This is a genomic window from Streptomyces dioscori (genome assembly GCF_003024195.1).
GTDB lineage: Bacteria > Actinomycetota > Actinomycetes > Streptomycetales > Streptomycetaceae > Streptomyces > Streptomyces dioscori.
On record NZ_KZ679053.1, the window covers coordinates 57,672 to 173,014 of the forward strand.

Sequence of the window (115,343 nt, forward strand, 5' to 3'; positions counted from 1 at the left end):
GCACACGCAGGAAGTGCCCTCCTGCTGAGATGACACGCACAGGTCGACATGCCCGGCTCGGGAAAGGCCGGTGCTGACCGCGGTCGGCGACGCCCCGGCCGCTTTCATGCAACAGGCGTGCTGTTAGCGTGACTTGGCATGGCAATCATTCTGGTCACTGGCGCCACTCGGGGCATTGGTTACGAGACAGTACGTACGCTGGCCGACGCAGGACACGCAGTCTGGTTGGGGGCCCGCGACCCGGAACGTGGCAAGAAGGCCGCCCAAGAGACCGGCGCCCACTTCGTCCACCTCGACGTCACTGACGACTCTTCGATCGAGGCCGCCACGCACACCGTGGGCGAACTCGATGTCCTGATCAACAACGCCGGAATACTTGAACCGAACCCCGCGCTGGCCGAGGCAACGAGACACTGTCTCCAGGTGGTCTTCGACACCAATGTTTTCGGTCCCGTCCGGGTGACGAACGCCTTCCTGCCCGCCCTGTCCCGGTCGGACTCGGCCACAGTGATCAACGTGACCAGCAGCATCGGCTCGCTGTCCAAGTCCGCAGATGTCAACGACGAGTTCACCGCCTACCCTCAGGATCTGTACCGGGCCTCCAAGGCGGCGCTGAACATGTTCACGGTGCAGTGCGCGAAAGCCAATCCGACCATGCGCGTCAACTGCGTGGACCCCGGCCTGACCGGCACCGAGATGATGGGCGGCTTCGGCCAGCCACCCGCCGTCGCGGCGGCGACGATCGCCAGGGCGGCCCTACTCGGCCCGGAAGGCCCGACGGGACAGTTCCTGGGGCCCAACGGAGTGGTGCCGTGGTGAGAACAAGGCCACGAGGCCCGCTTCGAGGCGCAGTGGCAGGACGGTGATGCCTGCTGCGGTGGGTCCAGCCTCGGCCTGCCGCAACAAGGCGCGGCCGAGCCGTGGCGCCGGAAGTCTGGGAGGCAGGCGAGCACGTGGACACGGGCCATGCGACGCCGCCACGTCCTGCCATGCACGTCGGTAAGTCATGATGGTCGTGGACCCCAACCACGTGCCGCAGGCGATGGCTTGAGCCGCAACGGCCCGTTTCCCCGGCGATAGCGCGCGTTGACACGGCCGCCTCGCCGGCCTGCGACTACAGGAACGTCGTTCCGAGCGGTGCCGCGGCCGGCGGGCCGCCCGTTCCTCACGGGCGCGTCCTCCCGACCATGAGCTGCCACCGTCGGACGTGCTCGATGCGGAAGCACCGGCTCGACAAGAGTGGGTGCAGCACACCCACGCCCCAGGTGCCGACGCGCATTACTGTCGTCAGCGTGGACAGTGAGAACAAGCTCGGAGACTATCTGCGTGCCCGACGCGCTCTGGTACGGCCGCAGGACGTAGGTCTGCCCGACTACGGTCAGCGGCGCGTTCCAGGACTCCGGCGCGACGAGGTGGCACTGCTCGCGGGGGTGAGCACGGACTACTACATCCGGTTGGAGCAGGGCAGGGAACGACATCCGTCCGATCAGGTGCTGCGGGCGATCGCCGGCGCGCTGCGGCTGGATGACGCCGCCGCCGCGCATCTGTTCCGGCTGGGCCTGCCGGTGTTCGGAGCGAGGTCGGCCACGTCGCTGACCGTTGCCCCGGAACTGTCGCGGCTGATGGACGGCATGCCGGACGTGCCGGCCTTCATGGTCGGCGCGGCACAGGACATCCTGGGCGCCAACGCGATGGCACGGGAGCTCTACCGCGGATTCGCGCGGTACGACAACCTGCTGCGCATGATCTTCCTGGACCCGTATGCCAGGTCCTTCTACGGTGACTGGGACGCCGCTTCCCGGCTCGCGGTGAGCAACCTGCGGGCGTCGTCCTCGCAGTTCCCCGCGGATGAACACATCGAGCGGGTCGTCGGTGAGCTGACCCTGCACAGCCCGGCGTTCGCGAACCTGTGGGCTCGCTACGAGGTGCGTCCGCGGACTCGCGAGGAGAAGCACTTCGTGCACCCGCGGGTGGGGGAACTGCGACTGCACTTCGAGACGTTCGCGGTGGCCAGCGCTCCCGGGCAGCACCTGTCCGTCTACAGCGCCGAACCCGGCAGCGCCAGCCACGACGGCTTGGTCCTCCTGCGGCGCCTGGCCGAGCACGCAACTGCTGATTCCGGCGACTCCGACCAGGTGACAGCTCTGGAGAGAGGCGACACCCGATCATGACCACGTCGCTTGCCGGCAGCGTGGGCACCTACGACCACACCGACTGCCGCGGCAAGGTGAGCCGACCCGATGCACGGTTGCCGCGCAGGTCCACACTGCCGGAGTCATCACGTTCCACCCCTCGAAGAAAGCTCGTCGTCCGTGATTCTGCCGTTTGATGAAGCAGGCCGAGGCGAGACGGTCGTGCTGCTGCATGCCCGGCCTGCCGACCGCACGATGTGGCGGGCACACCTTCCCGTGCTCGCCGAAGCCGGCGTCCGGGCCATCGCCCTGGATCTTCCAGGCCATGGGGACGCCGCCGCGCCCCAGCGCCACGCGGTGGCTCCCTGGACCGATGTACTGGAGACACTCGACCACCTCGCGGTCGACCGTTTCATCCTCGCCGGGAACTCACTCGGCGCGTTGGTGGCGCTCCAGATCGCCGTAACAGAGCCCCGTCGTGTGCGGGGATCGGTGTCCATCGGCTACCGTCCGCACGACCTGCCGCCGTCGTCACGCCTGCAGTCCGCGTGGGACAGGGAACGCGCCGCGTTGGAGCACGGGGACATCGAAGCCGCCGTGCAGGCCGGTGTCGAGGCCTGGACGTCGCCCAAGGCGACGGACGACGTGCGCGAGCAGGCAGCGGTCATGATGCGTAACCAATTGGTCGCGCGCGTCGCGTACGGCGAACCGAAACCGGTGGCGGACCCGCTGCGCAAGGGCACGGGTGTCTTGCGTGATATGGGCGTTCCGGCACTGGTCGGCGTCGGTGAACTCGACATGCCCGACTTCTTCGAGGGCGGGGCGGGCCTGAGCGATGAACTCGGTGCGGGTGAGGTCGTCGTCCTTTCGGACGCCGGGCACCTCGCTCCGTTCGAACAGCCCGCAGCCTTCTGCGCCTTGCTGCTCGACTTCGTGGGCCGCCTGCCTGGATCTAGCCGTGTCCCGGGGGGCATGGCGGGTTCACCAGGAGAGGCACAGGTCAGGCGCCAGAGATCTGGGCGCGCTCCGTGGTCCGTCCGCTGGCAGGAGCCATGTACGAGGACTTCTGCCGGGCACTGGCGGACCGCGGTCGGTACGCGCTATGACCGCTCCTCTCCCTTGCCGACCTTGCCGACCTTGCGGGAGAGAGCCTGGCCCTCAAGTCGGCTATGTCACAGGTTGATTCATAGTAGAAAGAACGTTCTGCCTTGCGTGGCCCGTCGTGCTCGTGACATGCTGCAAGAGAGAAAGATCGTTCTGTATTCCTATGAATGAGGTTCCTGTGACTCTCTCCGTCCTTCGGCGATCAGCGTTCGTCGCTGCCGCCCTCACCGCCGTGGCGGCCGTCTCCATCCCGGTTGCCGGCGCCACTGTGCATCACGACGACAAGCCCAAGCCGACAGTCGTCTTCGTGCACGGAGCGTTCGCGGACTCCTCCGGGTGGTACGGCGCGATGGACCGCCTGCGCAAGGATGGCTATCCGGTCCGTGCCGCGAGCAACCCGCTTCGCGGTCTCCCCAGCGACGCCGCCTACGTTCGGGACTTCCTCAACAGCATCAAGGGACCGATCATCCTGGCCGGCCACTCGTACGGCGGGGCAGTCATCACCCAGGCGGCCGCGGGCGACCCGGACGTCAAGGCCCTCGTCTACGTGGCGGCCTCGGTGCCGGACGTCGGCGAGTCCCTGGCCGACCTGAAGGCCCACCAGGTCGACAACCCCGCGCCGCCCCTGCCGTTGCAGCAGGTGGCGTTCACCAGGCCGGACGGAACCCGAGGCAGCGACGCCTACATCGACCCGGCCAAGTTCCGCGAGACGTTCGCCGCGGACGTCAATCCGACCCTGGCGGCCGACATGGCGGACACGCAGGAGCCGATCGACATAGCGGCGCTCAACCAACCCGCCACAGCGGCCGCGTGGAAGACCATTCCCTCGTGGTTCCTGATCGCCAAGCAGGACCATGCGAACAGCACGAACCTCCAGCGCTGGGAGGCCGAGCGCATCGGAGCGCACACCGTCGAGATCAACTCCTCTCACGCCGCCATGGTCAGCCATCCCGGGGCGGTCAAGGACCTGGTCGAACAGGCCGACCGCGGTACGAGCTGACACATCCTCGTGCCACGGCCCGGCAACGCTGTCCGGCCGCGGCCAAAATGAACGGCCCGCCCGCAAGGGCAACGGCGACACGAACCGCTGCTGGAGGCGCTCAGCTTCCGGCGGCGGTTCGTCGTCTGTCGCCCTCAGGTCGCTGAGCGCCGCACTCGGACCCAGGAGCTGTTGGACACCATCGAGCTCGCGGACTTCGCCGGGCATCACCCTTGCCGGCTCACCGAAGGAACGCACCAACGAGGCGCCATCGCCCGGGTGTTGATCACGGAGCAGGACCCCGTGCAGGTAAAGGGCCGTATGGGGCCCATGCCTGCCATCGTGCGAAGGGCCATGACGCGACGCTGAGCGTCGGGTACGCATCACTCGGCGGCCGTCCTCCGCATCGTCGAGATGTCGAGGCACAAGGGTACGGATCGTGACATCTGTCGAGAGACCTCCATCGTCCCGTCCCATACGTTGGCGCACCAACACCTTCAGCTTCGCGCCATAGGACGCCCCCACACGTGGCCCGACCAACGACGCAGTACCACCGGTCTCTCAAGACCTCCGTTCCACGTCGTGTCCAGAGGAATCCACAGAATTCCCCGGCGGTACGAGCCGGGCCTGACTCCGGAGCGTTCATGCGAACCACCACCATCACCCGCGGATCTCGGATCGCAGCCGTTGCGATTGCGGGTCTCCTTGTCCTGGCCGGGTGCGGCGACAAGGAGTCGCCCTCAGCCGCGAGCGGCGCGGACGGGGGCAAGGCTGTGACCGGAACCCCCATTCTCGTCGGGTTCATCAACACGGGCGAGGGCGGCCTGTCATTCCCGGAAGTCGCAGTCGCGGCAGACACTGCAGGCAAGTACGTCAACACCCACGGCGGTGTGAACGGCAGACCGATCAAACTGGTCACCTGCTCGACCACCGGCGCTCCGGAGAGCGCGGGCAAGTGCGCCAACGATCTCATCGACCAGAAGGTCGCCGTCGCCATGCTCGGTGTCGAGCTCGGCGCCGACGCCCTCCTGAAGCCGCTCAAGGAGGCAGGCATCCCGATCTTCGGGGTGTCCACGTCCGGGGCGACGCTGGCCACTGACCCGTCCGTGATCTTCACGTCCCCTCCGGCGTCACTGACCTGGAACGGCTTCTGGAAGGTCATGAAGGGAGCCGGAGCCCGGAAGCCGATCCTGATCGGTGTGGACGCCGGTCCGATGTACAAGAAGACCCTGGACACGACCGTGGTGCCGAGCGCGAAGGCCGCCGGTCTGGACCTCAGCTACACGCTCTACAACCCCGCCGCACCTGACTTCGCCGCCGCCGTCACCGCCGCGAAGGGGAAGGGCGCCGACGCGATCTATTTCGCCGGGGCGGAGGGCGACTGCACGAACGGCATCAAGACCGCCCGGCAGCTCGGGTGGAACAAGCCCATATTCGCGGGCAGTTGCACGCAGTTCATCAAAACCCTCGGTTCGCAGGCGGAGGGCGTCCATACGCAGCAGTACCTCCTGCCCGCCAACTCCCGGGACACCGCACCCGAGGCCAAGCAGCGGCAGATCGACCTCTACGTCGAGCAGATGACCGCGGCCGGCGCCAAGGACAGGATCGACTCGTTCGCGATCTACGGGTTCGCCGACGTCATGACCTTGACCGATGTCCTCAAGGGCATCAGTGGCAGGATCAGCCCGGCCACGGTGAAGAGCGCACTGACGACCTACAAGGGTGATGTGTTCCTCGGCGCCCCCGTGGACTGCTCTGCGCGTCCGTTGCCGAAGGACAGCTGCGGTAGTTCGATCGCCTCTCTCATGGTCCTGCCGGGCGGTCAGCAGAAGGTGATCACCGGCGATTTCATCAACGTCACCAGGGACTGACCGGCGATGGACCAGTATCTGCTCTTCGCCCTGCTCGGGATGGGCGCCGGTGCGGTGTTCGCCGGCCTCGGGATGGGCCTCGTCACGGTCTACAAGGGTTCCGGCGTGGTGAACTTCGCGCAGGCGAGCCTGGGCCTGTGGGGTGCTTTCGTCTTCGATGAACTCCGCAGGACCGGAGATCTGGTGCTGCCCGTGCTGGTGATCCCAGGGCGCGTCCACCTGGGGACGAGCACACCCCTTCCCGTGGCGCTCGCCGTGGGGCTGCTGTCCAGCGCAGTGCTCGGCGGCCTGGTCCACGTCCTCGTCTTCAGGCCGTTGCGCAATGCTCCGACGCTGTCGAAGATCATGGCTTCGGTCGGGATCCTGACTCTGCTGCAGAGCCTGCTCGTCAGAAGGTTCGGCGCCGGCTCCCGGGTGGTGGACGCGGTGCTGCCGTCGGGAAGTCTCCGGTTCGCCGGCGTGGAACTGCCGCAGGACCGCCTGTGGCTGCTGGGCATCACGGTAGTGGTCGCCGGCGTGCTCATGGCCTACTACCGCTGGTCGATGGCCGGACTCGCGACGCGGGCAGGCGTGGAGGACGAGGTGGCCCTCCTGCTCGCACGCTGGTCCCCGAACCGTCTCGCGGGCCTCAACTGGGCGCTGGGTACCGGGGTGACGTCACTTTTCCTTCTGCTCGCGAGCCCGATCACCGGTCTGAACCCCGCGAGCATCGGCACGCTGGTCGTCCCCGGCCTTGCGGCTCTGCTGGTCGCGCGGCTCTCCTCCGTCGCGGTCGCCGCGGTGGCGGGGCTCGCCCTGGGGGTGCTGCAGAGCGAGCTCTCGTACATGCAACTGCAGTCGTGGTGGCCCCACAGCCTTCCCAGCGGTACGACCGACGCGGTCCCGTTCGTCGTGATCGTCGTCGCGCTCGTCCTGCTCGGCAAGAAGCTTCCGCGCCGCGGTGAACTGGTGCTCTCGCGACTGCCGGCGGTCGTGCGGCGGCCCTTGCGGCTGAAGTGGGTGCTGCTCGGCACGGCGGTTGTGGCGTTGCTGGCACCGCTGCTCGGGCAGGCGCAGCGCAACGGCCTGATCGCCAGCATGGTCTTCGCGGTCATCGCCCTCAGCTATGTCGTCCTGGTCGGCCTCGTGGGTCAGGTTTCCCTGGGACAGGCTGCGATAGCCGGCGTCTCCGCGTTCACGCTGGCCCGGGCCACGGACGGGCTGCCCTTCCCGGTCAGCGTGCTCTTGTCGGCGCTCGCTGCCACCCTCGCGGGGGTGGTGATGGGGGCACCGGCACTGCGTATCCGTGGCGCCCAGCTCGCCGTCGTGACGCTCGCCGGTGCGGTGGCCGTGGAAGCGTTGTTCCTCCGGCAGATCTCCGTGAGCGGTTCCGGTCTGGCGGACCCGGAGCTGTTCGGCCTGGACCTGGCCGCTCAGCGGTACAGCGAACTGGCCCGGCTCCCCTTCACCTACACCGTGCTCGCCGTGCTCGTGCTGTGCTGCCTGCTCGTCTCCCGTGTTCTGAACGGCACCACGGGACGTCGCTTCCTCGCCGTGCGTTCCAATGAGCGGGCCGCCGCCGCGGTCGGCGTCGACGTCGCCCGGACAAAACTTATCGCCTTCGCTCTGTCGAGCTTCATCGCCGGCCTCGGTGGCGCACTGCTCGCGTACTCGCGCGGCAGCGTCTCGATCGAGAGCTTCAACTATTTGGCCGGCATCAGTTTCCTCATCTTCGCTTTCATCGGTGGCATCACCAGCGTGGGCGGGGCTCTGCTCGCGGGTCTGATCGGGCCCTTCGGCTTGTGGTACGTCGTGCTGGACGGCCTGGTGCCGCTGGGGTCCGCGTACGACATCCTTGGTGGCCTGACCATGATCAGCACAGCGATCGTGGCCCCGGAGGGTGCCGCCGGCTTCTACGGCAAGGCGGTGCGGAACCTGCTCTCCCGCCGCACCGGACCGGCGCGCGACGTCGCAGAGGTACCGCCGCCCGCGGACATGCCTGCGGCAGACGTTCCTGGCGCGGACACGCCTGCGGCTGACGTTCCTGGCGCGGACACGCCTCAAGCCGCCGTTGCTGCCCCGGACGCGCCGCCCGTGCCGCTGTCCGCGGCGGAGGGCATCTCCGGTCCGGCCCTGGAAGTCGAGCGCGTCAGTGTGAGGTACGGCGGGGTGCGCGCCGTACAGGATGTGTCGATGGTCGTCCGAGCGGGCGAACTGCACGGCCTCATCGGCCCCAACGGCGCCGGCAAGACCAGCACACTGGACGCGATCGCGGGCTTCTGCGTGAGCGAGGGCGCCGTCCGGATCCGCGGAACCGACGTCAGCCGGTTCTCTCCCCACCGCCGCTTCGGCACCGGGCTGGCCCGCACCTGGCAGGCGACGGAGCTGTTCCTCGATCTGACCGTCCGGGACAACCTGCTCGTGGCAGCTCAGCCGGGAAGCCCCGGAGATCTCGTCAACGACCTGGTGGGCCGGGCAAGGGTCATGAAGGACGACGCGATGTCCGCTCTTCGGCTCCTCGGCATCGAGCACCTCGCCGACAGCCACCCCGCACAGCTCAGCACCGGGCAGCAGAAGCTCGTCGGAGTCGCCAGGGCACTGGCCGCACGGCCCGCGGTGCTCCTGTGCGACGAGCCCGCCGCCGGTCTGGACAGCGCCGAGAGCCGCGAGCTGGGCCGGCATCTGCGCACGGTCGCGGACACCGGCGTCGCCGTCGTGTTGATCGAGCACGATCTGTCCCTCGTCCTGCAGATGTGCGACGAGGTCACCGTCCTCGATTTCGGCCGGGTCATCGCACAGGGCACACCCGAAGCCATTCGTCGCGACCCCGCCGTGATGACTGCCTATGTCGGCGACCCACGTACCGTCGATCCCGTCTCGCAGGAGGTGCAGCCGTGAGCTTGTTGCTGCTGGAAGAACTGACCGCCGGCCGTGATGGCGTGCCCGTCGTACGCGAACTGGACCTCCATGTGCACGCCGGGGAGATCGTCGCTCTGCTCGGCCCCAACGGAGCCGGGAAGACCACCGTCCTGGAGACCGTCGGTGGCGTGCTGCAGCCGCTGTCCGGCTCGGTGCGGGTCGGCGGCGAGCAGGTGCGGGGCGTCCAGCGCGCCGCAGCGCTCGGAGTGAGCTACGTGCGTGAGGGCAGAGGGCTGTTCACCCAGCTCACGGTCCGGGAGAACCTGCGACTGCGCACCCACAGCCGTCGGGCGGCACGGGAGATCCTGCCCCGCTACCCGGTGCTCGAAGCCATGGCGGACCGGCGCGTCGGGCTGCTCTCCGGCGGTGAACAGCAGCTGCTCGCAATCGCCTGCGCCCTCTCCGTCGAGCCACGGTTCCTGCTCATCGACGAGATGACCATGGGCCTGGCCCCGGTCGCCGTGAAGCAGCTCCTCACGCTGGTCCGTGAGGCGGCCGACCGGGGTGTCGGAGTCCTGTTCGTCGAGCAGCATGTACAGGACGCGCTGCAGCTCGCCGATCGTGCCTGTGTCCTCAGACATGGTGAGCTGGTCGCGCACGGCACTTCCGAACAGCTCGCGGAGCAGCTGGAAGCCCTGCACGACAGCTATTTCGACATGAGCTTGCCGCGTTAGGAGCGTTGCCCGGGCCAGATTCTGTGGTTCGCCGTCACCGACCCGATCCGCGCATCGGGACCGTTGTCCAAGGAGATCTTGTGCTGAGCAGTGATGTTGTTGTTGTCGGTGCCGGAATGGCGGGTGCGTCGGTAGCGGCGGAGTTGTCGAAGCGTTTGTCGGTCGTGGTGGTGGAAGCGGCTGCCTCGGGCGAGGAACACAGCACGGGCCGGTCCGCTGCCGCGTTCCTGCCTTCCTATGGAAGCGCTTGGGTGCGCGCGCTGACGGAGGCGAGCCGCCCGCTGTACGACGCGATCTCCGCCGAGAGCGGCGTACCGCTGCTGCAACTGCGCTCTCTGCTCTGGCTGGCGACCGACGAGCCGAGCGAGGACGCCGTCACCGAACTGGTGCGGACGTCACCGCACATGAAGACCCTCACCCCTGCCCAGGCGCAGGCGCTCTATCCACCGCTGCGGGCCGAGCAGGTCCGCTCCGCCGCCGTCGACCGCTCGGCTGCGGATCTGGATGTAGCGAGCCTGCACCAGAGTTACTTCAGGACGATGCGTCAGCGTGGCGCCACCGTGTTGTTCAACTCGGCGGTGCGTGACATCAAGCGGGACGGCCAGGGCTGGCACGTCGCGGCAGGCCAGCATGTCATCCGGTGCGCGAAAGTGGTCAACGCCGCGGGCGCGTGGGTCGATCAGGTGGCCGACCGCGCCGGCATCCCGAGGATCGGTATCCAGCCCCGGCGGCGTACGGCGTTCGTCAGCCCGACTCGTTACGACGGTGACGTCTCCGAACTGCCGCTGGCCGTGGACGCGTGTGAACGGTGGTACGTCAAGCCGGAGGCGGGGCTGATGCTGGGCTCGCCCGCGGACGCCACGGAGGTGTCTCCTGGCCGGCCGCGCCCGGACGAACTGGAGATCGCCCGAGCACTGGAAGCGATCGAGGAGACGACCACGCTCGGGCTGCGCAGTGTGCAGCGTGCTTGGGCGGGGTTGCGCAACTTCGTCGCCGATCACGAGCCGGTGGTCGGCGCGTGGTCCGCGCACGAGGGCTTCTTCTTCCTTGCCGGGCAGGGCGGTTACGGTATCCAGATGGCACCGGCACTGGCCCGGCTGGCGGCTGACATCGTTGCTGAGGAAGCGCTGTCCGAGGAGACAGCCGCCTACGGGGTGCCCGTGTCCGGTCTGGCCCCCGACCGTCTGTCCCGCGCGACCACGTGAATCACAGAGGGCGGCCCGCCTCCACGCCGGTCGACGTGAGCTGATGCCGCTCGGGCACTGCGGACCCGGTGCCCCTGGTGCGGCGGACATCGTGAGCGCGTGACGTGATCTCGCTGCGATGGACGTCAGCGCCTGGAGGGGCCCGGCAGATGGAGCAGACGCAGCTGCAACATCAGCGCGAAGCGGGTCTCCGGGTCGCCGAGATCGGACTCGGCGACCTCGGTCACGCGGCGCAGTCGGTACCGGAAGGTGTTCTGGTGCACGCACATGGCCTCGGCGGCGGCGGGAACGTCCCCGAAACTGTTGAGCCAGTTCCGCAGCGTCTCCACCAGGTTGGTGCTGTGCCGCTGGTCGTAGGCGAGCAGGCGGGTCAACGGTCCCGGCGGTGGGTCACCGCGTTCGGCCATCAGGTCGGCCAGGTCGAGGAGCAGCGCCTCGACGTGCACGTCCGTGATCTGAGCGAGGCGACGGGAACCGCCGCCTGTGCGCAGCACCCGCAGGGCCCGGTCGGCGCCGAGGCGGGAACGAGAAAGCTCACTCCGGTTCCGGGCGAGCGTACCCACGCCGATCAGGGGCTGCATCCGGTTGCCGACCCGAGTGAGGAAGTCCGAGGCGATCCGGGCTGCCGTCTCCTCGGCGTCGGTCTGATGCTGCGGTACGGGGAGGATGCCGTACGCCACGTCGCCGATCATCGCGGTGGCGGCGCGCGCGTGGATCACGGAGAGGTGCATCGCGAAGGCGTCGGTCAGGCGCTCGCGCTCGGCCGCGTGCCGGGCGTGCAGGTCGGTCGAGCCGGTCGGTGCGGCCGGATCGGGTACGGCCAGGGCGAGGACCACGCCCGCGTAGTCGGTGAGGCCGAGGCGACTCAGGGCCTCCGACGCGCCGGGGCCGCCCTCCAGCGCGGTGGAGAGCAGGTCGGCGCGCAGTCGTCGTGCGACGTCGGCGCCGGCCCGCAGCCGCAGCATGTGCAGTGCGACCAGCTTGGCCGCGTCGTGCAGTGCCCGCGTGCGCTGCGAGGTGAGCGGGGTGTCCACGGCGGCCCAGATGGACCCGAGGATCTCGTCTCCCGCGCGCACCGTGATCGCGGCACGGGGGATGTGGAATCCGTCCGTCTGCGTGGGCGCGACCAGGACGGCCTGGTCGGTGCGGTACAGGTCGCGGAAGGTGCCGCGTTCCTCCAGCAGGCGGGTGAAGCGTTCGGGCACCTGTCGTCCGAGGACGGTTTCCACCCGGGAGTCGTCGGCCTCGTCCTGGCGGCCGGAGAAGGCCAGGACGCGGGAGTTGCGGTCCTCGATGGTGACGGGTGCGTCCAGGAGGGCGGCCACCGCGTTGGCCACGGCGAACATGTCCCCGGACGGGGTGCCGCCCAGGGTCTGCGGTCCTGCCTCCCCGACGTCACCGTCCGCGAGCAGCGAGCGCAGCAGCGTGGCGAGCTGTGCCCAGGAGGCTCCTCGGGTGAGCGCGAGCAGGGCGACGCCGGAGCGTTCGGCGGCCTCCAGGACCAAGGGCTCATCGGGGGCGGGTGAGCGGATGATCAGCGCCGCCGCACCGGCCTCACCCAGCGATGTGAGGAGCCGGGCGGTGTCGACCGTCCCGTGCACACCGACACCGAGGACCAGTGCCTGGCGGGGGAGTACAGGTTCGTCCAGGGCGTCGTGGATCACCACGCCCCCGATGGCGTCCGCACGCTTTGGATCACCGCAGACCAGATCGAGCAGCGTGGTGCCGAGATCCTCCAGGACGCGTGACAGTCCGGCACGTGGTTGCACGGTCACCACCCTCTACTCCCCGACGGGAGAACGGACGTGAGTGGCGTCGTTCGTCGCCAGTACCCAGAATTGTGCCCCGGGTTCGTCGCGAGCGACAAGCCGCGGCCTGCTCAGGGCACCTTCGGGGTCGCGCGCATGCCGTGGTGCACATACCTGTCGCCGTTGGGCAACGCGTAGAACGTCACCGGGATCCAGGACGGACTGCCCGTGTACCGCACGAGGAACTCGCTGTCGGAGACCGGGACCAGCGCGGTCTCCTGGACCGGTTCCGGCACCAGGTCGGCGAGCGGTCCGGTCGTCGTGTACCGCAGCCGCAGCCCGTCCGTGCCGTCGATGCCGTCGATGCGCGTTCCGGCCCGCTCGTACCGGCCGAGGTATCGACCGGCGTCCACCGACACCGGTTCGGCCGGTGGCCGCGGAGGCTCGGGCAGGGCCACCCCCGCCAGGTCGGCGAAGATCTCCCCGAACAGGTCCCGGTACAGGTCCTTCGCCGCGCCACCGTTGGTGAGGAGCGTGACGGCCAGGTCCTGCTCGGGCAGCACCCGCAGGAACGCCGCCTGGCCGAGCGTGCTCCCGTCGTGTCCGACCAGCCGGTGGCCGTCCCAGCCGAAGCGGATCCAGCCGAGACCCCAGGAGTCCCCGAGCGTCAGTTTGTCCGGCAGTTGGACCTGCTGCTCGGTCATGGCCCGCGCCGCACGTTCCGAGAGCAGACGCGTGCCGTCCGGTGCGGTGCCGCCCGCCAGATGCAGACGGGCGAAGGCGAGGACGTCGTCGGCCGTGGCGGTGATCAGGCCGGCGGGCCCTGCGGAGCGGGGCAGACTCCATGCGGGCACCGGACGCGGGGGCTCGTCGCCCTCGGCGTCATGACCCATGGCGGTACGGAAGCGCAGCGCGTCCTCCGGCAGCGTGACGGTGTGTTCGAGGCCGAGCGGGACGACCAGCCGCTCGCGCAGCGCACGGTCCCAACTCATGCCGGTGAGTCTCTCGATGACCCGTCCGGCGAGCACGAACCCGGAGTTGCAGTAGGAGAAGGTCGCCCCCAGGGGATGGTTCTGCGCGGCCTCGTCGAGCCGCCCGACGAAGCGTTCCAGGCAGTCGTCGCCGCGTCCGGTGTCGGTGAACACGTCCCCGTCGATGCCGCTGGTGTGCGTCAGCAGGTGGCGCATGGTCACCTGCTGTGCCACCTGCTGGTCGGCAAGGCGCAGTTCCGGCAGGACGTCGGCGATCGGGAGGTCCAGGTCGAGGGTGCCCTCGTCGACGAGTTGCATGGCCAGGGTCGCCGTCCACACCTTCGTGATCGACCCGATCTGGAAGAGGGAGTCCCGCGTGGTGGTCACTCCGGTCGCCTTGTTGAGCACGCCGTGCGCGACCACATCGCTGTGCGCGCCGCGGGCGATGCCCAGGACCGCGCCGGGCACCTGGTGCCGTTCGGCCAGTTCGGCAAGGCGACGCTGCCAGTGCGGCGCGTCCACGGGGCGCGCGGAGGGTCTCCCGGGCGTGGACCCACCGGCGTGGTGTTCGACCCAGTCCACGATGCGGCGAGCCAGGTCGGTGCGGTGCGAGGGCGGGCCGTCGAGGGGGAACAGGTGCGAACCGCGGGGGTACAGCACCAGACGCGTGGGCACACCCTGGACCTTCAGCGCGTTGAACCACTGCTCGGACTGCCCGACAGGGCACCGTTCGTCGGCTGTGCCGTGCACGATGAGCGTCGGTGTGCGCACGTTCTCCACCCGGGAGGGCGGGGAGAGTTCGGTGTACCGGTCGCGGTCGAGCCAGGAAGAGACGCCCGGTTCGGTGGTGGCCGGCCGGTGTCCCGTATCGCTGGTGCCGCACATGCTGGTGAGGTCACTGATCATCGCGCCGGCCACTGCCGCGGCGAAACGCTCGTCGCGGCTGGTGAGGTGGCCGGTCATGCAGCCGCCGTAGCCGTACCCGGCCACAGCGAGCCGTTCGGGGTCGGCGGTTCCTTCGGCGACCAGGGTGTCGATGGGTTCGAGGAAGTCCCGTGCGTCGCCGGTGCCCCAGGCGCCGGGGGCGGCGGTGAGGAAGGCATCGCCGTAGCCGTCGCTGCCGCGCGGGTTGAGCAGCAGCACGGTCCAGCCGCGGGCGGCAAGCTCCTGGTGGTGGAGGTGTACGGGGTCCGCCGCGCCGTTCCAGGCGTTGTGCGGGCCATCGTGGATGTCGAGCAGCAGCGGGGCGGGTCCGGTGCGCCCCGGATCGCGCAGCAGCCAGCCGTGCACTGTGCCGCCGTCGGAGATCTTGAACTCTCTTTCCTGCGCGGGGAAGAGTTCCACGTCGTTCAGCGCCGCGCCGTGCCGGGTGAGGACACGCTCCTGGCCGGAGGACCGGTCGACGGCCACGATCTCGCCGTAGCTGTCGGGCGTGGCCAGGACCACGACGGCTGTGTCCTTGGCGGCGGACACACCGGAGACCACGCGGCCCGCGCCGGCGATGAGTGCCCGCGGCGTACCGTCGGCCGCGTCGACCGTGTACAGATGGCTGCAGCCGCGGTTGCTCGCGCAGAAGAGGACGGTGCGGGCATCGTCGGAGGCGTGGGGTGAGGCTCCGGGGTGGCCCGGGCGACCTGGGGTGACGCAGCGGTCGAGGCCACGCGTCAGATCGACCGCGGGACCGCCTTCCAGCGGCACCCGCAGCAGGCCGGCGTGTCCCGGTTCGGTGTCGCTACGCCCGACGACCAGCAGGGCGTCACCTTCGGCGGCCCAGGTGACGGCTTGGGCGATGCCCGCACCATCACCTACGAGGCGCGGCTGGGCGCGCGCTTCGGGGTCGGAGACGTCCAAGACGTAGGCCTCGGAGCTCGGTGTCGGATCGGCCACGGGTCCGCGTTCCGCGCAGAAGGCCAGGCGGCGGCCGTCGGGTGACCAGGCCGGAGTGCCGGCGTGCCAGTCCCCGTCGGTGACCTGCCGGACTCGTTGATCGGTGAGGTCGAGGACGTGCAGATGGCTGCGGACGGTGGCCACGAAGCCGCCACCATCGACCGTGTGATCAAGCCGGTCCACCACCATGGGGGGTGGCACCTTCGCCTCGGAGCGAGTTGACGGCAGTCGGTCCACCGGAGCGGTGAAGGCGAGAGCGGTGCCGTCCGGGCTCCACACGGGCGCGCCGGCCCCCAGCGGCAGCTCGGTGACCGGCTCCGGTTCGCCACCGTCGGTCGGTAGCAGCCACACCTGAGCGGGGCCGTCGCCTCCGCGCAGGAAAGCGATCCTGGCACCGTCGGGTGACCATGCCGGTGCGGTGTCGGCGGGGCCGCGGGTGAGACGGCGAGCCGCGCCGGATCCGGTCGGCACCGTCCACAGCACCCGTTCGTCCCTGTCCTGGTCGCGGTCGGCGGTACGCAGCACATACACCACGCGCGTGCCGTCCGGTGACAAGGACGGCTGCTCCGGCAGCGCGAGGGAGTAGAGATCGTCGATACCGAGTGGTCGGGTCAAGGCGGGCTGTCTCCTCGTGGACGGTGTGGATGCGGCGGACGTGTGTGGGGCTGCGGAGTGCTCCGCGCCACCGAGGACGTGGGCAGCGGGTCGATCACGAAGGGGCAGTCCAGCCTGGTGGGGCCGTGATCCGCGTCCGTGTCGGTCCGGCAGCCGCTGAGCTCACGGTCATGGCCGGACCAGTGCATCGCGGACGGCCATGGAGGTCCCCGCGTTCCGCAGCTGTCAGCTGTGATACCAGAAAGTAGGCCACGGGGGGAGGTTGTCGCCTCGTCGGCAACACCAAGAGACATCTTCGTTCTTTGTCGCAGCCGACGAAGAGGAACAGCTGGCCTGCCGGTGCGGGCGGGGCCGCACATCAGCGCGTGAGTACCGGTCTCGGGCGGATGCGACAGACGTCGAAAACGAGACCCTTGGCACCAGACATCTGGAGGGCGACTTCAGGCGTCCGAAGACCGATAGTGAGCCGGAAAGGGCCCGACCGACTGTTTCTCAAGTGAGGCGAATCGATGGACGCATTTCCGCTCTTCCGCTCGACGGTGGACGCCGGAGACCTGGTGGCGATCTCCGGACAGATCGGCATCGTCGACGGCCGTCTGGTGGACGGCGGTGCCGCGGAGCAGACGGATCAGGCCCTGGCCAACCTGTCGACGGTCCTGCACTCGGCCGGACTGGCGACAACCGACGTGGTCAAGGTCAACATCTATCTGACCACGATGGATGACTACGCCGCCTTCAACGAGCGGTACAACGCGGTCTTCAGTACCGAGCCCCCGGCCCGCACATGTGTGGCAGTGCATCAGCTGCCGTTCGGCGCTCTGGTCGAGCTCGAAGCCTGGGCCCGTCGCCGCTGACGGCCCGCCGCCAGGACTGCGCTGCCTCTCGGATCCCGCTCGCCGCGACCTCATCAGGCGGGAGCGGGCCCTGAGGGTCACGTACGGGTTTTACGATGCGTGACTGATGTCGCATGGCGTGGTACGACTGAAGACGCGCTGACGGGAGTCGTGGGCGGACCGGCGTAAGCCTGCGGCAGGATGGTGAGGCGTGTGCTCGAAGAGCTTCAGCGCGTGGTGGAGTCGCTCGCACATCGCCTGGGACGAGCGGTTGCCGTGGACGACCTGGACTTCAGGCTGCTGGCCTACAGCGCACACTTCGGCGAGGGTGACGAGTGGCGCGCACGTGTCATCCTCGGTCGCGAGGCCCCACCCGAGGCTCTGGCGTGGCTGCGCCGCCAGCGTCTCGGCCGGGCGACGGGACCGGTGCGGCTCCCGGCCGACAACAAGCTGGGGATCCTGCCACGGGTGGTCGTGCCTGTCGTGTACCAGAACGTGCGTTTCGGTTACCTGTGGCTGATCGACGCCGATGGGTCACTGTCGGACGAGCAGTTGGAGCTGGCGTCGGCAGCGGCCGTGGACGCGGGCGCCATTTGCTTCCGTGATCGCGTCGTCTCACAGTTGCGCACGGCTCGGGAGGGAGAGCTGGTACGCGACCTGTTCTCGGAGGACGAACAAGTCAGGGGCATGGCCTCGGCCCGATTGGTCGAGGGTGGCCTGTTCGCGTCGCGGGGCGACGTCACCGTAGTCGTGGCACGTCCTCTCGCAGCCGGCGCCGAAGGTGTCGGTGTCGACGAGGACGACCGCATAGCTCTCCAGATCGCTCTGGATACGGTCTCCGCCCGGCTAGGTGATCGAGGTAGCCTGCGGCTGGTCCGTCCGGACCATGTGGTCCTGGTGGTTCCCAGCGTGACGCTGCGACGTTCGCCGGAGGTACCGGACGCCCTCCGCACGACCTCCTTGGAACGATTGGGCCGGAGCACGAAGTGGCGTGACGTGCACGTCGCCACGGGCAGCCCGGCTCACCGACTCGACGATGCCGTGACCTCGTACACGCAGGCGCTCGACGCGCTGAGGGTGGCAGAGGTCGTCCCCTCGTTCGCCCCCCTGGTCGCACACGAAGCTCTAGGTATCTACGCGCTGCTTGCCGCCCAGCCCTTCGACCAGCTCGGAACGTACGGGGTGCATCCTTCGGTGCGGCGGCTGCTTGAGGCCGACCGTGAGCTGTTCATCACCGCTGAGCTGTATCTGGACCGGGCGGGCGATGCCCGGACTACCGCCATCGAGCTCGGACTGCATCGCGCCAGCGTGTACCACCGCGTCCGTCGCATCGAAGACGTCACCGGGCTCGACCTCTCGGACGGGCAGCATCGCCTCCTGCTCCACCTGGGCATCAAAGTCTCCCGGCTTCTGGGCCTCGCCTGAGCCGAGAAACAGCTGCCCTCCCATCCCCACCCGAGGCGGTCCTCGGCACGGGCAGGTCGGACCCAAGCATCCATGGTCCGGCCATGCCGTGTCCTGCCCGGCTCGCTCATCGGGTCACAGCAGCGGTCCCGGCTTCTTCGTCGTCTCAGAGTGTCCGCTCGTAGAGCGTTCCTACGCGGACCAGCGTCGGACGTCCGTCCGCGCCGGGATTGTAGAACTGCACGGCCCTGTAGGCGTCCGGACTGCCGATGTCCAGGGAGAAGCGGCGCAGTTCGCTGTCGATGCAGACGAGCGGCAAGGGCCGGCCCCCTCCGGATGCGCCCCCCATCAGCCGTTCCCAGGCGACCAACGCGGGTGAAGGTGTCGTGCGCAGATGGAGTCGCCCGTCGTGCACTTCGACGGAAATCTGGCCGTTGGGTGACTCGTAGACCCCGGTGAACTGCTCGTTGTCGACCTTGAGGCTGGGCTCCGGCGGGTACGAGGGAGCGGGGCTGCTGACGTCGAAACACTCCTTGAGCAGACTCTCGCACAGCTCCGTGTACAGCTGAAAGCCGGTCGTGCTGTTCGTGAGTACCGCGAGGACGGCCTTCTGCTCAGGAATGACATACAGGTTGGAGTGCATACCGAGGTTGGCGCCGCCGTGTGCCAGGACCGGGTCGTCACCCTCGCGGACGATGGCCCAGCCGAGTCCGTAGTTCACGTACATGGGGAAGCAGCCCCAGTAGTCGTCGAACTGCGGTTGGCGCATCTTCTGAAGTGCCTCGCGGGACAGGATGCGGTGTCCGTCGGGTGTCGTGCCGTCGATGTGCATCCGCCCGAGCTTGACCAGGGCTTCCACGTCGAGCCACAGGCGGGACCCGGCCGGGCCGTTCTCGGGCCAGGCGCGCAGGCGAGGGATCCGCGACGCGTTCCCGGTGGCGGGGTCGACGATGTGCCCCACGGCGGTTGAGCGCAACAGGAGTTCTTCGGCGTCCGCGGTCGCGTTGAGGCCAAGGGGCTCAAGGATGCGCCTGCTGAGTGCCGTGTGAAAGCGCTCGCCGGTGATGACTTCGATGATCCTTCCGAGGGTGCTCATGCCCATGTTGCTGTAGGACCACCGCTGGCCGGGGGTTCCCGTGACCGGCAGGCTGGTGAGCTCTCGCATCAGCCGTTCAAGTACGTCGTCGCCGGGAACGAGGTCTGGCATGTAGTCGCCGGGCAGGCCGGACGAGTGGTTCAGCAGCATGCGTACGGTGATGGCAGCTGAGCGCTCGGCATTCGTCAGCGTGAAGTCAGGCAGGTAGGTCTGCACCGGCGCTTCGAGTTCGAGCAGACCCTCGTCGACGAGCGCCATCGCCAGTGAAGCGGTGAACACTTTGGTGACGGACCCGGCGGCGAACAGTGTGTCCGGTAGTACGGGGGCACCGGTTACCACGTTCACTGTGCCGGTCTCGGCTTTGACAAGTGTGCCGTCGTGCCACAGGGCTGCTGAGGCACCTACGACGTGGAATGTGGCGGCCAGTTCCGAGAGCCGACGAGTGAGCTCCTTCGATGTCATCATTCGCACAAAGATAGGTGAGCGGGCAATCGGCCACACGCGACACCAGTCACCCTTGCCCGTTGGCTGCCTTGACAGTTGTCGCGCAGGTCCAGGAAGGGACAGTCGACTGCTTGTCGCAGCTTTCTCGGTGATGTGTCTTTTCGACACAGGGCACAGTGGCCATGGGATGATCCCTGGCCACTGTGCCCTGTGGGTACCGCTGTCGAAGGCGAGCAGTCCGCCTTCCGCAGTCAGTGCGTTCCGTTCAGGCAGGTTGGGCAACCCGGAAGGCGCTCACCGTGGTGGAGAGACCTCTTGAAGCGAGCCTCCTCCTCAACTGGAGCCGGAAGCTCGGCGGTGAGAATCGGTCGTTCCGGGAGCGCGTCACGGTCCACCAGTGCACCACCCTTGATCACGGCGTGGATGCTTTCGTAGTTCTTGGCGCCCCGCAAGGGGTCCTCGTCGAGAACAATCATGTCGGCGATCTTGCCCACTTCGAGCGTCCCAAGATCAGCGTCGACCTTGTACGCCTTGGCGATGTTGCGCGTCGCCGCACGGAGCAGATCGATCGGAGACATGCCCTTCTCCTCCATGGCTCTCAGCCAGACGAAGTGACCAGACGCCAGCCGGCCAAGGGCCTCCTCCTCGGGCAGCCCGTTCCAGGTGCCCTTGATCAGGGGCTCCTGCATGACTTCCGGAGCGAAGATTCCTCCGTCATTGGCGAGGAGAATCATCGCACCGGACTCGATGAGATTGCGGGCATTGGCATCCGACGCCTTCCACATCGTCCATTCATGGTCCGAGATGGATTCCTTGAGATGCGCCAGACCGTGATCGGTGAGCGGAAAGACGACGGCGCCGCATTCGCCCTGTGCGAGGAGGTCAAGGGTTTCGCGCGGGATCTCGGTCGGCCCGGTCATGTTGCAGTGCTGCACGAGGTCGCACCCCGCCTCGATCGACATCCGCAGCCCTTCGACCGACGAGGTGTGCGACTGCACGGTCAACCCGGCTCGATGAGCTTCCTCGACGATGGCGCGCTGCGTTCGCTCCGAAAATTGGATGAAGGCGCCGGCGGATGTACCGCCGTGCTCGTTCGACGCATACTTGACGAAGTCGATCCCGTGCCCGATGTATTGACGAACCTCGTCCCCGACCGCTTCCGGTGTGAGCCACATCAAGTGTCGCCCAGTGTTCTCGACCCACGTGGCATTTACTCGGTCGACGAAATGAGTGGTGCCGATACCCGGGATTCTCGAATCGAAGTCTCCGGAAAACGGGCCGTCGAATCCGATGATGTTTCCCGCGCAACGAATACGGCTGCCGACGATCTCGCCCTGTTCGATCTTGTCGCGGACCGCCATGAGCGCGCGCCGCGGTCCCCACGTGTCGAACACTGTCGTCATTCCGGCTCGGAGCGCGACCTGGGCGGCCTCGGCGATCAAGTCATCGTAACGCCCCTCGTATCGAACGAGCGTTTCGAAGAGGGCGTTGATGAAGAGATGCACGTTGGCGTTCATCAATCCAGGAATGATGAACTTTCCGCTGAAATCGATCGTCTCGGTGTCCGCCGGGATCGTGAGATCATCCGGCCGGCCGATGGCCACGATGCGACCGTTCTCGACGAGGATCGACCGACCGTCGATACCCGTCTCGGAGACGCCGTCGATGACAGTCGCGCCAGTCAACAGGAGTGACATTGTGTTCCTTCCACGATCGCCCGTGTTCTTCCGAAAAGATGAGCACGTTGCATTGATTCCTCCCACGCGGCCAAGCACTCGCGTTCAGCGCCAGACGTTCTCCGCCACGCGGAGGAAATTCTCGCCGAGGATGCCCCGGATGGCTTCGGTCGGATAGGAGCGATCCGCCAGTGCCGTCGCGATCGCGGGCAGTCGCTCCGGCTCGACGAAGTCAATGCGATCCCACTTCGCATAACTCGATGGGAACAGATCGGGGTTCTGAGCCAGTTCATCGTTGAGATCGTCGGCCTCGAAGCAGAAGTCGAGTCCAAGGCCCACGTGCTCCCAGCCGACCAGATCCACGGCGTGATCGATGTGGCGGACAAGCGCTTCGGTGCTGGTGTCGTTGGCACCCAGGAAGATGCCGACCCCGTTGATACCGATGACACCACCCGTTTCAGCGCATGCCTGGATCTGGTCGTCCCACACGTTGCGCTGATGGTCATGGACCGCGCGCGTCGCCGAATGGGAAAGCACGACGGGTGCCGTCGAGGCGGCGAAGACATCCATCGACGTGCGATAGGAACAATGGGTTGCGTCGACGACCATGCCCACTCGATTCATCTCGGCCACCACTTCTCTGCCGAACTCGGTCAGACCGCCGTCCGAGTCGTCGTGGCACCCCGAACCAGCTGCGTTCCGCTGGTTGTACGTGAGCAGCATGGTCCGGACACCGAGGTCGTAGTAGGTCTGTACGGTGTCGATAGTTCCACCCAACGGACGCGTGTCCTCAAGATCGAACGCAACCGCGAGGCGTCCGGTGGCCTTGGCCTGACGTACGTCGTCGGCCGAGTCGGCCATGACGTAGCGGTCAGGGTTCGTGAGCACATGACGGCGGAAGGCGGAGAGCACCCTGATCGTGTCGGCGATGTCGTGAGGCGCGTAGCCCACGTTCACCGAGACGAATGAGGCGCCGGCTTCGGCGTAACGCCACAACTCGTCGACGCGGGTGTCCGGGTCGAGCGGAAGGCAGCAATGCTGCTCCCACACCAGCGCCTGGGCGTATTCGGCCGCAAAGGCGTGCTGCGTCGTCGTGTGCTCCTGCTTCATGGATCTCCCAGAGCCGATAGGCGGGTCTCGGCCGAATGCTAGGACTACGCGGGACGACGGGCGAGCGTCAGTTGTCGTACGACTGAGGACAGCCGATCGACAAGTGTCGTGGTGGGTGAGGTGGCGCGAGGCTCCGCTGGTCGCACGGTGCACAGCTCTCTAGGAGGCGGCGAGTCCCGGGACCGTGTGTCGCATGGTGGTCACCACGAGACAAGAAGACGATTGAGGCCGCGGGTCGCATGACCGGTTTTCCAGTCCAGGGCGTGTATCTCTTCTGCCAAGGAAACAGGCGGCAGACGGGTAAGCACCCCTCGAACCGCTTCGGTCAACTGGATCTTTGCGAGGTGCGACCCCAAACAGCGATGCACCCCGTGCCCGAAGGTGAGATGAATGGGCCGAAATAACTTTTGCATGTCGACCTCGGGAAGGCCGTAGTTTGCGCCCAAGACGTCCACGACCACTGCTTCTCCCGGCCCGATGGTCAATCCGGCCATTTCAACGGATTCTGTCGCCATGCGTGCGAAAGTTGTGGTGACTGCGGGATTGGTGCGCAATGTGTCTTCGACGAATTCCGGAATCAAGGACGGCGTGTTCCGCAGCGCGTCAGCCTTCTCAGGTCGACTCAGTAGATCAAGGATGGTCAGCGAAATCTGGTCCACTGTCGTTTCGTAGCCTGCCATGAGGATGGCGAGACAGAGTGTCACCATGGCCCGGTTGGTCAGTTTTCCGTATCTGTCGCACGCCTCAATCAGCACGCTGATCAGATCTGCACCGCGTTTCTTTTCTTTCCTCTTGCGGGCAATCAGGCTCATCATGTAGCGGATCAGACTCAAGCTGCGGTCTTCGCCGTCAACCGGCGTGCCGTCCAGGTCGAACAAGACCGCGACATGCCCTGCGAAGTAGTTTCTGTCCTCCACTGGTATTCCCATGACATGACATATGACGTGTATGGGGAGCGGTGCGGCCAGTCCGGATACGAGGTCGCCCTGCGGGCCTCGACTCGCCACGTCGTCCAACAGCTCTGTGACGAGGGTTTCGACGAAAGGCTTCAGTTCCGCTACCCGTGACTGTGTGAACGTCCCGGCGACGAGTCTGCGAAGTTTCGCATGTTCCTGGCCGTCCATGCTGATGATGGATTCCGGGGAGGGGTCGGTGATGCCCATTTTGGCACCCTCCGGACCAGCCGCCAGGGATCTGCTGAAACGCTTGTCGGAGAGGATCTGGCGCGCGAGATGATAATCGCTGACGACCCACATGCCCGCGCCACTGGGGGCCTTTGCCCACTGCATCTTGACACCGTCGGGCAAGGGTGGCGGATCCAAGAAGTCTGGTAGCGGTCCCCAGGAAGGGCAGAAGCCACTGCGTTCGGTACTCTTGTCCACCGTGCCCCTTGGTGCTTTTCTACGTCCAGACCGGACATAAGGCTTGCAGAGCGCCTTGGGGTTTGTCCCGGCTCGTCAGGCAGCATGAATTCTCGTCGCGCCACGACTAAATTCGGGCTTCTCCTGTGCATAAATCATTCACTGCGCATGGTTACCCTAAGCCGCTGACTCCACCGAGTCAAGACCGAACGTTCTGCCCCGACGGAGCGCTGGCGGACGGTGCCGAGACGTGCCGCTTCGGTGAACCGTGGCGCGCTCTCGCCGGCCCTGGCAGGAGCGGATGATCATGAGGCTGCCGGCTTGCTGACTGTCAGCCGCCTCGATGCCACTGCACTGCGGCATCACACATGCGTGACATGCAGGGCCTCCGGCGGGGCGCTCACTGACAAGGGCATCGAACCGGCGGCCCAGCTGCGCTGCTGTGTTGGGGCGCTCGCCGCTGACTCGCCGTTCCGGGGTCCGAGTGCCGGCCTCAGTTGTCCAGAAGGGCGGGGCGCCCGCTCCTCAGCGGACCTTTCGCACCCGGGTGACGCTGAAGGCGCCGAGGAGTCCGAACACGGCTCCTCCCAAGAACAGGCCGGGGTAGCCGAACGCGCCGATGACGCCCGGGGCCGCGATGGGGATGAGCGACTGGGCGAGGTTGGCGACGCCGAGGTCCTTGCCCGCGGTCTCCTCGTTCGGCAGGACGTCCGCGAGCAGAGCGAGTTCGACGGCGAAGAAGGCGCCGGTTCCCGCGCCCAGGATGAGCTGGCCGAGCAGCAGCATGGGTATGGACGTGGACAGTGCGATGAGGGTGAGGCCGGCGGTCGCTATCAGGGATGCAGTGATGACGAACGGTTTGCGTCGGCCAATCTTGTCGGAGAGCCAGCCGAGTACCGGAGTGACGAGGAGCAGGCCGACCGCATTGGCGAGCACGGCTTGGAAGACCTTGGTCGGTGCTTCGGCGTCACTCACGTCGAAGTTCGCTATCAGGAAGTACGTCAGGTAGCCGGTGGCGGTGAACTGCGTGGTGTTGAGGAAGAACCGGGTCAGCCAAGCCCAACCGAGGTCGGGATACCGGCGAGGGTTGAACACGAAGGAGCCGAACAACGCCTTCATGTCGAACTGCTCGGCCGGCCGTTCGGTCCGGGTGCGGTCCTTGATCGGGGCGATCGCGCCGAGCATGAGTACGAGGCCGAACAGGCTCGGAACGAGAACCTGCAGGGTCCCGATCGGGAAGAGCTGCACCAAGAACGTCGCGCCGACCCCGCCTACGTTCTGGGCGAGGCTGATGAAGGATGCGACACGACCGCGGCGGTGAGGTTCCACCTGGTCGGGCAGCATCGCTATCAGGGCGGCGAGTGCGAAGTTGAGGCCGACTTGTGCGACGCTCCATCCGATCAGGACGAACAAGACGTTCGGTGCGTACGCGATGACGGCGACGCCGACGTAGCCGATGAGGGCTCCGGCGAGGATCCACGGCTTCCGCATCCCGTGACGGCTCATGGTCCGGTCGGACAGTCGCCCGGCGAGCGGGTTGGTGACGAAGGAGAAGAAGGCGCCCACACCCAGGACGAGCCCGAGGTTCGCTGCCGAGTCGGCGCGGTCCAGCTCGCGCAGCCGCAGAGCGATGGTGACCGCCAGAGGCGGGACCAGGGCGATCGACCAGCCGAGCAGTGCGAGAGGTATCGCGGCGGCGGCGTACTTGGACGGCGGCCTTACGGCGTGCTGCGGGGGAGTGGGGGCCAGTACCGAGGGTCCTGGACCGGCGCCGGTGGTGACAGGGGTGCTGCTTGATTCGTCCACATCAAGGTCCTCTGGATGAGGTAGACGCGGCAGGTGCGTCAACGTGGGCGAACCGTAACACCGAATTGTTCCAGGTGGAACTTTTTCTTTGGAGGGCGTGCCGAACAGCCCTCCAGTCCGGTGAAGTGCTCGCGGGGCCAGGTTCGACGCCGGTCAGGTCTGTCGGGAACCTTCGGCGGTCTGCGTTTCCAGCAGGCGCTCCAGCAGGGCCATGCCGGCGGACATGTCCGCCTCGGCGTCGAGCAACGCCTGCGTGGAAAGGCCGTCCATCGCCGCGACCAGCAGCGAGGCCGCCGTGTCGAGGGGGATGTCGCTGCGCAGGGTCCCACGGTCTCGGTGGAATTCCAGGATGAGCCTGGCTTCTGCCCGGATCGACCGATAGCGGTCGCGGAAGAACTCACGCGAGCTGCCGTACCCCGGCTCCAGTGCGCGTGCCACCATGCTGTGCCGCAATGCCATGAGGCCCGGCGTCTTGAGTACGTAGTTGGCGGCGAGCGCGGCGAACCCCGGCTCCAGGCCGCTGTCGTGAGCCGCCGCCAGTGCTTGCCGGTCCTTCTCCCGCAGTACCTCCAGGAAGAGGTCCTCGCGGGTCTCGAAATAGCGCCGCAGTGCGGCATGGCTCACGCCGATGGCTTCACCGATCGCGCGCAGCGACGTGCCCTCGAAACCGAGATCGGCGAACACCTCGACCGTGCGGTCGAGGATCTGCTGGCGACGGAGGATCCCCTTCGGGTAGCGCCCGCGAGACCCGGTGCCCGACAGCGGAGACACCTTCCCCCCGTCTTCCTTGGTCATCTGAGCAGCCCTTCCGTCGCTCGGTGTGCAGCGATGCAAACACTAGCGAAAGAAAAAGTTCCATGTGGAGCTTTCTGGTGTTAGCGTGCGGACATGTTTGACGACGACACTCAGGCGCAGCTCCGCATCGGCAATGTGGTCAGCTCCCGGATAGCCCCGAACCTCTTCCGGCGGACCGCGCCTCTGACGGTGACGGCGTGGGAGGTCCCCGACGAACCCGTTCCCTTCGCGGAAGTCGTCGACCAGCCCTTCGAACCGTTCTCCGTCGGGCAACGATGGAGCAGACCGTGGGGCACCACGTGGTTCCACGTGACGGGGGAGATGCCTGAGGGTTGGGGCCGGGAGGGCACGACCGTCCAGTTGCTCGTGGATCTGGGATTCAGCGGCCTGCTGCCGGCATTCCAGGCCGAAGGCCTGGTGTACCGACCCGACGGCTCGATCGTGAAGGGCATCGAGCCCTTCAACCATGTGATCGACATCGATCCGGAGCGGACCACGGAGATCGACTTCTACATCGAAGCCGCATCCAACCCCAACCTTCTTGAGCACTTCTTCGTCACCACTCTTGCCTCGGCGGCCGGAGGCGCGCCGCTGCCCTCGGGCTTCGCCGCACCCACCAGGTCTCACACCGTGCACCTGGGGGACAAGGCCACGGCCGGCACCGAACCGATCTACACACTGCGCAAACTCGCCCTGGTGGAACGCGATCTCGCCGTGGACTCGCTGCTCCAAGATGTCTCCGCGCTCATGGGACTCATGGGTCAGCTCGATCCCGCCTCCCCGCGTCGCGCGGCGATCCGCCACGCGCTGGAGCGGATGTGTGACGTCCTCGATCCCGACGACGTCACCGGCACTACCACAGCGGCCGCGGGCGAGCTGAGTGAGGTCCTCACCTCTCCCGCCCACTCAAGTGCCCACTCGATCGTGGCGGTGGGGCACGCGCACCTGGACTCCGCCTGGCTCTGGCCCACCCGGGAGACGGTCCGCAAGGCGGCACGCACCTTCTCGAACGTACTGACCCTGATGGACGCCGATCCCGACTTCGTCTTCGCCGCCACCAGCGCTCAACAGTTCGCCTGGGTCAAGCAGTTCTACCCGGAGCTGTTCGAGCGGGTCCGGACCCGGGTCCACCAAGGACGGTTCATCCCGGTCGGCGGTATGTGGGTCGAGAGCGACACCAACATGCCCGGAGGTGAAGCCCTCGTAAGGCAGTTCCTGCTAGGACAGAACTTCTTCCTCCGCGAATTCGGTGTCCTGTCCCGGGAGGCGTGGCTGCCGGACTCGTTCGGTTTCACCGCGGCGTTGCCCCAGATCGCACGCGGCGCCGGCACGGACAGTTTCCTGACGCAGAAACTCTCCTGGAACGACACCAATCGGATGCCTCACCACACCTTCCTCTGGGAAGGACTCGACGGCACCCGGATCTTCACCCACTTCCCGCCGAACGACACCTACGGCTCCGACCTCGGAGCCGGTGACCTGGCGAAAGCGCAGAAGCAGTACGCCGAGCACGGCGCCTCGAACACGTCGCTGACACTCTTCGGCTGGTCCGACGGCGGAGGCGGCCCCACCCCGGCGATGCTGGCCGCCGCTCACCGCAACCGCAACCTCGAAGGCGCCCCCCGCGTCACACTCGGCTCACCCACGCGGTTCTTCGACGAGGCCAAGGAGGCGCTGGCCCAACCGGCCGTCTGGTACGGCGAGATGTACCTGGAGGCACACCGCGGCACCTACACGAGCCAGGCAAAGACGAAGCAGGGCAACCGGCGCAGCGAGCATCTCCTGCGCGAGGCCGAACTGTGGAGCGTGACCGCGGCGGTCGGCGGGCTGATCGACTACCCGTACGACGAGTTCGAGTCGATCTGGCAGACGGTTCTGCTGCAGCAGTTCCACGACATCCTGCCCGGATCGGCCATCGCCTGGGTGCATGACGAGGCCGAAGAGGTCTACCAGGAGGTGGCGGTCCGCCTGGAGGCTCTGATCGAAACGGCGCAGCGGGCCCTTGCCGGTCACGGCAGCGAGCGGGTTGTCTTCAACGCCGCCCCGGTGACGATCGGGAGCAGTCCGGCCCTGGGCGCCGTGACCGCTGACTCGGCCCCGCAGGATGCCGCGGCCATTCCCGCTCGAACCGACTCCGGGTACGTGTTGCGGAACGGCCATGTCACCACGCGCTTCGACCCGGACGGGCAGCTGATCTCGTACGTCGACCGGGGAACGGGCCGGGAACTGATCGCTCCGGGTCAGGCAGCGTCCGTCCTGCAGATCTTCCGTGACATCCCCAACATGTTCGAGGCCTGGGACATCGACCGCGCCTACCTGCGCTCGATGACCGAGTTGCGCATCCCGGACTCCGTCGAGATCGTCGACCGGACCCTCGTGGTGCACCACACCTACGGAAAGTCATCGTTCACCCAGCGCTACTGGCTGGCGGAGGACGACAGCGAGCTGCAGATCGAGACCGTGGTCGACTGGCACGAACAGGAGAAGCTTCTCAAGCTCGCCTTCCCGCTGGACCTGCGCGCCGACGAAGCGGCGTCGGAGATCCAGTTCGGCCACGTCCGACGCCCTACCTTCGTCAACACCTCCTGGGACCACGCACGATTCGAGACGGTTGCGCACCGTTGGGTCCATGTGGCGGAGGGCGACTTCGGTGCCGTGGTCGCCAACACCTCCACCTACGGGCACGACATCACTCGCACCGTACGGGACGATGGCGGAACCACCACGGTGGTGCGAGAGTCGCTGCTCCGAGCACCGAAGTACCCCGACCCGGAAGCCGATCAAGGCGTCCACGTCCTGCGCACCGTTCTCGGCGTCGTGGGCGGCGTCATCGACGCGGCATCCACCGGTTACCGTACGAATCTGCCGACCCGAATCCTGGACGACGCCCACCAGGGCGTCGAGCCTGTGGTCACCGTCTCCGCGGATTCCGTCTTCGTGGAAGCGATCAAACTGGCCGAAGACCGTTCCGGCGACGTCATCGTGCGACTCTACGAAGCGGCTGGATCACGCGCCGACGCGGTCATCCATCCCAACTTTCCCTTCGCCGCCGCCTCGTTGACCGACCTGCTCGAACGTGACCTCGACCAGCGGACATGGCATTCGCACGAGGCCATCGAACTTGTTCTGCGGCCCTTCGAGATCGCGACGCTGCGCATCAGCCGAGCCCGGTAGAGGCACGATGGGCCGCCCGCTTTCCGATCAGGGACCTGTCGCTGCTGGGCACACCATGTTGTCGATGCGTCATGGGGATCTTCGGATCTTCTTGACGGAGACTCAGGTCGATTCGACCGGGGGATGCCCGTCCAACGCAGTCGATGCCGACCGATGAATCCGCGAGCGGCGATGGTCCGATCAGCCGCCGCTGACACCGTCCATATGTGGCCGTCTGGGCAGGTCGTCGTGAGCCCGTTCCTAAAGGTGGCGCTTCAGGAACGTCACGCCGTACGTCTGCTCACTCAGTTGTGAGGAGCTCGTCGGCCGTGCCGTGGTAGTTGTACACGCGCGCGGTCGGCGGGCCCTCGAAGCCGATCGGACTGAAGTCGCGAGCGAAGCGATGAAACGAGCCTCGTGACAGATCCCGGGCAGGCTTCGGACCATTCCAACCTCACGCTGTGCGGCCCGGATACGACGGCGCCGTCGACGCCTCCGTGGGCGACTGCGTCCGTGTGCCCCCGCGCTGACGCGTGTTCAGGTATCGGATGGCGTGAGCCAGCGGGTACGCGTTCCTCAGCGCGGCGAGCCCGAACGGGATCCAGCTGGAGAAGACCTGACCGCCTGTGGTTTTCAAGGCCTCGTCGAGGTCGGCGGGGCAGCCGCGTTCCGCTGAGTCCGAATGCCGGGATTCACCGTCAGTGAATCCCGGCGTCGCTTCAAGGATCTATCGCAGTCGGATGATCGGCTGGCTCCGGACGCAACCCCGGTGGGGGAGAGGCTCTAGCGAGGAAAGGCGCTGCCAGGAGTTGGCGGCCGAACCGCCTGTCCGGTCGTCGGTGTTCAGGACTGTGGTGCCGAGGCGGTCGCGTTCCCGACGAGTTCGGGGACGGTGCGGGCTTTGAGGATGCCTTCGACGCCGTGGAGGAAGGTGTCGGAGATCAGCTTCGGGTCGAAGAGGCAGCCGGCTGACATGGCGCCGTCGCGGAGCATGATGAAGTGGCGGCCGGCAGCATCGGCCGACCTGTCGCTGGTCTGCGCCAGCAGGTCGGTGACGGTGGTCAGGAACCACTGCCGGTGAGCCAGGACGGTCTGGTGGATCGGATGGGCGGGGTCGGAGTACTCGGCCGCCGCGTTGAGGAAGGCGCACCCGCGGAACCCGGTGGACTGGATACCGTCGGTGATGGATGTGGCCACCGCCCGGACCTGGTCGCTCGGCGAGGGGCTGCTGGCCTGTGCGGCGGCGACCTGCCCCCGGATGGCCTGGTCGGCCTGCGCGAGATAGGCCAGGACCAGGTCCTCCTTGCTCGCGAAGTGCCGGTACAACGTGGCCCGGGTCACCTGCGCCTCCGCGACGATCCGGTCGATGCCGACGGAATGGATCCCCTCGGCGTAGAAGATCCGGGTTGCCGTGTTGAGCAGCCGCGTCCGCGCCTCGGAAACGATGCCGCCTTCATTACTCCGACTCATACGCTCACTGACCAGATCCGAAGAGATAGAACGTTCGTTGCAAAGTATAGTACGCCCGGGCTTATGGATGTAAGGGGAAACGGCTTCGGCGGTCTCAGCTCGATCGAGTCCGTGAGCTCAAGAGTTGCCTTGCCTGATCGGGGGGAGGGGCAGTCCTCCCCCCGATGGGCGGCGCTAAGCCACTGTGACGTCGAGGGTCACCGGAAGGTTGCCGCGTGTCGCGTTGGAGTACGGGCACATCGCATGGGCCGCCTCAACCAGCTTGTCCGCTGTCTCCTGCGCAACGCCGGCCAGTTCGACGTGCAGGGCGGCGTTCAGGCCGAATCCGCCCTCCGGGGTCTTCACCACCCCCACCTCGACGACGACGGCGGAGTCGGAGATCTGAGTCTTCTGCTGCGCCGCTACGGCCTTGAGGGCCGAATGAAAGCACGAGGCCCAGCCTGCGGCGAACAGTTGCTCAGGGTTGGTCGCGCCGCCGGGGCCGCCCATCTCCTTCGGGATCGCCAGCGTGATGTCGAGCAGGCCGTCATTGGTCCGGGCCCTGCCTCCCGCCCTGCCGTCGCCGGTGGACGTGGCAATGCCTCTGTAAAGGGTGTCGGACACTTTGTTTCTCTCCTGGTTCAATAAGCGGTCGCTTGGGCCGCTGTGTCACGTTCACGACCGTGGTTGCCATCGGCTCCTCCTGCTGACGTAGAAATTCAGCAGACGGGGACGGGCGGTCTGGCTGCGGCGGTAGCAGCCCGTCACGGGAAGGTAGAACGTTCTGTCTTGCATAGTCTGGTGCGGAGGACGGCCGCTGTCAAGACAGAACGTTCTGTTCTTCGAAGTTTTCTCGCAGGGCGGGCTGGCGGTCGGTCGTGCATGACGCTTCGGGCGTACGGGTTTCAGTGGGAGGGCTTCCTCGTCGCCTTCGCGCTGGTTCAGGGGCACTGTTGCTCCGCTTGAACGGTCCAGCGGTGCTTCGCGCTTCGACGCAGTCATCGGCGTGGGGGTGTCAAGCAGCCCGGCGTCGTGGGGGTGGCCGCCGCCGACTCCGCCGCACGAGTCCAGTCTGAGCTGATGCGACTGCTGGAGACACCGCGGCGGATTGCGGCCATCAGTCCGCTGTGGCTGTCGGACATGACCAGCTGGATGTTCTCCAGGCTGCTGGCCGCTGGCCGCAGGCTGCGCAGGAACGTGGGCCGGAGCGGCTTCGATTCGCTGTCGCCGGCCAACGCGCCGAGGATCGCGCGGTGCCCGGCGGCTCAGATCCCGGCGGCGACGACCACGGCCTGCGAGGCGATCCGACCGCCGCTACCCCTCGGAACCCTCCATGACCGACCTCTGCACCACCAAGCCAACCGCCCGCGAACCGCAGATCACCGCACAACCTGAATCGAGACAGCTGCCCTGACCGCACAGAACAGCGGGGCATGATCGTCCCCAGGGCATACGCCCGCGCAAGGAACCTGACAGATCGGCCCTCTGGAAGCCTTCTCGGTCATCAGAGGCACCCGCCCGTATGTGGTCGTGAGCGGGCGTCACGGTCCAGCAGCTGACACCCTGTCCGGCTCGGAGTAGGGCGCTGTGACGTGAGCCCGCAGGAGCACGTCGACCCCGCGCAAAAAGGTCTCGCACACTACTGACGGATCGAACAGGCACCCAGCGGCTGTTGCACCATCACGCATCATCACGAAGTGGTGGGCCGCCGCTTCGGCGGGCGCTTCCCGCACCTTGGCGAGCAACTCCGCAACCGTCTGGAGGAACCACTGGCGGTGGGCGAGTACGGCCTGGTGCACCGGATGGTCAGGGTCGGGATATTCGGCGACGGCGTTGAGGAACGCGCAGCCCCGGAAGCCGGGAACCTGGATCCTCTGCGCTATGGACCTGCTGAGCCTTCGCAAGGCGTCCGCTGCTGAGAGCTCGGCAGCGAGGGCCGCCTCGGCCTGTTCGCGCTCGGCTCGGTGCGACTCGTCCAGGTAGGCGAGTACAAGGTCTTCTTTGCTGGGGAAGTGCCGATAGAAGGTCGCCCGGGTCACCTGCGCTTCCGTGACGATGCGATCAACGCCGACCGAGTGGATTCCCTCCTCGTAGAAGATCCGGCAGGCCGTGCTGAGCAGCCGGGACCGCGCATCGGAGGGTCGGCCGTTGAGGTTAGTGCGCGCCATCTTCCAATCCTAACAGATAGAACGTTCGGTCTTGACGATTCGATGTAGGGATTGACATAGTGTCAGCCAGAACGTTCTATCTAGAAGAAGGGACGTTTGCTGTGGCGTCAAGGGCATGGAGTGCAGACGACGTGCGTGGGCCGCCGATGGAGGACCGATCAACTGGGGAGAACCAGTGCGGACTTGCGCAGCGAGTCACCATGTGACGCGCTGGCCCCCGAGCGGCGCAGATTGCCACCCACGCAGCATCGTGCCGTATGCCGCCTGCACCGACACATGTCCCCGCCGCGGATGGGCTGCCGGCCGGGAAGTGGCGGCGGAGAGCCCATGATCCGCCCAGCCCCCGCCCACCCTCACCGTTGCATGTCCCGCAGGAGACGCGCCATGCCTTATTGGGCTGTCACCATTCCGACCCACACCGCTGACGGTACGTCCGGCGTCCATGTCTTCATCGTCACCGCCGACCGCCCCGAGCAAGCCCGCGGCCGCGCCCTGGCGAAGGCGGACATGCCGATGTCGCTGCGCCATCGCCGCAACGCGGCCCTGCGCCTCGCCGCTCTGACCATTGCCGAGATAACGCCCCGATGGGGCATGTGACCTCACACGACGTTCCGTCGCCGTCCCTTGTGATCAGATCGGCCGACGGGGCGGATCTCCTGCTCACGTCGCGGGAAAGGGTGTGCCCCTGGAGTTCCCGAAGGGGAGGTGTGCGGTCCCCGCCCTCCACTCCATCGTCGGTGATCGCTGCGGGCGGCGTGCTCGTCCTTCGGTGTGTGACTGTTCCAGGGCCCTCGGCCACCGCGGCAGTTGTCGCGCGGTGGCCGAGGGCCTTGTCGTGGGCAGGTTCTGGGCCCGTCGGGGGACGCGCAAGGCCTAGGTAGAACGTTCTGTCTTGACAGATTGTGCCGGAGTGGTCATGCTGTTTATAGATGGAACGTTCGGTATACCTCCGGAGGTTCTAGCGGCTCACAAAGGGGCCGTCGTCTGGAGCAAGCCGAACGTGCCAACTGCTGAATCGCACCTTCGACTTCGCCGCAACTTCGAAAGGATCATCGTGACCACCGTTGACACTCCCGCTGTCGGGGGCATCGCGCCGGCTCTGCGCCAGCTGTACCTTGTGCGATTCGCATTCGCCATCGTCTGGGCGGTCCTCGTGTTCGCCACCGCGTCCGAACTCGGCGCGCTCGGCATCGCCCTGGTCGTCATCTACCCGCTCTTCGACGTCGCCTCCGCGGTCTGGGACTCCCGCTCGTCCGGCGACAACGGACAGGTTCGTGGTCTGCAGGTCAACATGGCCATCAGCCTCGTCGCCGCTGCGGGTCTGGCCGTCGCCAGTGCCTCCGGAGTGCCGGCCGTCCTGCGTGTGTGGGGCGTCTGGGCGATCGTCTCCGGAATAGTCCAGCTGATCGTGGCTGTCAGGCGCCGCGCGATGGGCGGTCAGTGGCCGATGATCCTCAGTGGCGGCATCTCCGTGCTGGCCGGCGCCAACTTTGTCGCGAGCGCCTCGGGGACGGACCCCGCGCTCAGCGGCGTGGCCGGTTACGCCGTGCTCGGCGGCATCTTCTTCCTCGTCTCGGCCCTGCGTCTCGGCCGCTCCAGCAAGGAGATCTGACATGGACGACAAGACCTACGACGTCATCGTCATCGGCGCGGGTCCGGTCGGGGAGAACGTCGCTGACCGGGTGGTGCAGGGCGGCCTGAGCGCGGCCGTCGTCGAGCGGGAACTGGTCGGAGGCGAGTGCTCGTACTGGGCCTGTATGCCGACCAAGGCGCTGCTGCGCAGCGGGGCGGCGCTCCGCGCGGCTCGACAGGTGCCCGGTGCCCGTGAAGCGGTGACAGGTGATCTGGATGTCGCTGCCGTGCTCAAGCGCCGAGATGCCTTCGCTTCGAACTGGAGGGACGACGGGCAGGCGTCCTGGCTTGAGCAGGTGGGTGTGCCGCTGTACCGCGGACACGGTCGCGTCAGCTCCACCCGGGTTGTCGAGGTGACCGGCAAGGACGGCTCCACGGCCACGCTGACCGCGCGACACGCGGTCGTCGTCGCGACCGGAAGCGGCGCGCTGGTCCCGGATCTGGAAGGACTGCGCCAGGCAAAGCCCTGGACGAGCCGGGAAGCGGTTGTGACGGGCGAAGTCCCGGGTCGGCTCGCCATCATCGGCGGTGGCGTGGTCGCATCGGAGATGGCGACCGCGTTCGCAGGCCTGGGCGCAGCGGTGACGGTGCTGGCGCGTGACGGAGTGCTGCCTCTGGCGGAGCCGTTCGCCGGTGAGCATGTCGTCAAGTCGCTGCGTGAGAGCGGCGTGTCCGTCCGCCTCGGAGCCGAGGCGGCGTCCGTCAAGCGAGCCGACGACGGAACGGTGTCCATCACGCTCACCAACGGTGAGCAGGTCGAAGCCGATGAACTGCTCGTCGCGATCGGCCGTACGCCCAACACGCAGGACATCGGCCTGGACGCGGTCGGTCTGACGCCCGGGGCCTGGCTCACCGTCGACGACACCATGCGGGTCGTCGGCGAGGACGGCGCACTGTTCGATGACGGATGGCTGTATGCCGCGGGCGACGTCAACCGGCGCGTTCTGCTGACCCATCAGGGCAAGTACCAGGCCCGCGCCGTCGGCGATGTCATCGTGGCCCGGGCCAAGAACGGGACGGTCGAGCAGGGTCGGTGGGGTCGGCACGTGGCGACGTCCGACGAACGCGCTGTACCGCAGGTGGTCTTTACCGAGCCGGAGGTCGCGTCGGTGGGGCTGACCGCAGCCGCCGCCGAGGCCGCCGGGTTGCGGATCCGTGTCGTCGACTACGACTTGGCCGCGACTGCCGGCTCCTCGCTGCAGGCCGAGGCATACCGCGGTCAGGCGAGGATGGTGGTGGACGAGGACCGGAAGGTGATCGTCGGATTCACGCTGGTCGGCCCGGATGTCGCGGAGCTGCTGCACGCGGCGACGATCGCGGTGGTCGGGGAGGTGCCGCTTGACCGGCTGTGGCACGCGGTGCCTGCATTCCCCACGGTGAGTGAGGTGTGGCTGCGTCTGCTGGAAACCTACGGCCGCTGACACACGCGACTGATGTTCTCTGCCCCGCCCGAGCCCGACGGGATGAGACGACAGCACGCCCCCTGCCTCCCCGCAGGGGGTTTCGTGCTTCTTCCGGCGCCAACGCGGCGGACCGCCCGGCGCGGCGCGGAACAGGCCCTTGTCGGGCTCGGCCGACCTGTACCGATGTCGGGTCGGGCGCCCCGGTCGTGTGGCGGCAGGCCGCATGGCTCGCGACCGGGCGCAACGGGCATGAGTAACTTCAGCGGCACCCTCGCGGCCTTCCAGGACTACCGCCCACATCGGTGTGGACCTTCCCGGCTGGAGAAGCCCAGGCGGTCGCGACCTGGCCCGCAGCGCTCGGCGCCCGCGTCGTCGATGCCGAGGGTGCGGCACGGACGGCGACGTGCGATGACGTCTCTTGCCTGCACCCCGCCGTGCATCGGATAGAACGTTCGGTCTATACTTAGCGATGTCCTCTGCGTCTTTCTGAAGGATCTCCACATGTTCGAATCGATGGTCGGCCGCATCCGGACCCCTGACGCACTCGGCGAGGCCGAGGCCGAGGCGCTGGTCCACGGCATCTGCTTCAAGACCGGTCCCCCCGAGCGCCTGGGCGTCGAGGTGGAATGGCTTGTCCACCAACTGGACGCTCCGCAGACGCCGGTGTCGCCCGAACGACTCTCCACGGCGTACACCGCACTGCGGGCACTGCCTCTCACGTCCTCCTTGACCGTCGAACCCGGTGGTCAGCTGGAACTGAGTTCGCTGCCTGCCACCTCGCTCATGGATTGCATCCGCACCGTCTCAGCCGACCTCGACTCGGTCCGTGCGGTGCTGCGCGACGTCGGCCTCGGCATCGTCGGCCTGGGCCACGATCCCTGGCACGCGCCACGCCGCTTTCTGCGGCAGCCTCGGTACGACGCCATGGAAGCCCACTTCGAGCGGCTCGGCCCCGCCGGCCGCTACATGATGTGCAGTACCGCGTCCGTGCAGGTCTGCGTGGACGCGGGGTATGAAGAGCCGGGCCCCCTCGGCCACGTACGCCGTTGGTGGCTGGCACATCACCTGGGGGCCGTCCTGCTCGCATCATTCGCGAACTCGCCGATGGCCGACAACAGGCCCACCGGCTGGCGATCCACCCGGCAGCTGCGCTGGATGCAGATCGGCGCGGGCCGCGCGGGCGGCGCTCCGCTGGACACTCATCCGCGTACCAGCTGGGCGCGGCACGTCCTGCACGCGCCAGTGATGTGCATACGCCGCGACAGCGGACCGTGGGACGTGCCGGACGATCTGACCTTGCGGGACTGGACACGCCACCTGATGCCGAGACCGCCACTGCACGGCGATCTCGACTACCACGTGACCACCCTCTTCCCGCCCGTCCGGCCGCGCGGCCACCTGGAATTGCGCATGATCGACGCGCAGCCCGGTGATGACGGCTGGATCGTGCCCCTCGCGGTGACAGCGGCACTGTTCGACGATCGCGAGGCGACCGACATCGCCTGTCGCGCTGTCGAGCCGCTCGCCGCACGCACACTCGGCCGACAGGCCCCGCGCAATCCCCTGTACGAGATCGCCGCCCGTGACGCGCTCACCGATCCGGGGCTGCGGGAGGCTGCCGTCACGTGCTTCACCGCTGCCCTCGACGCCCTGCCCCGGCTCGGCGCCACGACTGCGGTCCAGGACGCCGTATCCGCGTTTCTGGAGCGCTACGTGTCGCGGGGCCGCTGCCCCGCCGACGACATGCTGGTCATGGAAGGCGGCACCGGCCATGGTCGGCTCAGCGAGGAGTACGGCCCATGAACCACCCTGCCGACGACACCTTCGCCACAGCGGCAGGCGAAGCGAGTCCGGACATCGAAACGCTGCGCGAGCGGGCTCTCTCCGCGCTCGTCACCGTTCGCGAACGCACCATGTTGCTGACCAGTTGAGTGGAAGGCCCCGAGCTGACCGCCCAGGTGTCTCCCCTGATGTCTCCCCTGGTGTGGGACCTGGCGCATATCGCCAACCAGGAGGAGCAATGGCTGCTGCGCGCCGTCGCCGGGCAGGAGGCGATCCGGCCCGAGATCGACAGCCTGTACGACGCGTTCGAGCACCCACGTTCCGAACGGCCCGGCCTGCCGCTGCTCGCGCCCGACGAGGCCCGCCGGTACGCGGCCGACATCCGTGCACGAGCCCTGGACGTGCTGCAGGAAGCCGCGTTCCACGGCACGCGGCTGACGGAGGCGGGCTTCGCCTTCGGCATGATCGCCCAGCACGAACAGCAGCACGACGAGACCATGCTGGTCACCCATCAGCTCCGCGCCGGGCCGCAAGCGCTGACCGCCCCCGATCCCGCCCCCGCACCCCTGTTCGCCGGCCCGGCGGAGGCGCTGATTCCCGGCGGGCCGTTCACCATGGGCACGTCGTCGGAGCCGGGGCCCTGGACAACGAACGGTCCGAGCTGACGCCGAGCGTGAGCGGCAGCGTCAGGAGCGCCGGTGAGTACGAGGCGAGCGAGGGGCCTGAGCCCCAGCCTCACTTGCGACCCAGCAGTGCAGGTAGAACGTTCTGTATTGACAATCTTCGTGGCCGACGGCATTCTAAGAGAACAGAATGTTCTTTCTTCTGGCGGGTTCGGGCTTGTTCCGTCCCGGCGTCGGCCTCCCGGAGATGCGGCGAAGCCGACCACCGGTATCCAGGGCTGAGCGCGAAGCGCCTGCGGGGGAGACGTCGGCGGTACATGGCGACGGCGACGATCCGACGGCCTTGGTCCAGCGAACTCATAGGAGTTGGTGCGTGAACTCTGAACGACCCGAGAAGCGAGGCACCCCTGTGGGCAGGCGCGTCTTTCTCGGCACCCTTGGTCTCGGAGCGCTGGGCGTCTACGCCGCACCAACCCTGCAACGTGGCACCGAAGCATTTCTGGCCGGTGCCTCACAGCTGGACCCATCCGGCCTGACCGGTCTGTTGCCCAACGGCGGCGGCTTCCGCTACTACTCCGTGACCACCTCGGTACCGCACAAGGACGCCACGAACTACCGGCTGACCGTCGACGGCCTGGTGGACCACCCGACGACCTACACGCTCGACGACCTGCGCGCCCTTCCGCAGACCCGGATGGTCAAGGACATCCAGTGCGTCACCGGCTGGCGGGTCCCTCAAACTCCCTTCGAGGGGGTGCGGCTGTCCCACCTGCTGGACGCCGCCGGCGTGCGCGGCTCGGCGGGCGCCGTCCGCTTCACCTGCTTCGACGGCGCCTACTCCGAGAGCCTCACCCTGGAGCAGGCCCGCCGCTCCGACGTCCTGGTGGCGCTGCGCATGCAGGACGAGGACATCAGCCATGCCCACGGGGGCCCGGTCCGCCTGTACGTGGCACCGATGTACTTCTACAAGTCCGCCAAGTGGCTGTCCGGCATCACCGTCACCGAGTACGTCAAGCCCGGCTACTGGGAGGACCTCGGCTACGACGTCGACGCCTGGGTCGGCAAGTCGAACGGGCGGGACGATGACCCCACGAGCTGAGGCGCACACTCCGCCGCCCGCCGAGCTCCGCCGGTTCGGGCCCGCGCAGCGCTGGGTGCACCGTGCGACGGCCCTGCTGACGGGCGTGTGTGTGGTGACGGCGTCCTTCCTCTACATCCCGGTGCTCGCGGAGATGGTCGGACGCCGCAATCTGGTGGTCCGCGTTCATGAGTGGTCGGGGCTTGCCCTTCCGATCCCCGTCCTGGTGGGCCTGTTCTCCCGGCACTTCCGCGCTGACCTCGGGCATCTCAACCGCTTCGGGCCGCACGACAAGGTCTGGCTGCGCGCGGTCCTGCGCCGCGACAAGCGCTACTCGTCCCGGCCGGCGGCCAAGTTCAACGCCGGACAGAAGATCTACGCGAACTGGATCGCCGGTGCGACGCTGGTGATGCTCGGCACGGGCCTGATCATGTGGTTCACCCATCTCACCCCGATCACGTGGCGCACCAGTGCGACTTTCGTCCACGACTGGCTCGCCCTGACCATCGGGATCGTCCTGGCCGGACACATCGGCATGGCCATGGGGGACCCGGAGGCACGCGCCGGCCTGCGTACAGGCACGGTCGACCCCCAATGGGCGAAGCGCAGGCATCCGTTGTGGCGCCCAGGGTCTAAAAGGATGCGTTGACCAGCGCAGCGAATGCCCGGGTGGCAAGCGGGCACCAAGGGACGCACTCCTTGTTCGCATCCCCTGGTGCCCGTTACCGCTGCCCCGTCAGGAAGGCGGCCCAGGTGCGGTAGCCGTCTTCACTCACGCCCCAGCTGTCCGCAAGGCTCGCGACGATCATGAGGCCCCGCCCCCGCGGGTCCTCGTCCTGAGCCCATGACACCCGGGCAGGTGCCGGATTGGAGTCAGAGACTTCGATCCTCACCTCGTCGGCCGTCTCCGTGATGCGCAGCCCGACCCGGCCGAGGCCATGCTCGATCGCGTTCGACACCAGTTCGGACACGACCAGCCGCATGTCATCGGCGAGTGACGGGTCCAGGTCCCACAGCCGCATGATCGCGAATGCGGCGTTTCGGGCCTGCGGGACGTGGACGAGATCCGGAGGGATCGCGGTCTCGAAGGCCCGCCGGGGTGGCGTAAGGATCATGGTGGGGGACATGGTGGATCCTCTCGTTCCTCGGGCCGCCGAGGTGTGGGCGCCAGTTTCGATCCGGTGTCCAGCCGGTCAAGTGATGTATGTAACGTTCACTATACGGCTGGGAGAAGCTGGGCGCCAGTGCCCCTAGGGCTACAAAAAGGGAAAAATCGTCCACATCCTGTCCTGCTCGACATGCTGCCCTGCCCGACGGGACCGCAGGTGCGCCGGCGCCTCAGTACGGGCGGTCGCCGATGATCGTGACGCGTTCCATCAGCCGGAAGTCGGGGAAGTAGTCGCTGACCGCGTAATGCTGGGTCGCCCGGTTGTCCCAGAAGGCCACCGAGCCCGGCTCCCAGCGGAAGCGCACCTGGTACTCCGGGAGCGTCGCCTGGCGGAACAGCAGGTCGAGCAGATCCTGGCTCCGACTCGGTGCCAACCCCACGATGGCGCTGGTGAACACCGGATTGACGTAGAGGAGTTTGCGGCCGGTCTCGGGGTGCGTGCGCACCACGGGGTGTTCCACCGGCTGGAATCGGGCGCGTGCTTCGCGCATGTTCTTCGCCACCTCGTCCGCGGCTTCCCCGGTCACCGTGGGAATTTCATGCAGCGCGCTCAGACCGTCGATCAGTTCGCGGACGTCCTCGGGGAGCCCCTGGTAAGCCGCGTGCATGTCCGCCCACAAGGTGTCTCCACCGAGTGCGGGGACCGTGACGGCGCGCAGCATGGAGCCCAGCGGCGGTGTAGGGCTGAAGCTGACGTCGCTGTGCCAGATGTTCTCGGTTCCGGGGCGTGCTCCGTCGTGTTCCAGTCGCACCACCTCGGGGATCTCGGCCTTGGGCAGGAAGGGGTGATCTTCGAGTTCGCCCCAGTGCCGGGCCACGTCGGCGTGCTCCCGGGCGGTGAGTTCTTGCCCGCGGAAGAACAGCACCTTCCACTCCAGCAGCGCCCGCTTGAGCTCGGCGAGCACCTCGGGAGCCAGTTCCTCGGCGAGGTCGACGCCGCGGACCTCGGCACCGATCAGGAGGGACTGCGGAATCAGGGAAAGGTGCCGGTACGGTTCGCCGGCGCCCTTTGGGCGGAACTCCCGTCCGACCATGGACGGACGCAGCGCTCGCGCCGAGCGGGCGAATCCGGTCCGTTCGCGCTGTTCGGTCCCAGAGGTCATGTCAGATCATCTCCTTGGTGGTGGATCCGCTGCCCGCGGGTTCAGTCGCGGGCGCGTCGGTACGAGAGGTGGCGGCACCGCCGGTTGCGGGGGAGCGGCCGTGACGCATGCGCCAGGTGGTCAGAAGGGCCAGCAGTGCGGCGGCCGCGGCGCAGGTGAAGGCCAGCCGGTAGCCGCTGCCCGCGAAGACCGAACCGGTCGGGCCGACCGGGTAGCGGGTGCGTACGGAGGCCAGGGCCGATGCCCCGGCTGCCGCTCCCAGCTGGTTGGCGACCGCGATCAACGCCGCGCCGGTGGCGGCTCGTTCGTCGGGCACGGCCTCGGTGATGAGGTTGGCGAACGATGCGTAGGCGAGTCCGGTGCCCAGACCGAACACGAGGCTGATGAACAGGACGGCGCCGCGTTGCCCGGGCAGCGCGGCGAAGCCGAGCGCCCCGATCGCCACCAGCGCTTGCGCCGTCAGTGCCGTGCTTCGCGGGCCGCGGCGCCGGGCCATATACCCGCCCAGGGGTCCACCGGCGAGCGAGCCGAGTCCCAGAGTGAAGGTCCAGCCGGCCGCGGCCAGCGCGGACAGACCGAACGCGTAGCCGAGCCCGGTCTGGCGCGGGGTCTGCAACAGCTGGGCCAACAGATAGGCGGCGGCGGACGTGCCGGCCGTGGTGAGTACGGCCGAGAGCAGTGTGCCCCGCACCGCCGGAGCGGTGAGCAGGCCGAGGTCGACGGCCGGGTGGGCTCTGTTTCTTTCGCGTCGCCAGAAGCCGAGGGCCAAGAGCAACGCGGAGGAAAGCGCCCCCACGGCGCCGGGCGACGCCCAGCCCGAGCGCACGGCGGCGCCCACGCCCCCTACCAGTGCCGCCGCTGCCAGGCCGAGCAGAAGCGCTCCCAGGACATCGAGCCGCCGGTGTTCGGAATTCGCCGTGTCGTCCGGGCGCCGATCGTCAGGCAGTGCCACTGCGCCGAGTGGCAGCACCAGCGCGCTCAGCAGGAAGAGGAACCAGAACACGCCGTGGTAGCCGTAGCGGTCCACCAGAGCACCGCCGAGGAAGGGCGCGATGATCCCGCTGATCCCGATCCCACTCGAAACGATGCCCAGGGCGACCGGCACTCGATGGCGGGGAAAGGCGTCTCGGACCATCGCGTAGGCAACCGCCAGTGCACCGCCGACGGCGCCCTGCAGGAGTCGGCCGAAGAGCAGCAGCGGCAGCGATGTGGCCACCGCGCACAGCAGCGACCCGGCCGCGAAGAGGGTCCCGGAATACAGCAGTACCCGCTTCTTGCCCACCACGTCGGCAATGCGCCCCAGCAGTGGGATGCACACCACGGCGGCGAGGCTCACCGTGCCGGTGACCGCGTCGGCTCCCGCACTGCCGAAGGACTGCGCGAGGGACCTGGCCGCCGGGTAGACCAGGCTCACTTCCAGCGGGGCGGTCTCTGTGAGCAGGACGAGCACGGCAAGGATGCCCAGTTGCCGGACCCGGGAGTCGGTGGGAGGGGTCATCGACGGATGCCTGCTTTCGTGAAGGGACGGGGATGGCGGCTGCCCCACGAGCGATTAACTCACGTGGGTCAGAAGTGGTTCATGTACGCCGTATTGCAAGTTCATGTCCTTACGCGACCGCGCATCTGGTGCAGATTTCCGGCAGGCGGCGACGGCGGTGATAATTCGCCCATGACCTCGTCCACTCCGGAACAGCGTTCCAGGCCGGCCCCGGCGCCCCGCGCCGACGGAACGCGGTTGGCGATCATCGAGTGTGCCGAGCGGCTGTACGCCGAGCGTGGGGTGAACGGCGTCTCTCTGCGGGAGATCGGCGCTGCCGCAGGGCAACGCAACACCGGCGCCGTGCGGTACCACTTCGGTTCCAAGGCAGGTCTGCTGTCGGCGGTCTTCGAGCATCGGATGAGCCCGGCCAACGGGCTTCGTGAGCGGATGCTGGCGGCAGCCGACGCGGAGGGACGCGGAATGGACCCGCGGACGCTGGTGGAGGCGCTGGTACTGCCGTTGGCCGAGCTCCTCGGCGAGCCGGGCCGGCCGAGCTGGTACGCACGCTTCCTCGCCCAGACAGCCGCCGATCCCGTGCTGGCCAACGCGGTCGGGTACCGTCCTGACTCCCCGTGGACCAGCGGAGCGGTCAAAACGGAGCAGCGCATCCTGCGCCATCTGCGCCGTCTGCCTGAGCGTCTGCGTCGCCAGCGCTTCCTGCTGCTGGTCGGTTTCTTCACTCACGCCTTGGCCGACTGGGAGGCCCAGCTCTCAGTCGGGCCCGACCATCTGACGAGCAGACAGGAACTGGTCGAGCATGTGATCGCTCTGGGAGCCGCCATGCTCGCCGTGGACAGCCCTCAGACAGCGGACACCGCCGGCACTGTCGGCGCGCCGTGCATGGAACGGCCGGAGTACGAGACCGGGACAGTCTGACGGCGTCACCGCCCGCATCACGGGCGTGCGCCCGGCTGGGCGAAGTACGGTCACTCGTCGCCCCCCTCACGTACAAGGGACTTGATCCACGCGCTGACGGCGGCGGCCGTGGTCTGGGAGTGCTGCTGCCACAATGAGAAGTGGTCGCCGGGGACGTCGACTTGGGTGTGGGGAAGGGGCCACGAGGTACGCCATTCCTCGCCGTGAACGTGCCGGGCCATTGCAGTGGTCGGCGCGGTGGCGCGCACCAGCAGGGTGGGTGCGCCGACCGGCTGCGGCTGCCAGTTGAGGAACATGCGCGTATACGCCCCCAATGCCGCGACACCTGCGTCCTCGTCGCCCGTGAACGCGTGCCCGCCCAAGTGCGGTGCGATGACTGCAGGCAGCGACAGCAGCCACTCCTTGTCACTGTTGCCGTCGTGGATGAGGTAGGTGTCCAGCAGCACCTGCCCGGCGGGAGCCACACCCATGGCCTCAAGGCGCTGGGTGACGGCCTGCGCGACCGCGCCGCCCGTGCTGGCGCCGACGGTCACGAAGCGCCGTTCGCCCAGGTGCCGCAGCAGCGAGTCGGCGTGCGTGAGGGCAAGCGTCTCCACGTCGGCCGGCAGTTCGTTGCCCGCACCGACTCCGGGGTGCGGAAACTCGAAGACGTCCCACTCGCCCTCAAAACAGGCATGGAAGCGGGCGAATTCGCCGCCGGGGGCGGCGAGGGTCGGCTGGATGCCCGGGAAGAAGACGAGTACCGGGCGTTCGCCGGGTCCGGTCGCGCGCCGCACCGGTGGCAGTGCGTGCCGTCGGCTGTCGACCGCCTGATAGGTCGGGACGGCCCAGGACGCGGTGACGAGCATCTGCATCGCGTCGATCACCCGGCCTGCTTCGCAGACTTGCCGGTAAAGGGAGGACAGGGTCTGCGCGGGCCGCCCCGTCGGCTGCCCGATGCGTCTTGGGGTCGTGGGCAGATCGTCCTCAAGCAGACCGAGTACGTAACGGGCCAGATCCTGTGGTGTCGGATGCTCGAAGACCACAGTGGCGGGGAGCCTGAGCCGCAGCGCCACGCTCAGCCGATTACGGAGCTGTACCGCCGTCAGAGAGTCGAGACCCAGCTCGATGTATGACCTGCCCGGTGGGAACGAGGCGGCGTCCGGGTAACCGAGTACGTGCGCCACATCAGCATTGAGCAACTCCACCAGGGTGTTCAGACGCTGTGCGGGTGACACTTCGGCCAGCAGGCTGCGCCAGCTGCCAGGCTGTTCCCGTCCGCCCGGGTTCGGGTGGCCGCCTTGGGGCGGAGATGCGGCAGGACGCACCAGATCCCGCAGGAGCGGCGGCACATGTGTCCGGGCGGAACGGAGGGCGGCCCGGTCCAGCAGGGCCGGAACCACCACGGGCTCGCTCGTACGAAGCGCCGCGTCGAACAGGGCGAGCCCTTGATCCACGGTGAGTGGCCGAAGCGCGTCCGACGTCAGCCGGGGCGCGGCGGTCATCCCGCTTTCCGTGCTCCAGGGCCCCCAGGCCAGCGAGAGGGCAGGCAACCCCAGCCGGGTGCGGTGGCGGGCCAGGGCGTCGAGGAAAGAGTTCGCCGCGGCGTAGTTCGCCTGGCCCGCGCGGCCCAGCAGGCCGGACACGGAGGAGAACAGGATGAAAGCCGACAGGTCCAGATCCTTGGTCAGTTCGTGCAGATACCACGCCGCGTCTGCCTTCGGACGGAGCACCGTCGCCATGCGTTGCGGTGTGAGGGATGCCAGAACACCGTCGTCCAGTACCCCAGCGGCATGCACCACGCCGGTCAGGGCCGGTCCGTACTCGCTGATGGCATCGGCCAGCGCTGCCCGGTCGGTGACGTCACAGGCGATGATGCGAACCTTGGCGCCCAGTTCCACCAACTCGGAGTGCAGTGCTGCGGCGCCCGGTGCTCCGGGTCCGCGGCGTCCGATCAGCACCAGGCGGCGCACGCCGTATGACGCCACGAGGTGTCTGGCGAGTTCTGCACCGAGGGCGCCGGTACCGCCGGTGATCAACAGCGTGCCCTCCGGGCGGAATGCCACAGGTGTACCTTCGGCGGCGGACCGTGCCAGGCGCGGCACCGTCAAACGCCCCTCGCGAATGGCGAGTTGCGGTTCTCCCGAGGCGACGGCCGCGGTTAGCTGCCGCAGTGATGCCGGTCGCTCGTCCACATCGACGAGCACGATCTGTCCCGGCAGCTCCGACTGGGCCGCGCGCACCAGTCCCCACACCGCGGCTCCCGCTGTGTCCGGCGCAGCTGTCGTGGAGGTGGCGTTGCGTGTGACGACCACCAACTGGGAGCCCGCCGTCCGCGGATCGTGCTGCCAGCTCTGGAGAGCGCGGTGCACTTTGTCGGTCAGCTGGTGCAGGGCGGTGAGGGGGTCGGCGTCCCCCGCGGGTCCGGCCGCCGTGACGACTACGGTGTGCGGATCGGGGGCAGGGGGGAACGCCGGCTCGGGGAGCGCCCCTGACAGGTCCAGTCCGTCGTCCGAGGTGTCGTCCAGGAGGGCCCAGCGTGAGGTGTCCGCGGAATGTCCCCCTGCTACGACTGTCCACTCGGGGAGCAACAAGGCTTGCTGGGCCAAGCCGCCACCGGCGGTGGGCAGTTCGCGGGTCGCCATGGAGCCGATGTGGGCCACCGGACTGCCATCGGGGGTTTCGAGAGTTGCTGTGACCGTGTCCGCGGCCGCACCGGGTGAGATCCGTACCCGGACCTCTGTGGGACCTGTCGTGCCGGGCTGGAAGCCGTTCCACGAGAAGGGAACGCGGATGGCTGCATCGGCTGCCGTCCCGGTGAGCAGGGGAGCGTGCAGTGCCGCGTCCAGCAGGGCGGGATGGATCCCGTAGCCGCCAGCTGCGGTCCGTTCCGCTTCCGGCAGCCGGGCCTCGACGAACAGTTCGTCGGCCCGCCGCCACATCGCCCGTACGCACCGGAAGGCGGGACCGTAGGCGAGGCCCGTGTCCGCGAGTGTGTCGTAGGCGTCGGCGAGGTCGATCTCGGTAGCGCCCTCCGGAGGCCACACCGATTCCTTGGTCGCCACGGGAGGAGAGGCCGGTCCGAGGAAGCCGGTGGCATGCCTGGTCCAGGAGCCGTCCGCGCCGTCCGGCTCGTCACTCCGTGCGTGGATGTCAAAGGGCCGCCGGCCCGCGTCGTCAGCGGCGCTCACGACGACCTGGAGGCGCAGTTCACCGGCTGGTGGGAGGGGCAGCGGAGTGAGGACGAGGAGCTCGTCCAGTGCACCGCACCCCATCTCGCGGCCCGCCCGCGCGGCCAGCTCCACGAACACCGTTGAAGGGATGACGGCCGATCCGGAGACCGTGTGATCGGACAGCCACGGCTGAGCCGCGGCGGAGAGGCGACCGGCGAACACCGTCCGGTCGGTGTCCGGTACGGCGAACCCCGGGTCCAGCAGCGGATGATTTGCAACGGCCGCAGCGGGACGTGGCGTGGCCAGGGCCGGCAGCCAGTACCGCTGCCGGTGGAAGGCATACGTCGGCAGGTCCACCCGCCGTGCACCGGTGTGAGCGAACACGGCGGGCCAGTCGACGCGCGCTCCGTGCACATGGAGCCGCGCCATCGCGGAGAGGAGGGCCTCGGACTCGGGCTTGTCGGCGGGGAACGAGGCGACGAAGATGCCGTCACCCCTCAGGCAGTCCTCGGCGGCGGCGGTGAGGCCGGTGCCGGGGCCGATTTCCAGGCACGCCGAGACGCCCGTGTCCGCGAGGGAGAGCACGGCGTCGGCGAAGCGGACCGGTTGGCGTGCGTGCCGGACCCAGTACTCCGGTGAGCAGAGCTCATCTGCCTCGGTCGGACGGCCCGTCAGGGTGGAGATCACCGGTAGGCGCGCAGGACGGAACGTCAGCCCTCGCGCAACTCGGCGGAAGTCGTCGAGCATCGGTTCCACCAAGGGGGAGTGGAAGGCATGGCTGACGCGCAAACGGGCGGTTCTGCGGCCCCGTAGCCTGAACTCCGCCTCGATGGCCAGCACCATGTCCCGCAGGCCGGAGATCACCACTGTGCGCGGGCCGTTGACGGAGGCGATCGCCACCGGCCCGTCGGCGTCCGCCAGCGCCTTGAGCACCTCCGCCTCCGAGGCATGCAGAGCCACCATCGCACCGTTGTCCGGAAGAGCCTGCATCAACCTGCCTCGCGCGGCGACGAGGTGAGCCGCGTCCGAGAGATCCAGAACCCCGGCGACATGGGCGGCGGCAAGCTCCCCCACGGAGTGGCCCACCAGGAAGTCGGCGGACACCCCCCACGACGCCAGCAGCCGGAACGCGGCGACCTCGAAGGCGAACAGGCCGGCCTGGGTGAAGTCTGTGCGGTTGAGCAGGGCAGCCTCGGGCGAGCCGGGCTCGGCGGAGAGCACCGCGGTCAGCGGCAGAGTGAGGTGACCGTCCAGCTCCGCACAGACCTCGTCGAAGGCGGCGGCGAAAACCGGGAACGCCGTACGCAGCTGCGCGCCCATGCGGGGACGTTGGGCGCCCTGGCCGGTGAACAGGAACGACGTACGCAGGTCTGTGTCGGCGACAGCTCGTACCGAGTCCAGGACCTCGCGGCCGTCGGCCAGCCCGTGCAGTGCGGCCGTCATACGGGAACGGTCCCCTGCCGCAACCATCGCACGGTGGGTGAGCGCCGACCTCGATACCGCCAGTGAGAAACCTACGTCGGACGCTGAGAGATCGGGCCGGGCCGCCAAGTGGTCCGCCAGACGCCGGGCTTGGGACCGCAGAGCCTGTTCGTCGGCGCCGGAAAGAATCCAGGGCGCCGTCACCGCGGCGCCAGAACCGTCAACGGGCGGGACCGGGGGCTCCTCCAGGATCACGTGGGCGTTCGTCCCGCCGATACCGAAGGCCGAAACACCGGCCCGGCGCGGTGCGGAGCCCTGCGCGGGCCAGGGGTGGGACTCGGCCAGCAGTGCTACGTGCCCCGTGGACCAGTCGACCTTCGGCGTGGGGTTCTGCGCGTGAAGCGTCCGGGGCAATTCCTCATGACGCATGGCCTGCACCATCTTGATGACCCCCGCGACACCGGCAGCTGCCTGTGTGTGCCCGAGGTTGGACTTGACGGAACCGAGCCACAAGGGCGGCCCGTCCGCGGGTCGGCCCTGCCCGTACGCGGCCAGCAGGGCCGTTGCCTCGATGGGGTCGCCGAGCATGGTGCCCGTGCCGTGTGCCTCGACCACGTCCACGTCGCCCGGTCGGAGGCCCGCGTCGGCCAACGCTCGCTCGATCAGGCGTTGTTGGGCCTGGCCGTTCGGGGCCGTGAGGCCGTTGGAGGCGCCGTCGGAGTTGACGGCGGACCCGCGCAGTACGGCCAGCACGGGATGGCCGTGGCGGCGGGCGTCGGACAGCCGCTCCAGCAGGACGAGGCCGACGCCCTCGGCCCAGGCGGTTCCGTCGGCGGCGGCCGAGAAGGACTTGCAGCGGCCGTCGGGTGCGAGCGTGCGCTGTCGGCTGAAAGCGGTGAACGCCCTGGGAGTCGCCATCACGGTCACTCCGCCGGCCACGGCGAGGGAGCACTCACCGGAGTGCAGCGCCTTGGCCGCCCAGTGCAGCGCCACCAGCGAGGACGAACAGGCGGTGTCGAGCGTGATGGCGGGTCCGCGCAGGCCGTAGACGTAGGAGACGCGGCCGGAGGCCACGCTTCCGGTCGCACCCAGGGCCAGGTGGGCCTCCACGTTGTGCGGGTCGACGGGGCGGAAGGCGTAGTCACCGTGCATCACGCCCACGAAGACGCCCGTGTCGCTGTCGCGCAGGGCGCTCGGTGCGATACCGGCCCGCTCCCACAGTTCCCACGAGGTCTCCAGCAGCAGCCGCTGCTGCGGGTCCATGGCCAGTGCCTCGCGGGGGGAGATGCCGAACAGCTGCGGGTCGAACTCTGCGGCCTGGTGCAGAAAGCCGCCGTTGCGGGTGTACGAGGTGCCTGTGCGGTCCGGGTCCGGGTCGTAGAGGGCGGCCAGGTCCCAGCCGCGGTCCGTGGGGAATCCGGTGATCGCGTCGCGGCCCGCCGACACCAGGTCCCACAGGTCGTCGGGAGAGTTCACCTCGCCGGGATAGCGGCAGGCCATGGCGACGATGACCACGGGGTCGGCCGTGTCGGGGCCTGCGGCGGGGCGTTGTCCGGCGTTGACGTGCGGGAGGAAGAGCGTGTTGTGGATCTGCCGGGTCAGTGCAGCCGGAGTGGGGTGATCGAAGACCAGCGTCGACGCAAGCCGCAGTCCGGTTGCCTCGCCCAGGCGGTCCGTCAGCGTCACGGCGCCCACGGACGTGAGCCCGAGATCGGCGAAGGTGCTGTCGCTGTCGAGAGCCTCGTGCGCTGTGTCACCGCAGACGGCGGCCGTCTCGGCGAGCACCGCTTCACGCAGTGTGCGCTCGCGCGCGTGCGGGGGAAGGGACAGCAGGTGCCGTCGCAGAGCGGCATCGGTGCCCGCGGAGCCGGCCCGACGGGCACTTGTCGTGGTCCGGGCTGTGCTGGTGACGACCGCGTGGCGGGCGATCTTTCCGGATGCCGTGCGCGGGACAGTCGCTATCTCACGGATCTCGACGGGCACTTTGAACTCGGCCAGGTGCGCGCGGCAGGCGTCCAGGAGGTCGCTGGGATCGAATCCCTCCGGTCCCGGTACAACATGGGCGACGGGTACTTCACCGAGGATCTCGTGCGGCAGGCCCACCACCACCGCGTCCCGCACACCGGGACAGCGCAGAAGCACCTGCTCGATCTCCGCGGGGTGGATGTTCTCGCCGCCACGAATGATCAGCTCGCTGACCCGGCCGGTGACGACGAGATGACCGTGCTCGACGCGCCGGCCGAGGTCTCCGGTGCGGTACCAGCCTTCATACAGCGCGGCCTCGGTCTCCTCGGTCTGGTTGTGGTAGCCGCTCATCAGGCTCGGACCGCGTACCCAGATCTCGCCTTCGTCGCCGTCGGCGACGTCGGTGCCGAGACCGGGGTCCACGACGCGTACGACCATTCCGGGAACGGGCGGTCCGCACGATCCGTCGAGCCGTGGTTCGTCCGGACGCATCACCGCGATCATTCCGCAGGTCTCGGTGCTGCCGTAGGCGTTGAGGAGCGGTGCTCCCAGCAACGTCTCCACGGACGTGCGCAGAGAGGGGGCACTCGGTGCCCCGGCCACGATGCAGGCGCGCAGGCCATACGTCAGAGGTGTGTGTGCCGATGCCACGAGCTGGTGGTAGGTGGCGGGTACTCCGGCAAGGAGGGTGTAGGGGCCGTCCAGGGCCGGGTGAGGGGTGTCGAGTTCACGCAACAGTCCATCGGGCGGGAGGTGTTCGGCCATGAGTCTCGCGCTCGCACCGGTAGCGGTGACGCCCAGGACGGCGAAGGAATGCCCGAAACTGTGGGACAGCGGCAGCGGCCACAGAATCCGGTCCTGGGACGAGAGACCGAAGACGGGCGCGTAGCACGCCGCCGTCGACCACAGCGCGGCGCGCTGCGTGGACACCACGGCCTTGGGGCGGTGCGTGGTGCCGGACGTATAAAGCATCCAGGCCGGCTCGTCGAGTCCCAGATCGTCCCGCGGTGAGTCGCGGGTGTCGGTGGCGGCGATCCGGAAAAGGGCCGTGCCCTCCGGGGCGTCCTCGGGGACGGAGCCGGCGCCCGTGAGCAGTATGCGCGGACTGCCGGACTCGGCGGCGAAGCGGTGCCGCCGGGCCAGCTGAGAGGGGTCGGTCACGAGGACGGACGCGCCGCTGTCCTTGAGGAAGTGGGCGAGCTCGACGTCGGAGGACCGGGGATTGAGCGGCACACCGACCGCTCCTGCCCTGACGGCGGCCAGCAGGATCTCCGCCAGCTCCACACAGTTGCCCAGACAGACGGCGATCCGGTCCCCGCGCCGTACTCCCATGCGGGCCAGAGACGCGGCCAGGCGCGCTGTGCGCTGCTCCAGATCCTTGTACGTGACGGCACGCGCGTCGTCGGCGAAGGCGACCCGCGAAGGAGACCTCTTCGCGTGTTCCTTCAGCAGTTCCGGCAGCGCCCGGATCAGCCCCTCATCTGCCATCGCCCGCTCCTCTGATACGCGCCGCAGTGCGGCGTTCGCAGGTCCCGTGTTGTCAGACAGAGCCAGCACACCGACGTTGAGGCGGTTTCTCCCAGCCAACACGCTGCCATTGCGCTGCCACCTTAAGATAGAACGTTCGGTGTTGTCTTGTCGATCGCGGGCGGCAGCGCAGGAACGCGGTTCCTAGGGGCCCAGGGTGATGGCGTCAGCAGGCACGCATCGAGTGCCGGAGCGCGCGTGAGGTCGATGAAGCACGCTCTGCTCTGCTTGGCTGATCAACCCGACAGGGCTGCGTCTACGGCTGCTGCGGCATGTAGACGTGCGGTGGGGAAGACCGGAACAGGGCTGTCCGCGGAGCCGATGAGAAGCTCGATTTCCGTGCAGCCCAGGATGATGCCCTCCGCACCGGCGGCGGCAAGGTCCTCTATGACCTTTCGGTAGGCAGTTCGCGATTCGTCCGTCACCACTCCAAGGCAGAGTTCGTCGTAGATGATGCGATGCACGACGGTGCGCTGCTCGGAATTCGGGATGGACACATGCAGGCCGCCGGCCTCAAGGCGGCCCCGGTAGAAGTCCTGTTCCATGGTGAACGCCGTGCCCAGCAGTCCGACCCGGCTCAGGCCCGAAGCCCGTACGGCGTCCGCCGTGGCATCGGCCAGATGCAACAGCGGAATGGACACCGCCGCCTCGACAGCGTCGGCCACCTTGTGCATCGTATTGGTGCAGATGAGCATCAGGTCGGCGCCGGCCGCTTCCAGCGACCGCGCTGCCCCGGCAAGGATCTCGGCGGCTTCCGCCCAGTGTCCCTGGACCTGCATCTGCTCGATCTCCGCGAAGTCGACCGAGTAGAGCACGCATCGAGCTGAGTGGAGCCCGCCAAGTCGTTCGCGTGTGAACTCGTTCAAGAGCCGATAGTACTCAGCCGTCGATTCCCAGCTCATCCCGCCGATCAGACCTATGGTCTTCATCAACGCACTCCTCGCATGCCGTCATCGGGGTTCCGCTCACCTTCCTGACATGCTCGCATAAGCGCAATAAGCTAAGTAACGCAAAGTCATAAGGCTTGCTTTGGTTACTTTGTTCGGGCTCTGACGCAGCCGAGAAGACGACATCTACTGGTCTCGCACCGGGGAGAGTGTCTTTCCTGCCTTCACCTCGCCGTCGTGTGTGCTGACAACCCTGGTTGATGTCTCCGCTGACGGGACGCGTTCGGCGCGTACGGACAGCACGGAGGAGCCGAACAGCAGCACCGCGATGAGGATCGACACGGCAATGATCGCGTGGGTCGACCCGTACGCACCGGCGCTCGCGTAATAGATGCCACCGATGACCGCGACCGACAGAGCGGCGCTGAGCTGAAGGGTCGCGCTGACCAACCCGCTGGCCAGGCCGGCGAAGGTACGCGGGATGTGGGTGACAGTGATGCGGATCAGTGAGGGCAGGGCTAGTCCCTGACCGAAGCCGATGAGTGCCAGGGGTGCGGCGGCCCACGGGGTCTGGTCGAGTGCGGCGACGAGTGCGGCGAAGGCCAGGAAGCCGATGGTTTCCAGCAGCAGGCCGAGAGCGGCGATACGGCGCGGCATGACCCGCATGAGGTGCTGCACGGTCAGCGGTCCGATCAGAAACCCGATACCCAGCGGCAGGATGTCCAGGCTGGCCTGCAGCGGCGTGCGCCCCACGGTCTGCTGGTATTCGGAGAAGATGAGGAAGAACGCAGCGATGGAGTAGAACAGGGCGACCGCTGTCAGTGCGATCCGCACGCCGGGCGCGGTGAGTGCTCGTGGTGGTACCAGGGGCATGACATGGCGGTCTCGGTTACGGCCGGCGCTGAGGGTGGACTCGTAGCGCCAGAACCTGTGCAGCAGGCCGACCGCGACGACGAGGAGGACGAAGCACCACCAGGGCCAGTTCAAGGCGCGTCCCTCGACCAGCGGAATGACGATTCCGGCAAGGCCGGTGAAGAGCAGAACGGCGCCGACCCAGTCGAGTTTCTCCACGCCTCGGGTGTGTGGATCGTGCAGGAACAGGCTGCCCAGCAGGGCGAGGGCGGCGATGGGCAGATTGAGGAGGAAGATCACCCGCCAGCCCAGGCCCCAGAGGTCGGCGGTGACGAGGAGTCCGCCCAGGGACTGGCCGATGACGGCGGCGAGTCCGAGGGTCGCACCGTGGAAGCCGAGGGCGATCGTCTGCTCCCGGCCTTCAAGGCTTGCGCGGATGAGGGCCAGGGACTGCGGGGCTGCGAGGGCCGCGGTGAGACCTTGCAGGATACGACCGACGATGAGCAGCCAGGGTTCCCCGGCCGAACCGCAGAGGAGCGAGGCAAGGGCGAATCCCACGAGGCCGACGAGGAAGACCCGCTGTCGCCCGTACAGATCGCCGAGTCGGCCACCGAGGGTGAGTGTCACGGCGTACGTGGCGGCGTAGCTGGCCACGATCTGCTGGCCCAGAATGTCGCCGCCGCCGAGGTCGTCCTGGATCGAGGGGATGGCGAGGTTGACGATGAAGAAGTCCAGCGGCGGCAGCAGCGTGCCGGCCAGCAGTGTGACCACGCCCACCCATGTCCGGGCCGACGTGTGTGATGTCGAAGTCGAGGTCATTACCTGCCCCTGTTCGCGGCAACATCCGTGTCTTCCGGCTGTCCCCAGAGGGCCAGAAGGGCGTCGGCGGAACGTTGCGTCGTATCGGCGGACACGCCTTCGCGTGCCTGAGTGGAGAGGCCCATGAGGAAGCCGTGGATGAGGCCGGCTATGGCATTCGCATCGGTCCCGGGCTGCAGCGAGCTTTCTGCGATCGCCTCTTGGACCCTGTCCAGGACGCGGGAGTGCGTGACGGTGCTGGACACCAGGCCGTACTGTTCCCAGGCTTTGCGCACCAGCGGAAGGTGCTCGGACACGAAGTAGTCATGATCGAACCGGAAGTCCTCCGCGTTCGACCTGTAGATCACGAAGACGGTTTCCATCGGTTTTCTTCCTCATCGTGTGACCTGCGTACGGGCGGCGCGTGCGCACGCGGCCGTTGCGTGACCAGGTGGGTAGTAGGCGGCCGACGAAGTCGAGCAGCAAGGCGCGGAAGACTTCGGGCTGTTCGAACGGAGCGAGGTGCCCGGCATCCGACAGGACGACGACGTCATCCGCCCCGAGCACATCACCGGGCCGACCAACCATGGGCGCAGTGCCCCCACGTCTGCTGAGCGGGCTCTTCGGAGTTGTGCCGGTCATTCCTGCTGTTCCGTCGGCCGTATCAGGATCTCGTTCACGGCGACGTGGCGCGGCCTGGTGACGATGAAGGCGATGGTGTCCGCCACATCCGCGGGGCGCAGGCATTCCATCGTGGTGTAGCGCTCATACATCCGCTCCTGGACATCAGGGCGGTTCTGCAGGGGCAGTTCGGTCTCCACCGCGCCGGGCTCGACGAGGGAGACACGCAGGTGACGCTGGGTGACCTCCTTGCGGAAGGCTTCCCCGAAGGCGGTCACCGCGTACTTGCTCGCGTTGTAGACACCACCGCCACCGCGCACCATGCGCCCGGCTGTACTGCTGACCAGGACGAGGTCCGTGACCTTTCGGGGGCCGTCGGTCGCCGCCTTGAGCAGGTGCGGGGCAGAGGCGTGGGCCGTGTACATGAGCCCGAGTGTGTTGAGTTCGATCATCCGGCGCCAGTCGTCGGTGTCGGCACCCGCGATCGGTCCGAGGATCATGGCGCCCGCGTTGGCCACCACGGTGTCGAGACGGCCGTATGCCTCGACGGTGCGGGTGACGGCGGCTTCGGCCTGTGCTTCGTCGGTGAGGTCGGCGCCCACGGCCAGAGCGTGGCCACCGGTCTTCTCGATCTGCTCGACGAGGCCGTCCAGACGGTCCATCCGGCGGGCGACGACGGTCACGCTTGCACCGAGTGCGGCCAGCGCGAGCGCAGTGCCCTCACCGATCCCGCTGCTGGCTCCGGTCACCAGCGCGACTGTGCCGGTCAGGGGGCCGTTGCTGGCAGGCCCTTGGAAAATGCGCGCGAACTCCGCGCCGCGAGGATGACTGGTCATGAAGCCAACCGTAGGAGCGCGAGGACCGGCGTGGGAGGGAGCGGTACACCCACCGATGCCGTCGGGCAGTACGCGGTCGGTGCCGTTCAGCGGCAGGGTGGCGACGACGGTCGGGGTCCTACTCCTGGCAGGCAAGGCGGCCGTAGGTCCTGTCCACAGGACAGGTGTCGTCTCGCCCGGCTCAGGTTCGGCCTCAGGACGTGGGTGTGGTCTTGGCGGAGTCGGTGGCGCCGTCGGCTCGCTTGTCCGTTGCGCGGGGCAGAGGCCAACGGGTGCGGGTTGCGAGACCGAGGGCGGAGAGTACGGCCGCGACGGCGAAAGCCTTGCCGACTCCTGTGCGGGCCACGATGCCCCACGCCGCACTTGCCGCAGCGACCACGGCGCCGGAGGTGACGACGTAGGCCGCCATGACTCGGGCACGCAGTGCGTCGTCGACCACGCGTTGCGCCGCGACGTAGGCGCACGTGCTGCCGAGCGTGTAGGCGATACCTGAGAGCAGCAGGGCACTGCCGACGACGACAGGCTGGGTGCAGATGGCCGCGGTAACCAGTGCGACGGTGAGCAGGGCGGCTGAGAAGACCATGCCCCATTCCTCTCCGCGCCCCTCGACCCGGGACCAGACGGTCACCGACAGCGCCGCGCCGGCACCGAACATCGCCAAGAGGGCCCCGAAACCACTTCCGTTGAGGCCGAGTCGCTCATCGGCAAGGACAGGTGCCAGGGCCATCACCGAGGTGGCCGGCACGATGAAGATCGCGAGGCGGGCCAGGATCTGGCGCTGTGGCGCCGCCATGATGCATCGAAGACCGGCGCGGAGTGACCGTCCGAACGACTCCGTGGGCGGCGGTGCCGGAGAGGGCGCCTTCCAGACCAGGATGGCCAGCACCGTGCAAGTGAGGCTCAAAGCATTGATGGCGAAAACCCATGGGGTGCCGAGTGCGGCGATCACCAGGCCGGCGAGGGCTGGCCCGGTGGCTTGAGCCACGTTGAATGTCAGACCGTTCAACGCGATCGCTCGGCCGGCGAGTCGGCCGGGCACCAGCGACGGCTGGAGAGCTGCCCAGGTGGGTGCGGCGACTGCTGTACCGAGGCCGATGGCGAAGGTCAGCGTGAGCACGACCAGTGGGTCGGCCCGACCGAGCCACGTGGCCACGGACAAGGCGGTTGCGCTGAGGGCCATCCATGCTTGGCATGCGATGAGCAGAAGCCGGCGGTTGAGCCTGTCCGCGAGGGTGCCGGCGACGAAGCCGAGCCCCACCAGGGGCGCATAGGTAGCAGTCTGGATCAAGGACACCTGCAGGGGCGAACCTCCGTTGTCCTGGATCGCCCATGCTGAGCCGGTTGCCTGCATGAGCCGCCCCACATTGGCGACCAGTTGGGTCACGAACAAGATCCGGAACGCACCGTACGCAAAAGGGGCCCACGTGGAGACTGGCTCTGATTCGCGCGAAGTCGGGGCTTCTCCGGGAAGGGCCGGAGTGATGACCCGCCCTCGCCCCTGCTGTCGTCTGATCATGCGGTGGGCCTACTTCGTGGTCGCTGGGCATACCGATCGAGACCGCATGGGGCGGTCCGGTACAGGTGCGGTGCTGGAGACGGGACACGCGGCTGCCGAGTCTGCGGGGCGCCGGCCCTGGATCTGCGTCAAGCCAGGTGCCGCCGGCGAAGGTGCCTGGCGGCGGCGAGGTGCGATATCTCGCGCTCGACGAGCTCGTCGAGCGTCTGACGGTCGGTTCCCAGCCCGACGATCGTCCACCGGTTGTCCTTGCTCTTGAACGACTCGACGTCAGCGGCCTGGATCCACGAGTCGGTGTCGACGGTGAAGAGGAGCTCTTCCGAGGTCGTGTCACGGCGGACGACACCGTCGATGACGTGCACCCGGCGCTCGTAGATGGTGCGGGCCTCGCCGAGGGAGCCCCGCACCGTCCGTTCGAGGACCGTGGCGCCGCGCTTGCGCCGGGCGTACCGCCATGCCTCGTCAGCGCTTGAGAAGACCTCGACCTCGCTCTCCATGGTGCGCACTACATGCACCGTGCGACCGCCGTCGTGAACGTTCATCCGTAGCTCCTCTGTCCGGATCGAGTACGCCGTCTCAAGCGGCCGGCAGCCGGTGGCTGCAGTGGCCGCGTGAGGGGCGGAGTGAGACTGCGCCCCTCACCTCCCGTCACTGAGGGCGCTGAGGTGTACCCGCCGCGCTGATGTCGAAGACCGTTCCGGTGACGGTGAGGGCGTCATGGCTTGAGGCCAGCAGGATGTAGGTGCCGACGTAGTCAGCCGGTTCGATCACCCTCTCCAAGGCCGAGTACTTCTCCTGGTAGTCCTGGATCGGAATGTCCTTGATCTGCTGCTGATCCAGGCCGAGTGACTTCGGTCCGCTCAGGTTCGTCGCCATCCCTCCCGGAGCGACTCCGTTCACCCGGATCTCCGGTGCCAGCTCATAGGCCAGCTGCCGCACGACGCCGAGTCCGGCATGTTTCGTCGCGGTGTAGAGGACGCCGCCGCCCTGTGGATAGAAGGACGCGTTGGACAGCGTGAGAATGACCGTGCCACGCGATTCTCTGAGTGCGGCCGCTGCCGCCCTCGCGCCCAGCAGGTAGCCCAGCACGTTCACGGCGAAGAGCTCACGGAATCCGGCTTCGAGTTCAGTCGGCGAGAGGTCCACCAGGGCGCGGCTGAAGTCCCACAACCCGACATTGCCTATGAATACGTCGAGCCGGCCGAAGGCGTCCACAGCAGCAGCGACAGCCCGCTCGTTGTCCGCGTACGAGGTGACGTCGCCGGTGACGACGCTGAGGTCGCCGCTGCCGATCGCCTCCAACGAGGCGGCTTTGGCAGGGTCTCGTTCGAGGACCACGATCCGGGCACCCTCGTCGAGGAAGCGCTCCACGATGGCTCGCCCGACCCCGGAGCCGCCGCCGGTGAGCAGGACGACACGTCCCTCAAGTCCGCGCACGTCGATGTGTCCTTTCCGTCGGGTCCGCTCAGTGGTGGTTGGTGACGAACTCGGTCACGAGCCGGTTGAACTCCGCGGCGTGTTCGAGTTGTGCCCAGTGGCCGCATCGGTTCAACAGGACCATCCGCGAGTCCTGGATCATCGACATCGCGCGGAGACTGATTTCCCAGTGGACGGTTCGGTCGTCGCGGCCGTGGACGATGAGCGCCGGCACGCTGGAGGTGTGCAGAGCCTGTGCCGCGGACATGAAGGCGTCCTGACCCAGGCCGACCTTGGCGCGCGCGAGCCAGTCGTTGAGGTGATCGGGGTGCGCCAGTGCTGCCCGCGATCGTTGTTCGGCGAGCTCGTCGGTCGCGAAGGTGGGGTCGAAGCACATCACCTGGACCAACCGCTTGAAGTTCTCCGGCGACGGGTCCTGGTAGGTCTCGACGAGGACTTTGAATCCTTCGGTCATTCCGGCCGGGGACAGCACGTTCACGCCCCACACCCCGGATCCCATCGTGATGAGGTGAGACACCCGTTCCGGCCAGCGAGCCGTCATGACGATGCCGACCCCGCCGCCCATCGAGTTGCCCACGATCGCCGCCCGCTCGATGTCGAGGGCGTCCATGAGCTGCTTGACGGCCTCGCCTTGGTCGAAGCCGGTCTCCACGTTCTGGCGGCTCGACTCGCCCCAGCCCGGCATGGTGACCGCGATGACCCGGAACCGCTGTGACAGTGGACCGATGTTCGGGGCGAAGTTGGACCATCCCGTCGCGCCGGGACCGGTGCCGTGGATCAGGAGGACCGGGTGGCCCTCGCCGGCTTCGTTGATCTGGATCTCGTAGTCCGGAGTACGAACGATCCTTCTCGTACTGTCGTCGGTAGGCGCTGTTGCAGAATCGGTCCGGGTCGTCATGGCGTGCGGGCTCCTCGTCGGTCGGATGGGTGGCTCAGTCGGGAAGGTTGACGAAGACGTCGTCGCCCTCGACCTTGACGGCGTAGGTACTGACCGGGCAGGTCGCCGGGAGACTCAGCACGGCTCCGGTTCTTATGCAGAACTTGGCGAAGTGCCACCCGCACTCGACCACGTCCCCCTCCACGTATCCGTCGGCCAAGGACGATTCGTCATGTGTGCACGTGTCGTCGATCGCGAAGTATTCGTCGTCGACGTTGAAGAGGGCGATCGGGCGCTCCTGCTTGAGCTGGAAGCCCTCGCCTTCCTCAAGGTCGGACGTGCTGCAGGCTTTCGTCCAGGTCACGTGGTCGTCACATCCCTCTTGGAGTCGGGTCGCGGGCTTGAGCCGCGCGTGATGGTTCTGATCAGGTTCCTGAGCTCCAGCCCGTCGTCTACCAGCGCGTCTCGGTGGGTTCCGACGGGGAGCTGAATGAGTCGGCGTGCTGCTCCGACATCGCGAGGGCGGTCGAAGCCGCAGACGGCGACGACGACTTCGTGGCGGAGCCAGAACCCCAGGTAGGACTTCGACGTCGCATCGTGCCGCATGACGAGTTCATCGGTCGCGTGGGGACGGCCGAACATCTGGAATGTGCGTCCGAACTGATCGGACCAGACGTACGGCGTCTCGGTGAACGCCGTCGGATGCCCGGCCATGGTGGCGCCCACCGCGGCGCCGTGCTTCATGGCGACGTCCCAGTGCTCGATGCGGCCCGGCCCGGTGACAAGGTGCGGGTGCGGCTGACTCGCCACGTCCCCTGCGGCGTACACCCATGACACGTCGGTACGTCCATGGGCGTCGACGACGATGCCTTGGCCGTCCGTCCCTACCCCGATCGCACGGGCCAGTTCGGTGCGCGGCTCCACTCCGATACCGACGACGACTGTTGCCGCCGGGAGCAGGGTGCCGTCGTCGAGCACGACCCTCTCGACTGTGTCCGCGCCCTCCAACCGCTCCACGGTTCGACCCAGGACGAACCGCACTCCTCGGCTCTGGTGGAGGTCGAGCAGGTGGGAGCCGATGCGCTCGTCAAGCGTTTGCAGTGGTCGCAGGCCGACCTCGACCACGGTGACGTCGAGCCCGTGCTCGCGGGCAAGGGCGGCGATCTCCAGTCCGATGAAGCCCGCTCCGATGATCACGAGTGGGCCGCCGGCGGAGAAGCGGTCCGCGAGCAGGGCGGCATCGGACGCATCACGCAGTACAAGGACGTGGGCCAGGTCGGAGCCCGGGACAGTCAGTCGTCGCGCCGCTACTCCGGTGCTCAGCAGGAGGGTGTCGATCTTCAGTGAGTCGTCGGCACCGAGGTGGAGCGTGCGAGAGACCGGATCGATGCCGCGGACCTCGGAGCCGAGCCGGAGCTCGATGTCAAGTTCGGTGAATCTGCTGGGCGGAACGATCGGACGGAGTGTGCGGTCCGCCAGCTTCGACAGAGGTGGACGCTCGTACGGCGGGTGAGGGTCACGATCGATGATCGTGACCCGTCCGTCATGTCCGAGCGAGCGCATCGCGATCGCGGCTGAGACGCCCGCAGCACTGGCCCCCACGATCGCACTGTGCTGCATGTCGTTCTCCTTCGGGAAAGTCACTCGCTACCGACCATTGACCACTGACGTCTGAGATACCGTATCTTACATCTCGACTGTTGCTCAGGGTGAAACGGTGTAAGCCAGTCGGGAGAGGAGGGTCTGATGGATCTCCAACAGGCCAGGAACGCAGGGGCCGACAGCAGCCACGACACCTCGGCGGGCAAGGCGCTGGCTCTCCTGGACGCGCTGGGCGGACCTCGCGCCGTCATGGGTGTCTCAGAGCTCGCCCAGGTCGTCTGCCTACCCAAAGCGACCGCACACCGCCTCCTGGCGGTGCTCATCGAGAGCGGTTACGTACGACGGGCAGGCGACAAATACGCGCTGTCGACCCGGACATTCGAGCTGGGGAACCAGGTCGCCGTCGCACGTGCGAACGGCTTGCGGGATCGCGCGATGCCGGTGCTGACCGAGCTCTACGCGCAGACCCGCAAAACAGTGCATCTCGCTGTGCCTGCCGGATCGAGCGTGCTGTATGTCGAGAAGCTGTTCGGGCCGGACTCCGTCCGGATCAACACCGCGGTCGGCATGCGTCGACCGCAGTACGCGACGGCGCTCGGGAAAACGCTGCTCGCGTTCTCCGATCCACCGGCCGGCGGATCCATGCAGGCTCGCTACTACCGGTTCACCGCATTCACGATCGCCACCCGCGGCCTGCTGGAGCGGGCTCTCGACGAGGTACGCGACCAGGGTTTCGCCACCGACTTCGAGGAGACGTTCCTCGGCGTCTCGTGCATCGCGGTGCCGGTCCTCGACCGCAGGACTCGCAAACCCGTAGCCGCGTTGTCGCTGTCGACCGAAGCCACGGGCCGCTCCGTCCTGCGCTACAAGAGCGCGATGCTCAAGGCGGCCGAGCAACTGTGCGGCCAGGTCAGCAGATTGGTCGCCTGATGCCAACCGCGGTTCGGTTCGAACAGGCGGAACAGTTTTGTTGTCGGATACGCCGTCTCCTCGCACGATCGGTGGACCGGCGGGACACGCGAACCACAAGGGACGGATCAACGCATGACGAGAGTCGAGGCACTCGGCTACCTGGGCCTCCGGGTGAAGAGCCTGGAGGACTGGGAGGTCTTCGCAACCGAAATTCTAGGGATGACAGCATCTCATCAGGAGATCGACGGTGAGGCCGCACTCGTCCTGCGCATCGACGAGCGTGCTCATCGCCTCACGCTGCGGGCCGGTGACGACGAACTCGACTACGTCGGGTGGCAGGTCTCCGGGCCCGACGCACTCGACGAGGTGGCAGCCGCACTCGACGCGGCCGGCGTCGACTACAAGGACGATGCGAGGCTCGCTGATCTGCGCGGCGTGCGCCGACTGCTGAGCTGCCGCGACCCTGCCGGCTACGCGCTGGAGTTCCACTATGGCCCGAGCATGCTCCAGGAGCCGTTCATCTCGCCCACGGGTGCACGGTTCGTCACGACAACTCCCGACGGCGCGGACACGGGCTTGGGCCACGTCGTCGTGGTGAGCGACAACGTGGAGGAGACGATCGAGTTCTACCGGCGTGTCCTCGGTTTCAAGGTGAGCGACCACATCATCCCGGTGCCGGGGCTGCTCCTGACCTTTCTGCACACCAACGCGCGGCATCACTCTCTCGCGGTGGCCCCGATCCACGGGGACGGACCGGCAGGGATCAATCACTTCATGGTCGAGGTCGACGACCTCGACGTCGTCGGCCGAGCCCTGGACAAGGTGCAGCAGCGCAAGATCCGGCAGCTCGCCACGCTGGGACGCCACACGAACGACAAGATGCTGTCCTTCTACGTGCAGTCCCCGTCCGGCTTCGGAGTCGAGTACGGCACCGACGGGCTGCTCATCGACGACAAGACATGGTCGGTCGTGACCTATGACGCCTCGGCGTACTGGGGTCACAACTTCGACCCCGCGTGACCTTCCTCAGTGACGAGTGGAGAACTGACATGACCATCGAGGCGCCTGGAACCACCGCCTACCTTGAGTCGCTCGTCGACGTGGCGACCGGGGAGCTGGACCGCAGGATCTTCAGTGACGAGGAGATCTTCGATCTGGAGATGAAGCACATCTTCGGGCGGGCCTGGCTCTTCCTGTGCCACGAGACGCAGATCCCGAAGAAGGGCGACTTCTTCGAGGCGCCCATGGGCAAGGACAACGTACTCGTGGTCCGCCAGCGCGACCGCAGCATCAAGGCCCTGCTCAACACCTGCACGCACCGCGGCAATGCGGTGTGCCGGGCCGAGGAGGGCAACGTCCGGAACTTCATGTGCACCTACCACGGCTGGACGTTCGGCCTGGACGGCGAACTCGTCGGGGTGCCAGGGATGTCGGACTTCTACCGCGACGAGCTGGACAGGTCGAAGCACCCCCTGCGCAAGGTGGCCCAGCTCGACACCTACAAGGGTTTCGTCTTCGCCACCATGGACCCGCAGGCACCGCCGCTGCAGGAGTTCCTCGGACGCACGGGCCGGATAGCCATCGACCTGCTGGCCGAGCGCGGTGACATCGAGGCCCGCCCGGGCGTACAGAAGTTCACGCTCAACTGCAACTGGAAGTTCACGGCGGACAACGCCTTCGACTACTACCACCCGCAGATCACCCACATCTCGGCCCAGGCGGTCGGGATGATCCCCAGTGCCGACGTGAACGACACCGGAGGTGCCAAGACCGACGAAGGCAAGGCCCTGGGCGTGCAGCGGCTGCCCACGGACCTCGACACACTGGTCGCGCTCGGCGAATACGGGCACGCGATCTCGGGCCCGAGCCTGGACTCGATGCTGAGGACCCTGCCGCCCGAGATGCACGAGCTCGTCACCTGGCGCAGGAACCCCGGTCCGCTCGCGGCGCTCGGCCCGGTCGGATCCCGGTTCGCCGGCCACCCGCACCTTTTCCCGACCGCCTGGTTCACGATGGACGCACAGATCAGCCTCCGCGTGCCGCGCAGCGCGGGCGTCACCGAGGTGTGGTGGTTCAGCTTCAAGGACCGCAACGAGTCCCCCGAGGAGCAGAAGGCCCAACTGGGCCGCCAGATCCACTCGTTCGGGCCTGCGGGCTTCCTGGAGCAGGAGGACGGCGAGAACTGGTCGCAGAGCACGGCGCAGACCCGTGGCGGCGCCAGCCGGGACATCCCGCAGCTCCTGAAGATGGGCCTCGGCCGCGGAAAGATCATCCACGAGGACGGCGTGGCCCGCATCGAGGCTCCCGTGAACGAGCACGCACAGCTGTGGACCTACCTGTCATGGCTTCAGTGGGTCAAGGGCACCGACTGGGACGAGCTGCGTTCGGCCACCACGCCCGGCGACTACATCTGAGGACTGACGAGTCATGGCAACTGCGCATCTGGAGACGACCCTCGCGCCGGAGAAGATCGCCGCGATGTACCTGCAGTACGAGGTCGAGCAGTTCTACACCCACGAGGCCGCCCTGCTGGACCACCAGCGGTTCGAGGAGTGGGTCGACCTGTTCACCGACGACACGACGTACTTCATGCCGATCCGCCGGACCGTGCCGCGCCGCAACCTCTCCCGGGAGTTCACGCAGCCGGGCGAGATGGCGTTCTTCGACGACGACAAGGCCACCCTCGTCGGCCGGGTACAGAAGCTCGGCACCGGCACGGCCTGGGCCGAAGATCCGCCGTCACGGACTCGCCACCTCGTGACCAACGTCCGCATCGTCGAGGACCTGGGCACCCAGCTGACGGTCGAGACCTGCTTCCACCTCTACCGAACACGGCTCAAGTCGGAGATCGACGAGTGGATAGGACGCCGCGAGGACGTGCTCCGGCGCACCGAGGAGGGATTCCGGATCGCGCGGCGCGACATCTACCTCGACCAGACCGTCTTGCTGTCGCAGAACCTCAGCAACTTCTTCTGACAACCCGACCGAGCCGGACGCCGGCCGCCCGCCGGGGCTGCCCGACGGGTGAAAGGACGAGGAGGACCGGTGGGATCGACCCGCCACGACCTGAGAGCAGGGGGCACGAGGTCGGTCACCGCCAACGGCATCACCCTGTGCTGTGCCGCGTACGGCGACCCCGCGGACCCGCCGCTTCTCATGATCATGGGAATGGGCACCCAGCTGAACGGCTGGGACATGGGATTCTGCGACCAGTTGGTCGACTCGGGTTTCTACGTGATCCGCTTCGACAACCGTGACGTCGGACTGTCGGAACGCATCGAGGGCGCCCCTGACCTCGCCGCGATCCGACGCGGCGATCTCAGCACCCTGCCGTACACCCTCAAGGACATGGCGGCCGACAGCGTCGGACTCCTCGACGCTCTGGGGATCGAGCGCGCCCACATACTCGGTGCCTCGATGGGTGGAATGATCGCCCAGCTCGTGGCAATCCACTGGTCCGAGCGAGTCCGCTCCCTGAGCCTGATCATGTCGAGCACCGGGGACCCAGCCGTCGGCCGGGCGGACCCGGCCACTTTGGAGCTCATGCGTCGGCCCGCTCCGGCCACCCGGGAGGAGGCCGTCGAAGCGGCAGTGGAACGTTCGCGTGTGCTGGCCGGAAGCGGCTTCCCGTTCGACGAGGACGCGGCACGAACCCGTGCGGCAGCGGCCTACGACCGCGCGCACGACCCGGCCGGCCGGCTCCGCCAGCAGGCGGCCGCCATCGCCTCGACGGACCTGACGCCCGAGCTGCGCGATCTGCGCGTACCGACCGTCGCCCTGCACGGGACGGACGACCGCCTGGTCGGCATCAGCGGCGGCCAGGCCATCGCGGACGCCGTGCCGGGCGCCCGGCTCGAAGCCGTCGACGGCATGGGCCACGGCATCGTGCCCGAAGCCTGGCCCCAGATCATCGCAGCGATATGCCGCAACGCGGCCCGCCCCACAGCCTCCCCAGGAGACGCCAGGTGACAGTTCAGGCAGACAAGCAGGCACTCGGGCCGGACCCCGACGCGCTGCGCGAGAAGTACCGGATCGAGCGGGACAAACGGCTGCGTCCGGACGGCTCACGCCAGTACCAGGCGCCCGAAGGTGAACTCGCGCATTTCATCGACGACCCCTACACACCGAGGATCGAGCGCCGAGCGGTGTCGGATCACGTCGACGTCGCCGTGATCGGCGGGGGATTCGGCGGGCTGCTTCTCGGCGCGCGTCTGCGCGACCTGGGCTACGAGGACATCCGGCTCGTCGAGCAGGGCGGTGACTTCGGCGGTACGTGGTACTGGAACCGCTACCCCGGCGCCGCGTGCGACACCGAGGCCTACATCTACCTCCCGCTGCTGGAGGAGACGGGCTACATACCCACCGAGAAGTATGTGAAGGCACCCGAGATCCTCGAACATTGCCGACGGATCGCCCGGCACTACCGTCTCTACGACAACGCCCTGCTCCAGACCCGGGTCTCGGGCGTCACATGGGACGAGGACGCCGGACACTGGGCGATCGAGACCGACCGCGGCGACGTGTTCACCGCCCGGTACGTCTGCATGACCGCCGGCGCGATGCAGAAACCGAAGCTGCCGGGCGTGCCCGGCATCGAGTCCTTCCAAGGACACACGTTCCACACGACTCGCTGGGACTACGACTACACCGGGGGCGACAGCACCGGCGGGCTCGAAAGGCTCGCGGACAAAAAGGTCGCGATCGTCGGAACGGGTGCGACAGCCATTCAAGCCGTGCCCCACCTGGGCGCCGGCGCCGGACACCTGTACGTCGTCCAGCGCACCCCGTCGGCGGTCAGCCCGCGCAACAACCGGCCCACCGACTCGGCCTGGGCCGCCTCGCTCCCGCACGGCTGGCAGCGTGAGCGGATGGACAATTTCTCGACCTTCGTGGCCGGCGGCGACGCGGAGACCGACCTCGTCAACGACGGCTGGACCGCCATCTACCGCCTGCGCACGCTCAGCGGCGGCGTTTTGGACGAGATCGACGACTTCACCAAGATGGAGGAGATCCGCGCCCGGGTGGCCGCCACCGTGCGCGACAAGGCCACGGCAGAGAGTCTGAAGCCGTGGTTCCGCGCGCTGTGCAAGCGGCCATGCTTCAACGACGACTACCTCCACACCTTCAACCGGCCCAACGTCACCCTCCTCGACACCGACGGACAGGGCATCGAGCGCGTCACGCCGACCGGCATCGTCGTCAACGGCACCGAGTACGACGTCGACTGCCTCGTCTTCGCCAGCGGGTTCCAGGTAGGGGCGCCGTTCGCGACCAGGCTCGGCTACGACGTGGTCGGCCGTGGCGGCCGCAAACTCAGCGAGAAGTTCTCGACCGGTATCTCGACGCTCTACGGCATGCAGACCAACGGCTTCCCGAACTTCTTCATCATCGCGCTCAACCAAGTGGGTGTCAGCTCGAACTTCGCCCACGTCCTCGACGTCCAGAGCCGGCATGTCAGCCAGGTCATCCACGAGGTGGACCGCAGGGGCGCCGGTGCGGTCGACGTCGCCGTCGCGGACGAGGAGGCCTGGGTCCGGACAGTCTTCGACTCTTCGCGCGCCAACCTCGAATTCCTTGAGTCGTGCACCCCCGGCTACTACAACAACGAGGGGCAGCCCAACGCAACCGCCGCGAGGCGCAACGGAGCCTACGGGCCCGGCATCGTCGCCTTCGATCACCTCATCAGCGCCTGGCGCGCCGAAGGGACATGGCAGGGACTGGTCTTCGAGCCCACCAGGAGCACCTGAGATGTCGGGCGACGGACCACTGTCGGGGCTGCTCGTCGCGGACTTCTCCCGCATCGTGGCAGGTCCTTACTGCACCATGCTGCTCGGTGATCTGGGCGCCGAGGTCATCAAAGTGGAAAGCCCGGCGGGCGACGACACGAGGACCTTCAAGCCGCCGGTACGGGACGAGGAGTCGACGTACTACCTGGCCGTCAACCGCAACAAGCGCTCGGTTGCGCTCGACCTCGCCGACAAGGGCGACCTCGTACTGGCGCGCAGGCTCGCCCACCGGGCCGACGTCCTCGTCCACAACTTCAAGCCCGGGACCACGGAGCGCTACGACCTGGGCTACGAGCAGGTCGCGGCCGCCAACCCGGGTCTCGTCTACTGCGCGATCAGTGGCTTCGGCACCCGTGGAGGCGCGGCCCTGCCCGGCTACGACCTGCTGATCCAGGCTGCCTCGGGGATGATGGCGATGACGGGTGAGGCCGACGGGGCCCCGCTGCGCACGGGTATCTCGGCCATCGACGTGATGACCGGGCTGCATGCGGCGGTCGCGGTCCTGGCAGCCCTCAACCACCGGACCGCCACCGGTCACGGGCAGCTCCTTGAGATCGATCTGCTCTCCAGCGCCCTCTCGTCGATGATCAACCAGTCCTCGGCCTGGGTCGCCGGCGGGGTGGTGCCGCAGCGCATGGGGAACGAGCATCCCAGTCTCTTCCCGTACGGTCCGCTGCCCACAGCCGATCGAGAGCTCATCGTCGTGGCCGGCAACGACCGGCAGTACCGAACCCTGTGTGACGTGCTCGGACGGCCTGACCTCGCGGCCGACCCGAGGTTTGCCTCGGTGGGGCTGCGCAACGACCACCGCGATGAACTGCGCCCCGAACTGGAAGCCGTGCTGGCCACTCGCGGCGCCGACGAGTGGGCCGGGCTGCTCACCCGCGCCGGTCTGCCGTGTGGTCCGATCAACGACGTACGGCGCGGGGTGGAGACGGCGACCCGGCTGGGCCTCGAACCCGTCGTGGACGTCGAAGGGGTGCCGATGGTACGCAACCCCGTCACCTACTCCCTGACGCCGCCGCGCTACCGCCACCGCCCGCCCGCGCTGGACAACGCCGGCGAGTCCATCCGGGCCTGGCTGGCCTCCGAGGTCTCCGCGAAGGAGCCCCTCGATGCGTGACGCCGTGATCTGCGAGCCCGTGCGCACCGCGGTCGGGCGGTACGGCGGAGCTCTGGCCGGCGTCTCGGCCGGCGAGCTGGCTGCGGCGGTGGTCGCCGAGCTGCTTCGCCGCACGGGTGTGCCGGGCGCGGACATCGACGAGGTCGTTCTCGGACAGTGCAATCCCAGCGGCGAGGCGCCTGCGATCGGCCGGGTCGCCGCGCTGGACGCCGGGCTGCCGGTGTCCGTCTCCGGGCTGCAGCTCGACCGTCGTTGCGGATCGGGGCTGCAGGCGGTCTGCACGGCCGCGATGCAGGTGCAGACGGGAGTCACGGACGTCGTCATCGCCGGTGGAACCGAGAGCATGAGCGCGGTCGAGCATTACACGAACGGAATCCGGTTCCCGGGACGCACCGCGTCCGTGGTGCTGCACGACCGACTGGCCCGGGCGCGCACCACGGCCGGCGGCAAGCACCACCCGGTCCCCGGTGGCATGCTCGAAACCGCGGAGAACCTGCGTCGCGAGTACGCCATCTCACGCGAGGACCAGGACGAGCTCGCCGTGCGCTCGCACCGCCGCGCCGCGGCGGCCCGGTCCTCCGGCGTCTTCGCCGAGGAGATCGTCCCGATCACCACCACGGGCCCCCGTGGCGAGCAGGTCACGGTCAGTGCCGACGAGCACATCCGAGCGGACACGAGCGCCGCGTCCCTCGCCCGGCTCGCACCGGTGCTCCGCCGTCAGGACCCGGAGGCCACGGTCACGGCCGGCAACTCCAGTGGCCAGAACGACGGTGCCGCGGCCTGTCTTGTGACCACTCGGGAAATGGCCGAGCGACTCGGGCTGAGGCCGTACGCGCGCCTGGTCACCTGGGCGACGGCCGGTGTCGAGCCGGCCCGCATGGGCATCGGACCGGTGCCCGCGACCGCCCGGGCTCTGCAGCGGGCCGGCCTTGCCCTTGCCGACATGGACCTGGTCGAGATCAACGAGGCGTTCGCCGCGCAGGTCCTGGCCGTGACGCGGGAGTGGGGTTTCGGCGCCGCGGACTGGGACCGGGTCAACGTCCACGGCTCCGGCATCTCGCTCGGCCACCCCGTCGGGGCGACCGGCGCGCGCATCCTCGCCACCATGCTCCGTGAGCTGCGGCGCCGCGAGGGGCGCTATGCCCTCGAAACCATGTGCATCGGCGGTGGGCAGGGACTCACCGCGATATTCGAACGACTCGCCTGAAGGGCTGACGCCGACAGGTCGCCACGAGGTGACCTGTTCTGAGGAAAGGACGAGCCACTGTGTTCGGCAACGACAGGAGCCCGGTCGCCATCGTGACCGGAGGTGCCCGAGGGATCGGCCGCGGAGTCGCGAACCGACTGGCGGCCGACGGCTGCGCCGTCGCCGTCCTCGACCTGACCGCGGAGGCGTGCGCCACCACCGTCGAAGAGATCGCGGCCGCCGGCGGGACGGCGCTGGCCGTCGGCGCGGATGTCTCGGTGGAGGACGACGTCACGGCCGCGGTCGATCGCGTGGTCGCGGAACTGGGAGCACCGACGGTACTGGTCAACAACGCCGGCATCGTCCGCGACAACCTGCTCTTCAAGCTTCAGCCAGAGGAGTGGGACGCCGTCATCAACGTGCACCTGCGTGGCGCCTACCTCATGTCACGGGCCACGCAGAAGTACATGGTCGACGCCGGTTGGGGCCGCATCGTGAACCTGTCGAGCACCTCCGCGCTCGGCAAGAAGGGCCAAGCCAACTACGCCGCGGCGAAGTCCGGGCTCCAGGGTTTCACCAAGACCCTGGCCATGGAGCTCGGCAAGTTCGGTGTCACGGCCAACACCGTGGCGCCCGGGTTCGTCGTCACCGAGATGACCCGGGACACCGCGGCTCGGATCGGCATGCCGTACGACGAGTACGCCGTCATGCGCGCTGCCGAGATCCCCGTCGGCCGGGTGGGGCAGCCTGCCGACATCGCCGCGGCGGTGTCGTTCTTCGTCAGCGAGGAGGCCTCGTTCGTGTCCGGACAGGTGCTCTACGTCGCCGGTGGGCCGAAGGCATGAGAATCGCGCGGATCCGGCTCGGCTCCGGCGACGAGGTCTGGGCCCGCCTCGACCCGGAACACTCCATCGAGCTGCTCGACATCGAGGACCTCGGGCGGGAGGGGCGCGACCTCGGTCCGGCCGGCGCGCTGACCCTCGTCAAGCCGGTCACGGCGACCAGCACCGTGGTCTGCCTGCTCGGCAACTGGAAGGGGCGGGACGGCCGGGACGGCCCGAGCTTCTTCGTGAAGCCGATCAGCTCCCTCATCGGTGACGGCGAGGCGATCGTCCTGCCCGGCATCTGCCGCACCGTGGTCTACGAACCCGAGATCGCGGCCGTGATCGGCAGGACCTGTCGCGAGGTCACCCCGCAGGAGGCACGCGCTCACGTCCTCGGCTGGACCTGCGTCAACGACGTGACAGCGACGGACCTCGGGCTGAACACCAACTTCCCCTTCCTGCCGGGGAAGTCGTTCGACACCTTCGGCGTGCTGGGCCCCGTCATCGAGACGGAGCTCGATCCGGACGACACAGCGCTTCGTGCCCGCATCAACGGCCGGGTCGTCACCGACACGGTCACCTCCCGGATGAACTGGTCGACCGACGAGGTGGTGAGCTGGGTGAGCAGGTTCATGACCTTGCGTTCCGGTGACCTCGTCTGCCTCGGTACGCCTCCGCAGATCGAGCCGATCCAGGCCGGGGACCTCGTCGAGGTGGAGGTCGCCGGGATCGGCACGCTGCGGAACCCGGTGGTCGCCGCCGGGTGACCGGTCGCCGGTCTGCCGGCGTCCACCTGGTTCGGCGTCCACCCGGTTCGGCGTCGGGCCGACGCCGACGTTGTCGATCGCCGTGACACAGATGCTCGGCCCCATGGACCCCAGCACCTCAAGGAGAGAGAAGCCGTGACGGGACAAGTCCTTCGAACAGGCCGCTGCGGCCCCACTGTCGATGAGCGCTGACCGATGAGCACAGACGGCGGCGACGCGGACCCCACGGTCCTGCTTGAGGTTCGGGATGACGTCCTGGTCGTCTCCATCAACCGCCCCGAGGTACTCAACGCCATCGACCAGCCCACCGCCGAGCTGCTCGCGCATGCCTTCACCCGGCTGGATGAGGACGACACCGTGCGCGTCGGGGTCCTGTCCGGAGGGCCGAAGGCCTTCTCGACCGGTGCTGACCTGCACGCCGTGGCGGCCGGTCAGTCGCCGATGGTGCCGGGGCGGGGCTTCGGCGGTCTCACCGAGAGGCCACCGCGCAAACCGCTGATCGCGGCGATCGAAGGGTACGCCCTCGGCGGCGGTTTCGAGATGGCCCTCGCGTGCGACCTCATCGTGGCCTCGCGCACTGTCCAACTCGGGCTGCCAGAGGTCACGCGGGGCTTGATCGCCTCCGCGGGAGGTCTCCTTCGGCTGCCCACCAGGCTTCCCCATTCCGTGGCGATGCGGATGGCTTTGACGGGCGAGCGGCTGACGGGCGAGCGGGTGCTGGACCTGCATCTGGTCAGTGAGCTGGTCGACCCCGGATGTGCCCTGGAGTCCGCGGTGGCCCTGGCCGCGCGGATCGCGAAGAACGCGCCTCTGTCGGTCCAGGCGAGCAAACACCTGGTCAACGCGGCAGCCGACGGGATGACCGACGACCTGCTCGGCGTTCAGAACGAGCTCCAGGCGCGGCTGCTCACCTCACGAGACGTCGCGGAGGGCATCGCGGCCTTCAAGGAGAGACGGCCGCCCCGATGGCAGGGGCGGTGACCGCGGCGCACCTGCGCCACGATCCCGTTGACTCTGCGCAGAAGGGGCGCCCCATCCATGGGGCGCCCCTTCTGCGCAGAGTCAACGGTGCGTCATCAGCGTGCCGCGGTCGGCCGGATGATCAACTCGTTGACGTCCACGTCCGCAGGTTCTCCGATGGCAAAGGCGATCGCGCGGGCGATGGCATCAGGCGAGATGACGCCGCCCGCCCGGTACTCCTTGATCGCCTGGGCCGCGGCGGGGTCGGTGATGGTCTCGGCGATTTCGGATTCCACCACACCGGGGGAGATGGTCGTCACCCGGATCGACGGGTCGACCTCCAGGCGCAGGCCCTCGCTGATCGCCCACGCCGCAAACTTGGTCGCGCAATACACCGCGCCCGTGGGCACCAGTTCGTGCGCCGCGGTGGACCCCATCGTGATGAAGTGCCCACCACCCTGCCGCTGGAAGTGCGGCAGCGTCGCCGCGATGCCGTGCAACAGCCCGCGCACATTGACGTCGATCATCTGATCCCACTCATCGACGAGCAGTGCATCCAGCCGGGACATCGGCATCACCCCGGCGTTGTTGACGATGACGTCCACCCGCCCGTGCTCGGCCACCGCGGCGTCGACGAACGCGGCGACGTCCGCGCGGTCGGTGACGTCGAGGCGCCGCACGTCGATGCTGCCGCCGGCGTCCCGGACACGGTCGGCCAGGCCGGCCAGGCGGTCCTCGCGCCGAGCCCCGGCGACGACGTGATGTCCTTCGGCGGCCAGATGCGCTGCCACTGCTGCACCGATGCCGCTGCTGGCGCCGGTGACGAGGATGATCTTCGAATCGGTCATGGCTTCATCTTTGGCGCCGGCGCCGCAGTGAACCAGGGTGCGTTGCACCCTGGCAGGCGCCACCGCGGTTGCCTGACCGGGTCCGGCCCGCTCCGGGGAGGGCTCATCGCGTTCGTGTACGGCTAGCTCCTGATGAGGCGGCGCGCCGATCCCGCGGCGGCAGCGCCGTCACCGGCCGCAGCGACCGCATAGCCGACGAAGTCTGACCTGAGCTCACCCACCGCGAGCAGCCCCGTGAGGGAGGTCCGCATGCCGACATCCACGCGTACGAATCCGTCCGGGTCGAGATCCACCAGGCCCCGCAGCAGCGACGACCTCGGCTCCAGGCCGGCGTTGACGAAGAGTCCCGCGACGTCGAGGCCAAGGACTCCATCTGTTTCGAGGTCGCGGATCTGGACCGCTCCCAGCGTCCCACCGGAGGCTGTCAGCGTCTCCACCTTCGCGTGGGACAGCACGCGGATCCGGTCGCTCTCGTCGATGGCCGACCTGGTCGCGTCGGAGAGGTCGGGCTCCGCACGTCGAGTGATCAAGGTGACGGACGACGCGTAGCGGGAGACGACCAGTGCCTCGCGAGCGGCGAAGTCGTGGTCTCCGACCACAGCGACCGATTTCTCCTTGAAGAGCGGGCCGTCGCAGGTGCCGCAGTAGGAGATGCCGCGACCTTCCAGATCACCTTCGGCGTCCAGGCCCAGACGCCGGCGGCCGGCCCCCATCGCGGCGACGACTGTCCGAGACCGGATGTCTGTTTCGAGGCCGCGAACGGCGAACCCGGTGCCGTCCTTGGTGATTTCCGTGACGTCGTCGAACACGAACTCGGCACCGGCCGCGAGCGCTTGCGCCTCGACGCGGCCGGCCAGCTCACTGCCGGAGATCGGATCGGACATCCCGGGGAAGTGCACCACCTCCTCCAGGTTGATCAGTTCGCCACCCATCACGATCTCCGTCACCACGACTGTGCGCAGGCCGAAGCCGGCCGCGAACAGACCGGTGGACAAGGCGGCGAGTCCACCGCCTACCACCGCGACGTCGTACTCGTCGGCGTTGCTCATCCGGCCACCTCGCCGATCCCGGCCACGAGCTCCTCGCGGCGTGCTGCTTCCCTGAGCGCGTCGATGCCCAGGATGCTCAGTACTTGCGGCAGCGCTTGCCGGGCGCGCTCCTCGATCTCGTGCTGCTCCAGACTCGACACGGGGTGTGCGACGCGGGCGAAGGCATATCCCGGCAGGCCACGGCGCGCGGCCATGGCGGATGCCGAAGCCAGGAACGGCTCCGTGCAGATGGCGGCGGCCGGGACGCCTCGCGCCTCGAAGTCCGTGGCGACATGCATCGTCGTCGCCGAGCAGGAACCGCAGTCTCCGAGGCCGGTGAGGACGACATCACAGCGGTCGGCCATGTCGTCCAGCTGCGCTGCGGACGGCAGCATCACTCCCTCGGTGACGACCGGACCGACGAACTCGACGCCAGGGAGCTCAGGGTCGAGAAGGGCCGCGACGGCCTTCAGGAGCTCCGGCGCGTTCCGCTTGGTGTTCGCGAGCAGCCCGACCACCAGCTTCTCGGTGCGCGCCGGCCGTGTCGCTGTCCTCACCTCCGCGACCGCATCGTCCGGTACGGGGACCAACGCCTCGATCGCCATCGGGACCTCCTTGCTGCTGGGTTTCTTGTCGGTGGTGTACGCGCTCAGGGCACCCGGACCGGCGCGACGATGAACTCGCCCGGCGGGGTGGCGTAGCACCAGCTGGTGATCACCGAGGAGATGCCGGCGTTGCGGCCGCCGGCCACGATCAACGCGATGTCTCCCGGGTCCCGCGCCCCGTAGCGGTAGGTGATGCCACCCTCGGTCCTGTCCCGCACCGGGTCGGGCCGGAATTTGAGTTCGGCCCTGGCCAGGTCGGCGACCGGTCGTCGGAAGTTCTCGTAGAGGAACTGCTTGGCCTCCTGCTTCGACCAGCCGTGCTTGGAGCCGACGAGGTCGGCGTGTTCCGGCCCCATGACCACGACCACCGGGCCACCGGGCATCATGGCGCCGAGCCGGGAGAGGGTGTCCGCGATGGTGTACAAGATGCCTTCGGCGCTGGTGCCGGTGCGGTTTTCGATCGGCTCGGGGCCCCGGCCGCTCATCACCATCACGGTGCTGTCCTGCGCGCCGAAGCCGTGCTCGACGTGCAGCGGTTCCCAGGGCGATTTCTCCTCGTTCTCCGCGATGCAGAAGCCGAGTTTGCCCGGGTGGCCCTGTGTCGCCTGGTCCAGGCTGTCCGGAGTGAAACCGAGGACGTTGCGGAGGATCAGCCGAAGAGCCCGCCCGATGGCCACGTTCGCATGGGCGGCGGGGGCATAGAGGTTGGTTCCGCTGTTCATGCCGAGCGCCTGCCGCACGGGCCCGTTCACCACCGTGAGCTGAGCCCCGCCGCCCGTGCTCGCGTTGGACATGTAGAAGTACGTCCGGTCTCCCGCACCCCATCGTCGGTCCGCCCAGCCCTCGATCGCAGCCACCACGACGGGGAAATGCTCCGCGGCACAGCCGGCCAGCACGGCGTTGACCGCGGCCAGCCGGACGGTGACCTCACGCCGGTTCTCCTCGACGCTGAGCAGGACATCGTCAGGTTCCCGGCCCGCCGCGAGGAGGCAGGCGCGCACTCGCTCGGCCGTCGGCACCGTGACGGGCAGCCCGTCGGTCCAGCCGCGCCGGGCGAATTCGTCGCTCAGCGCGGACTCGGATTCGCCGGTCACTGTCGCGGCCGTCACCGGGATGCGCCGCCATCGATGCTGACGACGTCGAGTCCTGTGGAACTGAGGGCCTTTCGGTGGACTTCGACCTTCATGGTCTCTCCTTGAACGTCGGGGATGACGCGAACCGGCTCGTCCGGATGCGCCGCGGGCATCGGTCCCGGGGTTTGTCGGTCCTTGTGGCGCCCGTAGTCAACACGGGTGCCGGGCAGTCGGCCACGACTGCGTTCCGCTTCGCTGAACCGCTCGCGAACCGCTGCCGGGGCCGTTGCCGGAACAAATCGGCGACGTGCTCAGACCGCCATCCCCCCGCCCATGTCGATCATGGCCCCGTTCATCGCGCTGGCCGCGTCGCTGGCAAGGAAGGCCACCATGTTCGCGACCTCCTCAGGCAGCTCGTAGCGCTGGATGGCTGTCCTTCCGCGGGGGTAGAGCGTCTCGGGACGGTCTTCGGTCAGCGGACGGTCCGGGCCCCACATCGAGCCGGCGTTGACCCCGAGGACCTGGATCCCCTGGGGGCCGAGCTCCTTGCCCAGGAACCGGGTGAACTGCCCGAGTCCGGCCTTCAGGGCGCCGTACACGGTGAGCCACGGCATGGCCGAACTTCCGGCCTCGGAACCGATGTTGATGATCCGGCCCCTGCCCTCGGGCAGCATGTGGTCGAGCACGGCGCGCGTGCAGTACATCGGTCCGGTCAGCGTGCCGCGGACGGACCGGTCGATCTCCTCGCGCCCGAAGGTGACGAAGTCTCCGACGACGACGTCGGCCGCGTTGTTGACCAGGATGTCGATGCCGCCCAGCGCCTCGGCGGCCTCGGACATGACGGTCCGCACGCCGTCCCAGTCCATGACGTCGCCGTGGATCGGGACGACCTTGGTGCCCCACTTCTCGGCCGCCGCGGCAGCGACGCCGGCCGCGTCCGGTGCGGACGGGTGCCTGGAGAACCCGCGCTGACGTACCTGCTCCTGGCTCAGGTCGACCACCGCGACGTCCGCGCCCAGCCCGGCCAGCCTGTTCACGCAAGCCTGGCCGAGGTTGATACCCGCGCCACCCGTGACGACCGCACGCCGGCCTCGCAGGTCCAGCAGGTCGGTGACCCGCTTCCCGATGCTGTCGAGCGGGATGCGTTTCTCGTCCCACCACACCGTCTGCGATCCGTGGCCGGCGTCGATGTGGTCCTGGAGTACCTGCTGCATGAAATGCGTGCTCATCGGCGTTCCTCAGTCGTCGCGGAAAAGGTGGTGACGTCCCGTCCCCGGACGAGGGGCCGGAACATCGGGTAGGGCATGGGGTGCTGGTTGGCGCCGAGTTCCGGCGCTCCCCGCCAGCGGTACAGGCACAGGCAGCGACCGGGGCTGCGGTTGGTGATGTGCTCGGTGGTGGGTGTGGTCATCACGAAGCCGACCGCCTCGAAGAAGCGCGATGTCCGCACCAGGTCGGGCAGTGCCGTGTTCATCGCCAACAGCTCGATCGGCGTGGCGCCGCACTCGTCCGCGACGAGCTGGGCACGGGCGTCGATCGAACTGATGGGCCCGGGGAAGCGGGCGTGCCACGCGTTGAACCAGCCGACATAGGGTCTGTCCGGGCTCGCGGTCGGATCGACGGCCGCGAAGGAGAAGCGCTGGGACTGACTCGAAAGACGGATGCCGAGGAGCCGGGCCTGCTCCTGCCAGGGGATGCGTGGCTCGACGACCAGAGGTACGGCGAATCGGTCCGTGTAGGCGGCGGGCTGCTGCGGGACGCGTGGCAGCCCGGCGAGGTAGTCGGCAGGAGCGGTGCCGAGCCGGGCAGGGTAACCGGCCCGGACGTAGGCGTCGGTGGTCCGTGTCCACAGGTCGTCCCAGAGTGCCTTCAAGGGCGGGGTTGCCGACCGTGTGCGGACCCCGAGCATCCGGCCGTTGTCGCTGGGCCGGAGGTCGTAGGCGACCAGCAGGGAACCGGGGGTGGGCGGTTCGTTCTCGCGGCCCTCCTCCGGCTGGTCACCGTCGAAGCGCGCCGCGATGGTGCGCCCGTCGTAGGACGTGGCCAGCCGTGACCAGCTGCGCCGGTCATCGAGGTGATGGCCGGTCAGTACGTACTGGTCCTGGCCGGCCACGATGTACTGGTCGAGCGTCAGCATGGTCCGCCCGGCCGCCGCGATCGCCTTCAGCGTGGCCGTCTCGTCGAGGTCGAGCCAGGGCGCGTCGCGGGCAGCCTCGTAGTCGAACCACCCCCAGACGTCGCCGTCGTTGGTGAAGCCGTTGGCCGGGGACTCCGCGTAGGAATCCATGTCCGGGAACACCGCCCGGAACCGGTCCCTCGTGAGGTGCGAGCTGAGCTCGTGCGGCAGATACCCGACGGCCCGGCCCTCGCGCCGGAGGCCGAGTAGCTGTGTGTCGTCGAAGGGGCACGGGGTGACGGTGACCGGTACATCCAGCAGGCGGCCCCTTTCTGCCCAGATGGCCCGGTGCAAGCGCGTCTGCTGGGCGGCCGACAGCGGCTCTCGGGCCAGGGCATCGATGACCGGGGAGGCCGACGGGGCAGTCACGCGTGGCTCCGGTGGAGCACCTTCACCTCGGTGAAGGAGTGCAGCCCCCAATATCCGTTCTCCACGCCGATGCCGCTCCACTTCGCACCGCCGAAGGGCTGGTCGGGACGGAGGGCGAGGTGGGTGTTGACCCAGGCGGTACCGCAGTCCAGTTCGTCGGCCACGGCCGCCGCGCGGTCGGCGTCGGTGCCCCAGACCGAGCCCGAGAGCCCGAAGCGGGTGCCGTTGGCGCGCTCGACCGCCTCGTCCACGGAGCGGTAGGGCAGTACCGGGAGCACCGGCCCGAACTGCTCCTCATCGACGACGGCCATGCCGTCGGCGACCCCTCGCAGGATGGTCGGCCGGTAGAAGAAGCCGGGGCCGTCGACGACGGCCCCGCCGACGACGGCTTGCCCCCCGCGGCGGACCGCGTCGTCGACCAGCCCGGCCACGCGCTCCAGCTGAGGCACGTTGTTGAGAGGGCCGAGCCGGCTCTCCGGGTCGCTTCCGGCGCCGACCCGTACCGCGGCGGCGAGGGAAGCGAGAGCTTCGACCACTTCGTCGTAGCGGTCCTGCGGGGCGTACACACGCTTGACCGCGGAGCACACCTGCCCGTTGTTACGGAAGGCCGACCAGAAGAGCCGTTCGGCGACCGCCTCGACGTCGACGTCGTCGAGCAGGATCGCCGGGTCGTTGCCGCCGAGCTCCAGGGTGATGCGCTTCAGGTCCGGCGCCGCCGAGGCCGCGACGTGCTTGCCGGTGGCTACTGAGCCGGTGAAGGAGACCTTGCGCGGAACAGGATGCTCCGTCATGCGGGCACCAAGGGGGTCGGAGCCGCTCACCACGTTCAGGACACCGGCCGGCAGCACCTCGGACAGCACCTGACCGAGCAGGAGGGTCGCGAGCGGTGTGTAGGGCGAGGGCTTGAGGACCATGGTGTTGCCCGCCCGCAGTGCCGGCGCGATCTTCCACGCCGCCAGACTGAGAGGGAAGTTCCACGGCGTGATCGCGGCGACGACCCCGAGGGGGCGGCGCCGCACACGGATGTGGACCTTGTCGTCGTCCTGGAGGATCTCGTCGTCGACCTTGAGGCCGGCGAAGTGACGCAGCCACAGCGCCACCGAGCGCACTTCCATCCGGGAGTCGGCGAGTGGCTTTCCCTGCTCGCGGGTCAGCAGGGGGGCGATCGTGTCGGCCGCCGCGAGGACGGCGTCGGCAGCCGCAAGCAGTGACTTCCGCCTGGCGGACTCGTCCCGCTGCCAGGTCCGGTACGCGTCCTGGGCGGACTGCATCGCCTCGTCGAGCTGGGCCGTCGTGCACTCGGGCGCAGTGGCGAACGGTGCGCCGGTGGCGGGGTCGACCACCTCGAACGACCTCGAAGTGGTGACGGCGTTGCCGCCGATGGTCATCGAAAACTGGTCCGTCATCGCGGTCGGCCTTCCTGGCGGGGCAGCTGGAGCCGGCGACGTGTGCTGTCGACGTCGGCGATGGTGAGGTCGAGGGCGCGCGCCATGTCTGCCGCGCGCGCGACGAGCGGGGTGCTGCCCTGAGCCAACTCACCTTTGCGGAGGTAGAGCGTGTCCTCCAGTCCGGCCCGGCAGTTTCCGCCGAGTGCCAGCCCGATCGCCGTCAGCTCCAGGTTGGCCCGGCCGATGGCGATGACCTGCCAAGCCGCATCCTCGGGCAGCCTGCGCACCATCATCATGAGGTTCTCCGCGGTGGCGGCCATGCCGCCGCGGACCCCGAGGACGATGCTGAACTGCAGCGGCTCGACCAGCAGTCCTTCGTCCCGTAGCCGGAGGCAGGCGTCGAGATGCCCGGTGTCGTAGATTTCGAGCTCCGGTTTGACGCCGAGTTCCTGCATGCGGGCGGCGAGTCGGTGCACGCCGGCGGGTGGATTGCGGAACTCGCCCTCGCCGAAGCTCATGCTGCACGGGTTCAGCGTCGCCATCTCGGGGCGAAGCTCGACGAGTTGCTCACGCTCCTCGAACGGAACGCTCAAGCCCACTCCGGTCGACAACTGCACCAGGACGGGGCAGCGCTCCCGGATGAGTTCCACGGTTCGGGCCGCGATGGAGAGGTCTGCCGTCGGCCGGTCGTTGCGGTCACGCAGGTGGAGGTGAGCCACCGTGGCCCCCGCGGCGTAGGCCTCGGCGACCTGGTCGGCGATCTCGTCGGGCTGCGTCGGCAACCAGGCGTTGTCCTGCTTCGTCGCGATGGGGCCCGTCGGCGCCACGGTGATGATCACGCTCACGCCCGCCTCCTGAGGACTGGAGAAGCCTGAAGGTTCGTTGTCACAGACATACGGTATGTGGAGTATGATATCTCGGCAACCGTCAGTCGCCTCTGTCTTCATGGCAACTCGCGAGGCGCCCGGGACCATAAGAGAGCAGGAGCCCGTGGTCGATCCTGTGACCGTATCGGTCATAACCCACCGATTCGAAGCGATCGTGCAGGAGATGGGCGAGGCGATGCTGCGCACCGCCTACTCGCAGATCCTCAACTCAAGCAGGGACTTCTCCACAGCGATCACGGACCGCGAATCGCGGCTGGTCGCACAGGCGGAGCACGTTCCCATCCACGTGGGCTCGATGCCCTGGGCGGTCCGCGCCATCACGGACTTCTTCGGTGACTCGATCAACCCCGGAGACGTGTATCTGCTGAACGATCCCTACCACGGCGGCAACCACCTCCCGGACCTCACGACGTTCGTTCCGGTCTTCTTCGAGGACAAGCTGCTCTTCTGGTCGATCAACCGGTCCCACCAGAGCGACATCGGGGGTTCGACGCACGGCGCGTACAACCCGGCCGCGACCGAGATATGGCAGGAGGGGCTACGGATCACCCCGCTCAAGCTGTACGACGCGGGCACGGTCCGTGAGGACGTCATGCAGATGATCGCCATTAATGTGCGCCATGCCGACGACTTCCTGGGTGACCTCCGCGCGATGATCGGCTCCTCCTGGGTGGGAGAGAGGCGCATTCTGCAGCTGCTGGACGAGTACGGAACCGAAACGGTCACCGAAGCCATCGACGCCATACTCGACAGCGCCGAGAGCCAGACCCGGGCCTGCATCTCGACCTGGACCGACGGTGTCTACTTCGGTGAGGCCGTGCTGGACGACGACGGCCACGGCACCGAGGACATCCACATCCGGGCCCAGGTCACCGTCTCGGGCGACTCCCTCCACGTCGACCTGAGCGACTCCCACCCCCAGGTCACCGGCTTCATCAACTCGTCGTACCCGAACATGATGTCCGCGGTCCACATGGCCCTGTCCTTCCTCATCGAGCCGCGAACCCCGAAGAACTCGGGGACGTTCCGGCCGCTGACGGTGACGGCCAAGGAGGGCACGGTGGTGTGGGCACGTCCCCCGGCGCCCGTCACGCTGGCCACGAACCACTGCGCCCAGGAGATCGCCGAGTCGGTGATCAAGGCTCTGGTGGGAGCATGTCCCGACCGTGTGATCGCCGGCTGGGGTCGGCGGTTCCGGATTGCCATCAAGGGCGTCGACCCACGGACCGGCCGCCAGTTCATCTGGCACCTCTTCCACGCGCGGCCGGGGGGAGGCGCGTCCCCTGCGGGAGACGGATGGGAGACGGCGGGCGAGGGCCAGGCGATGGGCTCCTCCAAGTTCGGCTCGATCGAGGTCGCAGAGGTCCGCTTCCCCCTCTTCTTCGAACACCACGAGTTCCGCCCCGACTCCTTCGGCGACGGACAGTTCCGGGGAGGCGCCGGCTCGGTGCTGCGGCTCCGCATGGAGACCGAGGGGACGGCGGTGGCGAACACCGCCGGCGACGGGGTCAGACACCCGTCGTACGGGACGTGCGGTGGCCGCGACGGCGTTCCGCACCGGTACCGGCTCCTCGCGGGTGAGCACGTGCGGGAGCTGCGGACCAAGGAAGTCGACATCGAGGTACCGCCCCACTCGGTCTTCCTCGTCGAGTCCGCGGGCGGCGGTGGCTACGGACCACCGGCCGAGCGCTCTCCCGATGCCCGGCGGCAAGACATCGAGAACGGCTTCGTCTCGGCGGACGACACCACCGACCGCGCCCTCCTCACGACAGGGACCTGAACATGTACCGGATCGGCATCGACATCGGCGGCACCTTCACCGACCTGGCCGCCGTCGACGGCGACGGCAAGGTGGTGATCGCCAAATCCTCCTCCACCCCGCGAGACCCTTCCGACGGGCTGCTGGAGGGGCTGACCAAGCTCGCCGCCGCGCTGGGCACCACGCGTGAGCAGATGCTGCGTGAGACCGAACGGATCGTGCACGGCACCACAGTGGCCACCAACGCGCTGCTGGAGGGCAAGGGCGCGAAGGTCGCCCTGCTCACGACCGAGGGTCACCGGGACGTGATCGAGATGCGCGAAGGGATGAAGGAGGACCGCTACAACGTGCGGATGGCGCCGCAGCAGCCGCTGGTGCCACGGGCCCGGCGCTTCGGGGTCCGCGAACGGATGCGGGCGGACGGTACGGCGGCGATCCCCCTCGCAGCGCAGTCGCTCGCGGCCGCCGTCGAGGCGGCCGCAGCGTCGGGAGCCGAGGCGATCGCCGTCTGCTATCTCCATTCCTACCGCAACCCCGAGCACGAGCAGGAGACCGCTGCCGCGCTGCGCGGTCGGCTTCCGGATACCTACATCTCCCTCTCCAGCGAGGTCCTGCCGCAGATCAAGGAGTACGAGCGGGTGTGGACCACCGTGGTCAACGCCTACGTCGGCCCGGTACTGGCCGACTACCTGTCCCGGCTCAGCGGTCGCCTCGCGGACGCGGGCTACGCCGGTGAAGTCATGATCATGCACTCGCACGGCGGCGTGGCCACGATCCCGGAGTCGACCCGGCTCGCCGCCGGGGCCGTCCTGTCGGGGCCCGCCGGTGGTATCGCGGCCGCCCGGCAGGCCGCCAAGCTCGTCGGGACAGGGGAGCTGATCACCTTCGACATGGGAGGTACGAGCACCGACATCGCCCTGCTGCAGGACGGCGAGGCGCCGCTGAGCGCGGAGAAGCAGGTCGGTCTCGCCAAGGTTTCGCTGCCGACCCTGGACATTCACACGCTCGGCGCGGGTGGCGGCTCCATCGCCCGGGTCGACAGCGGCATCCTGCACGTCGGTCCGGAGAGCGCCGGCGCCCTGCCCGGTCCGGCGTGCTACGGCCGCGGAGGAACCGAGGCGACCGTCACCGACGCGAACGCCGTCCTCGGACTCCTCGACCCGGCCGGCTTCGCCGGCGGCGACCTTCCCCTGGACCCCGCCGCCGCCGAAGCCGCGGTTGCGGAAGTGGCATGCACGATGGGAGTGGCCACCGTCGAAGCCGCCGCCGGGATCTCCAAGGTCGTCAACACCACCATGGCCGAGGGCATTCGGATCATGTCGGTCCGTCGTGGCGTCGACCCGCGCGGCTTCACACTGGTCTCGTTCGGGGGAGCAGCGGGTGTGCACGTCACCGAGGTGGCGCGGCTGCTCGACATCAAGCGCGTGATCGTCCCCAATGTCGCCTCGGTCCTGTCGGCCTGGGGAATGCTCGCCACCGACCTGCGCTTCGAGATGGTGCGCTCCCACATCGGGGACGCCGCGTCCACCTCGGTCGACGCCATGCGCAAGGTGCTGCTCGACATGGAGAGCGAGGGCCGTGCCCGGCTCGACGGGTTCGACGGCCGGATCGAGGTCCAGCGTGCGCTCGACATGCGCTACGGCGAGCAGATCTACGAGATCACCGTCCCCGTCAACGACGTGGACGTCGATGCCGACGACTTCATCGACGAGGTCGTGGCGCGGTTCCACAAGCGCCACCAGCAGCTGTACGCCTACAACGCGCCCGGCCAGGAGGTGGTCATCGTGAACGCACGGACCACCATCGTCGGAAAGCTGCCGGAGCTACGCGCCGAGCCGCTGTCGACCGGCAACGGCCGCAGCGCGAAGGCCGGCGTACGGCAGGTCTACCTGGACGGCTGGACCGACGTACCGGTGCACCGGATGGAGACCGTGACGCAGGGGGAGTGCATCACCGGTCCCGCCCTCTACGAGTCGGCCACCACCACGGTGCTGCTGCGCGCCGGCGATTCCGCAGTCGTCGACGAGCACGGCTGGCTCGATATCCGCCTGTCCCAGCCGTCCGCCACGAGGAGGAGCCCATGACCACCACCGACGTCGAGGCCGCGCTGCGGGAAGTGCTCGCCGTGACCGAGGAGCGGTACGTCGCGAACAATCCCCGAAGTGAGCGCAGGTTCAGGCAGGCGGCGACCGTGATGCCCGGCGGCAACACACGGACCTCGCTCTACTACTCGCCGTTCCCGGTCACCTTCGTCGCGGGGGAGGGGCAGTTCCTCACCGATCTCGACGGGCACCGTTACGTCGACCTGCTCGGTGAGTACTCGGCCGGCCTCTACGGTCACTCCGACCCTGCGGTCCTGACCGCCGTGCGCAAGGTCCTCGACGAGGGGCTGTCGTACGGCGGCCCCAATCAGTACGAGGTGGAGCTGGCACAGGAGATCACCCACCGCTTTCCGTCGGTCGAGCTGGTGCGGTTCACGAACTCGGGAACCGAGGCGAACCTCTTCGCTATCGGGGCCGCCCGTGCCGTGACGGGCCGGAGCAAGGTGCTGGCCTTCGAGAGCGGCTATCACGGAGGCGTGCTCAGTTTCCGCGGCGAGGCTCCGCTCAACGCTCCGTACCCGTATGTCGTCTGCGAGTACAACGACGTGCCCGGGACCTTGGCCGCCATCCGCGAGCACCGTGACGATCTGGCCGCCGTCATCCTTGAGCCGATGCTCGGTGGTGGTGGCGCGGTGCCTGCGACCGCCGAGTTCGTCCGCGCGATCCGCGAGGCGACGACGCGCTACGACGTCGTGTTCATTCTCGACGAAGTGATGACCTCGCGACTGGCGCCGGGCGGACTTCAGGAACGGTTGGACGTGGTGCCCGACCTGACGACGTTCGGGAAATACATCGGTGCGGGCTTCGGCTTCGGTGCGTTCGGAGGCAGCCGGCGCCTGATGGAGCGGTTCGACCCGAGTGTGCCGGGCAGCCTGTCGCATCCCGGGACGTTCAACAACAACACGGTCACCATGGCAGCCGGCCTCGTCGGGCTGCGCGATGTCTTCACACCCGAGGCCGCCCGGGAGCTGAACGCGCGGGGGGACAGACTCCGGGACCGGCTGAACTCGCTCTTCATCGAGTACGACGTGGCCGTCCGGGCGACCGGTGTCGGCTCCATCATGGGGCTGCACTTCCAGCGTTCCCCCATAGTCAGTGGTCGCCACATCGCCCCGGCCCCCGACAAGCGCACCCTGCTGCATCTTGAGCTGATGCTGCGTGGTTTCTACATCGCGCGAAGGGGCTACCTGGCGCTTCCGCTCCCTGTGACCGATACGGACGTGGCCTCCTTCGTGGACGCCGTGGCGGACGTGGTGGCCACCCATCGACGCCTGCTCCGTTAGCGGCGACAGCCCGTCGGGCAAGGACCCGACCGGCTGTCGCCGGCGTTCGCTCAGTCCTCCGGCCCGGGGGCGAGGGTGACGAGGGCGGTGGCAATCTCGTCGAGGCGGGCAGGGGCGAGGGCATAGAGAACGTAGTAGCCCTCGCGCCGGGTGGTGGTGAGTCCTGCCTGGGTGAGCTGATGAAGGTGGCGGGAGGTGACGGAGGGGGACAGGCCGAGGAGAGAAGCGAGTTCTTGCGTGGTGCGGCTCTGGGCGGCGAGGTGGGTGACGATCCGCAGCCGTGGGGCGGCGGCCAGAGCCCGGAGCGCCGTGAGGGTGTCTTCCTGACTGGCGGGGCGGGCGGTCGAGGCGGGCGCGAGAGGCAGAGCGGGGTAGGTGATCCGCAGAGGCCAGGGGGCGTCGCAGGTGACGCGGACGTGGGGCCAGACGTAGTGGCTGGCGGTGAACGTCACGGGCTTCTCGCGTGTGACGGAGATGTCGTGGTCGTGCGGACGGTCCAGGCGCAGGGTCCGGCGGCCGGGGTCCACGCGGATCTGGGGAGCGAGGGTGCGGAGCATCGGGAACAGGCCGTGGTGGGCGATCCGGGCGCCTGAGCGGGTGATCGACTCGTACAAGGAGGGCTCGACGCGCTCCCACTCCTGGGCGAAAGCGGCGTCCCAGTAGTCCTCCAGCACGGTGAGCGCGTCGTCGAGGACGGGGAGGGGATCGGTGAGGATGCTCTCCAGGCGTGCCGCCCGGCCCGGGTCGCTGTGGCGGTACTCGGCGAGTACCGCGTCGCGGGTGGCGGGGTCGTCGACGAGGTCGTCCCCGGTGTGGCGGGTGCGGTCGACGAGCGTTCGGGCGAGTTCGGTGGCCAGCAGAGCGGGCGGCAGGCCCCGTACGGCCGCGAGCTGGTCCGCGAAGTCGGCGTCGTGATCACCGGTGCGGCTCTCGAAGAGGGCGGGGATGTAGTCGGCCACGACGAAGTCGTGCCCACGCATACGCCGGCGCAGGCCGGCGGGCAGGCGGCGGCACCGCCTGACCCAGGGGACGTGCAGGGCGTGGTGGCCGGGGGCGGTGAGGACGTGCCAGGAGTGGACGGCTTCGAGCAGGGGGGAGACGGAGAAGGCGATGTCCTCCTCGGCCGTCTCGGCGAAGCGCAGGGTGATCACGATTGCAGGATTTCACAATCAGTTGATCAAAACCGGTCGTCCCGGCCAGGCTCAGGAGGAGCAGACCGCGCGCCGTCCGGCCGCAGGTCGACCCCCCTCCGTTCCGAGCAAAGGCTGCAGGTGACCCTCACCGCACCGTCCTTCGCCGGTTGTGCGGCACAGATCAGGAAGTCCCAGCTCATGGTGAAGACGGAAAGCCTTCTCGCGTTCGCCGCGATGTCCCTCGTCGTGATCGCGATTCCCGGGCCGAGCGTCCTGTTCGTCGTCGGCCGCGCCCTCGCGCACGGCCGCCGCACCGCGCTCGCGACCGTCCTGGGCAACCTCCTGGGCTGCTACGCCCTCGTCCTCGCCGTCGCGCTCGGCGTCGGCGCCCTGGTCCAGAGCTCGACCACCGTCTTCACCGCCTTGAAGCTGGCCGGCGCCGTGTACCTGGTCTATCTCGGCGTCCAGGCGTACCGCCACCGTGGCCGGCTGCGCGCCGATCTGACGACCGGGGAGGGCGAACGGCGTGGTGATCTGCGCACCGTCCTGGACGGCCTGGTGGTGGGCGCCACGAACCCCAAGGGCCTGGTCTTCTTCGCCGCGGTCCTGCCCCAGTTCGTGAACCACGACGCGGGGAACATCCCGTTGCAGATGATGCTCCTCGGCCTGATCCATGCCGCGATCGGGCTGGTCTGCGACACCGTCTGGGGCCTGGGTGCCTCAGCGGCCAGGACCTGGTTCGCCGGCTCCGACCGGCGCCTGTCGATGATCGGCGGCGCGGGCGGCATCGCACTGATCGGCCTCGGGCTCACCGTCGCCACCACCCGCCAGTGACCCCGCTGCAACGTCCACCCCACGCGTCCGGCGGTGTGAGCGCCCCGGCTCCGCCCGCAGCCGCCTGCCTGTCGGTCTCCAGTGCCGTCGCCTTCGGCTCCGGCGCGTCCGGGTCGCGCAGCGGGCGCGGGGCGAAGCCATCAACCACCTGTGGCGTCAGGCGGGCTGACGGTCCAGGTCGAGCTGGAACAGCTTGATCGCGTTGCCGCGGACGATTTTGTACGTGGTTTCGGCGTCGATGCCGGCGAACTGCCCGGCGAGGTGCTCCAGGGTGTGCGGGTAGGGGCCGTCGGCGTGCGGGAAGTCGACCTCGAACATCAGGTTGTCGATGCCGATCCGGTGAGCCTGCTCGATGGCGTGCCGGTCGGCGAAGATGCAGCCGAACATGTTGCGTCGGATGTACGTGGAGGGCAGCTCCTGCATCTTGATCTCGCCGAGCCCCCACGTGTGGTGGGTGTAGGCGTGGTCCATCCGCTCCATCGCGTAGGGCAGCCAGCCGGCTTGGCCCTCGGAGTAGGCGAGCTTGAGGCGTGGGAACCGGTCGAGCACGCCGGAGAAGATGAAGTCGGCCATCGAGGCATATGAGTTGGAGAACTGGAGCGTCGTCGCGACGACGTCGGGTGCGTCCGGCGGCATCGGCATCATCTTCGACGACGAGCCGATGTGCATGCAGATGACGGTGCCGGTCTCCTCGCAGGCCGCGAAGAACGGATCCCAGTTGCCGTCGTGAATCGTCGGAAAGCCGAGGTGGCCGACGATCTCACTGAAGGTGACCGCACGGGCCCCCCGCGCCGCGTTGCGGCGCACCTCGGCCGCGGCGAGTGTCGGGTCCCACAGGGGCACGACCGGGAGCGGGATGTGCCGGCCTCCCGAGTCGCCGCACCACTCCTCGACGATGAAATTGTTGTAGGCCTCGACGCACGCGATCCCGAAGGCCCGGTCCTTGCTGGTCTGTTCACTGAACGCCTGACCGCAGAACCGCGGGAAGGTGGGGAAGGCGAGTGAGGCCTCGACATGCTGGGAGGTCATCGCCGCGAGCCTGGCCTGTGGGTCGTAGCACGCGGGGTGCATCTGGTCGTACGTCGCCGGCTCGTTACCGCGCATCGCGGCCGTGGTCTCGACGCCGTCGAGGATGAGGATGGGCCGTCGCAGCACGTACGCGGAGTCGCCGAACAACCAGACGTCGCCGGGGTCCCCGTCAGGGTCCTCGACCAGGCCGTTGAACAGCTTCGATTCCCTGCTGATCATTCGACGCTCCACCCGAGGTGCCCGGTCCTGGTACTTCGCCGGAAGCCACCTCTGGAACAGCGTCGGGGGCTCGATGATGTGGTCGTCGACGCTGATGATCATCGGTAGCTCGGTGGTCGTCATCCCGACTCCCTCTCGTCTCGATTGGCTTCCGCACACAATATCTCAGATATCATGGCCTGGCGAGGGTCCGTCCGAGGAGGACCACATCGCCGAGCGCGGCCACAAGCGCGATCTGAGGGTCGGGCAGCTGGTTGGCGGCGGACGAGCCTCGAAGCTGGCGCACCGCCTGGACGACACGCTGGATCCGCTGCGACTCCCCGGTGTGCGAATGCGACATCGTGCCGCCGTCGGTCACCACCGGATGGCGTCCGGTCACCTCGATCGCGCCGTCGGCGACGAAGTCCGGCCCTTCGCCGACGCCGCAGTAGCCGAACGCCTCGAAATACCGGATGATCTCCCAGCTGAAATTGTCGTACAGCTCGAAGACGTCGACATCCTCACGGGTCAGCCCGGCGCGTGCGAAGGCGCGGTCGGCCGCGTCCCGGCCCAGCATCCCGACCCGTTCGTAGGTCGGTGGATGTGTGTAGCTCGGCCCCCAGCTCTCGGAACCACCGCCGAGCACGGAGACAGCGACGCCAGGGAGGTCCTGGGCGCGCTCCGCCGTGGTGAGGACGAGAGCACTGCCTCCTTCGGCGGTCGTGGCGCACTCCAGCAGGTGGTAGGGGTCCGCGACCATGCGTGAGGCCAGAATGTCCTCTGCCGTGAACGGGCCGCGACCGCAGTACACGGCCTCCGGGTTCCGTGAACCGTTGTTCCGGATCACTGCTGCCACCTGGGCGACCTTGAGCGGGTCGACCGAGAACCTGTGCATGTACTGCTTGGCCGAGAGGGCGAACTCGGCGGGAGTCATCAGTCCCCAGCACTCGATGAACTCGTTCGAGGGCCGGGTCCAGGGCGCCGTGGTCGCGGCGTTCTGATGAATCCCGGCCTCGCCGGCGGCAAGCACCACGACGTCGGTGACACCGGCCTCGATCGCGGTGGCCGCCTCAAGGACCGATGCGGCACCAGGCATGGCGCGGCCGGCCCAGAAGTAGGGGATGCCCAGCGCGTAACCGAACTTACGCGAGCCGTTCTGATAGTCCAGTCCCGGCAGGATGTTGACGCCGGTGACGTCCTTGACGGTGAGGCCGGCGTCGCTCAACGCACCCCTGATCGCGGCCGCGGTCACGGTGTCGGACGTCTCGCCCGCCAGCTTGCGCGCCTGTCGCGTGTTGAACGCACCCACGATGACCGGCTGTCGGCTTCTCACGGGCGCCGCCCGGTCGCCGCCGCAAGCTCGAAGAACGGCAGGGCGACGTCCGCGGACTCCTGATGGAACCTGACCCGAACTGCGGCCCCGATCAGGTCCGTGTCCGGCTCGGCACCGACGATGTTCGTGAACATCTCGTACTCCTCCTCCAGCCGGATCACGGCCACGACGTAGGGCGGGTCGAAGGCCGGAGTCGGTGGCCGCCAGACGACGGTGAAGGTGACGACGTGGCCGCGCCCCGAGGACTCGACCCACGCGTAGTCGGTGTCCAGGCAGTGGGGACAGAAGGCGCTGGGGATGAAGAAGCACCGCTCACAGTTCGCGCAGCGCTGCACGAGAAGTCTTCCGCCGAGGCAGCCGTCCCAGAACGGGCGCGACAGGTCGGTGGGTCGGGGCAGGGGGCGCATGGCGGGGCTCACCTGGCGACCACGGCGGCGGACTGCGCCATCGCGTCGAGCAACTGGTCCATGATGCGCAGCGCGTGGCCCGAGAGGAGGGTGCTCGCCGCGGTGGAGTTGCGCTCGCACAGGGCGTCGGCGATCTCCAGGTGTTCGAGCGCGTCGGGGACCAGGTCGCGGACCAGGCCGACGTCCCGCCGGCGCAGTGCGACCGTCAGGACGAAGGCGTCCTCGACGGCGGAACGCATGCACCCGTTTCCCGAGGCGTTCGCCACCGCCACATGGAACTCCTGGTCTGCCCGCCGGAAGCCGGAGGGATCGCCGCCGCGGGCGCAGTCCAGGGACTCGGCGGCCCACCGTGCGATGACTTCGAGCTGTTCGCCCGTGGCGTGGCGGGAGGCGTAGGTCGCGGCGTCCGACTCCAGAACGGCGCGGTACTCGAACGCCTCCCGTACCGACCGGGCCGAGGCGAGCGTGACGCGGAGCCCTCGCGGTGTCGGCTCCACGAGTCCGATGCGGCGCATCCGCAGGAGCGCTTCGCGGACCGGTGTCTTGCTCACCATCAGCTCCCTGGCGAGCGTCGCCTCGCTGACCGGGCTGCCGGGTGGCAGTGACGCATTGACGATGCGGTCGCGAATCTCGGCGAATACGAGGTCGGTGAGGTTGTCAGGTCTCTGGATCATGGGGTGGCCACTCTTTGCCTCGCTTTCGCGCCTGGTGGGGCAACTCGATCTTGAGATATCAGACATTGACATGTGCTGTATGGGATATCGTATCTCGAAACGAGGAGGCTGTCATGAGCTACGCACTGCACGAGGGGATCACCTGGCCCGGCGACCTGCCGGACAAGGAACTCCGAGAGCACTTCGCGTTCCTGGGCCGGCTGCGTGTTCTTGAGGTCGGCGACGAGCTTGGCGAATACTGTGGGAAGGTCTTGGCCGGTCTGGGCGCGGATGTGGTGCGGGTCGAGCCGCCGGGCGGTGCGAAGACCAGGACGTACGGCCCGTTCCTCGACGACGAGCCCCATCCCGATCGCAGTCTGCACTTCTGGCACCACAACCTGGGAAAGCGTTCGATCGTCCTCGACCTGGACTCGGAAACCGACCAGGAGCGATTCCGTACCCTGGCCGCCCAGGCGGATGTGGTCCTCGACAGCACGCCGCGGAACCACCTCCTCGAACGCGGCCTCGGGTACGACGCACTGCGACAGGTCCGGCCCGACCTGATCCACGCGAGGATCTCTCCGTTCGGCGACATCGGCCCATGGCGCGACTACGAGGGAAGCGACCTGGTCCATCTCGCCCTGGGCGGGGTGATGATGAACTGCGGCTACGATCCTGACCCGGCGAACGGATACGACACCCCACCCATCGCCCCCCAGATGTGGCAGGCGTACTACATCGCCGGCGAGATGGCGGCGATGTCGATCCTGGCGGCTCTGACCTACCGGCTGCACACGGGACGAGGACAGGCGCTGTCGACGAGCGTGCACCAGGCAGTGAGCCAGAACACCGAGACCGACCTACCGGACTGGATCTATCTCAAGCAGGTGCACCGCCGCGTGACGTGCCGGCACTCGACCACGTCGGCTCGCAGTCCTTCGATCGCTCAGACCAAGGACGGCCGCTACGTCCTGCCGTACCGGACCTATGTGCGCTCCCAGGGCGACGAATGGGACGCCACCGTAGAGCTCCTGCGCACGTACGGATTCGAGGCCGACCTGGACGACCCCAAGTACGCCACGGACTACCGGAACAGCGATGAGGCGCGGGACCGGCTGGCACATCAGGTCAACCTCCTCCTCGGGCAGACCCTGTTCGAGCGAGACGTGTGGCGTGACGCACAGGCGCTGAATCTTCCCTGGACACCGGTGCGGCGCCCCGAGGAGAACGCCACGGACGAGCACTGGCTGCAGAGAGGCGCGTTCTTCGACGTCCACCACCCCGAGCTCGACCGTACCTTCCTCTACACCGGCGGGAAGTGGGTCACGGAGGAGTTCGAATGGCCCCGCGGACCGCGGCCGCCGCTGGTGGGTGAGCACACCGACGAGATCGAGGCAGAGTGGAACCGTGGCCGGCCACAACAGCGACCGGCCTACACCTCACCTCGCAACGAAACGACCGTCACCAGCCCGCACGGCAAGCCGTTCGCCCTGTCCGGCGTGCGCGTCGTCGACATGAGCTGGATGCTGGCGAGTGCCGGCGCAGGTCGTTTCCTCGCTGCTTCGGGCGCCGACGTCATCAAGGTCGAGCACATCAGCCGACCGGACCGCATGAGGTTCAGTCCGCTCGGCGCCTGCCCACCAGGAGGCCGCGCCGAACGGGACGCCGCTGTGGACGCCCTGCCCACCCCGGTCTACACGGGGGACGACGGCAGCCCGAACCGCAGTGGCTCCTTCATGGAGATCAACTCCGGCAAGCGGTCGCTCTCCCTCAACCTGAAGCACCCGGAGTCACGGAAGATCCTCGAAGACCTGATCAGGGATGCCGACATGGTCCTGGAGGGCTTCTCGCCCGGCACGATGACCCGGATGGGACTCGGCTACGACCGGCTGCGGGAACTCAACCCGCGCATCATCTACGTGCAGCAGAGCGGCCTGGGCGAGCGGGGGAGCTACGGCAAGGTGCGCACCTTCGGGCCCAGCGCCCAGGCGATCTCCGGGATCAGCGACATGTCGGGACTGCCCGCCCCCTTTCCGCCGGCGGGGATCGGCTACTCCTACCTGGACTGGTTCGGGGCGTACAACATGTCGACGGCCATACTCGCCGCGCTCTACCGGCGCGATGTCACAGGGCTGGGCTGCCATATCGACGCGTCCCAGGGCGAGACGGGCCTGTATCTCACCGGGACGGCGATCCTGGACAAGACCGCCAACGGCCGCGACTGGGCTCGTTACGGCAACGCCTCCCCGTACAAGAAGGCCGCTCCGCACGGGGCGTTCCCCACGCGGGGCGACGACCGTTGGCTGGCGCTGGCGTCGTTCACCGATGCCCACTGGTACGGCGTGACCGACGTCCTCGGTATCGAGGAACTGCGTGACGACCACCGTTTCACCAGACTGGTGGACCGGATCGAGAACGCTGACGCACTGCATGGGTACCTGGCCGAGGTGACCCGGAACTGGGACGGCTTCGAGCTCATGCATGAGCTGCAAGCGAGGGGAGTGCCCGCCGGCGTGTGCCAGACCGCAGAGGATCGTCACGAGTCCGATCCGCAACTGGACGCACTCGGCTGGCAGGTGGAGCTGGAGCAGAGTGAACTCGGCCGCTGGCCGGTCAAGGAGCATCCGACCTGGTTCTCCGAGACGCCCACCTACATCGGCGGCAGATACGGCCGGTCGGGGCCGAGCTACGGGGAGGACACCGACCAAGTGCTCAAGGAACTCGCCGGGCTCGACGCCGCCCGGATCGCCGAGCTCCGCGCGGACGGAGCGCTCTGACCGGTTGGTCTTGACGTCGACGCCGGGCAGCGACGTCAAGACCACTGCGAGGGACGGGTGTCGACGCACGCACACCCGTCAGGTCCTCGACGGACCGACAAGGCGGACAGGAGCGATGATCTGCTCCGCAGCCGTACCGGCAGTCCGGCCGTCTCCCTCAGGAGGCGAGCCGGACTGTCTCGATGACCGAGGTGCAGGTCCGGGCCGCGATGGCTTCGGCGCCCCCGACGCAGCTGAGGACGAAGAGCGTCCGACCGTCATGGCCGCCGACCGCGCAAGCCAACGGCATCCGGTCGCCGAAGCCGACGACATCGGCGACGGCGCCGCCTTCGAGGACCCTCCGGACGTCGGACGTCCACGGCGATGCGCACCAGATCCCTTCTGCCGGGTCGACGGAGATCCCGTCGGCGCCGGCCGGTGCGAGATCGGCCCACGTCCGGCGCGCGGAGAGTGACCCGTCCACCCCACGGTCGTACGCCGTCAGCCGTTGAGCTGGGAACTCCGCGACGACGTAGGTGTCCCCGCCGTCGAGGAAGGCCGGCCCGTTGGGTGCGTCGAGCCGCTCGGCGACCACCCTCGCGCGGCCGTCCGCCTCGACCAGGATCACGACGCCGTCCGCGTCGACAGGTCGCTTCTCAGCGTTCGAGTGAGTGCCCATCGAGCCGACGTAGGCGCGCCCCTGGTCGTCTACCACCATGTCGTTGAGTCCGCCTACGGCCAGCTCGGACAGGTCGGCGTGTACGACGACCTCGCCCGTGGTGTCGAGTCGGAGGATGTTCGGTTCACTGAGGTTCACGATGAGCAGCCGGCCGTCGGGCAGGAAGCCGAGGCCACTGGGACGCTCACCGCCGGTGAACTCCACGACCACCTCTGCTCGACCCGACTCGTCGACCGTCATCACACGGTGCGCGAATATGTCCGAGAACCAGAGTCGGCCGTCTCGCCACCGTGGACTCTCGGCGAACGTCAAGCCGTCGAGCAGGGTCCGAGGGACCCATCGGCGACTCACAGGCCCGCCATGGCTGTCACCGCGTCCAGCGCGCGCAGGGTCTCGTCCGGGGTCGGCGGCGGGGCCGACAAGGTCGCGACGCCGACCGCCGCCCAGTCCTCCAACGGGATGCGGGTGCCCGGGTGGTTGTAGAGGAGGACCATCAGACGTTCGACGCCGGCCGCGGCGTACGCCTCACGGATGTCCTCGCCGGGGTCGCGTACACCGACGGTGACGGACACCTCGCTCGGGTCCCGTCCGATCCGTGCGCACTCGGCGTCGATGGCGGCCCGGAACTCGGCAACCTGTGCCGGTGTCACGCCGGTGGCGAGCCATCCGTCAGCCCAGGTGGCGATACGCCTCGCGGCGACCGGTGTGGGCTGCGCGCCCACGATCACGGGCGGATGCGGGCGCTGTATGGGCCGTGGATCGCAGACCATCTCCGGGAAGGCGACGAGGTCCCCGTCGTACCGCGCCGACTCGTTGGCCCACAGCTCCTTCATCGCCGCGACGGCCTGGATGGTGTAACCCCAGGGCTTGGCTGCCGCGGCCGGGTTGTGGAGCTCGGTGACCTCGCGCAGCCATCCGGTGCCGAGGCCGAACATGAAGCGGCCTCCGCTGAACGCGTCCAGGGTGGAGACGGCCTTGGCGAGTGTGAGCGGCGTATGTTCCGGCACCAGGCAGACGCCGGTGGCGACGCGAAGGCTGCTGGTGACGGCGGTCATCATGCTCAGGACGACGAACGGGTCTGCCATCTGGTGGTAGACGTCGGGGATCTCGCCGCCGGTCATGGGGAAGGCGATACCCGGGTGTTTGGGTACGACGGTGTGTTCGGGGGCCCAGTACGACTCGAATCCCCGGGATTCGAGCTCCCGTGCCAGTGTGACGGCGTCGATCGTACGAGTCGTGACAGCGAGCTGAGCGCCGATCTTCATCTGGAGCATCCGCCCTTCGTGGTGGGTGCAGGAGGTGGGCGCGACGCGCTCGGACCTGCCGCATGAGTCTCGGGCGTGAACACGTGCACCGACCAGGGTGACGTCTCGCAGAACAGAACACCGACCGCCCCGTTTCGACTGGTTCTGCGAGCCGGAACGAAGTCGTGGAGCCGCGACCGGGCTGCTGTTTGACTCAGGGCGCCGAGCGTCCGCCGGGCCCACAACTCGTGGCACGGGGGCCCTAGACGTTGCTGGAGGAGAGACCATGAAGGTCGGAGTCCACTTCAACTTTCAGAACTACCTCGACTGGGACCGTTTCCTTTCGAAGGCTCCCGGCCCGCCGAAGGTGACCGACCAGCAGATCTATGACGAGGAGATCGCGCTGGCCGAGCTGGTCGAGCCGCTGGGCTTCGACTCGTACTGGGCGATCGACCACCACTTCACGCCGTACGTCATGACCGGTGGGGCGCTGCAGCACCTGACCTTCATGGCCGGCCGGACCAGCAGCATCGACTTCGGCACGATGATCGTGGTGCTGCCCTGGTACGACCCGATCGTGGTCGCGGACCAGATCAGCGCGCTCGACAATCTGCTGCAGGGCCGCCAGCTCACCCTGGGCATGGGCCGGGGCGCGGCGGTCCGGGAGTTCGACGCGTTCCGCGTGCCCATGGCCGAGGCGCGCAGCCGCTTCAACGAGACCCTGGACATCCTTCGCAAGGCGATGTCCCAGGAGTGGTTCTCGCACGAGGGCGAGCATTTCACGATCCCCGAGACCACGATCCGTCCTTCCTACCGCAACCCGCAGCGGCTCATGGACCGTATGAGGATCGCGTGGACCAGTCCGGAGACGCTTCCCATCGCGGCCAATGCCGGGCTGGGAATGCTGATGACGAACCAGAAGAGCTGGGACGACTACTCGTCGGACGTCGCGGCGTTCAACAGCATTCGGGCGGGCAACGGACTCAAGCCGACTCAGCCCACTGTCGTGGTGCGGATGACCTGCGCCGAGACGGAGGAGGAGGCCTGGCAGGCCATGAAGGTGCACTCCCTCGAAGCGGGCGAGAGCAGCAGGCGCCACTACCAGTTCGACGACCCCGAGCGATTCCGCAACACCAAGGGGTACGAGCAGTACGCCAAGCTCAGCAACGCGATCACCGACCAGGAGACCCTGGCGGAGAAGAGCGCGCGCCCGCAGGCGTGGGGCACACCGGACCAGGTCTTCGAAAAGCTCAAGGAGATTCAGCGCAAGACCAGCGCGGACGAGTTCGTCCTCAATGTGCGGTTCGGGGCGATGCCGAGCGAGCAGGCCGAGCGATCCATGCGGCTCTTCGCGAAGGAGGTGCTGCCGCGGCTGCACGAGCTGGAGGCACCCCTCGCAGCCGAGATGCGCGGCGCGGTCGACGGCGCCGGCCATGTGGCCTTCGGCAACGCTGAAGAGCCGACCCGCCTGGGCCTGTGACCCGATACCGCTGAGAGGGACGAGATCATGGGGAACGACTACTTCAAGAAGCTCTACTCCCGCGCTGTCGAGGCGGGTGACAGCCTTGAGGTCCTGTGGGACGAGCAGCGCATGCCGTTCGACTCGGTCGAGAAGCGCCTGACGGACCTGCTCGATTTGCGTGGCAGGAAGGTGGTCATCACCGGCGGAGGTGGCGCGGGGCTCGGGCAGGCCTGCGCCAATCGGTTCGCCGGCCTCGGTGCCGACGTCGCCCTGGTCGACATCAAGGTCGAGACCACGGACGCGACCGGAAGCATGCCGCAGTACTCCGGTCCGGACCCGCACGGCGTGGCCTCCCGGGTGGCCGAGAAGTGGGGGACCCGGGCCTTCGGCGTCCATGGTGACGCGACGGACTGGGACGACGTCCAGCGGTGGATGGCGGAATGTCACTCGCTGCTGGGCGGAATCGACGTCCTGGTCAACAGCGCCGTCGACGTCGCCGTAGTGGACTTCAGTACGGCCACCCGGGACGATCTCGACCGCTCCATCCGGGGCACCATGGCCGGACCGATGTACGCGAGCAGAGCTGTTCTCGACTACATGATTCCGCAGGGCCGCGGACACATCATCAACATCGGCAGTGCCTCCGCGAACATGCCGACTGCGCCGAAGAACCTCCTCTATGGCACCGGCAAGAGCTGGCTCGCCTCCTTCACCAAGTTCCTCGCCGCCGAGGTCATCCACCACGGCATCCGCGTGGCCGGGGTGAACCCGGCGTCGATGGTGCGCACCAAGGAGAAGATCCCGGTGCTCAACGACATGTGGTTCTACTCCCTGATCCGCAACCAACTGGGCCGTTACCTCCTGCACGAGGAGACGGCCAACGTGGTCGCGTTCCTCGCCACGGACGCGGCGAGCGCCATCGTCGGTGAGGTCATCGGCACCGACGGCGGCTCGTCTCTCTGACGAGTGGCTGTGCACGACATCGGTCGATCACCAGAATCAGCATCCTCAGTACACGACTTCGCCCCGCCGCCGATCGTCCGGCCGGCGGGGCGAGTCAGTGAGGCCGAGGAGCGGTGACAGGCCCAGTTGACGGTCCTGGCCGGCAGGCGCCGGAACGCCGTACGGGCGCGCTGCTGCGGACAACGAGGCAGAACGATCGGTCCTAACGGAATTCGTAACACCGCCATACCGGACACCGGCACAACCGCGGCCGCGTGGCGGGCGGCCATCGACGTTCGACCGGCAGGTCTACCGCCAACGCAACGTCGTCGAACGCCGCTTCAACCAGCTCAAGGCTTCCGCGGTATCGCCACCCGATACGAGAAGACCGCAACCTCCTAAGAAGCGGCGGTCACACTCGCGTCGTTCCTGCTCCGGGCAAGATCCGTTTGAGGACGCGCCCTAGTTCTTGAGCAGGTTCGCGCGGAGGAGTTCGTTGATCAGGCGCTCGGTCTCAGGTCCGTTCTCGGGGAGTTCAGCACCGTGGGTCTGAGGAAGACGCCGCATCGTCACGGTGACTCCGTCATCGACGAGGCGCCGGGCGTACGCGCTGCCTTCGTCGCGCAGGACGTCGTAGTCGCCCAGGACGACGAGCGTGGGGGGCAGGCCGCGGAGGTTGGACGCGTGCATGGGGGAGGCGTAGGGATGATGTGCGTCGGCCGGGGAGGCGAGGTACATGTCCCACATCTCCAAGGCGTTCTGTCGGGTCATGACGTAGCCCTCGGCGAACAGGCGCATCGAGGCGGTGTTGCAGCCGCTGTCGGTGACCGGGATGTTGAGCACCTGTGCGGAGAGGGCCGGCCCCTCTCGGTCGCGGCTCATCAGCGCCACCCCGGCGGTCAGGTTGCCGCCTGCGCTGCCGCCGCCCACCGCGAGTCTGGCCGGGTCGACACCGAGCTGGTCGGCATTGGCCGCGACCCAGGTCAGAGCCGTGTAGCAGTCCTCGACAGGGATCGGGAACTTGTGGTCCGGCGCCAACCGGTAGTCGACGTCGATGACGACGACGCCGAGTTCGCGGGCACGCGCGCCGTGCACCATGGCGTTGGCCCGCAGCACGTCGAGCCCGCCGCCGATCCAGAAGCCTCCGCCGTGGAAGTGCAGGTAGGCGGGTGCCGTCGCCACGTCGACGGGCCGGTACACGATCGCGTCGATCGAACCGGTCGTGCACGCGGCGCAGGCGGACCATCCGCACTCCCCGGTGACAGGAATGCGGATCTCGCTCACCTCGACACCTTCGATGGCCGGCGGCGTTGTGCCGCCTCCGCTCATCTGCGCCTGCTGCCTCGCGCGCTCCTGCGCGACCTCGGTGAACCATGCGTCCCGTGCGACGGGGTCGGCCGGCGGCTGCCTGACGGCGGGAGCCTGGCTGTTGGCCAGGAGGGGCGTGATCTGTTCGATGATCTCGCGAAGTCGGGGTTCCGTGACCAGTTCCATGGATGGGAACCCTAAGGTCCGCACCACCGAATGTCTATATCAGATACCGTATCTCAGTCGGCGGGGTCAGTGGACGCTCGATCTGGTTGGCCCGCAGCCCACGGCGCGCCGAAACGGTCACGGTACATCGTCGGGATCACCGGTCGGCGGGTCAGCGGGCCGTAGCGGCCGATGGGATAGCCCAGGGGGATGGTCGCGCCTATCTCGAACGTGGCCGGGACGGCGAAGTGTTCGCGGACCGCGGGTTCGTTCTCAAGGTGGTTCGTGGTCATCGCCGCCCCGATCCCGAGACCGCGGGCTGCGAGGAGCAGGTTCTGCGTCGCTGCGTAGATCGACGACCACGCGAAGCGGACATCGGGGTTGTCCCGGTCGGGGAACGCGTTCTCGATGAGAGGCAGGACGAGTACCGGGATCCGGTCGAAGTCGAAGATGAACCGTCGGTACCGGCGTCGTCCCTCGGCGGCCGCCGAGGTGTCGGCGGGCGGAGGTTCAGGGAACCGGTGGCCGACTGCCTCGACCAGCATGTCCCGGAACCAGCGGCGGTCCTCCGGTGCCGTCACCACCAGGAACTTCCACAACTGGCTGTTGCCCGCACTCGGCGCGCGGGTCGCGTAGTGGATCAGCTTCTCCAGCAGCTCGTCGGGGAGCGGGTCGGGACGCAGCCGCCGGATCGATCGGCAGCTTTCCAGTGCCTCGAAGAGGTCGATCCGACCGGTCATGCCGCTGCCTCTTCCGCTTGGCCGTCCCGACTCCAGAGGTGGTCCTTCGGGAGGGCCAGAACCGCGAAGCGCGTCTCGCCGTCCGACGAGCTCTTGTGCCCCTGGCCCTCGAAGTCCTCCACGAGGCAGACATCGCCCGCCCTGAGGGTCCGTCGCCCGCCGCTCCCGCCGACCTCGATCTCGAACCCGCCGGTGAGCACGATGAGCAGACTCGTTCCGGGCTCGGTGTGCCAGTCGGATTTCATGGATGGTGACAGGCACACGAAGCTGAGCGCGTCGACCTCCTGAGCCTTGTCGCCCGGAGCCGGGAACAGGTCGTCGAAGGGTGACAGGTGGGCGACCTCGCCGTCGGAGAACATGCGAAGCAGGCGGGGCGAACCGTATGCCGTCCGCCGGCCCTCGTCGAGAGCCGGCGGCACGGTGCCGATGGGCAGCCAGGCCGGTTCGACCTCGACCTGGAGGTAGGAACAGGGGGATGCGGCCCGGATGAGCACGGGCGCTGCGAGCGGGCCGGGAACATCGAGGAACAGCACGTCACCCGCACCCAGGCTGGCCCGCATGTCGGGGACGACCACCTGGATCGTTCCCGAGATCACCAGGACGAGCCGCCGCTCACCGGTGCCGGTGAGCTCCTGGAGCGGCCCGGCAGGAGCGGCCGCCGACCGTACCTGCCGCACGGCGTAGACGCTGCTCGGATCGGGAGCCAGTTCATGGTCATGAGCGGTAGCAGTGGGTCCTGGCGTGATGAACGGCAGGTGCAAGGACTCCAGCCGGGGGTTGTCCTGGCCGTCACGAGCAACACGAAGCGTCTTCATGATTCCTCCGCTTGAGTCTATTGCGACGTACGATATCTCATGTATCGTGCCGCTCCATCCGGCGGGTGATGCACATCGCACGCGCAGCCGGAACAGGCGGCGGGACCGTCTGCTCAACCGAGAGGTGAGGCAGTGAGAACATCCAACATCGCGGGGGGAATTGCCCTCGCCACCCTGCTCGCTGTGAGTACTGCTTGCGGAAGTACTGACTCCGGCAACAAGGCGGATTCGTCCGGCTCGCAGGCCAAAGCGCCGACCATCGCAGGCGGCAAAGCCGCGGACAAGACGATGGACCCGGTCACGATCGGCTTTCACAACCTCGAAGGCGGTTCCATCTCACTCGCCGACGTCCGGCTCGGCTTCGAAGCCGGTGTGAATTACATCAACAAGCAGCTGGGTGGCGTCAACGGCCACCCGCTCAAGTCGATCAACTGCAAGACCGACGGAACGCCCGAGGCGTCGGTGAACTGTGCCAACCAGTTCGTCGAGCAGAAGGCTGTGCTGGCCGTGCAAGGCGCCGACTTCGGCGCCGACGCCATGCTTCCCGTGCTGAAGTCCGCCGGACTTGCGGAGTTCGGGAACTTCCCGCTGACCCCGGGTGTGAACTCGGCGGTGGGTGACGCCTACTTCATGCAGGGGTCCGCGCAAGAGGGCTACGCGGCCAACCTTGTCCAGCTGCAGAAGCTGGGTGCCTCGAAGGCGGCCGTCGTCCTGGTGGACAACCCGGCGAGCCACGACACCTACAAAACCGTCATCGAGCCTGCCGCGGCCAAGCTGAGGCTGAAGGCGAAGGTGTTCTACGTCCCGGCCCAGTCCGACTGGACGGTTCAGTCGGCGACGGTCCTCGCGTGGGGGCCGGACGCGATCAGCACCTATGTCGCCGCGGACAGTCTGGCCGCCGTGCCGGCGTTCCGGGCGGCGGGCTTCAGCGGCTACATCACCGCCGGGGCGAACACGGAGATCATCCCGCAGCTGGACCCGAGCGTGCTTCAGAAGGTCCTGTTCAGCGCCCCGTACTACCTCCCCGAATTCGCCAACCCGCCGGCCCGGGTGAAGAAGGACCTCGACATCTTCGAGGCCTACACCTCGAACCTGCCGGCGAAGGGCAGCGTGACTCAGCGTCAGACCGGTTTCTACACCGCGCTCATGGCCGGCCAGCTGCTTCGGGACCTCGGTGCCAAGAACAAATCCCTGACGGCCCAGGTTGTTCACAGCGGACTGCGAACGTGGAAGGGCGAACGGGAACCCTTCCGCCTCAACGGCTGGGACTGCTCCACTCCGACGTGGCCCGACACGACGGCCTGTGGGGCCGGGAACGTCTACGCCGCCCCGGGCAAGGACCGCGTCCTGGAGCCGCTGCCCGACCAGCCCGTCGACATGTCCGCGGTCCTGCCGTGACCGGACAGGTCACTTCGAGCGAGAAGGCGAGAGCCGCACAGTGAGCGAAATCCTCCTCTTTCTCGTGCTCGGCCTGGGTGTCGGAGCGGTGTATGCCGCTCTGACCCTCGGGGTCGTTCTGACGTACCAGGGCACGGGTTTGATCAACTTCGCGGCCGCAGCGATGGCCGCGGTGCCCATGTATGTCTACGAGGAGCTGCGGCAAGGAAGACTGACGCTGCCGGTGCCATGGCTTCCTTCGTTCGACGTCGGACACACGCCCAACTGGCTGGCCGTCGCGACAGCGGTGGCAGTCGCCGGACTTCTGGGTGCCATGACCGAGTTGGCGGTCTCCAGGCCGCTGCGCAAGGCACCTCCCCTGGCGAAGGTGGTCGCCGCCGTCGGGATCCTGCTCACCCTGCAGGCCGTCGTAGGACTCAAGTACGGCACCGTCCCGCTGCTGCGATCGGTGGTCCTCCCTCAGGGCGTGGTGGAGTTGGCCGGCGTCAACGTCGCCAAGGACCGGCTCTGGCTGGTCGGCATCACGGTCGTGCTGTCGGTCGCACTGGCGCTCTGGTTCCGCAAGTCCCGGATGGGCCTCGCCATCCAGGCCTCCGCGGAGAACGAGCGAGCAGCCGGCTTCGCCAGACTGTCACCCACCTCGACCGGTCTGGTCACCTGGACGCTCTCCTCCATGTTCACCGCCCTGGTCCTGGTGCTGGCCGGACCCGCTACGGGCACCCTCTCACCCTCGACCATGCCGCTCCTGGTGGTTCCCGCGCTGGCGGGCGCGCTCGTTGCCCGATTGAGCTCGCTCACGGTCGGCCTCCTCGGCGCCCTGGCGCTCGGTGTGGTCCAGTCCGTCCTGCAGTACTTCTCCCAGACCAGGGACTGGTGGCCCGAGTGGGCCAAGCAGGGGCTCACCAACGTGGTGCCCTTCCTCGTGATCGTGGTGGCCCTCTTCGTGCTGGGCCGCGCGATCCCCACCCGTGGCGACGACGTACGGTCCTCGCTTCCCGCCGTACTGGTCCCACGCAACCGTCCTCATATGGTTGCGGCCTGGTCAGCCGTCGGCCTTGCCGCCCTCGCCCTGACGTCCGGCACCTACCGGTTCGGTGTCATCACCAGCCTGGCCGTGTCGCTGATCGCCCTCTCCCTGGTGCTGCTGACCGGACTGCTCGGTCAGATCTCGCTCGCACAGGCGGCGTTCGCGGGAGTCGCCGGCATCGTCCTGTCCAAGCTCGGTGACTCGGTGCCGTTCCCCTTGTCACTGTTCATCGCGGCGTCTCTCGCGTCCGTCGCGGGAGTCCTCGTCGGCATCCCGGCGCTGCGCATCCGCGGCGCCCAACTCGCCGTGGTGACGCTGGCGGCCGCGCTCACGCTGCAGGACTTCGTCCTTGCCAACCCCAAGCTCGTCTCGGCGACGGCGAACCTCATCCCCGACCCGGCCCTCTTCGGGTGGAATCTCTCGGTGCGCGGTGGCCAGGAGATCGCGCGGCTGCCCTTCGGTGTCATGGTCCTCGTCATCGTCGTGGTGGCGTCCCTCTGCGTCGGAAATCTGATGCGATCCGGCACCGGCCGGACGATGCTGGCGATCCGATCGAACGAGCGAGCCGCCGCAGCCATCGGCATCAACGTGCCGAGGGTCAAGCTCGCGGCGTTCGCGGCTTCCTCCTTCCTGGCGGGTCTGGGCGGCGGCCTCATCGGCTACAGCCGCGGACAGCTGTCCGCGGATTCCTTCGGGGTGTTCGTGGGCCTGTCGTTCCTCGCAGCGGCATACCTGTCGGGAATCACCAGCGTGAGCGGCGCCGCCCTCGCGGGGGTGTCGGCGAGCCTCGGCATCGTCTACGTGTTCATGGACCGCAATCTCCACCTCGGCAGCTACTACATGCTGATCACGGGCATCTCGCTCATCCTCACGGTCCTGTTCAACCCGATCGGCCTCGCGGGCAAGACCCGGTCGGACTACGAGAAGGCACGGGCCCGTCTGGCACCTCGCAAGTCCCGGACGAAACCCGAGGCCCGCAGCGCCGAGTCCAGCAGCAGCCCGGCCCTTGCGAAGACCCCTCGGCAGATCGGAGACGTATCGCTCTCCGCCCGCGGTATCACGGTCAGATACGGCGGTGTCGAAGCCGTGTCCAACGTCGACATCGACGTGCGTGCTGGCGAGATCGTCGGTCTCATCGGCCCCAACGGCGCCGGCAAGACAAGTTTCGTCGACGCCCTGACGGGGTTCACCCGCAGCACGGGGGACGTGGACCTTGCGGGTGACCGTCTCGACCGGCGGCCCGCGCATGAACGCGCGCGGCGTGGCCTCGTCAGGACATGGCAGGCCGGTGAACTCTTCGAGGACCTCACCGTCACCGACAACGTGCGAGTCGCCAACGAGACGGGCAACGAAGCCCTGGGGATGCTCCGCGACGCCGTGCGGCCCACGACCCCGGCGTCTGCGCCTGTCGAGCGGGCCCTGGCACTCATGTCGCTGACCGACGTCGCGGACCGCAAGCCTTCCGAACTGCCGCTCGGCAGACAGAAGGCGGTCGGTATGGCCCGAGCCCTGGCCATGGAACCGCAGGTGCTGCTGCTGGACGAGCCGGCCGCCGGACTGGACAGCACCGAGAGCCTCGCCTTCGGCGAGCAGCTCCGCCGGATCGCGGGTACCGGTGTCGGCTGCCTGCTCATCGACCACGACATGCACTTGGTGATGAGCGTTTGCGACCGTGTCTACGTCATCGAATTCGGCAAACAGATCGCTACCGGAACTCCTGAAGCGGTGCGCACCGATCCTCTCGTCCTCAAGTCCTACCTGGGCAGCCAGTCGTTCGAGACGACAGAGGACGCAGACGATGCTCCTGTCGGAAAGGAAGAGGTGGGATCATGACCGCACTCATCGAGACCCACGATCTCAGCTGCGGCTACGGAAAGCTGCCCGTCGTCCGCCACCTCGACCTGACCGTCGCGGCGGGAGAGGTCGTCTGCCTCCTGGGGGCCAACGGCGCCGGCAAGACGACCAGCCTGCTGACTATCGCAGGTGCCCTGCCGCGACTGGGCGGCACCGTTCACGTCGGTGGCAGACCGGCCCCCGCGGCCGCCCACGTCGTGGCACGCCGCGGACTCGCCCTCGTGCCCGAGGGCCGCGGGCTGTTCTACCGGTTGACGGTGGCGGAGAACCTCCGACTACGGAGACATCGCCGCTCAAGCGTGTCCATCGATGACGTCCTCGGTCACTTCCCCGTACTCGCGAACCTGATGGGCAGGCGCGCCGGACTGCTCTCCGGCGGTGAACAGCAGATGCTGGCACTCGCCGGCGCCCTGGTCGCAGACCCGCAGGTGATCCTCCTGGACGAGATGAGCCTGGGGCTCGCCCCGATCATCGTCGAACGGCTGCTCCCGATCGTCAGGAGCATCGCCGACGAACGCGGGATGGGTGTGCTCCTGGTGGAGCAGCACATCCTCGCCGCGCTGACGGTCGCCGACCGCGGATACGTGATGGCCCACGGTTCGGTGGTCGCCGAAGGCACGGCCTCCGAGCTCCGGCGCGACGCGGAACTGCTGGAGGCGAGCTACTTGGGTGAGAAGCCCAGCATCGACGCGGCGATTGCGGAGGGACTGGTATGAAACGTTCGGAGACGACCCGGGACACGCCATACATCAACGACACACATCCGACCCCCGAGGCACTGCGTCGTACCTTCGGAACCTTCCCGAGCGGAGTCGTGGCGCTGTGCGGCACGACACCCGAGGGGGAGACGGTCGGAATGGCCATCAGCGCGTTCATCCCCGTCTCGCTCGACCCGCCGCTGATCGGTGTGGCGACCCAGAACAGCTCGCGCACCTGGGCGGTGCTCCGCCAACTTCCCTCACTCGGTGTCAGTGTGCTCGCCTCCGGCCAGCAACTTGAGGCCCGCCAGCTGGCGGCGCGCGAGGGAGACCGCTTCACGAACATCGATCTCGGCAACGTCACAGAAGGCGGCGCGGTCTTCCTCGCCGACTCGGTGTCGCGCTTCGACTGCGTCCTCGAATGTGAGACACCGGCCGGAGACCACACCATGGTCCTGCTCCGCATCCGGGCACTCAGCCTCTCCTACGACGTCTCACCGCTCGTCTTCCATGAGAGCGCCTTCGCCACTCTGAGCCCGCTCGGTGAGGCGGACATCACCTGAACGTGCGGCCGTTCAGTCCGCCGGAACCGAACAGTGGCCCGATCGGCAGGTCCGGGTAAGTCTGGATGGCCAGTGGACCCGACAGTGAGGAGCACGCTCATTTCTGAGAGCATCGCCACCAGCAGGGAGCCGACGGCACCGGAGACATCGACCCGCACCGCTGTCGAGGCCGCGTTGGTGGCGCCCGGCGCCGACTTCGAGACCTCGGTGGTGCCGGTGCGCGGCGTCCCGACAACGGTCTACCGGAACGCGCCCACGACGCTGGCCGAGGTGTTCGGACGAGCCGCGTCGTGGGGCGACACCGCGGCTCTCTCCTACGAGGACCGTACGGTGACATGGCCGCACTACTCCGCCATGGTGAGTCGCATCGCGGGAAGCCTGGTCGTCGACCACGGAGTCCGCCAGGGCGACCGCGTTGCCATCGCCATGCGCAACTACCCGGAATGGGCACTCTCGTTCGCGGCGGTGACCTGTCTCGGCGCCGTGGCCGTGCCACTCAACTCCTGGTGGAACGGTGAGGAGTTGGCCCGCTCGCTGGCCGACTGCGGTGCCTGCCTGCTGTTCGCCGACGGTGAGCGCGCACGGCTCGTCGCCGAGCACCGCTCCGGTCTGCCGGCGCTGCGCACGGTGGTCGAGGCCGCACCGAAGGCGCACGCGGGAGATCTGGCCTGGCACGACATCGTGGCCGGCCCTGTGGCAGACCTCGGCACACTCGCTGCCGCGATCTCGCCCGACGACGATGCCACGATCATGTACACCTCCGGCACGACCGGGCAGCCCAAGGGTGTCGTCGCCACGCATCGCGCCCACACCACCGGACTCATGAACATCCTCTACCAGGGGGCCCTCCACGCAGCGACGAACCGGGCCCGGTCGGAACCGGTCCGGCCCGTGCGCACTCCCTCGCAGGCCCTCGTCGGGGGTCCGCTGTTTCACATCTCCAATCTTCCGAAGCTCTACGTGGCCGCCTGGCGCGGGCAGCACCTCGTCTTCATGCGCCGCTGGGACGCCCCCAAGGCCGTGGCTCTCATCGACACGCTCGGCCTCGACGGTTTCGCGGGTGTCCCCACGATGGTGCGGCAGCTGCTCGACGAGGCCGAGGCGAAGGGTACGACGCTGCCGAGTCTTCGCCAGATCGGGACGGGTGGCGCACCTACACCCGGCAACCAGATCCAGCGGATCGGGCGCCAGTTCCGGCGAGAGGTCCTGGCCAGCACCGGCTACGGCCTCACCGAAACCACCGGTCCCATGGTGGGCATCGCGTCATCCGACTTCTTCGCCCGGCCGGACGCGGCCGGGCGGCCCTTCCCGGTCAGCCAGGTCCGGGTGGTGGCCGCCGACGGGTCCGACGCCGGCCCGGGCGAGGTCGGCGAGGCACGGATGCGGGGCGTCACCCTGGCCAAGGGCTACTGGAACCGGCCGGACGAATCGTTCTGTGACGCCGACGGCTGGTTCGCCACAGGGGATCTGGTGACCGTGGACGAGGACGGGTTCCTGCGGATCGTCGACCGGATCAAGGACGTGGTCCTGCGCGGCGGCGAGAACATCTACTGCGCCGAGGTGGAGGGACTGCTCGCCACCCACCCGGACGTGATCGATGCCGCGGCCTTCGGCATCCCGCACGACATCCTCGGCGAAGAGGTGGCGGCGGCGGTGCAGGTACGGGCCGGGTCGGCGATCGGGTCGGCAGAGCTTCAGCGGCATGTCGCCGAGCGAGCCGCCGCCTACAAGGTCCCCGCCGTGCTGGTCGTCCGGACCGGTCCACTGCCGCGCAACCCCGCCGGGAAGGTACTCAAGTCCGAGCTCCGAGCCAGCCTCGAAGCGCACGCAGCAGTCAAGGAGCAGCCATGACGACACCCTCAGGGGCCGACGCATCCCCGGCCGAGTATCAGGAGATCCTCTATTCCGTCGAGGACCGGATCGCCACGGTGACCCTGAACCAGCCGGCACGGCGCAACGCGCTCACCTTCCGGCTGCGCCGCGAACTCATCGACGCGCTCAGGACGGCCGAGAGCGACGATGACGTCACGGTTGTCCTGATCCGGGCCAACGGGCCGTCGTTCTCCGGTGGCTATGCCTTGTCGACCGGACGACAACCCGATCCGGAGAGCGAAGAGCCGGAGAGCGAAGAGCCGAAGACGAAGTCCTACTGGGACGACGGAACCCGTCCGGAACGGTGGATCGACGCCGAGGAGTTCGACGGCTGGACCGACCAGTGGGCGCGCAGTTGCCTGCGCGACTGGATGAATGTCTGGGAGCTGCTCAAGCCGGTGGTCGCCATGGTGCACGGCCATTGCCTGGCCGGAGGGACGGAGCTGATGTCCCTGTGTGACATCGCTTTCGTCGCCGATGACGCCCAGATCGGCTACCCGCCGGTGCGCGGCATGACCTCGCCCGACATCCCGTTCTTCCCGTGGAGGATGACCATGGCCCGGGCAAAGTACCTGCAGCTCACCGGGAACAGTGTGACCGGCGCCGAGGCGGCGGCCATGGGCTGGGTCGCGAAGTCCTTTCCTCCCGAGGAGCTTGAGGAGCGGACGATGCGTGAGCTGCGCGCGATGAGCCACATAGCGCCGTCGCTGCTCGCCGCCAACAAGGAGTCCGTCAACCAGGCCTACGAGATCATGGGTATGCGGACCCACTTCCAGCAGGCATGGACCATGCACTCGCTCAGCGGAGCGCTGAGGCCCGGAGCCCGGGACTTCGCGCAGCGGCTCGGCGAGGGCGGCCTCAAAGCCGCCCTGGAGTGGCGTGACGGTCCGGCGCGTGGCGAAGGGTTTCTCTGAACTGCGCTCAGGCGGGCGAGCGCAGTTCCGCGGGACGGAGCCCGCCGTCACCGGTCGCCTTCCCTCCGAAGGCCTGGAGCAGTTGTTCCATGATCCGCAGAATGTGCTCGGACAGGCGGTCGGCGGCGGCTGCGCCGTCACCGGACTTGATGGCCTGCGCGATCCTGATGTGCTCCCTGCTGTCCGGAGTGAAATCCCGCTCGACGTGCACGTCCCGCTGGCGCAGGACCTGCGTGAGGACCACGGCGTCCTCCACCGCCTTGTGCAGCATCGCGTTGTCCGCAGCCGCAGCGACGGCCTGGTGGAAAGAGGTGTCCGCGTCACGGAAGGCTTCGAAGTCATCGGCCACCTCGGCGGAGGCCTGCGCGAGCTCCACCAGTTCGTTCTTCTGCTCGCGGGTGGCGCGGTCCGCGGCGTAGCGTGCGGCCGCCGCCTCAAGGCCGGCACGCATCTCGAATGCGTCGCGGATGATACGAGCGGTCGGCACCACGACGCGCAGACCACGCCCGGACGGTGCCACCAGCCCGATCTGGCGCATCTGCAGCAGCGCTTCGCGCACCGGGGTCTTGCTGACTTGCAGGTCCTTGGACAGCATCGCCTCACTGACCGAGCTGCCAGGCGGAAGGCTCGCATCGATCATTCGCTTCCGGATCGCCGTGAATACGAGATCGGTCAGGTTCTCAGGTCGTTCGATCATCGAACGCATACCCTCCAATGAGTTCACGTATCGTGTCCGATACAGCATATGTCAGTGTGAGGGATGCGGATGGCTGCCGTGCGCGGCATCAGCAGGCCGGAGTGTCAGCCGCGGGGCTCGCGTTGTCGTTCTGCCACCCAGGCGGCGACCTGGGCCCGACTGCTGAAGGCCAGCTTCTCCAGGATGTGAGCCACGTGGGCATCGACCGTACGCGGCGAGATGGCGAGGCGGCCGGCGATCTGTCGATTTCCAAGGCCGTCCGCGACGTGCCGCGCGACCTGCCACTCGCGGTTGGTCAGGGGACGGAACACCTCGGCGTGATCGCCGCTCGCGCTGCCGGCTTCTTGCGCGCCCGTGGCGTAGGCCAGTGCCTGAGCCGGCGACAACTCCGCGCCCGAGGCCATGAACGAGGCCAGGACGCGATCAGGGAACTTGGCACGCAGCTGTTCGAGCGAGGCGTCGCGGAACTTGCGCAGGGCGCCGACGGTTTCGATGGAGGCGCCACTCTGCCGCCATACGGTCTCGGCGCATCCGGCCAGAGTGGCCGCGTGCTGCGGATCGTGGGTGACGCTGAACCAGGCCAGCGCGTCCAGACACATCGCCTGCCCGATCAGCTCCACGTCGTGAACCTTGAGCTGAAGGGCCTCCAGTGTCATGGCTTCGGCTGCTGCCGGCTCGCCCGCGTCCCAGACGACCATGCCCAGGTTCATCAGGGCACTTGAATGCAGCGTGCTCTCCACGTGCTGCTCGGTGAGCCGCAGACAGTCCTGGAGGAGTTCTTTCGCCGACGCGAGATCCCCGCACAGCCACTGCGTGAGGCCGTATCCGAGGAGGACGTGTGCCTTTCCGACATCGTCGTCGGTGGACGCGAACAGGCGGAGTGCCTGGTCGAGCGGAGCCTGTGCCCCGTGCGGATCGCTTTCGGCGAGCTGGGCCATTCCCTCGACGAAACGCAGGTAGGCCAGATCGCCGGGGGCCGGCTCGGGCCCGAGCTCACTCAGTGCGTCGGCGATGAGCTGGGGGACGACTCCGGCGTCCCCCGAGTAGAAGGAGAAGTACGCGAGCCAACGCAGGGCGGTGGCACGGCCTGGGGTACCCGGCTCGGACTCCTCGACGCCGCGCCGGAGCCAGTGACGCCCCTCTGATATCAAGCCGGCCGTCACCCAGTAGAGATTGAGGTCGGACGCGATGCTCATCGCCTGAGCGGGGTGGCGTGCATCCAACGCGAAGCCCAGCGCGGACGCGACGTTCTGGTGTTCGGCGCGCAGGCGGGACGACCACTCCTGCTGGCCGGGCCCGAACCAGCCCTCGCGGTACCGGGTCGCCAATCGCGTACACCACTCGACGAGCCGCTCCTGGACGGAGTGGCTCTCGCCCGACGCGACAAGCCGTTCGTGACCGAACTCGCGCAGGGTGCCGAGCATCCGGTACCGCGCCTCGGGGCCGGCGTCCTCCTCGCGCGTCAGGATGGATTTCTCGACCAGTTCTGTCAGCAGGTCCACGACGTCGTCCGGGGCCAGGCCGTCGCCGGTGCACACGGACTCGACGGCGGAGACGACGAAGCTGCTCGGAAACACCGACAGGCGTGCCCACAGGCGCTGCTCGAACTGCGAGCAGAGGTCGTAGCTCCACGTGATGGAAGCGAGCAGGGTCTGCTGACGTGCTGAAGCGCTGCGGTCGCCTGTCGTCAGCAGCCGCAGTCGGGAGCTGAGACGTGCGTTGATCTGTTCGACGGGGAGAGCGCGTACGCGGTCGGCGGCCAGTTCGATCGCCAGGGGAATCCCGTCGAGTCGGTGACAGATCTGAGCGACGTGCGGCGCGTTCCTCTCGGTCATGACGAAACCAGGTGCTCGGGCCTGAGCCCGGTCGAGAAACAACCGGACGCCGTCGTACTGCGCCAGGTCGGCGGCGCGGGAATCCACGTCCCAGGTGGGGACGGGGAGCGGCGGAACGGCATAGGTGTATTCACCCCCGACCTTCATCGCCTCACGACTCGTGGTGAGGACGTGCACCTCGGGAGCGCGCGTGAGGATCCGCCTGACCAGCAGAGCACAGGCCATGACGAAGTGCTCACAGTTGTCCAGCACCAGCAGCAGATGCTTGTCCGCGAGCCGCTCGGCCAGGTTCTCGGCACTCCAACCGGAGGGTTCGTCGCGAAAACCCAGAGCCAGGGCGACAGCGTGCGGCACCAGCTCGGCGCTGCGGACCTCGGCCAGTTCGACCAGCACCACGCCGTCGGGAAATGCGCGACGTGCCTGATCGGCGATGCGCATCGCAAGTCGGGTCTTGCCCACTCCGCCGGGACCCGTCAGGGTCACCAGCCGCGACGAGGACAGCAGCTTCCTGGCCTCGCCCAGCTCATGGCGGCGACCCACGAAGGTGGTGACCTCGGCGGGCAACGATTCACCGTCGATGCGGTGGGCGGATCGACCCATCAGCCGATCGTAGCGGGGGACACCATAGGTAGGCATGTAGGTAGATCGAGGGATTGCCGGAGCTTCGGGACCGGCGAGCCTGACCTGGATCGGGTGTGACGCCCGCCACGACGTCAGGGGTTTCCACATGACAGGGATGAGTCATCAGCCGCCGCACCTGACCATCGGGGCGCCCAGGAGGAGGCTGGCGACGGGAGCGGAGCGCCGCTACGTCCGGCTGGCGGTCATGGGGGACGGGGCGACCCTGCGTACGACGGGTCGTACGGCGAGGGGGTGGCCTCAGCTGCTGGCGCGGGTCATCGGTGCAGCTCACGACGTCTCCTGGTGCGACACGAGGAGCGCGGGGGCCGCGACGTACGACGTGCGACGGGTCCAGCTTCGTGTCGCCGTCGCTCAGCGGCCGCACCTGGTGTGCCTGGCTGCCGGGCTGGCCGACGTGCGGGATCCGCAGTGGGATCCTGCTGCGACGTGGGCGCACCTGGTGCACTGTGCCCAAGTGCTCTCGAACCGGGGCGCCGTACTGCTCACGACCCGGCAGGGCACCGGACGGCTGGGGCAGGCCGGAAGCTGGCGTTCCGCGAGCCGTCGCTCCCGGATACGACAGCTCGACGACCTGTACGACGAGCTCCATGACCAGTTCGGGACGATTCACCTCGACCCGGGCGGCACGGACGGAGGCGTGCGCTCGGGCACCGTCGAACTGACCAGCCGGTTCGCACACGAGCTCACCCGTCACGGCCTGGAACTCCCGGCCGCCTCGTCGGCACAGTGGTCGTAGGTTTCGCGCCCTCGCGCAGCTCACAGCCCCAGAGCTTCCGCCAGGTGCCGCGCGTGGTGGGCCGGCGTGCCCAGGAGAACACGGTCGGCCGTCGCGCGCTTGAAGTAGAGATGAGCGCTGTGTTCCCAGGTGAAGCCGAGCCCTCCGTGCAGTTGGATCGCCGTTGCCGCGACGTCGTAGTAGGCCTCGGAGCAGACGATGTTCGCGACGCCGACCGCGGTGTCCAGGTTGGGCGCGTTCGCGTCGACCGCCCGGAC

At 68.1% G+C, this 115,343-nt stretch carries 89 protein-coding genes and 2 pseudogenes (1 of these 91 only partly in view); 44 read left to right on the forward strand and 47 right to left on the reverse strand.

What is annotated here, in order from left to right; translation table 11 throughout:
• The first annotated feature begins 138 nt into the window (after positions 1-138).
• From C6Y14_RS33570 to C6Y14_RS33605, 8 genes are all read left to right on the forward strand, one after another.
• Complete coding sequence (locus tag C6Y14_RS33570; protein ID WP_107020654.1) at positions 139-819, forward strand: SDR family NAD(P)-dependent oxidoreductase; 681 nt, start codon at positions 139-141, stop codon at positions 817-819.
• Between the two features lie 473 nt (positions 820-1,292).
• Positions 1,293-2,171 (forward strand): helix-turn-helix domain-containing protein, encoded by an 879-nt coding sequence (locus C6Y14_RS33575; RefSeq protein WP_107020655.1) that lies wholly within the window; start codon positions 1,293-1,295, stop codon positions 2,169-2,171.
• A 141-nt stretch (positions 2,172-2,312) separates the two neighbouring features.
• Positions 2,313-3,407, forward strand: coding sequence for an alpha/beta fold hydrolase (locus C6Y14_RS33580; protein ID WP_225891404.1), 1,095 nt, complete (start codon positions 2,313-2,315; stop codon positions 3,405-3,407).
• 7 nt (positions 3,408-3,414) lie between these two features.
• The gene (locus C6Y14_RS33585) at positions 3,415-4,236 is read left to right on the forward strand and encodes an alpha/beta fold hydrolase (protein ID WP_107020656.1); all 822 of its coding nucleotides are present in this window, start codon (positions 3,415-3,417) and stop codon (positions 4,234-4,236) included.
• A 752-nt stretch (positions 4,237-4,988) separates the two neighbouring features.
• On the forward strand, positions 4,989-6,086 hold the full coding sequence (locus C6Y14_RS33590; RefSeq protein WP_159074359.1) for an ABC transporter substrate-binding protein: 1,098 nt from the start codon (positions 4,989-4,991) through the stop codon (positions 6,084-6,086).
• Between the two features lie 6 nt (positions 6,087-6,092).
• Entirely contained in the window at positions 6,093-8,963 is a 2,871-nt protein-coding gene (locus C6Y14_RS33595; protein WP_107020658.1) for a branched-chain amino acid ABC transporter permease/ATP-binding protein, read from the forward strand.
• Positions 8,960-9,658 (forward strand): ABC transporter ATP-binding protein, encoded by a 699-nt coding sequence (locus C6Y14_RS33600; RefSeq protein WP_107020659.1) that lies wholly within the window; start codon positions 8,960-8,962, stop codon positions 9,656-9,658. The genes C6Y14_RS33595 and C6Y14_RS33600 overlap by 4 nt, the downstream gene beginning before the upstream one ends.
• An 80-nt stretch (positions 9,659-9,738) precedes the next feature.
• Positions 9,739-10,863 carry an NAD(P)/FAD-dependent oxidoreductase gene (locus tag C6Y14_RS33605; protein WP_159074360.1) on the forward strand — a complete coding sequence of 375 codons (1,125 nt, stop codon included), beginning with the start codon at positions 9,739-9,741 and terminating at the stop codon, positions 10,861-10,863.
• 125 nt (positions 10,864-10,988) lie between these two features.
• On the opposite strand, the gene C6Y14_RS33610 is transcribed toward C6Y14_RS33605, so the two are convergent.
• Complete coding sequence (locus C6Y14_RS33610) at positions 10,989-12,638, reverse strand: PucR family transcriptional regulator (RefSeq protein WP_107020798.1); 1,650 nt, start codon at positions 12,636-12,638, stop codon at positions 10,989-10,991.
• A gap of 104 nt (positions 12,639-12,742) precedes the next feature.
• Complete coding sequence (locus C6Y14_RS33615; protein WP_107020661.1) at positions 12,743-16,084, reverse strand: serine hydrolase; 3,342 nt, start codon at positions 16,082-16,084, stop codon at positions 12,743-12,745.
• Between the two features lie 509 nt (positions 16,085-16,593).
• Here C6Y14_RS33615 and C6Y14_RS33620 point away from each other — a divergent pair.
• Together C6Y14_RS33620 and C6Y14_RS33625 are read left to right on the forward strand one after the other, a co-directional pair.
• Positions 16,594-16,938 carry a RidA family protein gene (locus C6Y14_RS33620; RefSeq protein WP_107020662.1) on the forward strand — a complete coding sequence of 115 codons (345 nt, stop codon included), beginning with the start codon at positions 16,594-16,596 and terminating at the stop codon, positions 16,936-16,938.
• Between the two features lie 255 nt (positions 16,939-17,193).
• Entirely contained in the window at positions 17,194-18,342 is a 1,149-nt protein-coding gene (locus C6Y14_RS33625; protein ID WP_159074361.1) for a PucR family transcriptional regulator, read from the forward strand.
• 145 nt (positions 18,343-18,487) lie between these two features.
• Here C6Y14_RS33625 and C6Y14_RS33630 read toward each other — a convergent pair whose 3' ends face one another.
• The 6 genes from C6Y14_RS33630 to C6Y14_RS33655 all read right to left on the reverse strand — a co-directional run bounded on the left by C6Y14_RS33630 (position 18,488) and on the right by C6Y14_RS33655 (position 26,609).
• Positions 18,488-19,882, reverse strand: coding sequence for a serine hydrolase domain-containing protein (locus tag C6Y14_RS33630; RefSeq protein WP_107020664.1), 1,395 nt, complete (start codon positions 19,880-19,882; stop codon positions 18,488-18,490).
• Between the two features lie 230 nt (positions 19,883-20,112).
• Positions 20,113-21,558 carry an amidohydrolase family protein gene (locus C6Y14_RS33635; protein ID WP_107020665.1) on the reverse strand — a complete coding sequence of 482 codons (1,446 nt, stop codon included), beginning with the start codon at positions 21,556-21,558 and terminating at the stop codon, positions 20,113-20,115.
• An 84-nt stretch (positions 21,559-21,642) separates the two neighbouring features.
• A complete protein-coding gene (locus C6Y14_RS33640) occupies positions 21,643-22,647 on the reverse strand; it encodes a dipeptidase (RefSeq protein ID WP_107020666.1) in 1,005 nt (334 codons plus the stop codon).
• Positions 22,648-22,847: 200 nt separating this feature from the next.
• Complete coding sequence (locus C6Y14_RS33645) at positions 22,848-24,029, reverse strand: cytochrome P450 (RefSeq protein ID WP_159074362.1); 1,182 nt, start codon at positions 24,027-24,029, stop codon at positions 22,848-22,850.
• Positions 24,030-24,533: 504 nt separating this feature from the next.
• A complete protein-coding gene (locus C6Y14_RS33650; protein WP_107020668.1) occupies positions 24,534-25,814 on the reverse strand; it encodes an MFS transporter in 1,281 nt (426 codons plus the stop codon).
• 153 nt (positions 25,815-25,967) lie between these two features.
• Positions 25,968-26,609, reverse strand: a complete 642-nt coding sequence (locus C6Y14_RS33655; protein ID WP_107020669.1) for a TetR/AcrR family transcriptional regulator — start codon at positions 26,607-26,609, stop codon at positions 25,968-25,970.
• 93 nt (positions 26,610-26,702) lie between these two features.
• Between C6Y14_RS33655 and C6Y14_RS33660 the strand changes: the two genes are divergently transcribed.
• Positions 26,703-29,783, forward strand: a complete 3,081-nt coding sequence (locus C6Y14_RS33660; RefSeq protein WP_107020670.1) for an alpha-mannosidase — start codon at positions 26,703-26,705, stop codon at positions 29,781-29,783.
• 822 nt (positions 29,784-30,605) lie between these two features.
• On the opposite strand, the gene C6Y14_RS33665 is transcribed toward C6Y14_RS33660, so the two are convergent.
• The 4 genes and pseudogenes from C6Y14_RS33665 to C6Y14_RS33680 form a co-directional block, all read right to left on the reverse strand.
• Positions 30,606-31,232, reverse strand: a complete 627-nt coding sequence (locus tag C6Y14_RS33665) for a TetR/AcrR family transcriptional regulator (RefSeq protein ID WP_107020671.1) — start codon at positions 31,230-31,232, stop codon at positions 30,606-30,608.
• Between the two features lie 174 nt (positions 31,233-31,406).
• Positions 31,407-31,835, reverse strand: a complete 429-nt coding sequence (locus tag C6Y14_RS33670; protein ID WP_107020672.1) for an organic hydroperoxide resistance protein — start codon at positions 31,833-31,835, stop codon at positions 31,407-31,409.
• 479 nt (positions 31,836-32,314) lie between these two features.
• Positions 32,315-32,518: pseudogene (locus C6Y14_RS46045) on the reverse strand (transposase); the annotation flags it as partial.
• Positions 32,519-32,752: 234 nt separating this feature from the next.
• A complete protein-coding gene (locus C6Y14_RS33680) occupies positions 32,753-33,379 on the reverse strand; it encodes a TetR/AcrR family transcriptional regulator (RefSeq protein ID WP_107020673.1) in 627 nt (208 codons plus the stop codon).
• A gap of 384 nt (positions 33,380-33,763) precedes the next feature.
• Between C6Y14_RS33680 and C6Y14_RS33685 the strand changes: the two genes are divergently transcribed.
• The 7 genes and pseudogenes from C6Y14_RS33685 (at position 33,764) to C6Y14_RS33720 (ending at position 40,546) form a co-directional block, all read left to right on the forward strand.
• Positions 33,764-33,976: a hypothetical protein gene (locus C6Y14_RS33685; protein ID WP_107020674.1), complete on the forward strand. Its 213-nt coding sequence runs from the start codon at positions 33,764-33,766 to the stop codon at positions 33,974-33,976.
• Between the two features lie 457 nt (positions 33,977-34,433).
• Positions 34,434-34,991 carry a DUF308 domain-containing protein gene (locus C6Y14_RS33690; protein ID WP_107020675.1) on the forward strand — a complete coding sequence of 186 codons (558 nt, stop codon included), beginning with the start codon at positions 34,434-34,436 and terminating at the stop codon, positions 34,989-34,991.
• Position 34,992: 1 nt separating this feature from the next.
• Positions 34,993-36,432, forward strand: a complete 1,440-nt coding sequence (locus C6Y14_RS33695; RefSeq protein ID WP_107020676.1) for a dihydrolipoyl dehydrogenase family protein — start codon at positions 34,993-34,995, stop codon at positions 36,430-36,432.
• Between the two features lie 483 nt (positions 36,433-36,915).
• A complete protein-coding gene (egtA, locus tag C6Y14_RS33705) occupies positions 36,916-38,217 on the forward strand; it encodes an ergothioneine biosynthesis glutamate--cysteine ligase EgtA (protein ID WP_107020677.1) in 1,302 nt (433 codons plus the stop codon).
• A pseudogene (locus tag C6Y14_RS33710) lies at positions 38,214-38,851 on the forward strand (DinB family protein); the annotation flags it as partial. The gene egtA and the pseudogene C6Y14_RS33710, both read left to right, overlap by 4 nt.
• Before the next feature lie 341 nt (positions 38,852-39,192).
• A complete protein-coding gene (locus C6Y14_RS33715) occupies positions 39,193-39,918 on the forward strand; it encodes a molybdopterin-dependent oxidoreductase (RefSeq protein WP_107020678.1) in 726 nt (241 codons plus the stop codon).
• Positions 39,902-40,546 (forward strand): cytochrome b/b6 domain-containing protein, encoded by a 645-nt coding sequence (locus C6Y14_RS33720; protein ID WP_107020679.1) that lies wholly within the window; start codon positions 39,902-39,904, stop codon positions 40,544-40,546. The genes C6Y14_RS33715 and C6Y14_RS33720 overlap by 17 nt, the downstream gene beginning before the upstream one ends.
• A gap of 73 nt (positions 40,547-40,619) precedes the next feature.
• Here the strand turns inward: C6Y14_RS33720 and C6Y14_RS33725 are convergent, their stop codons facing one another.
• From C6Y14_RS33725 to C6Y14_RS33735, 3 genes are all read right to left on the reverse strand, one after another.
• The gene (locus C6Y14_RS33725) at positions 40,620-41,024 is read right to left on the reverse strand and encodes an ATP-binding protein (RefSeq protein ID WP_107020680.1); all 405 of its coding nucleotides are present in this window, start codon (positions 41,022-41,024) and stop codon (positions 40,620-40,622) included.
• A 211-nt stretch (positions 41,025-41,235) separates the two neighbouring features.
• Complete coding sequence (locus tag C6Y14_RS33730) at positions 41,236-42,168, reverse strand: TauD/TfdA dioxygenase family protein (RefSeq protein ID WP_107020681.1); 933 nt, start codon at positions 42,166-42,168, stop codon at positions 41,236-41,238.
• A 1-nt stretch (position 42,169) separates the two neighbouring features.
• Positions 42,170-43,666, reverse strand: a complete 1,497-nt coding sequence (locus C6Y14_RS33735) for an MFS transporter (RefSeq protein WP_107020682.1) — start codon at positions 43,664-43,666, stop codon at positions 42,170-42,172.
• A 171-nt stretch (positions 43,667-43,837) separates the two neighbouring features.
• Here C6Y14_RS33735 and C6Y14_RS33740 point away from each other — a divergent pair, with 171 nt between their 5' ends.
• On the forward strand, positions 43,838-44,584 hold the full coding sequence (locus C6Y14_RS33740; protein WP_159074363.1) for a TetR/AcrR family transcriptional regulator: 747 nt from the start codon (positions 43,838-43,840) through the stop codon (positions 44,582-44,584).
• Positions 44,585-44,634: 50 nt separating this feature from the next.
• On the opposite strand, the gene C6Y14_RS33745 is transcribed toward C6Y14_RS33740, so the two are convergent.
• The 11 genes from C6Y14_RS33745 to C6Y14_RS33800 form a co-directional block, all read right to left on the reverse strand.
• The gene (locus C6Y14_RS33745) at positions 44,635-52,611 is read right to left on the reverse strand and encodes a type I polyketide synthase (RefSeq protein ID WP_107020684.1); all 7,977 of its coding nucleotides are present in this window, start codon (positions 52,609-52,611) and stop codon (positions 44,635-44,637) included.
• Positions 52,612-52,886: 275 nt separating this feature from the next.
• Positions 52,887-53,579 (reverse strand): aspartate/glutamate racemase family protein, encoded by a 693-nt coding sequence (locus C6Y14_RS33750; RefSeq protein ID WP_107020685.1) that lies wholly within the window; start codon positions 53,577-53,579, stop codon positions 52,887-52,889.
• Positions 53,580-53,723: 144 nt separating this feature from the next.
• Positions 53,724-55,208 carry an MFS transporter gene (locus C6Y14_RS33755; protein ID WP_199854956.1) on the reverse strand — a complete coding sequence of 495 codons (1,485 nt, stop codon included), beginning with the start codon at positions 55,206-55,208 and terminating at the stop codon, positions 53,724-53,726.
• Positions 55,208-55,570, reverse strand: coding sequence for a hypothetical protein (locus tag C6Y14_RS45290; RefSeq protein WP_225891405.1), 363 nt, complete (start codon positions 55,568-55,570; stop codon positions 55,208-55,210). The genes C6Y14_RS33755 and C6Y14_RS45290 overlap by 1 nt, the downstream gene beginning before the upstream one ends.
• 255 nt (positions 55,571-55,825) lie before the next feature.
• Positions 55,826-56,644, reverse strand: coding sequence for an SDR family NAD(P)-dependent oxidoreductase (locus tag C6Y14_RS33770; protein ID WP_199854957.1), 819 nt, complete (start codon positions 56,642-56,644; stop codon positions 55,826-55,828).
• Between the two features lie 193 nt (positions 56,645-56,837).
• A complete protein-coding gene (locus C6Y14_RS33775; RefSeq protein WP_107020687.1) occupies positions 56,838-58,160 on the reverse strand; it encodes an MFS transporter in 1,323 nt (440 codons plus the stop codon).
• Between the two features lie 128 nt (positions 58,161-58,288).
• Positions 58,289-58,702 (reverse strand): hypothetical protein, encoded by a 414-nt coding sequence (locus C6Y14_RS33780; RefSeq protein ID WP_107020688.1) that lies wholly within the window; start codon positions 58,700-58,702, stop codon positions 58,289-58,291.
• Positions 58,703-58,808: 106 nt separating this feature from the next.
• The gene (gene hcaB, locus C6Y14_RS33785) at positions 58,809-59,597 is read right to left on the reverse strand and encodes a 3-(cis-5,6-dihydroxycyclohexa-1,3-dien-1-yl)propanoate dehydrogenase (protein WP_107020689.1); all 789 of its coding nucleotides are present in this window, start codon (positions 59,595-59,597) and stop codon (positions 58,809-58,811) included.
• A gap of 28 nt (positions 59,598-59,625) precedes the next feature.
• A complete protein-coding gene (locus tag C6Y14_RS33790) occupies positions 59,626-60,495 on the reverse strand; it encodes an alpha/beta fold hydrolase (protein WP_107020690.1) in 870 nt (289 codons plus the stop codon).
• A gap of 34 nt (positions 60,496-60,529) precedes the next feature.
• Positions 60,530-60,838, reverse strand: a complete 309-nt coding sequence (locus C6Y14_RS33795) for a bifunctional 3-phenylpropionate/cinnamic acid dioxygenase ferredoxin subunit (protein WP_107020691.1) — start codon at positions 60,836-60,838, stop codon at positions 60,530-60,532.
• Complete coding sequence (locus tag C6Y14_RS33800) at positions 60,835-62,094, reverse strand: NAD(P)/FAD-dependent oxidoreductase (RefSeq protein ID WP_107020692.1); 1,260 nt, start codon at positions 62,092-62,094, stop codon at positions 60,835-60,837. Before C6Y14_RS33800 ends, C6Y14_RS33795 begins: the two co-directional genes overlap by 4 nt.
• A 126-nt stretch (positions 62,095-62,220) precedes the next feature.
• Here C6Y14_RS33800 and C6Y14_RS33805 point away from each other — a divergent pair, with 126 nt between their 5' ends.
• The 11 genes from C6Y14_RS33805 to C6Y14_RS33855 all read left to right on the forward strand — a co-directional run bounded on the left by C6Y14_RS33805 (position 62,221) and on the right by C6Y14_RS33855 (position 73,655).
• On the forward strand, positions 62,221-63,006 hold the full coding sequence (locus tag C6Y14_RS33805; RefSeq protein ID WP_107020693.1) for an IclR family transcriptional regulator: 786 nt from the start codon (positions 62,221-62,223) through the stop codon (positions 63,004-63,006).
• A gap of 114 nt (positions 63,007-63,120) precedes the next feature.
• The gene (locus C6Y14_RS33810; RefSeq protein ID WP_107020694.1) at positions 63,121-64,008 is read left to right on the forward strand and encodes a VOC family protein; all 888 of its coding nucleotides are present in this window, start codon (positions 63,121-63,123) and stop codon (positions 64,006-64,008) included.
• A 29-nt stretch (positions 64,009-64,037) separates the two neighbouring features.
• Positions 64,038-65,402, forward strand: coding sequence for an aromatic ring-hydroxylating oxygenase subunit alpha (locus C6Y14_RS33815; RefSeq protein WP_107020695.1), 1,365 nt, complete (start codon positions 64,038-64,040; stop codon positions 65,400-65,402).
• Between the two features lie 13 nt (positions 65,403-65,415).
• Positions 65,416-65,964 (forward strand): aromatic-ring-hydroxylating dioxygenase subunit beta, encoded by a 549-nt coding sequence (locus C6Y14_RS33820; RefSeq protein WP_199854958.1) that lies wholly within the window; start codon positions 65,416-65,418, stop codon positions 65,962-65,964.
• 69 nt (positions 65,965-66,033) lie between these two features.
• The gene (locus C6Y14_RS33825) at positions 66,034-66,957 is read left to right on the forward strand and encodes an alpha/beta fold hydrolase (RefSeq protein ID WP_107020696.1); all 924 of its coding nucleotides are present in this window, start codon (positions 66,034-66,036) and stop codon (positions 66,955-66,957) included.
• Entirely contained in the window at positions 66,954-68,735 is a 1,782-nt protein-coding gene (locus C6Y14_RS33830) for a flavin-containing monooxygenase (protein ID WP_107020697.1), read from the forward strand. Before C6Y14_RS33825 ends, C6Y14_RS33830 begins: the two co-directional genes overlap by 4 nt.
• Position 68,736: 1 nt before the next feature.
• Positions 68,737-69,897: a CaiB/BaiF CoA transferase family protein gene (locus C6Y14_RS33835; protein WP_107020698.1), complete on the forward strand. Its 1,161-nt coding sequence runs from the start codon at positions 68,737-68,739 to the stop codon at positions 69,895-69,897.
• Positions 69,890-71,104, forward strand: coding sequence for an acetyl-CoA C-acetyltransferase (locus C6Y14_RS33840; protein ID WP_107020699.1), 1,215 nt, complete (start codon positions 69,890-69,892; stop codon positions 71,102-71,104). Before C6Y14_RS33835 ends, C6Y14_RS33840 begins: the two co-directional genes overlap by 8 nt.
• Positions 71,105-71,163: 59 nt before the next feature.
• On the forward strand, positions 71,164-71,928 hold the full coding sequence (gene fabG, locus C6Y14_RS33845; RefSeq protein ID WP_107020700.1) for a 3-oxoacyl-ACP reductase FabG: 765 nt from the start codon (positions 71,164-71,166) through the stop codon (positions 71,926-71,928).
• A complete protein-coding gene (locus C6Y14_RS33850; protein WP_107020701.1) occupies positions 71,925-72,674 on the forward strand; it encodes a fumarylacetoacetate hydrolase family protein in 750 nt (249 codons plus the stop codon). Before fabG ends, C6Y14_RS33850 begins: the two co-directional genes overlap by 4 nt.
• Positions 72,675-72,869: 195 nt before the next feature.
• Complete coding sequence (locus C6Y14_RS33855; protein WP_107020702.1) at positions 72,870-73,655, forward strand: crotonase/enoyl-CoA hydratase family protein; 786 nt, start codon at positions 72,870-72,872, stop codon at positions 73,653-73,655.
• Positions 73,656-73,750: 95 nt separating this feature from the next.
• Here C6Y14_RS33855 and C6Y14_RS33860 read toward each other — a convergent pair whose 3' ends face one another.
• The 8 genes from C6Y14_RS33860 to C6Y14_RS33895 form a co-directional block, all read right to left on the reverse strand.
• Positions 73,751-74,482 carry an SDR family oxidoreductase gene (locus C6Y14_RS33860; protein ID WP_107020703.1) on the reverse strand — a complete coding sequence of 244 codons (732 nt, stop codon included), beginning with the start codon at positions 74,480-74,482 and terminating at the stop codon, positions 73,751-73,753.
• Between the two features lie 122 nt (positions 74,483-74,604).
• Complete coding sequence (locus C6Y14_RS33865) at positions 74,605-75,531, reverse strand: NAD(P)/FAD-dependent oxidoreductase (RefSeq protein WP_107020704.1); 927 nt, start codon at positions 75,529-75,531, stop codon at positions 74,605-74,607.
• Entirely contained in the window at positions 75,528-76,115 is a 588-nt protein-coding gene (locus C6Y14_RS33870) for a UGSC family (seleno)protein (protein ID WP_107020705.1), read from the reverse strand. The genes C6Y14_RS33865 and C6Y14_RS33870 overlap by 4 nt, the downstream gene beginning before the upstream one ends.
• Before the next feature lie 44 nt (positions 76,116-76,159).
• On the reverse strand, positions 76,160-77,209 hold the full coding sequence (locus C6Y14_RS33875) for a hypothetical protein (protein ID WP_159074365.1): 1,050 nt from the start codon (positions 77,207-77,209) through the stop codon (positions 76,160-76,162).
• Positions 77,210-77,499: 290 nt separating this feature from the next.
• Positions 77,500-78,417: an SDR family NAD(P)-dependent oxidoreductase gene (locus C6Y14_RS33880; protein WP_107020707.1), complete on the reverse strand. Its 918-nt coding sequence runs from the start codon at positions 78,415-78,417 to the stop codon at positions 77,500-77,502.
• Positions 78,414-79,733 (reverse strand): hypothetical protein, encoded by a 1,320-nt coding sequence (locus tag C6Y14_RS33885; protein ID WP_107020708.1) that lies wholly within the window; start codon positions 79,731-79,733, stop codon positions 78,414-78,416. Before C6Y14_RS33885 ends, C6Y14_RS33880 begins: the two co-directional genes overlap by 4 nt.
• Positions 79,730-81,139 (reverse strand): aldehyde dehydrogenase family protein, encoded by a 1,410-nt coding sequence (locus tag C6Y14_RS33890; protein ID WP_107020709.1) that lies wholly within the window; start codon positions 81,137-81,139, stop codon positions 79,730-79,732. The genes C6Y14_RS33885 and C6Y14_RS33890 overlap by 4 nt, the downstream gene beginning before the upstream one ends.
• The gene (locus C6Y14_RS33895) at positions 81,136-81,966 is read right to left on the reverse strand and encodes a BKACE family enzyme (protein WP_107020710.1); all 831 of its coding nucleotides are present in this window, start codon (positions 81,964-81,966) and stop codon (positions 81,136-81,138) included. Before C6Y14_RS33895 ends, C6Y14_RS33890 begins: the two co-directional genes overlap by 4 nt.
• Positions 81,967-82,123: 157 nt before the next feature.
• Here C6Y14_RS33895 and C6Y14_RS33900 point away from each other — a divergent pair, with 157 nt between their 5' ends.
• Genes C6Y14_RS33900 through C6Y14_RS33910 form a run of 3 tightly spaced genes read left to right on the forward strand, consistent with a single transcriptional unit; the run spans position 82,124 to position 87,152 of the window.
• Positions 82,124-83,788 (forward strand): hydantoinase B/oxoprolinase family protein, encoded by a 1,665-nt coding sequence (locus C6Y14_RS33900; RefSeq protein WP_263973115.1) that lies wholly within the window; start codon positions 82,124-82,126, stop codon positions 83,786-83,788.
• Between the two features lie 2 nt (positions 83,789-83,790).
• Positions 83,791-85,851, forward strand: a complete 2,061-nt coding sequence (locus C6Y14_RS33905; protein WP_107020712.1) for a hydantoinase/oxoprolinase family protein — start codon at positions 83,791-83,793, stop codon at positions 85,849-85,851.
• Positions 85,848-87,152 carry an aspartate aminotransferase family protein gene (locus C6Y14_RS33910; protein ID WP_107020713.1) on the forward strand — a complete coding sequence of 435 codons (1,305 nt, stop codon included), beginning with the start codon at positions 85,848-85,850 and terminating at the stop codon, positions 87,150-87,152. Before C6Y14_RS33905 ends, C6Y14_RS33910 begins: the two co-directional genes overlap by 4 nt.
• Before the next feature lie 50 nt (positions 87,153-87,202).
• Here the strand turns inward: C6Y14_RS33910 and C6Y14_RS33915 are convergent, their stop codons facing one another.
• Positions 87,203-88,303 (reverse strand): ArsR/SmtB family transcription factor, encoded by a 1,101-nt coding sequence (locus C6Y14_RS33915; protein ID WP_107020714.1) that lies wholly within the window; start codon positions 88,301-88,303, stop codon positions 87,203-87,205.
• A gap of 180 nt (positions 88,304-88,483) precedes the next feature.
• On the opposite strand from C6Y14_RS33915, the gene C6Y14_RS33920 reads away from it, so the two are divergent.
• Positions 88,484-89,119 (forward strand): LysE family translocator, encoded by a 636-nt coding sequence (locus C6Y14_RS33920; protein ID WP_107020715.1) that lies wholly within the window; start codon positions 88,484-88,486, stop codon positions 89,117-89,119.
• A 156-nt stretch (positions 89,120-89,275) separates the two neighbouring features.
• Here the strand turns inward: C6Y14_RS33920 and C6Y14_RS33925 are convergent, their stop codons facing one another.
• From C6Y14_RS33925 to C6Y14_RS33940, 4 genes are read right to left on the reverse strand one after another with little or no spacing between them, the layout of a single operon-like run.
• Entirely contained in the window at positions 89,276-90,490 is a 1,215-nt protein-coding gene (locus tag C6Y14_RS33925) for an amidohydrolase family protein (RefSeq protein WP_107020716.1), read from the reverse strand.
• A 49-nt stretch (positions 90,491-90,539) separates the two neighbouring features.
• Positions 90,540-91,679 (reverse strand): thiolase family protein, encoded by a 1,140-nt coding sequence (locus C6Y14_RS33930; protein ID WP_225891406.1) that lies wholly within the window; start codon positions 91,677-91,679, stop codon positions 90,540-90,542.
• Entirely contained in the window at positions 91,676-92,086 is a 411-nt protein-coding gene (locus tag C6Y14_RS33935) for a Zn-ribbon domain-containing OB-fold protein (RefSeq protein ID WP_225891407.1), read from the reverse strand. The genes C6Y14_RS33930 and C6Y14_RS33935 overlap by 4 nt, the downstream gene beginning before the upstream one ends.
• 8 nt (positions 92,087-92,094) lie before the next feature.
• Positions 92,095-92,760, reverse strand: coding sequence for a GntR family transcriptional regulator (locus C6Y14_RS33940; RefSeq protein ID WP_107020718.1), 666 nt, complete (start codon positions 92,758-92,760; stop codon positions 92,095-92,097).
• A gap of 113 nt (positions 92,761-92,873) precedes the next feature.
• Between C6Y14_RS33940 and C6Y14_RS33945 the strand changes: the two genes are divergently transcribed.
• The gene (locus C6Y14_RS33945) at positions 92,874-95,516 is read left to right on the forward strand and encodes a CaiB/BaiF CoA transferase family protein (protein WP_107020719.1); all 2,643 of its coding nucleotides are present in this window, start codon (positions 92,874-92,876) and stop codon (positions 95,514-95,516) included.
• 157 nt (positions 95,517-95,673) lie between these two features.
• Here the strand turns inward: C6Y14_RS33945 and C6Y14_RS33950 are convergent, their stop codons facing one another.
• Together C6Y14_RS33950 and C6Y14_RS33955 are read right to left on the reverse strand one after the other, a co-directional pair.
• Positions 95,674-96,525 (reverse strand): SMP-30/gluconolactonase/LRE family protein, encoded by an 852-nt coding sequence (locus tag C6Y14_RS33950; protein WP_107020720.1) that lies wholly within the window; start codon positions 96,523-96,525, stop codon positions 95,674-95,676.
• Complete coding sequence (locus tag C6Y14_RS33955) at positions 96,522-97,448, reverse strand: TIGR03619 family F420-dependent LLM class oxidoreductase (protein ID WP_225891408.1); 927 nt, start codon at positions 97,446-97,448, stop codon at positions 96,522-96,524. Before C6Y14_RS33955 ends, C6Y14_RS33950 begins: the two co-directional genes overlap by 4 nt.
• Positions 97,449-97,704: 256 nt before the next feature.
• Between C6Y14_RS33955 and C6Y14_RS33960 the strand changes: the two genes are divergently transcribed.
• Positions 97,705-98,898, forward strand: coding sequence for an LLM class flavin-dependent oxidoreductase (locus C6Y14_RS33960; protein WP_107020721.1), 1,194 nt, complete (start codon positions 97,705-97,707; stop codon positions 98,896-98,898).
• 27 nt (positions 98,899-98,925) lie between these two features.
• Positions 98,926-99,843, forward strand: coding sequence for an SDR family NAD(P)-dependent oxidoreductase (locus C6Y14_RS33965; RefSeq protein WP_107020722.1), 918 nt, complete (start codon positions 98,926-98,928; stop codon positions 99,841-99,843).
• Positions 99,844-100,284: 441 nt separating this feature from the next.
• On the opposite strand, the gene C6Y14_RS33975 is transcribed toward C6Y14_RS33965, so the two are convergent.
• Genes C6Y14_RS33975 through C6Y14_RS33985 form a run of 3 tightly spaced genes read right to left on the reverse strand, consistent with a single transcriptional unit; the run spans position 100,285 to position 102,850 of the window.
• Positions 100,285-101,316, reverse strand: coding sequence for an alpha/beta hydrolase (locus C6Y14_RS33975; RefSeq protein WP_107020723.1), 1,032 nt, complete (start codon positions 101,314-101,316; stop codon positions 100,285-100,287).
• 53 nt (positions 101,317-101,369) lie between these two features.
• Entirely contained in the window at positions 101,370-102,035 is a 666-nt protein-coding gene (locus C6Y14_RS33980) for a nitroreductase family protein (protein WP_107020724.1), read from the reverse strand.
• On the reverse strand, positions 102,032-102,850 hold the full coding sequence (locus tag C6Y14_RS33985; protein ID WP_159074366.1) for a cupin domain-containing protein: 819 nt from the start codon (positions 102,848-102,850) through the stop codon (positions 102,032-102,034). The genes C6Y14_RS33980 and C6Y14_RS33985 overlap by 4 nt, the downstream gene beginning before the upstream one ends.
• 183 nt (positions 102,851-103,033) lie before the next feature.
• Here C6Y14_RS33985 and C6Y14_RS33990 point away from each other — a divergent pair, with 183 nt between their 5' ends.
• From C6Y14_RS33990 to C6Y14_RS34015, 6 genes are all read left to right on the forward strand, one after another.
• On the forward strand, positions 103,034-104,248 hold the full coding sequence (locus C6Y14_RS33990; protein WP_159074367.1) for an ABC transporter substrate-binding protein: 1,215 nt from the start codon (positions 103,034-103,036) through the stop codon (positions 104,246-104,248).
• Positions 104,249-104,288: 40 nt separating this feature from the next.
• On the forward strand, positions 104,289-107,108 hold the full coding sequence (locus C6Y14_RS33995) for a branched-chain amino acid ABC transporter permease/ATP-binding protein (RefSeq protein ID WP_107020727.1): 2,820 nt from the start codon (positions 104,289-104,291) through the stop codon (positions 107,106-107,108).
• Complete coding sequence (locus tag C6Y14_RS34000) at positions 107,105-107,845, forward strand: ABC transporter ATP-binding protein (protein ID WP_107020728.1); 741 nt, start codon at positions 107,105-107,107, stop codon at positions 107,843-107,845. Before C6Y14_RS33995 ends, C6Y14_RS34000 begins: the two co-directional genes overlap by 4 nt.
• Positions 107,842-108,390 (forward strand): flavin reductase family protein, encoded by a 549-nt coding sequence (locus C6Y14_RS34005; RefSeq protein WP_107020729.1) that lies wholly within the window; start codon positions 107,842-107,844, stop codon positions 108,388-108,390. Before C6Y14_RS34000 ends, C6Y14_RS34005 begins: the two co-directional genes overlap by 4 nt.
• 84 nt (positions 108,391-108,474) lie before the next feature.
• Complete coding sequence (locus C6Y14_RS34010) at positions 108,475-110,241, forward strand: class I adenylate-forming enzyme family protein (RefSeq protein WP_225891409.1); 1,767 nt, start codon at positions 108,475-108,477, stop codon at positions 110,239-110,241.
• The gene (locus C6Y14_RS34015; RefSeq protein ID WP_107020731.1) at positions 110,238-111,176 is read left to right on the forward strand and encodes an enoyl-CoA hydratase-related protein; all 939 of its coding nucleotides are present in this window, start codon (positions 110,238-110,240) and stop codon (positions 111,174-111,176) included. Before C6Y14_RS34010 ends, C6Y14_RS34015 begins: the two co-directional genes overlap by 4 nt.
• Positions 111,177-111,183: 7 nt before the next feature.
• Here the strand turns inward: C6Y14_RS34015 and C6Y14_RS34020 are convergent, their stop codons facing one another.
• Together C6Y14_RS34020 and C6Y14_RS34025 are read right to left on the reverse strand one after the other, a co-directional pair.
• On the reverse strand, positions 111,184-111,882 hold the full coding sequence (locus tag C6Y14_RS34020) for a GntR family transcriptional regulator (RefSeq protein WP_225891410.1): 699 nt from the start codon (positions 111,880-111,882) through the stop codon (positions 111,184-111,186).
• A 95-nt stretch (positions 111,883-111,977) separates the two neighbouring features.
• Positions 111,978-114,308 (reverse strand): ATP-binding protein, encoded by a 2,331-nt coding sequence (locus tag C6Y14_RS34025; RefSeq protein WP_107020732.1) that lies wholly within the window; start codon positions 114,306-114,308, stop codon positions 111,978-111,980.
• 127 nt (positions 114,309-114,435) lie between these two features.
• Between C6Y14_RS34025 and C6Y14_RS34030 the strand changes: the two genes are divergently transcribed.
• Entirely contained in the window at positions 114,436-115,086 is a 651-nt protein-coding gene (locus C6Y14_RS34030; RefSeq protein ID WP_159074368.1) for an SGNH/GDSL hydrolase family protein, read from the forward strand.
• A 20-nt stretch (positions 115,087-115,106) separates the two neighbouring features.
• On the opposite strand, the gene C6Y14_RS34035 is transcribed toward C6Y14_RS34030, so the two are convergent.
• Positions 115,107-115,343 carry the 3' portion of an acyl-CoA dehydrogenase family protein gene (locus C6Y14_RS34035; RefSeq protein WP_107020734.1) on the reverse strand. 903 nt of this gene lie beyond the right edge of the window, so 237 of the gene's 1,140 nt are visible here — the last part of the coding sequence; its start codon lies off the right edge, out of view — the gene reads right to left on this strand; it ends in the stop codon at positions 115,107-115,109.

Bases quoted from the DNA above. Each gene is read 5' to 3' on its own strand.
- C6Y14_RS34000 (WP_107020728.1), top strand. From the start codon at position 107,105: ATGACCGCACTCATCGAGACCCACGATCTCAGCTGCGGCTACGGAAAG.
- C6Y14_RS33680 (WP_107020673.1), bottom strand. From the start codon at position 33,379: ATGGCGCGCACTAACCTCAACGGCCGACCCTCCGATGCGCGGTCCCGG.
- C6Y14_RS33840 (WP_107020699.1), top strand. From the start codon at position 69,890: ATGCGTGACGCCGTGATCTGCGAGCCCGTGCGCACCGCGGTCGGGCGG.
- C6Y14_RS33595 (WP_107020658.1), top strand. From the start codon at position 6,093: ATGGACCAGTATCTGCTCTTCGCCCTGCTCGGGATGGGCGCCGGTGCG.
- C6Y14_RS34015 (WP_107020731.1), top strand. From the start codon at position 110,238: ATGACGACACCCTCAGGGGCCGACGCATCCCCGGCCGAGTATCAGGAG.
- C6Y14_RS33810 (WP_107020694.1), top strand. From the start codon at position 63,121: ATGACGAGAGTCGAGGCACTCGGCTACCTGGGCCTCCGGGTGAAGAGC.
- C6Y14_RS33660 (WP_107020670.1), top strand. From the start codon at position 26,703: ATGTTTGACGACGACACTCAGGCGCAGCTCCGCATCGGCAATGTGGTC.
- C6Y14_RS33835 (WP_107020698.1), top strand. From the start codon at position 68,737: ATGTCGGGCGACGGACCACTGTCGGGGCTGCTCGTCGCGGACTTCTCC.
- C6Y14_RS33925 (WP_107020716.1), bottom strand. From the start codon at position 90,490: ATGACGACCACCGAGCTACCGATGATCATCAGCGTCGACGACCACATC.
- C6Y14_RS33640 (WP_107020666.1), bottom strand. From the start codon at position 22,647: ATGAAGCAGGAGCACACGACGACGCAGCACGCCTTTGCGGCCGAATAC.
- C6Y14_RS34030 (WP_159074368.1), top strand. From the start codon at position 114,436: ATGACAGGGATGAGTCATCAGCCGCCGCACCTGACCATCGGGGCGCCC.
- C6Y14_RS33790 (WP_107020690.1), bottom strand. From the start codon at position 60,495: ATGACGACCCGGACCGATTCTGCAACAGCGCCTACCGACGACAGTACG.
- C6Y14_RS33855 (WP_107020702.1), top strand. From the start codon at position 72,870: ATGAGCACAGACGGCGGCGACGCGGACCCCACGGTCCTGCTTGAGGTT.
- C6Y14_RS33910 (WP_107020713.1), top strand. From the start codon at position 85,848: ATGACCACCACCGACGTCGAGGCCGCGCTGCGGGAAGTGCTCGCCGTG.
- C6Y14_RS33980 (WP_107020724.1), bottom strand. From the start codon at position 102,035: ATGACCGGTCGGATCGACCTCTTCGAGGCACTGGAAAGCTGCCGATCG.
- C6Y14_RS33570 (WP_107020654.1), top strand. From the start codon at position 139: ATGGCAATCATTCTGGTCACTGGCGCCACTCGGGGCATTGGTTACGAG.
- C6Y14_RS33920 (WP_107020715.1), top strand. From the start codon at position 88,484: ATGGTGAAGACGGAAAGCCTTCTCGCGTTCGCCGCGATGTCCCTCGTC.
- C6Y14_RS33780 (WP_107020688.1), bottom strand. From the start codon at position 58,702: ATGAACGTTCACGACGGCGGTCGCACGGTGCATGTAGTGCGCACCATG.
- C6Y14_RS34025 (WP_107020732.1), bottom strand. From the start codon at position 114,308: ATGGGTCGATCCGCCCACCGCATCGACGGTGAATCGTTGCCCGCCGAG.
- C6Y14_RS33890 (WP_107020709.1), bottom strand. From the start codon at position 81,139: ATGACGGACCAGTTTTCGATGACCATCGGCGGCAACGCCGTCACCACT.
- C6Y14_RS33755 (WP_199854956.1), bottom strand. From the start codon at position 55,208: ATGACCTCGACTTCGACATCACACACGTCGGCCCGGACATGGGTGGGC.
- C6Y14_RS33955 (WP_225891408.1), bottom strand. From the start codon at position 97,448: ATGCTCCAGATGAAGATCGGCGCTCAGCTCGCTGTCACGACTCGTACG.
- egtA (WP_107020677.1), top strand. From the start codon at position 36,916: ATGTTCGAATCGATGGTCGGCCGCATCCGGACCCCTGACGCACTCGGC.
- C6Y14_RS33695 (WP_107020676.1), top strand. From the start codon at position 34,993: ATGGACGACAAGACCTACGACGTCATCGTCATCGGCGCGGGTCCGGTC.
- C6Y14_RS33735 (WP_107020682.1), bottom strand. From the start codon at position 43,666: ATGACCCCTCCCACCGACTCCCGGGTCCGGCAACTGGGCATCCTTGCC.
- C6Y14_RS33685 (WP_107020674.1), top strand. From the start codon at position 33,764: ATGCCTTATTGGGCTGTCACCATTCCGACCCACACCGCTGACGGTACG.
- C6Y14_RS33865 (WP_107020704.1), bottom strand. From the start codon at position 75,531: ATGAGCAACGCCGACGAGTACGACGTCGCGGTGGTAGGCGGTGGACTC.
- C6Y14_RS33985 (WP_159074366.1), bottom strand. From the start codon at position 102,850: ATGAAGACGCTTCGTGTTGCTCGTGACGGCCAGGACAACCCCCGGCTG.
- C6Y14_RS33720 (WP_107020679.1), top strand. From the start codon at position 39,902: ATGACCCCACGAGCTGAGGCGCACACTCCGCCGCCCGCCGAGCTCCGC.
- C6Y14_RS33945 (WP_107020719.1), top strand. From the start codon at position 92,874: ATGAGCTACGCACTGCACGAGGGGATCACCTGGCCCGGCGACCTGCCG.
- C6Y14_RS33750 (WP_107020685.1), bottom strand. From the start codon at position 53,579: ATGAAGACCATAGGTCTGATCGGCGGGATGAGCTGGGAATCGACGGCT.
- C6Y14_RS33655 (WP_107020669.1), bottom strand. From the start codon at position 26,609: ATGACCAAGGAAGACGGGGGGAAGGTGTCTCCGCTGTCGGGCACCGGG.
- C6Y14_RS33975 (WP_107020723.1), bottom strand. From the start codon at position 101,316: ATGGAACTGGTCACGGAACCCCGACTTCGCGAGATCATCGAACAGATC.
- C6Y14_RS33770 (WP_199854957.1), bottom strand. From the start codon at position 56,644: ATGACCAGTCATCCTCGCGGCGCGGAGTTCGCGCGCATTTTCCAAGGG.
- C6Y14_RS33965 (WP_107020722.1), top strand. From the start codon at position 98,926: ATGGGGAACGACTACTTCAAGAAGCTCTACTCCCGCGCTGTCGAGGCG.
- C6Y14_RS33630 (WP_107020664.1), bottom strand. From the start codon at position 19,882: ATGATGACATCGAAGGAGCTCACTCGTCGGCTCTCGGAACTGGCCGCC.
- C6Y14_RS45290 (WP_225891405.1), bottom strand. From the start codon at position 55,570: ATGGAAACCGTCTTCGTGATCTACAGGTCGAACGCGGAGGACTTCCGG.
- C6Y14_RS33800 (WP_107020692.1), bottom strand. From the start codon at position 62,094: ATGCAGCACAGTGCGATCGTGGGGGCCAGTGCTGCGGGCGTCTCAGCC.
- C6Y14_RS33870 (WP_107020705.1), bottom strand. From the start codon at position 76,115: ATGGCGATCGAGGCGTTGGTCCCCGTACCGGACGATGCGGTCGCGGAG.
- C6Y14_RS33740 (WP_159074363.1), top strand. From the start codon at position 43,838: ATGACCTCGTCCACTCCGGAACAGCGTTCCAGGCCGGCCCCGGCGCCC.
- C6Y14_RS34020 (WP_225891410.1), bottom strand. From the start codon at position 111,882: ATGCGTTCGATGATCGAACGACCTGAGAACCTGACCGATCTCGTATTC.
- C6Y14_RS33775 (WP_107020687.1), bottom strand. From the start codon at position 58,160: ATGATCAGACGACAGCAGGGGCGAGGGCGGGTCATCACTCCGGCCCTT.
- C6Y14_RS33635 (WP_107020665.1), bottom strand. From the start codon at position 21,558: ATGTCACTCCTGTTGACTGGCGCGACTGTCATCGACGGCGTCTCCGAG.
- C6Y14_RS33940 (WP_107020718.1), bottom strand. From the start codon at position 92,760: ATGATCCAGAGACCTGACAACCTCACCGACCTCGTATTCGCCGAGATT.
- C6Y14_RS33815 (WP_107020695.1), top strand. From the start codon at position 64,038: ATGACCATCGAGGCGCCTGGAACCACCGCCTACCTTGAGTCGCTCGTC.
- C6Y14_RS33745 (WP_107020684.1), bottom strand. From the start codon at position 52,611: ATGGCAGATGAGGGGCTGATCCGGGCGCTGCCGGAACTGCTGAAGGAA.
- C6Y14_RS33805 (WP_107020693.1), top strand. From the start codon at position 62,221: ATGGATCTCCAACAGGCCAGGAACGCAGGGGCCGACAGCAGCCACGAC.
- C6Y14_RS33860 (WP_107020703.1), bottom strand. From the start codon at position 74,482: ATGACCGATTCGAAGATCATCCTCGTCACCGGCGCCAGCAGCGGCATC.
- C6Y14_RS33730 (WP_107020681.1), bottom strand. From the start codon at position 42,168: ATGACCTCTGGGACCGAACAGCGCGAACGGACCGGATTCGCCCGCTCG.
- C6Y14_RS33665 (WP_107020671.1), bottom strand. From the start codon at position 31,232: ATGAGTCGGAGTAATGAAGGCGGCATCGTTTCCGAGGCGCGGACGCGG.
- C6Y14_RS33960 (WP_107020721.1), top strand. From the start codon at position 97,705: ATGAAGGTCGGAGTCCACTTCAACTTTCAGAACTACCTCGACTGGGAC.
- C6Y14_RS33935 (WP_225891407.1), bottom strand. From the start codon at position 92,086: ATGCGCCCCCTGCCCCGACCCACCGACCTGTCGCGCCCGTTCTGGGAC.
- C6Y14_RS33725 (WP_107020680.1), bottom strand. From the start codon at position 41,024: ATGTCCCCCACCATGATCCTTACGCCACCCCGGCGGGCCTTCGAGACC.
- C6Y14_RS33620 (WP_107020662.1), top strand. From the start codon at position 16,594: ATGGACGCATTTCCGCTCTTCCGCTCGACGGTGGACGCCGGAGACCTG.
- C6Y14_RS34005 (WP_107020729.1), top strand. From the start codon at position 107,842: ATGAAACGTTCGGAGACGACCCGGGACACGCCATACATCAACGACACA.
- C6Y14_RS33905 (WP_107020712.1), top strand. From the start codon at position 83,791: ATGTACCGGATCGGCATCGACATCGGCGGCACCTTCACCGACCTGGCC.
- C6Y14_RS33850 (WP_107020701.1), top strand. From the start codon at position 71,925: ATGAGAATCGCGCGGATCCGGCTCGGCTCCGGCGACGAGGTCTGGGCC.
- C6Y14_RS33820 (WP_199854958.1), top strand. From the start codon at position 65,416: ATGGCAACTGCGCATCTGGAGACGACCCTCGCGCCGGAGAAGATCGCC.
- C6Y14_RS33880 (WP_107020707.1), bottom strand. From the start codon at position 78,417: ATGAGCACGCATTTCATGCAGCAGGTACTCCAGGACCACATCGACGCC.